The sequence below is a fragment of the Novosphingobium mississippiense genome (assembly GCF_044029535.1).
Lineage (GTDB): Bacteria > Pseudomonadota > Alphaproteobacteria > Sphingomonadales > Sphingomonadaceae > Novosphingobium.
Genome location: NZ_CP147001.1, coordinates 3,622,130 through 3,737,472 on the forward strand (window position 1 = coordinate 3,622,130; position 115,343 = coordinate 3,737,472).

Here is a 115,343-nt window from a genome sequence, read left to right on the forward strand (position 1 = left end):
CGGTCGCGGTGGTGGTGCCGTCACCGGCTGCGTCGTTGGCCTTCGAGGCCACTTCGCGCAGCATCTGGGCGCCCATGTTCTCGAACTTGTCCTTGAGTTCGATTTCCTTGGCGACCGAAACACCGTCCTTGGTGATGCGGGGAGCGCCGAAGCTCTTCTCGATCACGACGTTGCGGCCCTTGGGGCCCAGGGTCACCTTGACGGCATTGGCGAGGGTGTCGACGCCGGCGAGAATGCGTTCACGCGCGTCGCGGCCGAACTTTACGTCCTTGGCTGCCATTTCGAATTCCTTTGATTTCGTCATCCCAGCGGAAACTGGGACCGCTATCGGTTTGAACTATCTCTGCGATGTTCGGTCAGAACACCGCGATCCTGACTTTCGTCAGGACGGTCGTGATCAGCCGATCACGCCCAGAATGTCCGATTCCTTCATGATCAGCAGGTCTTCACCGCCAACCTTGACTTCGGTGCCCGACCACTTGCCGAACAGCACGCGGTCGCCAACCTTGACGTCGAGGGGGGTGATGGTGCCGTTTTCAGCGCGGGCGCCGGTGCCGACGGCGACGATTTCGCCTTCAGCCGGCTTTTCCTTGGCGCTGTCGGGGATGATGATGCCACCGGCCGTCTTTTCTTCGGCCTCGACGCGGCGCACGAGAACACGGTCGTGCAGCGGGCGGAAAGTCATGGGATTCTCCCTTATCCTACGAACTAAAAGGGCAAGAAACTGGAATTGGCACTCTGGTGTGCAGAGTGCCAATGGCCGGGGATATGGTTCGCCCCCGGGGTCTCGTCAAGCGATGACCCGCCAAAAATTTTCAAACTGGTTTAGGGGCGGGATGAGACGAGTGCGTGACGGTTGGTTTTGGAAATGCGCTGCGGGCGCATTTCGCGGCACCGGCCCTCTCCCTCACCCGATCCCCCACAAAGTGTACCCTGTTGGGCGGTCGGGCGGGGAGAGGGCCGGTGCCGCTTTGAAAAGCCCTTCTCACATCGGTGCGAGGTGGAACCGCTCGCGCCAGTGCCAGCGCATCAGCAGCAGGATGGCCGCGGCGGTCAGCCCCACGGCAAGGCCGATCCATACGCCCACGCCCTCCAGCGGGGTGAACAGGCCGAGCGCGGCCGAGGTCGCGAAGCCCGCCACCCAGTAGCCGAACAGCGCGATCATCATCGGTACGCGCGTATCCTGAATGCCGCGCAGCGCGCCGGCGACGACCGCCTGCAGTCCGTCGGTCAGCTGGAATATCGCCGCCACGAATAGGAATTGCAGCGCAAAGGCGACCAGTACGGCGTTGTCTGGCGCGCTGACGTCGACATAGGCGGAAAGGATGAAGCGGGGGAAGATCAGCATCGTCGATGCCGAAACGATCATGAACGCCATGGCGATGGCGATCGCCGCGCTGCCGGCATGGCCCACGCCAAGCTTGTTGCCCGCGCCGTAGTGATAGCCGACGCGGATCGTGGCCGCCTGCCCCACGCCGAAGGGCACCTGGAATGCGAAGGCGGCGATCTGGAGGGCAACGGTGTGCGCGGCCAGTTGCGCCTCGCCAAGTCGGCCCATCAGGAAGGCGGCGCCGGAGAACAGGCCGCCCTCGGCAATCAGCGTCGCCGCGATGGGCAGGCCGAGTGTCAGGATCTGGCGCATCCGCTCGGTCTCGGCGCGCCAGAAGCGGCCGAACACGTGGAAGCGCCGCAGCTTGCGGTCGGTGGAGATGGCAAGCGCATAGGCCAGCACGCTGACAAGGGCGGTGGTGATGCTCGACAAGGCGGAGCCGGTCAGCCCCAGCGCAGGAAAGCCGAAGTGGCCAAACACCAGCGTATAGTTGCCCAGCACGTTGACCAGGATCGACAGCGCCGTGATCATGGTCGCGAAGAACGGCCGGCCCAGCGCGGAGACGAAAGTGCGCAGCACGTTGGCGACGGCCATCGGCACGATGGCAATGGACAGCACGCGGATGAAGTGGCCGGAAAGCTCGATCACGTCCGGGTCCTGCCCGGTCAGCCGCATGAAGGCGCCGCCGAACATGCAGAGGGCGATGCAGGCGATGCCAACCAGTATCGCGATCCACAGCGCCATGCGGGTGGAGCGCCGCACTTCGCGCACGGAATTGCGGCGGCGGCCGATCTCGGCGGCGATCAGCGGGGCGACCGCGCCGGTCACGCCGTTCAGTCCCATCGCCAGCAGCGCGACGATGGCGACGGCAAGGCTCGCGGCCGCAAGAGCCTGCTGGCCAAGGCGCGCGACGAAGATCACGTCGGTGGCGAAGACCGCCATCTGCAGCAGGTTGGCAAGAGCAAGCGGGCCTGCAAGGCGCAGGGTGGCCGCCAGTTCGGCACGGAAGGTGGAGGGCAGGTCGCGTGTCGCCATGGTCGGTGGGCGATAGGCTTTCGAGCGTACGAACGAAAGCGGATTTGTCACGGCGGGAAAGACAGGGACTTGCGCTGGATCAGTAACTTCCCTTCGAGGCTCGGGCATAATACGAGGTGCCGCAAAGAGAAGACAGGCCAGACCGGAGTTTCCCCCATGCATGTAAGATCGATGATTGCCGCGCTGCCGTTCGTGCTGTTGGCGGCGTGCGGCGGTTCGGGGGAGGACAAGCAGGCGGCATCGCCCGCGACGACGACGGCGCCTGAACCGGTTGCGACCACGGGAGCGGCCGATACCGCGCCCCCAGCCTTTGCGATCTGCCGTTCGTGTCATTCGGTAGAGGCGGGGCGCAACGGCGTCGGCCCCACGCTGCACGGCATTGTCGGCAGCAAGGCGGGCGATGTGGCCGGCTTCCCGTTCAGCCCGGCGCTCAAGCAGTCGGGCATCACCTGGGATCGTCAGTCGCTGGATACCTGGTTGCAGGGGCCGATGAAGATGGTGCCGGGCACGCGGATGGTGATCGCCGTTCCCGATGCGGAGAAGCGCAAGGCGATCATCGATTATCTCGAAAAGCAGAAGTAGCTTCGCCAATGAAAAAGGGCGCCGCCGCGACATGGGAGCGGCGGCGCCCTTTCATCCGGTCTTCCGAGGGGTGGCCAAGGGGGTTGGCTATGCGGAAGACCGGGGAAGAGGGTCAGATCGTATTGGCGGGCACGGCTTGCCGGGGCTGTTCGACCGCGCGTTCTACCGGCCTTTCGGCCTTTGCGGGGATTGCCTTGGTCGAAGGCGATGCCGCCTCGCACGAATCCGATGCCGCCTGCGTCATCTTTGGCGCCGCGCCGGAACCGTCCGAACTGTAGGAGACCGAGCGGGTACAGCCATTGGCGTCCGTGCTCGACGAATAGTAGGTCACTTGCGCGCCCTTGGGCATGTCACCGGTCATGACGAGGCCTGGGGTAGCCTGTTGAGCGTCACCCCGGGCGACGGCTTGCTGCTGCATCTGCGCCGCATGGGCCTGCATCATCGCCGCCTGCTGCATCATCGCATTCATGCGTGCGTCCATGATCGCGGAGATGCGGTCCATTTCCGCGAAGGGATTGGCCATCACGGGCATCGACGCGGCTTGCGCCTGATCGACGGGGACGACCTCGACCTTGGGGGCGACATCGCCGGAATACTGAACCTGCACCACGGACCCGTCGGGGGCGTTGACGTTCATCGTGTGCAGCTTGGCCGTCGCAGCTTCGGCCACGCCCGCGCCCAGCAGGGCCAGCGCGGCGGCGCCGAGAAGATACTTTTTCGAAGGCATTCGCATGAGGGGGCAACCTCCTTCGTGACTCGTCCTCTGCCGGTGGCAAGCTGCTCCGCCGAAGCTGAACGCCAGATTACCCATGTGCGTCCGGCCTGTTCAGAGTGGATGGATCATGGCCACGTCGCACCGCTCATAACGGGCGCCGTATCGCGCCATGATCCCGGCATCGTGGCGGAAGCCCAGCTTTTCGTAGAGGTGGATCGCCGCCTCGCACTTCCTGTTGGTCAGCAGGTAGAGCGGATCGGCGCCCATTTCGCGGGCGCGGGTGATCATGGCGTCGAGCAGGAATTCGCCGGCCTTCAGGCCTCGCGCGGAGGCGCGGACGCCCATCTTGGTTAGTTCGTAGGCGTGCTCGCCGGTCTTCTGCAACGCACAGGTGCCGACCACGCCCAATCCTTCCGCCTCGACGAACAGGATCGTGCCGCCGGGTTCGACGATGCGCGCGCGGGGGTTTTCCAGCACCTCCCGGTCGGTGGGCTCAAGGCGGAACATCGCCTGGATCCACTCGGCATTGACGTCGTGGAATTCGCGGGCGAGATCGTCGGAGAACTCCCGGATGGTGAGACGCGGCTGGCCCAGCCGCGCGTGGCGTTCGACCATCGAGGATTGGGAGAGCGACGTCTCGACCCGGGTGATGTGGTCCAGCAGTTCGGCGGTGCGGCCATCGCACATCTCGTCCACCGCGCGGCCGACGCCGGGCCAGACGTGCATCTTCACCCGCGCCATTGCCGCCTTGCCCTGCGCGGTCAGCGAGAGCAGGCGCTGGCGCAAGTCGGCGCCGGGGTTGGCTTCCACCAGGCCGAGTTCGGTGAGTTGCCCGATCGCGCGCGTGACGCCGGGCTGGCTGGAGCCGATTGCCTCGGCCAACTGGCCCACGGTCATGTCTGCGGTGTCGAGCGCGGCGAGCAGGGGGATCTGGCTGGGTTGCATGGGCAGGCCCGCATCCTCGATGATTCGTGCCGCGTCGCCCTGAAGTCGTTCGGCCAGGCGCTTCATGCGGCTGCCGAGAAGGATGCCGCCCAGATCGGCGATGACGTCGGTCATTCGAATCGCCATATCACGTTATATATCGTGTTATGGATATATCCGGGCGGGGTCAAGAGCGATGGTCTTGCAAGGCCTCTTTCCGGTGCGAGGCGTGCAAACGAAAAGGGCGGCCCCGAGAGGCCGCCCTTTCCTTTTTCTGCTCGGAAGAACTTTCCGAGAAGAAGATTACTTGAGCTCGACGGTGCCGCCGGCTTCTTCGATCTTCTTCTTGATGTCTTCGGCTTCAGCCTTGTTGACGCCTTCCTTGACAGCCTTCGGGGCGCCTTCGACGAGAGCCTTGGCTTCGGCGAGACCCAGGCCGGTGATGGCGCGGACTTCCTTGATGACGTTGATCTTCTTGCCACCGTCGCCGGTGAGGATCACGTCGAATTCGGTCTTTTCTTCAACAGCGGCGCCAGCGTCGCCGGCCGGGGCAGCAGCCACGGCAACGGCAGCAGCGGCGGAAACGCCCCATGCTTCTTCGAGAGCCTTGGCGAGGTCAGCGGCCTCGAGGACGGTCAGCTTCGACAGTTCTTCAACAAGCTTGGCGATATCGGCCATGATAATAACTCCTGATCTGTGGTCCCGGGGTGCAGGATGCGGTCCACCGGGATAAATCGTTACGAAATGAATTGCTTAAGCTTGAACTCAAGCAGCCTTGTCGGCGTAGGCAGCGAAGACGCGCGCCAGCTTGGCCGCCGGAGCGGTCTGCAGCTGGGCGATCTTGGTCGCCGGAGCCTGAACGAGGCCGATGAGCTTGGCGCGCAGTTCGTCGAGCGAGGGCATCGAGGCGAGAGCCTTGACACCAGCAGCATCCAGAACCTGCGAACCCATCGCGCCGCCGACGATCTCGATCTTGTCGGTCGTCTTGGCGAAGTCGACGACGGCCTTGGCAGCTGCGACGGGGTCCACCGAAGTGGCGATGGCCGTCGGGCCGCTGAGGAAGTCGCCGATACCGACGTAGTCGGTGTCCGCGATGGCAAGCTTGGCAAGACTGTTCTTTGCAACCTTATAGGTAGCACCGGCTTCACGGATCTTGCCGCGCAGGGCGGTGGACTGGGCCACCGACATGCCGAGGTTGCGGGTGATGACCACCACGCCGACCTCGTTGAAGACCGCGTTGAGCTGGGCGACCGAATCGGCTTTCTGCAAACGATCCATGCCTTACTCCTTCACATGTGACCGTTTGGAACTTGCGTCCCGCACGGCCGGCTACGTTTGTCCAAAGCGCTGATGCGCTTCGGGCGAGTCCGTTGGCGATGGGGAAGGAGTTTTTCGTGTCGAAACACGAACCTGGCACCACGCTTCAAAAGGAGCGAAGGACCGGAAAATTTCCTGTTCCCCGTCTAGGCTGGAAATTAAGCCCCCGCAAATCGAGGGCACCAACTGTCTCGGACGGATGAACCATGGGCCGAGACCCATGTGGTTCGGCCGCGCCTTTGGCTGAAAGCGCGGCCGGAGTCAAGTTTCGCTAACGGTGGTGTTACGCGAAAGTGTCGCTGGCGGGATCAATCGGCGGGGGCGTCATACCCCAGCAGGTCGCCCGGCTGACAATCCAGTTCCCGGCAGATCGCCTCCAGCGTGGAGAAGCGGATCGCCTTGGCCTTGCCGGTCTTCAGGATCGAAAGGTTGGCCAGGGTTATGCCGATGCGCTCCGCCAACTCGGTCAGCGTCATCCGGCGGGCATAGAGCAGGTCGTCCAGCTTGACCATGATATTGCCTCCTTCGGTGCCATCGTCCCCCATCACACGGTTCCTTCCAGCTCGGCGCGCATCTCGGCGCCCTTGCGGAACACGCGGGCCAGGATGAACAGGATCAGCATCAGCAGCAGGCCGTTGCCAGAAATGCCGCCCATCGTGTCCAGGTGGGTATGGCCGTCGCCGATCTTGTTGATCAGCGCGCCCAGCGTCGAAAGCGGCAGGCCGATCAGCTGCACGACCAGACTGAGCCAGGCCATCTGCGTCAGCCGCGTCGCATTCTCGGGCACGAAGGGATCGCCGTCGCCCACGGTGCCGACGATCCGCTTCAGCAGTTGGAAGATGCGGAACAGGATGCCGCAGAGAATGGCGGCGAAGACCAGGATACCGCTGACCGCCCAGAAGAACTGGGGCATCACCAATGGCATGTCCTTGGCCATTTCCGCAGAGATGTCGTTCTGGAAGAACAGCAGCAGCGGGATCGCCACAAGGCAGGCGGCGATGCCGATGGCCATGCTCGCCATCAGGAACCACAGCAGTCCCTTGGCGATGGCGAGCAGCGGGTCGCGCGTGATCGATTGCATGGTGGAAGTCATTGTCGGTCGCCCCTCTTTGCGAATTACGTCTGCGTTTCGGATCACATCAGCGCTGGCGCGGCGGGCGCGGCGACGACGATGGTCACATGCAGGCTGGTCTGCGCCGCTGCCGGCATCACGTCGGCCGCCTTCGCCGGGGTGGATACGGTGGGCAGCCAGAAGGCGGTCATGAACATGACGGCCAGCGCCACGGCGAGCGGGCGAGAGGCCTTGTGCATCAGGGACTGGGTCATTGTTCGTTCTCCGATATGCTTGATATCGATATTCAATAAGTCGATTCGGATTTATCGTCAATCGATAATATCGAAAAACAATATGTGGCTGATCGTAATTCGGAAAATCGGAGGCTTCCCCACAGCGCCTACGCGCTCTGCGCATAGAAAAGCGGGGCGACTCGCTGGGAGTCGCCCCGCATGGAAGGCCGGTTCTGCCGTGCAGGGGTTACGGCATCGCCGGGTTCAGACCTCGACCAGTGTTTCTGTGGGGGTGGGATTGGAGGGCCTGGTCGTAGGCCTGTAGGTGCGCCAGTCGAAGGGCTTGCCCTGCATTTGCAGGTGCTCGCGGTGTTGCAGGATCAAGCGCGCGCGGCGCATGCGGGCCTTGCGGGAGGTGAAGGGGTTCGCCTCGTCCGGCGGGGCGGCAACCATCGCGTCCAGCAGTTCGCGGCGGTCGTCTCCCAGCGGCACCGGGCCGGCGGCCAGCGCTTCGGCCGAAGGGCCAAGGCGGGCCGGCGGGGTGACCGGAAGCGCCATGGGGTCGGCCATGGCGGCGGGAGTCGGTTCGGGCTGACGATCGTCGGCGGCCTCGTAATCGCTGACCACGTCGTCTTCCCGATCCTCACGGCGGCGGCGCGTCATCGCATAGGCGCCAGCGGCGGCAATGCCGAGGGCGGCCAGCAGGCCGATCACGCCCTCCACGGGGAGGCCGCCATCACTTTCCGACCGGGCCGGAGCCGGAGCGGGGCCGGCGGCGGGGTTGGGTGCGGTCAGTGGCGCGGGGCGTGTGGCGACCGGCGCGGATACGACTGCGGCCGGAGCATCGCCGCGCGCCAACGCGCCATTACGGGCGGTGCCGGCATTCTCGGCCGTGGGAACGCGTGCGGGCGTCGCGCGGGCCGGCGCGGCGCGCGGCGCGCGTTCGGCGGATTGCGGCTTTGCGGCTGCTTCGTTCGCGACTTCTGCCGGTGCAGCCGACGGTGCGGCGATCGGGGGCGACGCGGTGGGGGCTGTCGTTTCGGCCGGCGCCGGCGTGTCTACCTGCGGAAGCACGATGGCCGGCGCAGCGCCTTCCGGGGTAGCGACAGAAGGTGTAGCGGCCGGAGGTGTTGCGACAGGCGGCGCGGCCGGTACGGTGTGCGCCGGTTGTGCCGGGGCAACGGCATCCTGCGCGAAGGCCGGAGTTGTGGCGAGCGCGAGGACGGCGGCAATCGCCGTCAGAGCGCGGGGCGAGCGGGGGGCAATCCTCTTTTCCATGACAGAAAAATGCGCCGGACCCGCCCCGGTTACGACGAAGCGTGCAAAACCGCGATCAGATGAGCCGTTTTTGCGGACGAGCTGCCTCTGGCACCACGAAGGTGTTAAAAAATGGCGGAAATCTGTCATTCTCGCGACGAAAAATTCATCCGGCGTTCACGCAAAAAAACCGGGCCGCGCTCCTCCACATTGACGGTGGAGGCCCCGGCTCCTATATGGGGCGCTCGCTCGAATGCCTCGAGCAAGGCTGCCCATGCGCGGGGGCACGCCCGGGAAGGAGGCTTTCGGGATTTCATCCGATGCATCAGGCTGCTGGCCGCAATGGGCATTCCGCTAGGAATTCCGCGCGCGCCGGGCGGCCTTTTGGCGTTTCGGATGCCCTGTTTCCACGACAGGGATTACGTCCTCGCAGACGAAATTTTCAAGGGGCCGTTCATCGCGAATCGGCTCCGAAGCGAAGAGGCAAAAGACCAGCTCATGGCCACCAAGCCCGTCGATGTGCGCCGCTCTGCCAAGAAGCGCATCCGCAAGATCTTTGGCGACATCCACGAAGTCGTCCAGATGCCCAACCTCATCGAGGTCCAGCGCGAGAGCTACGAGCAGTTCCTGCGCTCGAACCCGGAGACCGGCTACGTGTCCGGCCTGGAGAAGACCCTGCGCTCGGTCTTCCCGATCCGCGACTTCGCCGGCACCAGCGAACTCGACTTCGTCCACTACGAGCTGGAAGAGCCGAAGTACGACGTGACCGAGTGCCGCCAGCGCGGCATCACGTATGCGGCCCCGATGAAGGTCACGCTGCGCCTGATCGTGTTCGAAGTCGATGCCGAGACCGAGACCCGCTCGGTCCTCGATATCAAGGAGCAGGACGTCTACATGGGCGACATGCCGCTCATGACCGAGAACGGCACCTTCTTCATCAACGGCACCGAGCGCGTCATCGTTTCGCAGATGCACCGTTCGCCCGGCGTGCTGTTCGATCATGACCGCGGCAAGACGCACTCCTCGGGCAAGTACCTCTTCGCTGCCCGCGTGATCCCGTACCGCGGTTCGTGGCTGGACTTCGAGTTCGACGCCAAGGACATCGTCAACGTCCGTATCGACCGCAAGCGCAAGCTGCCGGTCACCTCGCTGCTGTTCGGCCTGGGCCTCGATAGCGAAGCGATCCTCAATCACTTCTACGAGACCGTGACCTGGAAGCGTGGTTCGGGCGGCTGGCAGCTGCCGTACCAGGCGGAAGCATGGCGCGGCGCCAAGCCGGCGTTTGACATCGTCGATGCCAAGTCGGGCGAAGTCGTGTTCCCGGCCGGCACCAAGATCAGCCCGCGCGCCGCCAACAAGGCGCAGAAGGACGGTCTGGAAGAACTGCTGATCCCGACCGAGGAAATCTTCGGCCGTTATTCGGCCAAGGACCTGATCGACGAGTCGACCGGCCGCATCTACATCGAGGCGGGCGACGAAGTTTCGCCGGAAAACCTTGAAGCGCTCGACCGCGCGGGCATCGACCAGATCGATCTGCTCGACATCGACGACATCAACACCGGTCCCTGGATCCGCAACACGCTCAAGGCCGACAAGGCCGAGAACCGCGACATGGGTCTGGAAGCGATCTACAAGGTCATGCGTCCGGGCGAACCGCCGACGAAGGAAACCGCCGAAGCCCTGTTCGAAGGCCTGTTCTTCGACGCCGATCGCTACGACCTGTCGGCCGTCGGCCGCGTCAAGATGAACATGCGTCTTGGCCTTGATGCCGAGGACACCGTGACCACCCTGCGCGTCGAGGACATCCTCGCCGTCGTCAAGGAACTGGTGAACCTGAAGGACGGCAAGGGCGAAATCGACGACATCGACAACCTCGGAAACCGCCGTGTGCGTTCGGTGGGCGAGCTGCTCGAAAACCAGTACCGCGTCGGCCTGCTCCGCATGGAGCGCGCCGTGAAGGAGCGCATGAGCTCGGTCGACGTGTCGACCGTGATGCCGAACGACCTCATCAACGCCAAGCCCGCCGTGGCTGCCGTTCGTGAATTCTTCGGTTCCTCGCAGCTCTCGCAGTTCATGGACCAGACCAACCCGCTGTCGGAAGTCACCCACAAGCGCCGCGTTTCGGCGCTCGGGCCGGGTGGTCTCACCCGTGAGCGCGCCGGCTTCGAAGTCCGCGACGTTCACCCGACGCACTATGGCCGTATCTGCCCGATTGAAACGCCGGAAGGCCCGAACATCGGTCTGATCAACTCGCTGTCGACCTTCGCCCGCGTCAACAAGTATGGCTTCATCGAAACGCCGTACCGCAAGGTGAACGACGGTCATGTGACCAAGGACGTCGTCTACCTCTCGGCGATGGAAGAGCAGAAGCACACCGTCGCGCAGGCGTCGGCCGAGCTGAATGCCGATGGTTCGTTCGTCGAGGAACTCGTCTCGGCTCGCCAGAACGGCGAATTCGTGATGAGCCCGCGCGACCAGATCACGCTGATGGACGTTTCGCCCAAGCAGCTCGTCTCGGTGGCCGCCTCGCTCATTCCGTTCCTGGAAAACGACGACGCCAACCGCGCACTCATGGGCTCGAACATGCAGCGTCAGGCCGTGCCGCTCGTGAAGGCGGACGCTCCGTTCGTCGGCACCGGCATGGAAGAGACGGTTGCGCGTGACTCGGGCGCCGCGATCTCGGCGCTGCGCGCCGGTATCGTCGACCAGGTGGACGCCACCCGTATCGTCATCCGCGCTTCGGGCGATATCGAACCCGGCAAGTCGGGCGTCGACATCTACCGTCTGCAGAAGTTCGAGCGTTCGAACCAGTCGACCTGCATCAACCAGCGTCCGCTGGTGAAGGTGGGCGAAGTGGTCCAGGCCGGCGACACCATCGCCGACGGTCCGTCGACCGAGTTCGGCGAACTGGCGCTGGGCCGCAACGTGCTCGTCGCGTTCATGCCCTGGAACGGCTACAACTACGAAGACTCCATCCTGATCTCCGAGCGGATCGTGAAGGACGACGTGTTCACGTCGATCCACATCGACGAGTTCGAAGTGATGGCCCGCGACACCAAGCTGGGGCCGGAAGACATCACCCGCGACATCCCGAACGTCGGCGAGGAAGCCCTGCGCAACCTCGACGAAGCGGGCATCGTCTACATCGGTGCCGAAGTGCACCCGGGCGACATCCTGGTCGGCAAGATCACCCCGAAGGGCGAAAGCCCGATGACGCCGGAAGAAAAGCTCCTCCGCGCCATCTTCGGTGAAAAGGCTTCGGACGTCCGCGACACCTCGCTGCGTCTGCCGCCGGGCGTTTCGGGCACGATCGTCGACGTGCGCGTGTTCAACCGCCACGGTATCGAGGTCGACGACCGTACCCGTGCGATCCAGAACGAGGAAATCGAACGCCTCGCCAAGGACCGTGAGGACGAACGCGTCATCCTCAACCGCGCCACCTACAACCGTCTGAAGGACATGCTCCTCGGCCAGGTCGCCACGTCGGCGCCCAAGGGCATCAAGAAGGGCGTGGACATCACCGACGAGGTGCTGGACGAGGTCGAGCGTCACGAGTGGTGGAAGTTCGCGGTTGCGGACGATCACATGCAGTCGCAGCTCGAAGCGGTGAAGACCCAGTACGACCTCACCGTCAAGGCGATTCAGGAGAAGTTCGAGGACCGCAAGGAGAAGCTGGAACGCGGTGACGAACTCGCGCCCGGCGTGCTCAAGATGGTCAAGGTCTTCGTGGCCGTGAAGCGCAAGCTTCAGCCGGGCGACAAGATGGCCGGCCGTCACGGTAACAAGGGTATCATCAGCCGCATCCTGCCGCTGGAAGACATGCCCTTCCTCGAAGACGGCACCCCGGTCGACTTCGTGATGAACCCGCTCGGCGTGCCTTCGCGCATGAACGTCGGCCAGATCTTCGAAACGCACCTTGGCTGGGCCGCCCGCGGCCTGGGCGCGCGTATCGGCGAGGCTCTGGACGCATGGCGCGTGGCCAACCCGAACCCGGTTGCCGGCCAGCCGCCGGAAGCTGTTCGCGAGCTGCTCAAGGAGATCTACGGCGACAATTACACCGCCGATATCGACGCGCGCAGCGACGATCAGATCGTCGAGTTCGCCCAGTCCGTCCGCAAGGGCGTGCCGATGGGCTCGCCGGTGTTCGACGGCGCGGTCGAGAAGGATGTCTCCGACATGCTCAAGCTCGCCGGTCTCGACGAGTCGGGTCAGGTGCACCTCTACGACGGCCGCACCGGCGATTGCTTCGACCGCAAGGTGACGGTGGGCATGAAGTACGTGCTCAAGCTGCACCACCTTGTCGACGACAAGATCCACGCCCGTTCGATCGGCCCCTACTCGCTCGTCACCCAGCAGCCGCTGGGCGGTAAGGCGCAGTTCGGTGGCCAGCGCTTCGGTGAAATGGAGGTCTGGGCCCTCCAGGCCTACGGCGCCGCCTACACCCTGCAGGAAATGCTGACGGTGAAGTCGGACGACGTGGTCGGCCGTACCAAGGTCTACGAAGCGATCGTCAAGGGCGACGACACGTTCGAAGCCGGCATTCCGGAGAGCTTCAACGTTCTCGTCAAGGAAATGCGTTCGCTGGGCCTCAACGTCGAGCTTACGAGCCACGACGACAACGAAGACGACGGCACGGCGCTGGCGGCGGAATAACGGGATCGGGCGGAGCCCCAGCGCTCCGCCCTTCCTTCCGACCGCACGAAGAATTCACCCCCAGAGGGATTGAACCATGAACGACCTGACCAAGTTCACCAACCAGATGGCGAAGCCCGAGACCTTCGATCAGATCCAGATCGGTCTCGCGAGCCCCGAGCGTATTCGCTCCTGGTCCTTCGGCGAGATCAAGAAGCCGGAAACCATCAACTACCGTACGTTCAAGCCTGAGCGTGACGGCCTTTTCTGCGCCCGCATCTTCGGTCCCGTGAAGGACTACGAATGCCTTTGCGGCAAGTACAAGCGCATGAAGTACAAGGGCGTCGTCTGCGAAAAGTGCGGCGTCGAAGTCACTGTCACCAAGGTGCGTCGCGAGCGCATGGGCCACATCGAGCTGGCCGCTCCGGTCGCGCACATCTGGTTCCTGAAGTCGCTGCCTTCGCGCATCGGCCTGCTGCTCGACATGCAGCTCAAGCAGCTTGAGCGCGTCCTCTACTTCGAGAGCTACATCGTGATCGAGCCGGGCCTGACCCCGCTTGAGAAGTACCAGCTGCTCACCGAAGACGAGATGCTCGACGCGCAGGACGAGTACGGCGAAGACGCCTTCTCGGCCGGCATCGGCGCCGAGGCGGTGAAGCACATGCTCATCAACCTCGACCTCGAGCAGGAGCGTGCGGACCTTCTCCAGGAACTTGAGACGACCAAGTCGGAACTCAAGCCCAAGAAGATCATCAAGCGCCTGAAGGTCGTGGAATCGTTCATCGATTCGGGCAACCGTCCCGAGTGGATGATCCTGGAAGTCGTGCCGGTCATTCCGCCGGAACTGCGCCCGCTGGTGCCGCTGGACGGTGGCCGCTTCGCGACGTCGGACCTCAACGACCTCTATCGCCGCGTCATCAACCGCAACAACCGCCTGAAGCGCCTGATCGAGCTGCGCGCGCCGGACATCATCGTCCGCAACGAAAAGCGCATGCTGCAGGAAGCCGTCGACGCCCTGTTCGACAACGGCCGCCGCGGCCGCGTCATCACCGGCGCCAACAAGCGTCCGCTGAAGTCGCTGTCCGACATGCTGAAGGGCAAGCAGGGCCGCTTCCGTCAGAACCTGCTCGGCAAGCGCGTCGACTATTCGGGCCGTTCGGTCATCGTGACCGGTCCGGAGCTGAAGCTGCACCAGTGCGGCCTGCCGAAGAAGATGGCGCTCGAGCTGTTCAAGCCGTTCATCTACGCCCGTCTGGACGCCAAGGGTCTCTCGATGACCCTGAAGCAGGCCAAGAAGTGGGTCGAGAAGGAGCGCAAGGAAGTCTGGGACATCCTCGACGAAGTCATTCGCGAGCACCCGGTCATGCTGAACCGCGCGCCGACGCTTCACCGTCTGGGCATCCAGGCGTTCGAGCCGGTGCTGATCGAAGGCAAGGCGATCCAGCTGCACCCGCTCGTCTGCTCGGCGTTCAACGCCGACTTCGACGGTGACCAGATGGCCGTCCACGTGCCGCTCTCGCTGGAAGCCCAGCTGGAAGCGCGCGTGCTGATGATGTCGACCAACAACATCCTCTCGCCGGCGAACGGCAAGCCGATCATCGTTCCTTCGCAGGACATGGTTCTCGGCCTGTACTACCTGTCGATGGACCGTACCGGCGAGCCGGGCGAAGGCATGAAGTTCGCGGACATGGCGGAAGTGCACCAGGCGCTTCACGTCGGCGCCGTGACGCTGCACTCGAAGATCGAGGCCCGCGTGCCGCAGACCGACGAGAACGGCGAGCAGTACATGAAGCGCTTCGAGACCACGCCGGGCCGCATGCTGCTGGGCGAATGCCTGCCGAAGTCGCACACGGTGCCGTTCGACGTCGTCAACCGCCTTCTCACCAAGAAGGAAATCGGTGACGTGATCGACCAGGTCTACCGTCACACCGGCCAGAAGGACACGGTGCTGTTCGCCGACGCGATCATGTCGCTCGGCTTCCGCAACGCGTTCAAGGCGGGCATCTCCTTCGGTAAGGATGACATGATCATCCCGGATTCGAAGGAAGCCCTGGTGAACGAGACCAAGGAACTGGTTGCCGACTACGAGCAGCAGTACCAGGACGGTCTCATCACCCAGCAGGAAAAGTACAACAAGGTGATCGACGCCTGGAGCCGTTGCGGCGACCAGGTGGCGAACGCCATGATGGAAGAGCTGAAGGCGCAGCCGATCGATCCCGAGACCGGCCGCATGGCCCAGATCAACTCGATCTACATGATGAGCCACTCCGGTGCGCGTGGTAGCCCGGCGCAGATGAAGCAGCTTGGCGGTATGCGCGGCCTCATGGCCAAGCCGTCGGGCGAGATCATCGAAACGCCGATCATCTCGAACTTCAAGGAAGGTCTGACCGTTCTTGAATACTTCAACTCGACCCACGGCGCCCGTAAGGGGCTGGCCGACACCGCGCTCAAGACGGCAAACTCGGGTTACCTGACGCGCCGTCTGGTCGACGTGTCGCAGGACTGCGTCGTCGTGATCGAGGATTGCGGTACCGAGCGTGCGCTGGAAATGCGTTCGATCGTGCAGGGCGGTTCCACCATCGCCTCGCTCGCCGAGCGTATCCTGGGCCGTACTCTGGCCGAGGACCTCAGCGACAAGGACGGCAACGTGATCGCCGCCAAGGGCGAGCTGCTGGACGAAGCCGCGGTCGCCAAGATCGAGGCTGCCGGCCACCAGGCTGCCCGCATTCGCTCGCCGCTGGTCTGCGAAGCCCAGCAGGGCGTTTGCGGCAAGTGCTACGGCCGTGACCTCGCTCGCGGTACGCCGGTCAACATCGGTGAGGCCGTCGGCGTCATCGCCGCGCAGTCGATCGGTGAACCGGGCACGCAGCTCACCATGCGTACCTTCCACATCGGCGGTGCCGCGCAGCTCAACGAAACCAGCCACTTGGAATCGATCTGCGACGGTAAGGTCGAGTATCGCGACATCCCGACGATCGTCGACAAGCGCGGCCGTCGCCTGTCGCTGGCCCGCAACGGCGAGATCGTGGTGTTCGACAGCGAAGGTCGCGAACGTGCGATCAGCCGCGTGCCTTACGGTACGGTGCTGCTCCACACCAGCGGTGCATCGGTGAAGGAAGGCGAACGCCTGGCAGAGTGGGATCCGTTCTCGCTGCCGATCATCACCGAAACCTCGGGTACGGTGAAGTATCAGGACCTGATCGACACCCGCACGCTGACCGAGCAGGTCGACGATGCGACCGGCATGACCAGCCGCGTCGTCACCGAAGACCGTTCGTCGCGCAGTGCCAAGAAGAAGGAAGACCTGCGTCCGCGCATTACCCTTCTGGACGAGGGTTCGGGCGAAACCGCGCGCTACATGATGGCGCCGGGCACCACGCTCTCGGTCGAGGACGGCCAGACCGTCGAAGCCGGCGACATCATCGCCCGTGCTTCGCGCGAAGCCGCCAAGACCCGCGACATCACCGGTGGTCTGCCGCGCGTTGCCGAACTGTTCGAGGCCCGCAAGCCGAAGGACAACTCGATCATCGCCAAGGTTTCCGGCCGCATCGAGTTCGTGCGTGACTACAAGGCCAAGCGCAAGATCGCGATCATCCCGGAAGAGGGTGAACCGATCGAGTACCTGATCCCGAAGAGCCGCGTGATCGACGTGCAGGAAGGCGACTTCGTCAAGAAGGGCGACAACCTGATTTCGGGCTCGCCCGATCCGCACGACATTCTGGAAGTCCTCGGCGTCGAGGCTCTGGCAGAATACCTCGTCGCGGAAATCCAGGAAGTCTACCGCTTGCAGGGCGTGAAGATCAACGACAAGCACATCGAGACGATCGTTCGTCAGATGCTGCAGAAGGTCGAGATCACGGCCGGTGGCGACACCACCCTGCTGCCGGGCGAACAGGTCGACTACGAAGAGATGTTCGAGATCAACAGCAAGCTTCCCGAGGGCAAGCAGCCCGCGGAAGGCAAGCCGGTGCTGCTCGGCATCACCAAGGCTTCGCTGCAGACCCGTTCGTTCATCTCGGCCGCGTCGTTCCAGGAAACCACCCGCGTGCTCACGCAGGCGGCGGTTGAAGGCAAGAAGGACACCCTGATCGGCCTGAAGGAAAACGTCATCGTCGGCCGTCTGATCCCGGCGGGTACCGGTGCCGGCATGAACCGCATGCGCGTGGCGGCCTCCAGCCGCGACGCTGCCCTGCGCGCTTCGTACCGTCGCATGCAGGAAGCGCTCATCGCCGCCAACTCGGCGGAAGAAGAGCATGCAGCCGAACTGGCCCAGGGCCCCGAAGCGGCGATCGGCAACGATCCGCTGGCGATGGTCGAGGGTGAAACCCATGGTCTGGACGCCGATGCCGGCGATTACCTGATCAAGGGTGATGAGCAGGCCGAAGGCGGCGACGAAGCATAAGCTTCCCGCTGCTGCCTGACAGGCACACGAAAAGCCTCGTCGGAGCGATCCGGCGGGGCTTTTTGCTTATGGCGACGTCAGGCCCGCCATGTTCACTTGTATGGTTACGCGAAAGTAACGTTCGTTCGACTAAGCACATGTCCTGAGATGGTCGCAGGGCGTAGTCGATGGCCTGGAATTTCGGACGTACGGACAGGAAAGCGGCGCGCGTGCGCGAGGCGGGCGATGGGCCGGCCATCGACGGCGATCAGGCGCGGGAATTCTGCCGCGCTGTCGAGGGCGTCGGCGGCCTTGGCCTCTGGGCCTCGGATGCCGAAGGGCGCATTCGCTATCTGTCCGAAGGGGCGCTGGCGCGCCTGCCCGATGGGGTGACCGGCAGCGCCGTCGGCTCCCTGGTGGCCGACGTGTTCCAGACTTTCGATGACGGCGCCGGTTCGGGCCGCAGTCTGCGCTTCGCGCTGTCGCGCCGCTCTCGGTTCGAGAAAGTGCCGGTCTGCACCGGCGACGGTCAGCACCGCCGCTGGTGGCTGCTTTCGGGTGAGGCGCAGGTCGACGAGGGTGGCCGGTTCGGTGGCTTCTGCGGCCTCTGCTCCGAAATCACCGATGAGCGCCGCATTGCCGAGGAAAACTCGCGCGAGGCGATGCACGATCCGCTGACCGGGCTGCTCAACCGCCGCGAGATGGCGCGGATGCTCGATCGTACGCTGCGTGCCTACAGGGCGCAGGAACGGCCCTGCGCCACGTTGCTGATCGATCTCGATCGCTTCAAGCAGGTCAACGATACCTTGGGCCACTCCACCGGCGATGCCCTGTTGCAGCAGGTTTCGGAACGGCTGATCACCATCGTTGGCGAGGCGGAGCGGATCTGCCGCCTGGGCGGCGACGAATTCCAGATCCTCGTCCCCGATGTCGAGGATCGCGGCGACCTGGGCAATCTGGCCGAACGCATCATTGCCATGCTCTCGCAGCCATATTCGGTAGAGGGCAATCGCTGCATCATCGGCGCTTCGGTGGGGATCGCCATTGCCCCGTTCGATGGGCAGGATGTCGACAAACTGGTGCGTAATGCCGACCTTGCGCTCTATGCTGCCAAGCACGGCGGGCGCGGCGGCTTCCGTTTCTTCTCGCGCGAACTGCTGACTGCTGCCGAGGACCGCAGGATGCTGGAGGAGAACCTCCACGATGCGCTCGCGCATGGAGAGCTGGAACTGCACTATCAGCCGATCGTCGCGGCCGGGACCGACGTGGTTTCGGGCGCGGAGGCGCTGATGCGCTGGAATCATCCCAAGAAGGGCGTGATCAGCCCCGCGCAGTTCATTCCCATCGCCGAGGAATCGACGATGATCTGCCAGATCGGCGAATGGGCGCTGCGCACGGCCTGTCGTGACGCGGTGCAATGGCCAGGCGCCTTGCGCGTGGCGGTGAATGTCTCGCCGCGCCAGTTCACCGATCCCGGCTTTCCGGCGATCGTTGCCAACGCCCTGGCGACATCCGGCCTGCCGCCCGAACGGCTGGAACTGGAAATCACCGAAGGCGTGTTCCTGGCCGAAGGCGCCGATACCGATGCGCGGTTCCGCGCGCTGAAGGCGCTGGGCGTGCGGTTGGCGCTGGACGATTTCGGCACCGGCTATTCCTCGCTCGGTTATTTGCGCACGGCCCCGTTCGACAAGATCAAGATCGACCAGAGCTTCGTGCGCGGCACGGCGGAGGCGGGCGCACGCAACAAGGCGCTGATCGCCGCGATCGTCGCCATGGCCAAGGCCATCGGCATGGAGACGACGGCGGAGGGGATCGAGACGCTGGACCAGCTGGCCATGCTGCGTGAACTGGGCGTCAGCCATATCCAGGGCTACATCTATTCGCAGGCAATCCCGGCGGAGGCGTTCCTGGCGGCGGCGGGACAGCCGGGCTGGGGCATCCCCCCCAGCGGCCCTGCCTTCCAGCGCGAGGATCGCATATCGATGTTCCGCTGGATCGGAGCGATCCACGAGGACCACTACTACCCGGCGGTGCTGCGCAACCTGTCCGCCACCGGCGCGCTGATCGACGGGCTGGAGGATGTACCGCTGGGTACGCGCTTCGTGCTCTACTTCGGTGAGGGCCAGCTTGAGGTGGCGACCGTGCGGCGCATGATCGGCGAACAGCTTGGCGTCGCTTTCGAAAAGACGCTGGTGAGCGACGGCAATGGGGGCCTGTGCACGCGCACGCGGATTTCCCCCTACGACCTCATCAACGCGGGTCTGCCGCCCGATTTCGAGGTGAGCACGATCCGCACGCCAATCGCGCCGCGTGATGGCCGCATCTCGATCCCCGCCTTTACGTCGACGGTCGGGCGCAAGGCGATACAGGGTACGGCCTAGAGCAGTTTCCGATCCGATTGCATCGGATCAACTGCTAAGATTTTGGTTTATCGCGCTTTCCGAGTCATCAGGTGATTCCACCTGATTAGAAAACGCTCTAGGGCGCAGCCCAAGGCATGCCATAGCGCGGAAATTGGCCGCGGGCCGGGGAACAACGGTCTCGACCGGCGGCTGACGCCTGCCGACCGGCGACATGGCTTCGCGCGGAAAAACCACCGATAAGCTGGGCTCCCCCCGTTCCCACAAGGTTGTACGTGATGGACATCCCTGTTTCGAAAGTCGTCCGGGCCGCTTACCTTTCGGTCGCCGCCATGACGGGTTTCGTGGTCTGGTGCAGCCTTGTGGGATTCGAGGTGGCGATGGGCGGCGCGGCTTAATCCGCGCCGAGCATCATGCGTTCGCCTTCGATCCTGACATTGCCCACGCGCGACAGGAACGATTGGCCCAGCAGCGAGACGTCCAGACCTTCGGGCACGATCGCGGCCCGCACGTCACGCACTTCGGTTCCGCCCAGTTCGATCCGCTCCAGCCTCACCGGCACGCCATAGACCGGGCCTGATGCCCCCTGACCGATCGGGATCACGTCGCTGTCACTCCAGTCCAGCCCGATGGCGCGCGCATCCGCCCCGGTCAGCGCCACCATCGAGGCGCCGGTATCGATCAGGAAACGGGTACTGTGTTGGTTCACAGCGGCATCGGCGTAGAAATGACCGTCGGCGGCGCGGGTAAGCTCCGTATTGCCGGCGAACCAGGCGGCGGTCGCAGCCTTTCGATGCGGGGAGGCCGCAGCGGCAGACTGGTCGGTCCCTTGCCCGGCCTTGTGACCGGGGGCGGTCAGTACCGTGACCCCTATGGCGATGATCGCCGGTATGAGCAGCCCTTTGTTCATAGGGCGAAGGATAGGCCGCGAAGGCTTAAGCGGGCGTAAAACCCGCCTCGTCTCCATCAGGCGCCTCATCGGCGGCATAGCCGTGATGCAGGCCGGTGGCGGCGAGCGCGGCCATCTGGCCCACCACCAGCGCGTCCCAGGCCATCAGGCCCCAGATCAGCCACTGCGGCCGCTCCATTGCCGCGATATGATCCGCCCGGTGCAGCGTCTGCAACAGGAACCAGACGGGCGCGATGTGCAGCACGATGCGCAGGGCCTTGGTCCAGCCGCTGCGGTAGATCGCGAGAAGCCCGGTCTCCCGATCACCGAGCAGCCCGCCGACCATCAGCACCAGGCCCGGCAGGCTGGCGAGCGTCAAGACCATGCTCAGCGTCACTTGCACCATCGGCGCGGCGCGCCAGTCGAGCAATGCGGGAAGCGAGGCCACGATCTGGACGCCCAGCCCGAGCAGCACCTGCTTCCATGCAATCCCGGCAAGACTCCAGCCGCGCAGCCCTGCCGAGCGGTTGGCCCAGAATCGCGCGCCAGCCAGCACGGCGATGACCAGAGCGGCGATCTTGATCGCGCCGAACTCCATCCGCTGCGGATCGAGCGCGAGGCTGGAGAACGCTTCCTGGCTGGCGAACATGCCCCGCCGGATTTCCACCGCATGTTGGGCGAATTCCGGCAGCACCGCGATCAGTGGAACCAGCGGCGCGATCCGCCAGAGGTACAGCGAATCGCGCAGCGTCAGGCCGACGCGCGCGAGTTCACGCTTGAGCCGGCTCATTCGGCCGCCTGCGCCTCCGCTTCGGCCGCATTGGCGGCTTCGATCTCGGCCGCCTTGGCCTCCACCAGCTTGACGATGTGGTCCAGCATGTCTTCGGACTGGACGACATGGTCGGTCACGCCCGAAAGGTAGACCATATGCTTGCCATTGCCGCCGCCGGTCAGGCCGATGTCGGTCTCACGCGCTTCGCCGGGGCCATTGACCACGCAGCCGAGGACGGAGAGCGAAAGCGGCGTCTTGATGTGTTGCAGGCGGTCTTCGAGAGCCTCTACCGTGCGGATCACGTCGAAGCCCTGACGCGCGCAGCTGGGGCAGGAGACCACACGCACGCCGCGCGTGCGCAGGCCCAGCGCCTTCAGCATCTCGAACCCGACGCGCACTTCCTCTTCCGGCTCAGCCGAAAGCGAGACGCGCAGGGTGTCGCCGATGCCCGACCACAGCAGCATGCCCATGCCGATGGAGGACTTCACGGTGCCGCCGATCAGGCCACCCGCTTCGGTGATGCCCAGGTGCAGCGGGCAATCGACCGCCTCTGCCAGCCCCTGATAGGCGGCGACGGCGAGGAATACGTCGCTGGCCTTCACGGCCACCTTGTATTCGTGGAAATCGTGGTCCTGCAGCAGCTTGATGTGATCCAGCGCGGATTCGACGAGCGCTTCGGGGCAGGGCTCACCGTACTTTTCCAGCAGGTCCTTTTCCAGGCTGCCGGCGTTGACGCCGATGCGGATCGCGCAGCCATTGGCCTTGGCGGCGCGCACCACTTCGGCGACGCGGTCGTCGGAACCGATGTTGCCCGGATTGATGCGCAAGCAGGCGGCGCCGGCATCGGCAGCCTCAAGCGCGCGCTTGTAGTGGAAATGGATGTCGGCGATCAGCGGCACCCGCGCGGCCTGCACGATCTCCCGCATCGCCGCCGTGCTTTCCACATCGGGGCAGGAGACGCGGATCAGGTCCGCGCCGGCATCCTCGCACCGGCGGATCTGGTCGATCGTCGCCTTGGCATCGGATGTCAGGGTGTTGGTCATGGTCTGCACCGTGATCGGTGCATCGCCGCCGACGGGGACATTGCCGACCATGATCTGGCGGCTCTTGCGGCGCTCGATGTCGCGCCAGGGACGTACGGATGACATGGCGCTTCTATAGTCGTTCACGGTGACGGTTTGAAGCGCGATTCCGGTCAGCGTGGATGGATGATTTGCAAAACAGAGAAAGCGGCAAAAACAAAAGGGGCGAGACCTTGCGGTCCCGCCCCCTTCAACCGGTTATGCCTTGGCCGGTCATGCCTTGGCGTGCGCTCAGGCGAGAGCGGCCTTCAGCGCGTCAACCAGATCGGTACGCTCCCAAGGGAACAGGTCACCCTCGGGCTTGCGGCCGAAGTGGCCGTAGGCGGCGGTAGGGCCGTAGATCGGCTTGTTCAGGCCCAGGCCGGTGCGGATGCCGCGCGGGGTCAGGCCGCCCAGCGTGTCGGCCGCGACCTTGGCGATCGCCACTTCCAGATCGGCGTCCGAATGGGCGCTGGTGCCGTGGGTGTCGACATAGAGCGAAAGCGGCTCCGACACACCGATGGCATAGGCCACCTGGATCGTGCAGCGCTTGGCCAGGCCGGCGGCGACGACGTTCTTGGCAAGGTAGCGGGTGACGTAGGCGGCCGAACGGTCGACCTTCGTCGGGTCCTTGCCCGAGAATGCGCCGCCGCCATGGGGCGAAGCGCCGCCGTAGGTGTCGACGATGATCTTGCGGCCGGTCAGGCCGGCGTCACCGTCGGGGCCACCGATTTCGAACTTGCCGGTGGGATTGATGTGGAACGCGGTTTCGTCGGTGACGAAGCCGGCGGGCAGGATTTCCGCCACGACCTTCTTCACGTAGGCCTTGAGTTCGGCGTCCTTGGCACCTTCGTGGTAGCCCGGCTTGTGCTGGGTGGAAACGACCACGGCGGTCGCTTCGACGGGCACGCCGTTTTCGAAGCGCAGGGTGACCTGGCTCTTGGCGTCGGGCTCCAGGAACGGCGCGGTGCCGGCGTGGCGGTCCGCGGCCAGACGCTCAAGGATCTTGTGGCTGTAGTCGAGCGTGGCGGGCATGAGGTCCGGCGTCTCGTCGCAGGCGAAACCGAACATGATGCCCTGGTCGCCCGCGCCTTCGTCCTTGTTGCCGGTCGAATCGACGCCCTGCGCGATGTCCGCGCTCTGCGGGTGCAGGTGGTTTTCGAAGACCAGGTCCTGCCAGTGGAAGCCGGCCTGTTCGTAGCCGATGCGCTTCACGGTTTCGCGGACCACGGTCTGGATCTCTTCCTGCGCACCGTCTTCCCAGTGGCCGGCGGTATCGATCATGCCCTTGCCGCGAACCTCGCCGGCCAGCACGACGCGCTGGGTGGTGGTGAGGGTTTCGCACGCGACGCGCGCCTCCGGATCCTTGGACAGGAACAGGTCGACGATGGCGTCGGAAATCTGGTCCGAAACCTTGTCGGGATGACCTTCGGAAACGCTCTCGGAAGTAAAGACGTAGCTATTGCGCATCTGGACACCACATATAAAGAAATCTTTATGTCCCTCTGCGTCTACCCTCCCCGGCGCCGGAGTGCAATGCCCGAAACCGCAATCACCAACAGAACCGTGGCAAGTGCCAGTGGCAAGCGGTTGCCCCAGCGCGCAAAAAGCGTGGCCTGATGTGCCGGCGGGATCATCCCGTCCAGCCGGCCGGCCTGATGGCGCGGCACGAAAGCCCGCACGATACCGTCGGCATCGATCACCGCGCTGATGCCGGTGGTGGTGGATCGCATGACCGGCAGGCCTTCCTCGATCGCGCGCAAGCGGGCCTGCGCCAAGTGCTGGGGCGGGCCCCAGGCGCCGAACCAGCCGTCGTTCGATGGGTTGAAGATATAGTCGGGCCGCACGCGCGGATCGATCACTTGTCCGCTGAACACGATCTCATAGCAGATCTGCACGCCGACCTTGCCCCAGTCGCCGAAGTCGATGGTGCGGGGCCCGGGGCCGGGCCAGAAGTCCAGCGATCCGGGCACCAGGCGAGTGGCGCCCAGCGGTTCCAGCAGCCAGCGCAGCGCCAGATACTCTCCATAAGGGACGAGATGGGCCTTGGAATAGGAAGCGAGCAAGTTGCCGTCGCCATCGATCGCGGAGACCGAATTGCGGGCGGCCACTTCCTCGTCATCCTTCATGACCAGATCGACCGCGCCGGTCAGCAACAGGCCATAGGGCCCGATCACCCGGCCGATGCGGCGGCGGGACAGGACCGGGTCGGCGGCGTAGGTATAGATGCGATAGAGATAGGGCGGATAGCCGTCGCGCACATAGTCACCCAAGCCCGATTCAGGCCAGAACACCATGCGCTTTTCGCCGGGTCGGTTCGGCAGCGAGAGCTGCGCCATCTTGACGAAGTTAGCTTCGAAATTGCGCGGATCGTCGATGAATTCCTGCCGGATGTCGGGCTGGATCAGCGTGAAGCGCACCGCCCCTTCGGAGCGATCGGCCCAGCGGTCCGGTTGCGTCATCAAGGCGCCAAGCGCTGCATAGATCGCGATTGCGGGCAGGGCCCACGCCCAACGCGCCACGGACTTTCCATGCCGGATCGCGCGGACCAGCAGGCCGGGCAGGGCCGCCAGCAGCACCAGCAGGCCGGAGAGACCGTATGTGCCCGTCCACGGTGTGACGATGGCAAGCCCGCGCGTTTCGAAGCCGCCCAGCAGGGCTACGCCGAGCGGGTTCCAAGCGAAGCCGGTGAAGACCCAGGCGCGCAGCCATTCGGCGATGATCCAGCATGCCGCAAATGCGATGGCGACAAGGGCATAGGCGCCGGGGCCGCGCTTGCTGCGATCGAGCCGCTGCGCCAGCCAGCCGCCCAGCGTTGCCAGTGCCGGATAGACGGCAAGGTAAAGCGAGAGCAGCACCACCGCGATCATGCCCAGCCACGCCGGCATGTTGGCCTGATAAGTGAAGGCCGTGGCGATCCAGTTGTTGCCGAGCGTGAAGTGGCCCAGGCCAAAGCACCAGCCGACCAGGAAGGCGCGCTGCCAGCTGGGCGCGCGGACCATCAGTTCCATCAGCCAGGCAATGCCCAGCAATGTCAGCGGCCAGAGCGACAGCGGCTGAAAGCCGCAGGCGGCCATGGCGCCGGCAAGCGCGGCGGCCAGTCCGGTCATTACGCGCGGATACCGGGCCAGAAGGGGGAAAGTGCGGCCGGGCGGGGCCTGTTCGGATGTCACGGCTGAGCCTCGCGGCGAGAGAATTCCACGGGCGAGGCTATGTAAGTCCCTGAGGCGCGACGCAAGCGGGAAGGGCGGCGGTCACGCCAGGGCAGGAATCGCGGGCGATAGCGACGACCGCGACACCCGGAAACGAAATGGCCCGCATTCCGGTGGGAATGCGGGCCATTTCGGTATGCGGAAAGGCGTGAGAGTTCAGGGAACTCAGGAGTTCACGGCTTCCAGCGTGCTGTCGCCGGCTTCGTCCGCAGGCGGGGCCTTGCGGGTGCGACGGCGGCGGGGCTTTTCCTCCGCCTTCGTCTCATCGGCAGTGCCTTCCTCGGCAGCCTGTTCGCGGGCGGCCGCAGCGGACTTCCGGGCGGGCTTGGTCGCGATCGCTGGCGGCAGGGCTGCCTCAAGCGGGCTCGGCCCTTCCGATGCGTCCGGTTCGGCGACGTTGCCGTCGACTTCCACGGCGTCATTCTCGCGGCGGTCGCGGCGCGGCTTGCGCTGCTTCAGGCCACGGCTGGGACCGCGAATGTCACGAACGAAGGGGTTTTCGGCCGGTTCGTAGACCGAACGGCCACCCTCGTTCTCGCCCTCGTCATCGGTCTGCGCGGTTTCGACGGGCTCCTCGGCGGAAGCGTCGACGACGCGCGGGGCACGCTCGGGGCGTTCCTGACGCTCTTGGCGTTCGGGCCGATCCTGACGATCGAACCGTTCCTGGCGTTCGGGCCGTTCCTGACGATCTGAACGATCCTGGCCAGAGCGATCCTGGCTCGACCGCTCCTGACGGGGCGGACGTTCCTGGCTCGACTGCTGGGCGCGCTCGGGCACAGCTTCGTAATCGCCGTAATCGTCGCCGTAATCGTCCGAATAATCGGGCGAACGGTCGTCACGGCGCGGCTGGCGCGCATCGTCCTGACGCTGCTTCTGATCGGCGATCACACGGAAATAGTGATCCGCGAACTGGAGGTAATACTCCTCCGTCACGCGATCACCGTTGAGGTGCGCGTCGTGCGCCAGCTTCTTGTACTTCTCCAGCAACTGCGGCGCGTTGCCGCGCGCCCTGCTGTCGATACGATTGGTCTGCTGGCCGCCCTGTTGGCGATTGTTACCGCGGCCGCGCCGGCGGTTGTTACCACGATTATTATTCAAGGATATATTTCCTCAAAACCCTGGGTATCGGCCGGATCCCGTCGGGCCGAACTGCCGTACGTCACATGATCACGGAGCGCCCCCGCGTGCCGTGACTTCCACCCTCGCCGTGCCGAGCAGACTAGCTGCAGCGACTGTCATGCAAATGATGGAGGTGAAGCGTCCGCATGGGAAATTTCATCCATGTGCCGCTTCGCCTTAATCCTTAGGCATTCCCGCGCCGAATTCCAAGCGGAATCTTACGCGGCTGTTGAAAACTCCAACACGCGCGGGCGATTTCCAAGGTCGCGATGCAAGCGACTGGAAAGGCCGGCTTCCTGACCGATCGCGGCAACCGAAGCAGCCTGCCGGTAGCCGATTTCGACCAGCGCGACTCCGTTTGCAGAGAGCAGCCGGGGCAGTTGGGGGACCAGTATGCGATAGTCGTCCAGCCCGTCTTCGCCTGAATAGAGCGCCTCGGCCGGTTCGTAGGCGGCGACCGAACGGTCCAGCGCCACGGTGGTCTCTACGTAGGGTGGATTGGCCAGGATCAGGTCGAACGGACCGTCCAGCGCATCGTCCCAACCGGGGGCGTGCCAGTCCGCTTCGACGATGCGGGCGCGGGCACCCAGCCCGAGCGCGTCTGCATTGGCGGTGGCCACGACGCGGGCGCCGGGCGAACGGTCGATGCCCACGCCCTGTGCTTCGGGAAGGTTGGCCAGAACTGCCAGAAGCAGCGCGCCCGAACCGGTGCCGCAATCGAGTACCGTACGGGCATCTGGGCGGGCGGCGAGGGCGGCTTCGACAAGGACTTCCGAATCACCGCGCGGGATCAGGACGTCGGGCCCGACGATGAAGGGCAGGCCGAAGAATTCCTGATGGCCGGTTACGTAGGCGACGGGCTCATGCTCGGCGCGGCGGTCCACCAGCGCGGCGAAGCCTTTGGGCGCCGGATCGCGCATCCGCGACAGCAGCATCGACGAGCGCGAGCAGCCCAGCGCGTGCGCCATCAGCACTTCGGCATCGAGCCGGGCGGTGTCGCTGCTCCCGGCAAGGCGCTCGGCAGCGTCGCGGATCGCTTCGCCGACCGTTCGCTCAGCCATCCATCGCGGCAAGGCGCTTGGCCTCGTCCTCGGCAATCAGCGCGTCTACCATTTCGGCAAGGCCCGGGCCTTCGAGAATCTCGGGCAGGCGGTGCAGCGTCAGGTTGATGCGGTGATCGGTCACGCGCCCTTGCGGGAAGTTGTAGGTGCGGATGCGTTCGGAACGGTCGCCCGAACCGACCATCGCCTTGCGCGCCTCCGCCTCGGCGCCGTGGGCTTCTTCGCGCATCTTCTCGTAGAGGCGTGCGCGCAGGACCTGCATGGCCTTGGCCTTGTTCTTGTGCTGGCTGCGCTCGTCCTGACAGATCACCACCAGGTTGCTGGGCAGGTGGGTGATGCGCACCGCCGAATCGGTGGTGTTGACGTGCTGGCCACCCGCACCCGAAGCGCGGAAGATATCGATCTTGAGGTCCTTGTCCTCGATCTGGACATCGACTTCGCTGGGTTCGGGCAGCACCGCCACTGTCGCGGCCGATGTATGGATGCGCCCACCCGATTCGGTGACCGGCACGCGCTGCACGCGGTGGACGCCGCTTTCGAACTTCAGCCGGGCGAAGACCCCCGCGCCGGCGACGTTGGCGACCACTTCCTTGAAGCCGCCGAGGTCATTGGCGTTGACGCTGATCATCTCGACCCGCCAGCCCTGTTCGGCGGCATAACGTTCGTACATGCGATAGAGATCGGCCGCGAAGAGGGCGGCTTCGTCCCCGCCGGTGCCGGCGCGGATTTCCAGCATGGCCGGGCGCACGTCCGCCGCGTCGCGCGGCAGCATGGCGATGGAGAGCTTGCGTTCGGCCTCGGGCAGTTCGGCCTTCAGGCGCGCCACTTCCTCTTCGGCCAGCGCCCGCATGTCCGGGTCCGGGTCTTCCAGCGTTTGCAGCGCTTCCAGTTCGCCGCGCATCGACACGACTTCGGCAGCGACCTGCGCCACCGGCTCCAGCTCCGCATAGTCGCGGCTGGCGGCGACGAAGGCATCGCCTTCCAGCGTGCCGGAGGCCAGACGCGCCTCAAGCTCCGCGAAACGTGCGGCAATCTGCGCAAGCCGGGTGTCGGAGACCGACATCAGACGGCCTTCCTTGTGAGAAGAAGCGGGGCCCCCGCCTTCGCGGGGGCGACGGTAAATGTCGTGTGGGCCAAGAGGACGGCAGCCGAAATCACGGATGGACCGACTGGAGAACCTGCTCGACCGCGAGAGATTCGGCGGTCGGCTCGGCCGCGCGCATGTTCGCTACGGGAGCGCCATCCTTCGTGCCGAACGAAACGAGCACCTTGGCGCCCATCTTCACCGCCTTGTCGAAGCGCTTGCGGGCGCTGCCGGTAGCGACCATCTCGGCATCCAGGCCCTGGAAACGCAGCGCGGTGATCACCTTCTGCGCATAGGCGAGGGCAGCATCGTCCTCCACCGCGAGAACCACGGTCAGCGGCGCTTCGGTCAACGTGCCGGCATCGGCGACCAGCATTGCCAGACGCTCGATCCCTGCAGCCCAGCCCACGGCCGGGGTGGCCGGGCCGCCCAGGCTTTCCATCAACCCGTCATAGCGGCCGCCACCCAGCACGGTTCCCTGGGCGCCGAGGCGCGTGGTGACGAATTCGAAGGCGGTGTGGCGATAATAGTCCAACCCGCGCACCAGCGAGGGCGCGCGTTCGTAGGCGACGCTGGCGGCATCGAGGCCCGCCGTCACCGCGCCAAAGAAGTCCTGCGCCTCGGCCGAGAGGAAATCGTCGATCTTCGGGGCATCGCCCACGAAGACCTTGTCGCGCGGGTCCTTGGAATCGAGGATGCGCAGCGGGTTGCGCTCAAGCCGGTCCTGCGATTCTTCCGAAAGCGCGTCCTTGTGCGCGCGGAAATAGTCGATCAGCGCGGCGCGCCAGGCGTCACGGCTCTCGGCATCGCCCAGCGTGTTGAGCTGCAGCGTCACGCCGTCCGAAATGCCCAGTTCCTTCAGTAGCTGGTCGGCCATGACCAGCAGTTCCACGTCGGCCAGCGGCTCGGGCGAGCCGATCAGTTCGGCGTCGATCTGGTGGAACTGGCGATAGCGGCCCTTTTGCGGGCGCTCGTAGCGGAACAGCGGGCCGTGCGTGGCGATCTTGACCGGGGCGAACTGCTTCCAGCCGTTGGTCAGATAGGCGCGGGCGATGCCGGCGGTGAATTCGGGACGCAGCGTCAGCGGGTCGCCGCCGCGGTCGGCGAACGAGTACATTTCCTTGGAAACGACGTCGGTGGTCTCGCCGATCGAGCGGGAGAACACGGCGGTATCCTCGAACACCGGCATTTCCGCGCGGCGGAAGCGGTAGAGCTTGCGAATGCGCTCGAACGTCTCGACGACATGCGCGAAAGCCTCGGCGTCTGCGCCGAAGATGTCCTGGGTTCCGCGGATCGCCTGAGGCGTCTTAGTCGATGTCGTGCTCATAACGCGCGCGCTTAGCCGGATTGCGGCGACGGGGAAAGTGGCTGCGGTTCGCGGGCGGGATTGAACGTGGAAATACCGACGGTCGAAATTCCTCCCCTGCGAGGGGAGGTGGCAGCGCGCAGCGCTGACGGAGGGGGTAGCCGCTCCAGTTACGCGCGATGGAGGGGTGCCCACCTCTCCATCCCCCTTGGGGTGGTCCCCCTCCCCTTACTGGGGAGGAGCATTCACTTTGCTGGCCCGCGACCTCCGCACAAATTGGATGGTTGCCAAACTCGGCAACAGCCGCAAAGAATGGCGAAATGAAATATCGTAACGCGGTCGTCACGCTCCTCGCCCTTCTTTCCGTTTCCACGCCGGCGCTTGCGCAGGATTCAGCCCAGCGCAGCGCCCCGATGGCGCCCGCGCTGCCCGATCCGCTACCGGCCGCGCAGGACAAGCCCTATGCCGGCACCATCGCGCTGGACATCGATGCCAGCGATACCGTGCGCGGCGTCTACAAGGTGGTCCAGCAGGTTCCGGTCGCCCCCGGCACCACCAAGCTGACGCTGATCCAGCCCAGCTGGCTGCCCGGCAACCACTCGCCCACCGGCCCGGCCGCGCTGCTGGCGGACATCCACTTCTTCGCGAACGGCAAGGAAATCGCGTGGCAGCGCGATACCGTGGCAGTGAACGCCTTCCATCTCGACCTGCCGGCCGGCACCCAGATGGTCACTGCCAAGTTCGTCCACACGTCTCCGGTGCAGGCCAAGGAAGGCCGCATCACGATGACGCAGGAAATGATCAACGTGCAGTGGGAGAAGATGAGCCTCTATCCCGCCGGCTATTACACCCGTGGCATCACCTTCAAGCCAACCGTGAAGTTCCCGGCGGGCTGGACCGTCTATACCCCGCTCGACGGCAAGAGCCAGCAGGGCGACACGGTGACGTGGAATGCGATCGACTACGAACGCCTGGTCGATTCGCCGATCTTCGCGGGCAAGTATGCGCAGAGCTGGGATCTGGGCCACGGCGTCAGCATGAACGTCGTCGCGGATGAGCCCAAGCTGCTGGGCATCAAGCCCGAGAACATGGAGAAGTACCGCAACCTCGTCTCGCAGGCGCTGTTCACCTTCGGCGCGCGGCACTTCGATCATTACGACTTCCTCCTGGCGCTGACCGACCGCATGGGTGGCATCGGCCTTGAGCATCATCGTTCGAGCGAGAACCAGATGGAGCCCAAGGTCTGGACCGAGTGGGACAAGATGGACTGGGATCGCAACGTGATCCCGCACGAGTTCACGCACAGCTGGAACGGCAAGTACCGCCGCCCGGCCGACCTGTGGACGCCGGACTTCCAGCAGCCGATGCAGAACACGCTGCTGTGGGTCTACGAAGGGCAGACGCAGTTCTGGGGCTATATCCTGGCCGCGCGTTCGGGCGTTCAGACCAAGCAGACCATCCTCGACACGCTGGCCGGTGCCGTCGCCCGCTATTCGGAAGCGACGCCGGGCCGCGGCTGGCGTTCGGTGGAAGATACCACCCACGCGCCGATCCTGAACATGCGCCGCCCGCTGCCCTACACCTCGATCACGCGTACCGAAGACTATTACGTCGAAGGCGCGCTGACCTGGCTGGAAGCGGACCAGATCATTCGTCAGGGCACCAAGGGCGCCAAGGGACTGGACGATTTCGCCAAGGCCTTCTTCGGCGTGCGTGATGGCGACTGGGGCGAACTGACTTACGATTTCGACGAAGTGGTGAAGACGTTGAATGGCGTCTACGCCTATGACTGGGCCAGCTTCCTGAAGACCCGCATCTACGCCACCAACCAGCCGGCGCCCGTGAAGGGCATCGAGATGGCCGGCTACAAGCTGGTCTGGAAGGACACGCAGAACGCCTATGAAAAGGGGCTGGGGGATTCGCGCAAGTCGCTGGACCTCAGCTATGCGCTGGGCGTGTCGCTCGACGGCGACGGCACCGTCACGTCCACGGTGTGGGACAGCATCGGCTACAACGCGGGCCTGGTCGGCGGGGTGAAGGTGGTTGCGGTGAACGGCACCGCCTACAGCGCCGATACGATCAAGGACGCAATCACGGCGGCGAAGACCGGCGGCGCCGCGGCGAACGCGCCGATCAGCCTGCTGGTGAAGCGCGGCGATGCCTTCACCACCGTCGCCATCGACTATCACGGTGGCCTGCGCTGGCCCTGGCTGGAAAGCACCACCCCGGGCAAGGTCAACGGCTTGGACCGCCTGCTGGCACCGCGCACCAAGTAAAGACGAAATCGAGCCTATCGCGAACGGGGTCGGGCTTTTCAGCCCGGCCCCGTTTCGTTTTGGCGACGGGCATGCGATCCTTGCACTGCAAGTTCGAGAAGGCGGTTGCGGTGGTTTAACCGTGCCGCTAAGCCCCGCCGTCAAAGTTCAAGGCGGCGCACGTTCAGTAGCGCCGCTCAAATCGTGCCCGTTGAAAAGGACCAACATGCGCATCGACATGATCCCTGTCGGCAAGAACCCGCCGGAGAGCCTGAACGTCATCATCGAGGTTCCCGTTGGCGGTGAACCTGTAAAGTACGAATTCGACAAGGATTCCGGCGCTCTGTTCGTGGACCGCATCCTGCACACGCCGATGCGCTATCCGGCGAACTACGGCTTCGTCCCGCACACGCTGTCGCCCGATGGCGATCCGCTGGACGCGCTGGTCGTTGCCCGCTCCCCCTTCGTGCCCGGCTCGGTCGTGCGCGTGCGCCCGATCGCGGTGCTGAACCTGGAAGACGAGCACGGCGGCGATGAAAAGCTGGTCTGCGTGCCCGACGACAAGACCTTCCCGTACTATTCGGACGTGCAGGAAAAGGGCGACCTTCCGCCGATCGTGTTCAGCCAGATCGAGCACTTCTTCACGCACTACAAGGACCTTGAGGCCGAGAAGTGGGTGCGCGTCGGCACCTGGGGCGGCGCCGACGAAGCCCGCCAGATCGTGATCGAAGCGATCGAGCGCTACGAGGCGAACAAGGCCGAGAAGGCCTGAGCCCACACAAGTTCACACCCCATGTGAAGGAAGGGCCGGCGGAGCGATCCGTCGGCCCTTTTTGTGTGTTTATCTGAAGTGACGTTCCTCCCCTGCAAGGGGGCAGCGCGTAGCGCTGACGGAGGGGTGTAAAGGTTCGGTTGTGTGTGGCGGAGAGGCTGACACCCCTGCACCATCCTTCGGGCGGTTCTCCTCCCCTTGCAGGGGAGGATTTGGGCCCATTCAATCAACCCAACCCCGTCATCCCCGCGGAGGCGGAGATCCCGCTTTTCTTTGCGGCAAGGTAAAAGGAAGCGGGGCCCCCGCCTTCGCGGGGGCGACGAAGTGTTATGGGGTTAAGTCGATTGCTCGCTGGCCGGAGTCAGACGGCCTCGACACTCTCAAGCATCGCCAGCACCTCTCCTGAAGTCCGCACATCGGCGAAGTTCAGCCTTAGGTTCATCAGCGCGGCATTGTGCTCCGCGTCGGTCACCGCCGCGCAGGCGTCGCTGACGACGATGACTTTCCAACCGCGCATATTGCCCTCACGCGCCGTGGATTCCACGCAGACGTTGGTGAGCGTGCCAGCCAGTACCAGTGTCTCGATCCGCAATGCCCGGATCGCCTTTTCCAGCGCACCATCCGGGCACGAGAACGCACCGTAGCGGTACTTGTCGAGAACCAGATCGCCAGCCTCCCGCACCATGGCCGGATCGAGGTCGTGTGAGGCCTCTCCCTGCCGCAGGGCAGCGATGGCGCGGGCGACGAACGGGTCGGAGCGGTCGTACTGCCAGTCCGGCATCGCCAGCGGTGGCAACTCGCTGGTGGTCTGACGCATCCAGATCACCGTGCCGCCGGCCTGCCGCATGGCCATGGCAAGGCGGTTGCACGGGGTGATGGCATCGCGGGCATGGGCATTGCCGAAAACTTGGCCCTCGCCGACGAAGGCCGCCTGCATGTCGATCACCACCAGCGCGGTGCTGGCGGGATCGAGCGCGGCGAAGCTGTTGTAGCCGCGCCCGCGCTCGATGGCCCAATCCGGCAGTTCGGTTCGGTGCATCAGGCCGGTTCGAAGGCGGTGGAGAGCGACAGCGCCTCCCACTCGCGCATCTGGTTGCCCACGAATTCCAATTGGTCGCCCGCGTAATGCAGCGCGTCTTCGCCCAGGAACAGGTGCAGCGGCGGCTCGGCGGCATCCAGCGCCTTGAGGATCGCGGCGGCTCCGCGTGCCGGATCGCCTTTTTCCTTGCCCGCGCCTTCGGTCAGGCTGCGGCGCGCGAAGTGGGCGACTTCCTCGTAATCGGCAATGTCGGCCGCCGCGATCTTCAGCCCCGCTGCCGCGAAGGCGGTGCGGAACCCGCCGGGGGCGACGTTGGTGACGCGGATATTCATCGGCGCCACTTCCTGCGCCAAGGTCTGGCCGATGCATTCCATCGCGTACTTGCTGGCGCCGTAGAGCCCGGTGCCCGCCCACGGCGCATGGCCGCTGACCGAGGTGATGTTGACCACATGCCCCGCCCGGCGCGCGCGCATATAGGGCAGCACCGCGCGCAACATGCGCAGCGGGGCGAACAGGTTCACATCAAACAGCGCCTTGGCCTCCTCGATAGAGACTTCCTCGATCGCGCCGATCAGCCCGTAGCCGGCATTGTTGACCAGCCGGTCGATGCCGCCGGTGATCTCCTCCGCCTTGGCGACGGCGGCGGTTACCGAGGCTTCGTCGGTCAGGTCGACGCAGAGCGCATGGGCGCGGCCGGGGGCCAGCGCCTCGAACTCAGGATCGCTGTCCTTGCGGGTGGTGCCTACGACGGTGTCCCCGCGTGCAAGCGCGGCTTCGGCAAGGGCGCGGCCAAGGCCTCCGCCGATGCCGGTGATGAGCCAGGTGGTCATAATTCGCGTGTCTCCCCAAAGGCGAAAGGCGTAGAGTGTGCGCCAAAGGTAGATCGCACGCGCGCGAAGGCTCTTGGCGCTGGACCCCGCAATTATTGTGCGGGGACGCACGGCGCCAGCGCAGGCTTGACCCCGGCGGACGCGCCATGCTGCACCCGATTTTGCACTTGCAGAACGTGGCCCCGCAAAGGGGGCGTCTCAGACTAGCGGAGCGGCACACTTGGCAGTTCACATCGTCGGTTCGATCAACCTCGACATCATCACCTCGCTCGATCACTTGCCGCTGCCGGGCGAGACGGTCATCGCCAAGGCAACCGCCCGGCTGCCCGGCGGAAAGGGCGCCAATCAGGCAGTCGCCGCCGCGCGCATGGGGGCGAAAACGCGCATGGTCGGCGCGGTTGGGGACGATGATGCCGGGCGCTGGATGCGCGACCGGCTGGCGCGGGACGGGATCGCGGTGTCCGGCGTCGTCGCGCTGGAAGGGGCGGAAACCGGCACCGCCTATATCGCCGTCGATGCCGAGGGAGAGAACCAGATCATCGTCGTTAGCGGCGCCAATGCGCGGCTGACCCCGCCCGGCCCGGTCATGGAGGGCGTGTTGCTGGCGCAGCTGGAAGTGCCGGTGGGCGCGCTGCTGCCGGTGTTCCGCAATTCGCAATGCATCCGCATCCTCAACGCCGCGCCGGCGGTGCTGGCGGCCGACGCGCTGCTCGATCATGTCGACGTGCTGGTGGTGAACCAGACCGAACTGGCCGCCTTCGCCTGCTGCGGGCCGGTCGAGGGCCTGCCGGCGGTGGTGCGGGAGGCGCGCGGGCTGCTGCGTCATCCGGATCAGGCGGTGGTCGTCACGCTGGGCGCGCGCGGTTCGGTGGCGGTGAAGGGCAACCGCGAATTCCATGTCCCCGCCGTGCCGGTGGTTCCGGTCGACACCGTGGGCGCGGGGGACAGTTTCTGCGGTGCACTGGCGGCGCTGCTGGACGAAGGCCGCAGTCTTGAGGAGGCGCTGCCCTGGGCCAGTGCGGCGGCGGCGCTCTGCACGCTGGGGCAGGGCGCGGCTCCGTCGATGCCGATGCGCGCGGCGGTGGCGGATCTGCTGTCCGGGGCGGCAACAGAACATGCGCCGCCGATCAAGAACCGGGCGGGCGTTTCCCTAGGCTGAGGATCAGGACAGCACCGAACCCGCATCAGAGGACAGACATGAACCCGCATCCGCTGACACCCTTTGGCCTTCCCTCCGACAATGGTGGCAAGGACCTTGGTCTGTTCCTGCCGGTCGCCAACGGCGGCTGGATCCTGTCGAAGAACAAGCCGGAGCTGGACGGATCCTATGCCTACAACCGCCAGTGCGCGGTTCTGGCGGAGCAGGCGGGCATGGACTTCATCATGTCCATGTCGAAATTCCGCGGTTACGGCGGCGAGACGAAGCACTGGGATTCCTCGCTCGATCCGATCGTGCTGATGGCGGCGCTGAGCGAAGTGACGAAGAAGACGCGCATCGTCACCACCCTGCACACGTTGCTCCAGAACCCGGCGGTGGCCGCCAAGATGCTGGCGACGCTGCAGCAGGTGAGCGGCGGCCGCGCCGGGCTGAATGTCGTCACCGGCTCCTACAAGGGCGAGTTCGCGCAGATGGGCGCCTGGCCGGACGATGTGAATCACGACCAGCGCTATGACCTTGCCTACGAATGGGTGCGCGCGGTGAAGGGGCTGTGGAGCGAGAATTCGGTCACCATGAAGGGGGATTACTTCACGCTGGAAGACTGCGAATCCTGGCCGAAGCCGGAACAGCGTCCGTTCCTGGTCTGCGCGGGATCGTCCGAAATCGGCATGCGCCTGACATCCGAGGAATTGGACGCGATCTTCCTTTCGGGCGGCACCGCGCCGGAACTGGCCAAGAACAGCGATCGTGCCAAAGCCATCGCCGCCGAATATGGCCGTAACATCCGCACCTATTCGATGATGACGCTGGTGATCGGCGATAGCGACGATGCCGCCAAGGCCACTGCTCAGCACTATGCTGCGGGCCTCGACGAAGGCGCGCTGGCGGGCATGATGCGCGCTTATGGTTTCCTCGATGCCGAAATCGGTAAGGAGAACGACTTCACCCGCAAGGCGCGCAGCTCGTTCATGTCCGCCCAGATCGTCGGCAGCGCGAAAAGCGTGACCGATCAGGTGGGCGACCTGCTGGAAGCGTCCGGCACCGACGGGCTGATGCTGATCTTCGACGACTATATCAAGAGCCTGCCGATCTTCGGCGCGGAGATCCTGCCGGCCCTCCGCGAGCGGTTTCCGGACAAGGTTGCTGCATCGGTGGAGGGCTGATCCGATGCCGCTTCGCAGCGAGGATCTGCCCCACGTCGATGCATCCACGCTGGCCGGGATGATCGATCCGAAGACCACCGCGCTGGTGGTGGTCGATATCCAGGTCGATTTCGCCGCACCGCATGGATTGCTGGGCCGCCATGGGGTCGATCTCTCGCCCGCCGAAGCGGCGATCGACAATTGCGAGAAGCTGGTGGCGGCGGCACGCGGCGCGGGGGCTACTGTGGCGCTGATGCGCGTCGTCACCAGCCCCGAGACGGATTCGCGTGCGTTGAAGACGCTGATGGTCCGGCGCGGACAACCGGGCGGAGAGGCGATCTGCCGCGAGGCGGACGGCGGGGCGGATTATTATCGCATCTTCCCCGAAGCGGGCGATATCGAGATCGCCAAGCTGCTCTACGACAGCTTCCACGGCACCGATTTCGATGCGCAGCTGCGCGCGCGCGGCATCCAGACCCTGGTGATCTGCGGCCTCTCCACCGATTGCTGCGTGGACCAGACGGCGCGATCCGCCTTCCATCACGACTACGACGTGTTCCTCGTCTCCGACGCCAGCGCCGCCTACGAGCCGGGGCTGCACGCAAGCTCGCTCTCCGCGATGGAGAAGAACTGCGTGCTCTTGACCACGACCGATGCGGTGGAGAAGGCCTGGTCAAAGGACGCAGACGTCTGATGGCCGTCCGGGGCGCGCGCAACGGCGTGCTGTTCGCCTGCACGCTGGGCAATTCGGTCAGCGTGACGCCGGCGGTCCACGCCGTCTTCGGGCTGTTCCTGGTGCCGCTGACCGAGACGTTCGGCTGGAGCCGGGCGAGCGTTTCGGGCGTGCTGGGCATTCTCGCGCTAGTGGGCGCGGTGACCTATCCGCTGATCGGCCGCCATGTCGACAAGGCCGGGGCGAGGCTGACGTTGCTGGTCGGCGTGTTCGGCCTCTCGCTCTCGATCGCGGCGCTGGCGCTCAACAGCGGCAGCCTTGTGCAATTCTATGCGACTTTCACCGTGCTGGCGGTGTTCGGGGCGATGGCGGGCACGCCGATCTTCCAGAAAGTGATCGCCGACTGGTTCGACGAGAATCGCGGCACCGCGCTCGGCATCAGCGCGGGCGGCGGCTGCGGGATCGGTTCGGTGGTGCTGCCGGTGCTGGCCGCCGTGCTGGTGCAGACATGGGGCTGGCGCGCCGGCTATCTGGGTATCAGCGCTTTCATGCTGGTGATCGCACTGCCGCTGCTGGTCCTGCTGCTGCGCGACCGCGCCACGGTGGCGGGCGGCGAGGCCGCCGTCGAACGTGACGGCATGACCTTGGGCGAAGCGGCTTCGACGCCGATGTTCTGGTTGATCCTGATCGCTTTGGCGGCGGGGGCGGGCGGCACCACGGCGGTGTTCAGCCATGTCGTGCCGATCCTGTCCGACCGGGGGTTCTCGGTGGCGACGGGAACGGCAGTGGTCAGTGTCTTTGCGCTCGTCACGTCGGGCTGGCAGATCGCCACCGGCCGGATCATGGACAAGATCCCGACGCCGCGCGTGGCGGTGCCGATGTACCTGATGGCGGTGATCGGGCTGATCATGCTGGAGACCGCGCAGGGCACGCCGCTATTGCTGATGGGCGGGGCGCTGCTGGGCATCGGCCTTGGCGGACAGTTCGGCGCGCTGCCCTATTTCATTGCCCGCTACTTCGGCACGCGCCACTTCGGTTCGGTGATCGGCGCCATGTATTCGGCGGTGATCGCCGCGCAGGGGACGACGCCGATCCTGCTCGATCTCGTTTTCGACGCGCGCCATTCGTATCGCCCGGCGCTGGTCGGCGTCGGCGCGGCGCTGCTCGCTGGGGCGCTGCTGCTCACGCTGCTGCCCCGCTATGGCCGCGAGGCGGAGAGTGAAGCGCTCTTCGTCTCCGGTCACTGATTTCTCACGGAGCCCCGACTTTGGCCGACATGCCCGATCCCATCACCAGTTTCGCCGATCCCGCAAAGGCCCCCTATGCCGTCAGCGAGGAAGAGCGTGCCGCCATCGCCGCCCAGATCGACACCGACGAACTGGTCGAACTGGCGCTGACGCTGGGCAACATCCCCAGCCGATCGCGCGAGGAATTGGCGGCGGCCGAATTCGTCCACGACTGGATGGCAAAGGAAGGCTTCAACCCGCGCAAGGTCGGCGCCACGCCGGAGCGGCCCAATGTGATCGGCGAATATGGCGGAACCGGACGCGGCGCCAACCTGCTGTTCACCGCGCACCTGGACACCGAAAGCCCCAGCGGCATGCGCGAGCACGACAAGTTCCGCTATCGCGAGTCCACCCTGGCCGATCCCGAGTGGACGCAATGCTGGCTGGACGAGGAAGGACGCCTACGCGGCTATCCGATCAGCAACGATCGCGGGCCCATGTCGTGCTTCCTGATCGCCGCCAAGGCGCTGCGCAAGGCGGGCATCGGCCTGTCCGGCAAGACCTGGCTCACCGCCTGCCCCGGAGAGATCGGCCCCGAACCGATCGAGGAATTCGCCGGCATCGGCTGGAACGGCAAGGATATCGGCGCGCATTACCTGTTCCACCACGGCGGCGTCGCGCCGGACTATGCGATCGCGGCGGAGGGCACCGACTTCGGCCTGACCTGGCAGGGCTGCGGCTATGCGCTCTACCGCGTGCGGATATTCGGGCAGGGCGTATTCTCACCGATCCTCGATGCGCCCACCGACCCGCGCCGCCATCCGAACCCGATCTATCGGCTGGGCCCGGTGATCGACGCGCTCCACGCCTGGGGCCTGAAGTTCGAGCGCGACTCCGTCATGGAAACCGCCAGCGGCGCGATCCATCCCAAGGTCCAGATCGCCTCGGTGCGCGGCGGCATGCCGATCGATTTCGGCGCCGGTACCGAAGTCTGCGCGCTCTACATCGATGTCTCGCTCAACCCGCGCCAGAAGGCGGCGGACGCCTATCACGGCATCATGGACGCCATGCGCGGCGTGGACGTGGAGGCGTTCGACGTGGAGCCGATGGTGGTGCGCCACGGTTTCGAGGCGCGCCCGTCCGAAGTTGCGCCGCTGGTGGGTGCAGTCGATGCCGCCACCCGGCTGGCGCGCGGCGGTGCGGTGGAGCCGGCGCACCCGGTCTATTCCAGCATGTGGCGCGATCACAACGTGTTCAACATGCACCGCGTGCCCGCCATCACCACCGGCATGCCGCGCTGGCGTCCGACGCCCGAGGATATGGCCTCCAGCGCGCTGGTCTATGCCCTGACGATGCTGGCCGTCTGCGGCCGGGGCGCAGCTCTTGTGGAGCGCGTGGGAACCAGTGTGTACGGCAACGAGACGCCCTTCGACTAAGATATACGCCGCCCTTGCCGAGTGGTCGGAGGCCCGATAGACCTTCGTCATAAGGTCGCCAAAATACGAAATTGGACGCCCGCTCGGGAAGGGTGCCACCGCTTATTCAGGGTGGTTCTCGCTTGCGCATAACGACCAACGTCTACCCCAAGGAACAGCGCCGCGACGCCTGGCGGTTCGCACTCAAGCGTCTATCGCTCACGCTGGACGACGCGGATGAGGCGACGCTCTATGGCGAGCTGATCCACTTCCGATCCAGCACGCACATCGACTTCATCCGCGTCACCGGCACCGCGCAAGCCTGGACCATCGACTTTCGCGACCAGCCCGCCACTTACTGGCTGGCGATGATCCTGGATGGCAGCGCGACGATGCGCGACGGCGGACAGGAACTGCGCCTTGCCGATGGCGACATCATCTGCGGGCGCGGCGATTCTCCCGTCAGCATCGCCTTCACGGGCGACAACCGCAGCCTGATCGTGCAAGTGCCGCACAGCGAACTGAGCGCCCGCCTGAAAACCCCGATCAGCGGCCCGCCGCGCAAGATCGCCACCGACAGCGGCTCTGCCCGCGTCTTCGCCGGCATGTTGCGCTCGCTGGCCGATACGCTGACCGACATCACCACCGACCAGGCGCGCCCGGTGGAACTGGCTTTCCCCGAGTTCCTCGTCACCGCGCTGCTGGACAATGCCCCGGCCAAGGCGCTGGGCGGCGCGGCAGGCATGCGGGCGGCGCTGCTGGAACGCATCTTCCAGACCATCGAGATCCGCCTTTCCGACCCGGACCTCAATTACCAACAGGTGGCGGCAGAACACGGCATCTCGCCCCGCTATCTCCAGAAGCTGTTCGAATCGATCGACGACAGCTTCGGCCACTATGTGAAGGTGCGCCGCCTGGAGCGCTGCCGGCTCGACTTGCGCAGCCCGCTGCACGTGCAGAAGTCGATCTCCGACATCCTGTTCGAATGGGGCTTCAACGACAGCGCCTCGTTCAGTCGCGCTTTCCGCGAGCAGTACGGCATTTCGCCCCGCGAATACCGCAAGGCCCCGCCGCAGGAGCAGGAGGCGGTGGAGCTGCTGCGCCGTGGCCGCCCGGCGCGCAAGGAGCGCGCGGCCAAGGCGGAAGAGGCGGTGGAGATCGAGGAAGTCCTTGAAGAACAGCTGGACGAGCAGCCGGCGGACGATATCCCGCAAGTGCCCGCCTACATGGGCGACACCGGCACCTCGCGCCATCACCACCTGCCCGCCACGCCGGAAACGGTGCACTGGGGCTATCTCAGCAAGGATCTGAAACCGGCGCTGCGCGTGCGTTCGGGCGATTTCGTCACGATCGAGACGCTGACCCACCACGCCAACGACGATCCGGAGCGCATGGTCGAAGGCGATGCTGGGGTGGAGAGCGTCTACCAATGGGACCATTGTGGCAAGACGGTGGAGCGGCGAGGGGCCGGGCCGATGGATGCCAGCGCCTTCGGGCGCGGGCCGGGCGAAGGCTTCGGCGTGCATATCTGCACCGGGCCGATCCATGTCGAAGGCGCGATGCCGGGCGACCTGATCGAAGTCCGCATCCTCGACCTGAAGCCGCGCCCCAGCGGCAATTCGCGGTTTGCCGGCAAGAGCTTCGGCTCCAACGCCGCCACCTATTGGGGCTTCCACTACAACGATCTGCTGACCGAACCGAAGAACCGCGAAGTCGTGACGATCTACGAAGTGGAAGCGACTGGCGGGCGGCTGCCGACGGCGCACGCGGTCTATTCCTACCGCTGGACGCCGCAGGTCGATCCATCGGGCGTGACCCATGCCCGCTACGACTATCCGGGCGTGCCGGTGAACCCGGAAAGCATCGAGCGCAATTACGACATCCTGCAGAATGTCGAGATCCCGATCCGCCCGCACTTCGGCGTGATCGCGGTGGCGCCCAACCACAACGGGCTGGTCGATTCGGTGCCGCCGGCCAGCTTCGGCGGCAATCTCGACAACTGGCGCACCGGCCCCGGCGCGCGGGTGTTCCTGCCGGTTCAAGTGCCGGGCGCGCTGCTTTCGCTGGGCGACCCGCACGCCTCGCAGGGGGATAGCGAGCTGTGCGGCACCGCCATCGAATGCTCGATGACGGGGCTGATCCAGATCGTCCACCACAAGGGCGCGGGCGTGATGGAGCAGTTGAAGGATGTCGATTACCCGCTGATCGAGACCGAGAGCGAATGGGTGATCATGGGCTTCTCGCACCCCAATTACCTGAAGGAACTGGGGCCTGACGCGCAGAGCGAGGTCTACAAGCACTCCTCGATCGACGCCGCCATGCGCGATGCCTTCCGCAAGGCGCGACGGTTCCTGATGACCGCCAAGCAGTTGACCGAGGATGAGGCGATCTCGCTGCTATCGGTGGGGGTGGACTTCGGCGTGTCGCAAGTGGTGAACGGCAATTTCGGGGTTCATGCGGTGATACGGAAGGCGCTGTTCACGAGTTGAGATTGCGTTCGAAGCCTTGGCCCAATCACGCTCGTCATCCCCGCGAAGGCGGGGATCCCGCTTGTTCTTCGCGGCGAGGCAAAAGGAAGCGGGCCCCCCCGCCTTCGCGGGGGCGACGGGGTTTGGTGAGGTAGCGGGCTGGTAGTCCTCCCCGGTACGGGGAGGTGGCAGCGCGAAGCGCTGACGGAGGGGATTCGCGTCCTCACGCAGCCTCGCGCCTTGGCGAGATTCCCCTCCACCACCCTTCGGGCGGTCCCCCTCCCCGTGCCGGGGAGGACAGGTCAATCGGCGTCGTCTTCCAGCGCGTGCATGTCGTCGTCGGACAGGCCGAAGTGGTGGCCTACCTCATGCACCACCACATGCGTCACCAGGTCTTCCAGCGTCACGTCGGTCTCACACCATTCGGCCAGCAGCGGCTGGCGATAGAGGGTGATGCGCGGGCGGAATTCGCCCGAACTCCACACCGATTCCTCGTCCAGCGGGCGACCGTGGTAGAGCCCGGTCAGATCCCAGGCATCCTCGATTCCCAGCGCGTGCAGCGTCTCCTCGTCGGCAAATTCCTCGACGTGGACGGTGATCCCGTCGAGGTGCTTGGCGAAAGGTTCCGGAATGCGCGCGAAGGCGGCGTGGGCCAGCGCCTCGAACACGGCCGGGCTGGGGGCATTGCCGAAGCGCTGGTGCATCTGGTTACTCCTGCCCGGCGACGATGCGGGCGATGCCCGCGGCGGTAGAGGGATGGTAGGTGGGCTTGGCTTCCGCGAAGAAATCGCGCGCCTTGGACTGGCCCCAGTCGCCCTGCTTCATCAGCCCCTTGTAAAGCGGATAGACCAGCAGCCCACGCCCGATCCGCGAGAGATAAGTGCGCAAGTACGGCACCGCCGGATCGTAGCGGTTGGTGATCGCCAGTTCGAACCAGGCCGACTGGATATAGGCATTGCCCGAGGCGGAAAGACCCAGCGTCTCGTCCAGCTCCTTCAGGCGGGCGGGCGTCTGCTGGCGGTCAACGCCGTTGAGGAAGCGCAGCCATTCCTGCGTGGTCCAGCCGGTGGGCTGCACCGCGCTGGCGGGGCCGCCGGCGTTGAAGGCGGCCAGCTTGGTATCGACCTTGGCCAGCGTCGCGCTGTTCACGCGCACGGCATTGTCCGGCAGGCCGGCGGCATAGGACCAGCGGTCAAGCTGGAGCTTCAGTTCCAGTTCCGGCTGGCCCTTCAGCAGCCGCTCGCGCAAGTCGGTCAGGAAGCCGGCGGTGGTCTGCGGCTGGAAGGCGTGACGGTCGAAGTACGAGGTGAGGTAGGCATCCCACTTCTCCCGGCCGACCGTATATTCGATCATGCGCAGGAAGTTGGAGCCCTTGGTGTAGTCCAACTCGCCCGCGCCCGGATCGCCATGCAGGCGGGTGGCGGCGCCGGTCTGGCCGCCGGCGGCAGCGATCTCGCGCTGCATCACGTCCCAGTCGAGGTCGGCATAGATGGCGGCCTGCTCCTTGCCGTAGAGCGCCTCCATGATGCGGTTCTCGAAGTAGGTGGTGAAACCCTCGTTCAGCCAGGAATCCGACCAGGTGGCATTGGTGACGAGGTTGCCCGACCACGAATGCGCCAGTTCATGCGCGACGACATCGGTGTTCGAGCGGTCGCCCGTGACGATCGTCGGCGTCAGGAAGGTCAGCATCGGGTTTTCCATGCCACCGTAGGGGAAGGCGGGCGGCAGCACGAGCATGTCGTACCGGCCCCAACGATAGGGGCCGTAGAGCTTGCTGGCGGCGTCGATCATCTTCTCTACGTCGACGAATTCCTTCGCCGCCTTGTCCAGCATCGGCGCCTCGGTCCAGACGCCGGAGCGGGGGCCGAGCGACTTGAACTTCAGGTCGCCCACCGCGAACGCGATCAGGTAGGGCGGCACCGGCTTGTCCATGCGGAAGCGGAACTGGCGGCGGCTGTCGGGCAGTGCCTCTCCCTTGTCGCCGGAGAGCTTTTCGGCGCTCATCACCGCAACCATGTCGCCCGGAACGCGCAGGGTGGCTTCCCAGGTCTGGCGGATGCCGGGGCTATCCTGCGTGGGCACCCAGGACCGGTTGAGGATCGATTCGCCCTGGCTGAACAGGAAGGGCTTCTTCTTGCCGAAGGTCATTTCCGGCGGCAGCCATTGCAGTGCGGTGGCACCGGGCTGCGAGCGGTAGGCGATCTTGATCTTCGCGGCACCGGCCAGATCGACGGTGAGGGCCGAGCCGATATCCTCGTTCTTCGGGTCCTTCGGGCCGACGGTCCACTTCAGCGGCTTGCCCCCGGCGTCGGTGACGGCGGAAATATCCATGCCGTTGACGTCCAGCACCACTTGCGTGGCGCCCGGCGCGGCCAGGATGTCGAGCATGGCGCTACCCGCCAGGGTCTTGCTGGCGAAATCGACGTCGAGGTCGAGCGCGACATGGGTGACGCGTGCCACTTGCGGCTCGGCGTGAGTCCAGACATCCTTCGCTTCGGGCGTCGTCAGGATCGGTGCGGGAATGGTTTGCGCCACGGCAGGCGAGATGGCGACGAAAGCGGAGCCGGCAAGCAGCGCGGCAACAAGAAGGTTACGCATGGGCGCGGTTTATGGCCGCGCCCATGCGCCGGTGCAAGCGTGCCCGGCGCAGTTTCCGACCCGAGGGGACGGGATCAACTGCTCTATTCGTCGTACACGTCGAAGATGCGGGCACCGCCGGCGCGGGTGGCGGCGGCCTGCACGTCGCTGCGGGCGGCGATCGCCTTGTAGGTCGCAGCGGTCGGGCTTTCGGGCAGGGTCTTGGGTTCGAGGAAGGTGCTCAGTTCCTGCAAGGCGCCGGCGCTCTGCTGCGGATTGTCCAGCCGGGCGATGACCGTGGCGGCGGCCGCGTCGGTCTGGCCAAGGCAGGCCAGCACTTCGGTAAGCACTGCCGCGGCATCGCCCTCGTGCGCCTTGACATAGGCCAGATCGGCAGCGGCAAGGTCGGCCTTTCCGGCCATGTGCGCGGCGCAGGCATGGGCATCGTGCCAGGCCATCAGGCCATAGGGGCTGGCGGCACCCGGCGCGTTGACGTCGATCGTCTCCAGAGTGGCAAGGGCATCGGCATAGTGGCCGAAATGAAGCTGGAGAAAGCCCAGGTTGATGGTCTGGCTGATATTGGCGCGGCCCATTTCCCCCTTGTCCACCGCCTTGCGAAAGGCGGCGACCGCATCGTCGTAGCGGCCGAGGCGCTTGTAGCTCTGGCTCATGGCGTTCCACCACCAGATATGCTGTTCGCCGATGTCCGAGAACTGCTTGGCCAGGGCCCCTTCGGGCCTTGCGGATTCCAGCGTCGCCAGCGCCTGCTGATCCTGCCCCAACGCCCGTTGCGCGCCGGACAGCGCGATCGGCAGCCCCAGCAGGCCGGGGCGTTCGATGCTCATCTTCTCGATCGTGGCGATTTCGCGCTTGTAGGCATCGCTCAGCTTGAAATCGGCGGGCAGCAGGCCGCGCAGAACGGGATCCAGGCTGGCCTCCCGATAGAGCGATCCCAGCCGCACTTTGCCCAGCGCGGCCTTGGCCTCGTCGATCTTGCCGGCCTTGGCCAGATGCCGGGCGTGGGCGAGACGCAGGAATTCGAAGTCGAGGTTGTAGCGCGCGGGCGCGAAACCGTCGCCGCTGATCAGGGCGGCGAGCCGCACGAAGTCCGGATCGTCGGGCTTGCCGTCAAAGCGCTGGGCCAGCGTGAAAATCCAGTTGTCCTCGATCGTCGCGGCGGCGGATGGCACCTTCTGGATCGCTTCCAGCGTCGTCACCGCGTCACCATAGCGCTGGCTGTCGAGTTCCAGGCCGAAGCGCATCCGCCAGGCAACGTCGGGCGCGGCCGGCAACGCGGTCAGCGCACGGGCATGGACCAGCGCCGGCTCGATCTGGTTGGAATTGCCTTCGCACAGCGTCGCCGCCAACAGGATGGGTGCCTGCAGTCGGGCATCGAGCGACGGGAAATCCTTGCGCGCCAGAATGGGCGACACGACTTTCATCGCACCGGTGCAGTCGTTGCCGTTCATCGAGGACTGCAGGCGCGGCATGGCCTTGACGACATCCGCCTGGATGTCCGCCCGTGCCTGCGCCATCGTCGGCAACAGCATGAGCCCGCCCAGAAGTGCCAGAGTCGCGGCTCGACCAGTTCTTTTCATCAATTCCCCCATGTCTTCCCTGAATTCTAGGAGAGCGGGCTGGCCTTGTCAGCCGAATGGCCGCGAAAAACGCGCATATTCCCCAAGAGATAGGCCGGAAATCGGGCAGGCAGGGTCCGCAGATCCCGGCAGGGCCCATTTGCATCGACGGCGGGTGCGGGTGTACCTCATGCCGAATCGTGCAGGGCAATGCCTTTCCGGCAGAGTTTTTGTTTGCCTTGAATGGCTTTGCGCTGTTTTGGCCTCCTGCATTCGGGCCGATTTGCACGGGGAAATTTCAATGAAGCGTTCGTATCTTCTGGCTCTTGGGGCACTCTGTTCGGCCATGGTTCCGGCCGCAGCAGTGGCGCAGCCGAATGCAGCGGCAAACGCGCCTTGGCTCTTCCTGGGCGCCCGCAATATCGCCAGCGGTACCGAACACGAAACCGTTGAGGTGACCAGCGAGCGGCTGCTTCGGCAGTTGCAGTTCTGCGTGTTCAACACGCCTCTCCGCCTTGAGACGCTTTCGATTCAGTTCGAGGATGGGCAGCGGCAGGAGGTGCCGGTGCAGGAACGCATCGTGGCGGGCGGGTGCACGCGGGCCATCGATCTGACCGGCGCGTCGCGCCGCGTTCGCGCGGTGGATCTGACTTATGGCAGCGTTTTCCGGTTTCGCCGCGCGCCGATGGTTCGGATCGTCGGCCGCTGAGCGACCCGTTTGGAGATTCGCTGAGGGCGAATTTCGCGGCCGGTTCCGCAACAAAATGGCCCCACGTGGTTTATTGAAAAGTCCGCTGTGCGGCCGTTATCGGGGAAATTGCGGATATGCTCCGATGCGCGCTTGGATGATACCGGACAGGAGTGCGATTGAAATTTGCCGGGCAGGATTGATGCACGTGCGACAGTGCGCGCATCCTCGTTCCGGGAACCCTGCGCCTCAAGTGCCGGTGCTGGTCGAGCCGCGATGATGGCGCGGCGGCGTATGGGTTCGAAGGCAGATTCCGGCGGCGAGCCCGGGCTTGATACTCAGGCGGGAGTACGACGATGACCGCATGGATCACGGCGTGAACGCCGTGGCGACAGAGATCTGACCATGGCAGGGCCGGGGCGAAACGCCGCTTTCGCGGTCCTGGCGGTGGAAACCGGTCTGGCGTGGCTGGTCGTGTGTCCGCTGCCCGCGCTGGGGCAGGAGAGCGCCGGGCGCGCGAGTCCGGCAGCGGTTGGCACGCAGCGGGCGGTTCAGGGTTCGCGACAGGCGACGGCGGCACACACGGTTCCCGATGCCGCGCTTCCGCCACAAGTGCGCGGATATCAGGGCAGCGACAGGCGGCTGCCGGGACTTGCGTTCAGCCCCGTAGCGGTCGCGCCTGCCCCGCTGCGGGGCCAGAGCGGCAATGCGCCCACCCCCGAATCCGCGCTCGCCCCCGGGGCCGAACGCGGCATTGGGACTGCATCCTCCTGTGACCGCTTTCGCCCAACGCTTCGGACATGGGCTGGGCGCCATGCGGATCGCGCAGGAATTCGCACCCTCACGCGCCCTTTCGTCGATCCGGGCGGAAGATCACGGCAAGACCGCTGCGCGCAAGACGGCGGAGCCTCTGGACATCGAAGGCGATATCGCCTTGCTGTCGGAGAGCCTGGCGGAATCGCATCGATATCGGGATCGGGATCCGATCTCTTTCATAAAGCACCGCAACTTGCGCTTGGCGAAGTACATCGGCTTCGATCTCGCCGACGCGCTGGATATGCGCGAGTCCTGGCTGCACGATCTGTCGCTGGGCGTCGAATGGCCGAAGATCAAAGCGGTGGTTCCGGACAGCGATCGATCCAACCCGGCCGCGCCGGCGATCACGATGGGAATTGCCTTCTGAGGTAAGGGGATATTCGCCCCGGCGCGGTGCCGCGTCGTCTGGTTTCAACGGAATGTGATTTGCGAGGTAGAACATGTCTGGCCCCCATCTTTCACACCTCGGCACGCCGTCACAGGCTCGCCTTGCGCTTGGCCTTGCGGTGGGCCTTGCCATGGCCCTTGGGCTGGCGGCTGCGGCCGGAGCGGCACCGGCACCCGCGCAACGCACGCCGGCGGACGAATTGAAGGCGTTCCCGCCCGCTCCCCCCGGTCAGGTGCGGCGGGTGATCTTCCTGCCCCGCGCCGCCAACGAGGATGCGATGAAGGTCGGGGTGATCGTGGGCAGGACCATGGTGGTGGACTGCAACCGTCACGCGTTCGGATCGCGCATGGAAAAGCGCACGGTAACGGGCTGGGGCTACGACTATTACGTCGTCACCACGGCCCATCCACCGGCAAGCACGATGATGGCCTGCCCGCCCAACAGCCAGTCGAAGAAGTTCGTGCGCAGTGCCGATGAACCCATGCTGCGCTACAACAGCCGCCTGCCTATCGTGATCTATGCCGCCCCGGAAATCGAGATACGCACCCGGATCTGGCGGGCGGGGCCGGAAACGACGGCCAAGTAGCCGGCCAGTCGTTTCCGGTTTTTGGGTCTCGGTTTTTCGGCCACGGTTCAGCCCTGATTGTTCAGCCGCATCCTGCCGACGTGGAGTGCCAGGGCGCGTTCAGTGCGTGACCCGCGCGTTTTCGGAAGTGCCGGAAAGGCGGACCCGGTCACCCACGCGAAAATCGCGCGGATCGCCGGGCTGAACGATCGCCACATCGTCCCCCGAATCCAGATGGAGGGTGATCTCGATGCCCGCCGTGCGGGACGACCCTTGGAGGGCGCTGCCCACCGCACCGCCCACGACCGCGCCGGCCACGCCACCGGCGACGTTGGCGGCGGTGCTGCTGCCGATCTGGCTGCCGCCGATGGCACCCAGCGCGCCACCGGTGATGGTGCCCAGGCGCGTCTCACCGGGGCGGATATCCACCTGGCGGATCGCGGTGACTTGCCCGAACTGGACCTGGGCGACCTGCCCGACTTCGTTCTGCGAGAACGAGGACACTCCCGGCTGCGGCGTGCACCCTGCCAGCGCGCCGGCGCCAAAGACGGCGATCGCGGGGGAGCATAGGATAATGAATCCAGGCGTTTTCATGGCTTTCTCCTAACCTCGACGTGGGAACCGATCGGGCGAGCAAGGATGGGCAATCGGCCTGATCGTGGCCGGTCTGGCCAGAAAACGACATGGTCGTGCCGCTTCCTCTCTCGCGCGTCCATTTCTCCGGCGGCATGGCCGAAGCACGGGCTTGCGATCGTTCAGCACCCAGCCGCGCGCCAAAAATCAGGCGTCGTAACCGGAGTGGCCAGTATAGATCGCACGTGTGACGCCTGCTTGGGCAGTCGCTGTCGTCGCTGTTCAAGTCGACAGGTTGCGTTTCTCAAGTAGCTAACGCAACGAAATTCAGACGACTCGCGCCCATCGACAAGAACAGGCATATATCACCGATAAACAAGGATCGAAAGTGTGTAAGCCGAAGCTATCATGATGCTTCGCAATGGTGTATTTCGTGCGCAAAATAAATAAGATCGATCAGGAGCAGCTGCAATGATTGCGATGCGTCCGGTATCCCCCCCCCTTCGTTTCCTGCCTTCCGCCGGACCGTTCGCCGACGGCCGCGTTCGATGCTGCGCAAGGTCGCAGCGGGATTGGCATCGCTGGCGCTGGTCGCGATGCCGGTCGGCCTGGCCCAGAACAGCCAGGCACAGCAGGCGCCGGGCGATGGCGCGGGCACGATCCTGATTCAGAACGTGCGCATCTTCGATGGCAGGCATCCGACGCTGTCCGCGTCCTCCAGCGTGTTGATCCGGGGTGACGTGATCGAACGCATATCGACCGGTGCGATTGCGGGAACGACCGACACGCAGGTGATCGACGGCGGTGGGCGAACGCTGATGCCCGGCCTGATCGACGCGCACTGGCATTCGATGTTCGTGCGGCCGACCCCGCAGCAATTGCTGACCAACGACGTCGGCTACACCACGCTGCAGGCCGAAGTGGAGGCGACCGCCACGCTGATGCGCGGTTTCACGACCGTGCGCGACATGGGCGGCCCGGCCTTTTCGCTGAAGCGCGCGATCGACGAGGGGCTGGTGGTGGGCCCGCGCATCTATCCTTCCGGCGCGATGATCACGATCACCGGCGGCCACGGCGATTTCCGCCAATTGAGCGAACTGCCGCGCCGCCAGGGGCAGCTCAGTCATATCGAGGAACTGGGCGGCGCCGCCATTGCCGATGGCCCTGACGAAGTGCGGATGCGCGCGCGCGAACAACTGATGCAGGGTGCCAGCCAGGTGAAGCTGACCGCCGGCGGCGGCGTCGCTTCGCCGTTCAGTCCGCTGGACGTTTCCACTTTTACCGAGGGGGAACTTCAGGCCGCCGTCGAAGCCGCGGACAACTGGGGCACTTATGTCGCCGTTCACGCCTATACGCCGGCGGCGATCCAGCGGGCGATCAAGGTGGGCGTGAAGTGCATCGAGCATGGCCACCTGATGGATGAGGCGACCGCCAAGATGATTGCCGACCATGGGGTTTGGCTGAGCACGCAACCGTTCGTGGACATGTCGCTGGGCGCGGCGATGGGCCCGGACGAGCAGGCGAAGCTGAAGGAAGTGGTCGACGGAACCGACCGGATGTACCGCCTGGTCCGCAAGTATCACATCAAGACCGCCTTCGGGACGGACATCCTGTTCTCTTCGCTGCTGGCCAGTCGCCAGGGCAATTCGCTGGTCGACCTGACCCGGTGGTACACGCCGGCGGAGGCGCTGATCATGGCGACATCGACCAACGGCGAACTGCTGCGGCTGTCCGGCCCGCGCAATCCCTATCCCCGCAATCTCGGCGTGGTCGAGCAGGGGGCCTATGCCGATCTGATCGTGGTGGACGGCAATCCGCTGGAAGACATCAAGCTGGTGGCCGATCCCGGCAGGACCTTCATGGTGATCATCAAGGACGGCAAGGTCTACAAGGACACGCTGAAGTCCTGAACGCAAAACGGGGCCGCGCGAACGATGTCGCGCGGCCCCGCTTGCTTCGCGAACCGACGGATCAGACGTCGAGGTTGGCGACGTTCAGGGCATTGTCCTGAATGAATTCGCGGCGCGGTTCGACCACGTCGCCCATCAGGCGGGTGAAGATCTCGTCGGTGACGTCCGCGTCCTCGACCTTCACTTGCAGCAGCGCGCGATTTTCCGGATCCAGCGTGGTTTCCCAGAGCTGTTCGGCATTCATCTCGCCCAGACCCTTGTAGCGCTGGATCGAAAGACCCTTGCGGCCCACGGCCAGCACGGCGTCCAGCAGCTGGGCCGGGCGGGTGATGACGTCGGCACCCACCAGCGGGCGGGTTGCCGCCACTTCGTCGTCGCCCTCGGTCGCTTCCACTTCGGCGGCGGCGCTGGCGCGGGTGAGGCGGGCGGCGCCGGAATAGACATCGGCATTTTCAGCCGCGAGGCGGGCAAGCTTGCGCGCTTCCGCGCTGGCCAGGAACGTGCCTTCGATCTTGTGGTGGTCGGTCACCCCGCGCCACACGCGCTCGATCTCAAGGTTGCCTTCGTCGGTCAGGCGGGCGGCCCACTTGGCTTCCGGATCGCCACGATCGAGCCACTGCGCGGTGCGTTCCAGCGCGGCGGTGCGGTCGGCGGGCGAAAGGTCGGGCTCGAACGCGCCGGAAAGCGCCAGTGCCTCGATGATCGTCGGGTCGAAGCGGCGCGGCACGAAGGCCATCAGGTTGCGGAAGCGGATCGCGTGATCGACCAGCGCTTCAAGGTCGCTGCCCATGCGCGCGCCGCCGGAGGTTTCCAGTACGCGGCCGGAAAGCCCGGCTTCGACCAGATAGCGGTCGAGCGCGGCGTTGTCCTTCAGGTAGACTTCGCTGCGGCCCTTGGCGACCTTGTAGAGTGGCGGCTGGGCGATGAAGAGGTGCCCGGCGCGGATGATTTCCGGCATCTGGCGATGGAAGAACGTCAGCAGCAGCGTGCGGATGTGCGCCCCGTCGACGTCTGCGTCGGTCATGATGACGACCTTGTGGTAGCGCAGCTTCTCAAGGTTGAAATCGTCGCGGATGCCCGTGCCCATCGCCTGGATCAGCGTGCCTACTTCCTTCGAGGAAATGATGCGGTCGAACCGCGCACGCTCCACGTTCAGGATCTTGCCCTTCAGCGGCAGGATCGCCTGCGTCTTGCGGTCACGCCCGGACTTGGCCGATCCGCCTGCCGAGTCACCCTCGACCAGGAACAGTTCGGACTTGGCGGGATCGCGTTCCTGGCAGTCGGCCAGCTTGCCGGGCAGCGAGGCGATGTCCATCGCCCCCTTGCGGCGGGTCAATTCGCGGGCGCGGCGCGCGGCTTCGCGGGCGGCGGCGGCGTCGATCACCTTCATGACGATGGTCTTGGCGGTGGCGGGATTTTCCTCCAGCCAGTCGGTCATCTTCTCGCTCATCAGCGCTTCCAGCGGCTGGCGCACTTCGGAGCTGACCAGCTTGTCCTTGGTCTGCGAGGAGAACTTGGGATCGGGCAGCTTGACCGAGACGATCGCGGTCAGCCCTTCGCGCATGTCGTCGCCCGAAAGCGAGACCTTTTCCTTCTTCAGCAGGCCCGAACGTTCGGCATAGCCGTTCAGCGTGCGGGTCAGCGCCGCGCGGAACGCGGCCAGATGGGTGCCGCCGTCACGCTGCGGGATGTTGTTGGTGAAGCACAGCACGTTCTCGTAGTACGAATCGTTCCACTCGAGCGCGACTTCCATGCCGATGCCGTCCTTGTCCGCCGCAATGGCGATCGGTTCGGGCATCAATGGCTGCTTGTTGCGGTCCAGGAACTGCACGAAGGCGCCGATGCCACCTTCGTAATAGAGATCGTGTTCCTTGGGTTCTTCATGACGCTTGTCGCGCAGCAGGATGCGCACGCCGGAGTTCAGGAACGCCAGTTCGCGGTAGCGGTGTTCCAGCTTGTCGAAATCGAATTCGGTGACGTTCTTGAACGTCTCTGTAGAGGCGAGGAAGGTCACGCGGGTGCCCTTCTTGAAGCCGTTGTCGTCCGGGTTCTGGTCCACCTTCGGCGCATCGCCGACGATCTTGAGCGGCGCCACGGCATCGCCGTTGGCGAACTTCATCCAGTGCTCCTTGCCGTCGCGCCAGATGGTCAGTTCCAGCCATTCGGAAAGGGCGTTCACCACCGAGACGCCCACGCCGTGCAGGCCGCCGGAAACCTTGTAGGCATTGTCGTCCGACGTGTTCTCGAACTTGCCGCCGGCGTGGAGCTGGGTCATGATGACCTCCGCCGCCGAGACGCCTTCCTCCGGGTGGAGGCCGGTGGGAATGCCGCGGCCGTTGTCCTCGACCGAGACGGAGCCATCCGGATTGAGTTCGATCAGCACCAGGTCGCAGTGACCGGCCAGCGCCTCGTCGATCGCGTTGTCCGACACTTCGAACACCATGTGGTGCAGGCCCGAACCGTCGTCGGTGTCGCCAATGTACATGCCCGGACGCTTGCGAACCGCGTCCAGGCCCTTGAGGACCTTGATCGAATCCGCGCCGTAGCTGTTCTGGTTCTTGCCGTTGTCGGCGGTGCCGGGAGTGCTGTCGTCGGTGCTAGCCATGGCGAGGATATAGGGATTGAGGGCCGGAAACCCAAGCAAAACCGGCGCTATACCCGGGCTTTTCCACAAGACTGGGCGGGGCGTGCGGCGAGTGTCGCGGGAACTGCGTTCGGGCGAAGCGCCCGCCGCGCCGGCAGGCGCTGGAAACCACGCTTGCAGACGCAAGAAAGGGCGGCCCCTTGCGGAGCCGCCCTTTGCCATATGGGGATCGTCCAATGCCGGGAGGGGAAGCATTGGACTTCTGCCGCGACGCACACACCCTGCGCGGAGCGGCAGCGGCGAACGCCGGGGGAGGCATTCGCGAAATGGCTATTTCCTGCAAACTTAGCTTTTTTGGCTTATTCTGACCGGGCGGTCACGACGCCCTGTCATGGGAGGCTAATTACAGGAACGCGGAATTTTTGCAAATCACAAAGAAACAAAATTACGTGAATATTTTGCAACTGACGGCGTGTTGTCGGGGCCGAATCCAGCCCGCCACGCCCAAATCCGCGGCTTGCACTGGACACCCATGACATGTCCCTATAGTGGCCGGCCATGACTGACCAGACTCCCTCATCGAATCCGGGGCAGGGCTCCGACTCCATCCTGATCGTCGATTTCGGCAGCCAGGTTACCCAGCTTATCGCTCGCCGCGTGCGCGAGGCAGGCGTCTATTCGGAAATCGCCCCGTTCAATGCCGCGAAGGAAGCCTTCGCCCGCATGAAGCCGGCCGGCGTGATCCTTTCCGGCTCGCCCGCTTCGGTGCTGGACGAGAACGGCCCCCGCATTCCCGAGGAAATCCTTGAAAGCGGCCTGCCGATGCTGGGCATCTGCTATGGCCAGCAGTCGCTGATGCACCAGCTTGGCGGTGAAGTGCTGCTGGGCGATACCGGCGAATTCGGCCGTGCCTTCATCGAGATCGGTGACGATTGCGCCCTGTTCGATGGCCTCTGGGCCAAGGGTGAGCGTCATCAGGTGTGGATGAGCCATGGCGACAAGGTGACCAGCCTGGCCCCCGGCTTCCGTCCGGTCGCTTCCAGCGAAGGCGCGCCCTTCGCGGTGATCGCCAACGACGAGAAGCGCATCTACGCGATGCAATTCCACCCCGAAGTCGTGCACACGCCCGATGGCGGCAAGCTGCTGAAGAACTTCGTCCGCCACGTCTGCGGCCTCGCCGGCGACTGGACCATGGCGGAGTTCCGCAAGACCAAGATCGAGGAAATCCGCGCTCAGGTCGGCGACAAGCGCGTGATCTGCGGCCTGTCGGGCGGCGTCGATTCGGCCGTGGCCGCACTGCTGATCCACGAAGCCATCGGCGACCAGCTGACTTGCGTCTTCGTCGACGGCGGCGTGTTGCGCATGGGCGAGGCCGAGCAGGTCGTCAGCCTGTTCCGCGGCCACTACAACATCCCGCTGGTTCACGTCGATGCATCGACGCTGTTCCTCAAGGGTCTTGAGGGCGTCACCGACCCCGAAGCCAAGCGCAAGTTCATCGGCAAGACCTTCATCGACGTCTTCGAAGACGAAGCGAAGAAGATCGGCGGCGCGCAGTTCCTGGCGCAGGGCACGCTCTACCCGGACGTGATCGAATCGGTCTCGTTCACCGGCGGTCCCTCGGTCACGATCAAGAGCCACCATAATGTCGGCGGCCTGCCCGAACGCATGAACATGAAGCTGGTCGAGCCGCTGCGCGAACTGTTCAAGGACGAAGTCCGCGTGCTGGGCCGCGAACTCGGCCTGCCCGAGATCTTCGTGGGCCGTCACCCGTTCCCCGGACCGGGCCTGGCGATCCGCATCCCCGGCGAAGTGACGCGCGAACGCTGCGACATCCTGCGCAAGGCGGATGCCATCTACCTTGAGGAAATCCGCAACGCGGGCCTCTACGACGCGATCTGGCAGGCCTTTGCGGTGCTGCTGCCGGTGAAGACCGTGGGCGTGATGGGCGATGGCCGCACTTACGACAGCGTCTGCGCGCTGCGTGCGGTGACCTCCACCGACGGCATGACTGCCGACATCTACCCCTTCGACGCAGGCTTCCTGTCGCGCGTGGCCACCCGCATCATCAACGAGGTGAAGGGCATCAATCGCGTGGTCTACGACTACACCTCGAAGCCGCCCGGCACGATCGAGTGGGAATGATTTGCTATCTGGCACCGACCGGTAGCTAGCAGCATGAGAATGGAACTAAGCCCGCAGAGATGCGGGCTTTTTTCTGTTTGCGGCTGGCAATGTCCGGCGCCCCTATGGTGTGGCGGATATTCCGCGTGGTCGAGGGTGTGGAGTTCGGCACGGTCGGCCTAACGAAGGGCTGATCACAACCGAAGTCGCCCCTTGGGCGGAGTTAAAGCTTCTCGTCTGGAGCGCGAGGGGGCAACGGTTGGGATCGAGGCGTACTTGAAACGAAATGCGTGGCGCTTCTGATCTCGAGGCCCGTTTGAAATTCGCCCTCCGGGCATTTTCCAACCAGTCTTTCAGAGCAGTAGGCGCGGGCCTTCCAGCGTCAGCAGGAAGGCTTTCGCCTCAAGCCCGCCGGCAAATCCGGTGAGCGCGCCGCTGGTGCCGACCACGCGGTGGCATGGCGCGATGATCGAGATCGGGTTGCGGCCATTGGCGGCGCCTACCGCCCGGCTGGCGGTGGGGCGGCCGACGGCTTCGGCGATCTGGCGATAGCTGCGCGTCTCTCCGAAGGGGATGGTCAGCAGGGCATGCCACACGCTCTTCTGGAAATCGGTGCCGCGAAAATCGAGCGGCAGGTCGAACCGCGATCGTTCGCCGCCGAAGTATTCGCAGAGTTGGGCATTCGCCTGCACAAGGATCGGGTTGTCCGCGTCGTCGACGGGATCGGCCAGCGGCACGCGGCGGGGATCGTCGTTCTCCCACAGTACCGCGACCAGCCCGTCCTCGCTGGCGACCAGCGTGAGTTCGCCGATGGGCGAGGGCATGCGGGAACGGAACAGCGGCATCGAAATCTCCATCGGCAACATGCCGTAGATAGGCGCATGGGTGCACAGGGAAAGGCTTCGAGCGGAATATCGCCGGATTTCCTTGCTTTAGCCCGCTCCGTCAGCACATTGAGAGGTCCGCCAATCGGGAGAGGCAGCCCCTATGGAAATGACCATCGTCGAAGCTGTGGTCACCGATCGCGCAGCGGTGGTGGCCTTGTGGCAGGCCGTCGGCCTGACGCGGCCGTGGAACGATCCTTCGGCGGATTTCGATCTGGCACTGGGGCAGGATGGCAGCACGATCCTGTTGGCACGACGCGATGGCGCGCTGGCCGGCACGGTGATGCTGGGCTTCGATGGCCATCGCGGGTGGGTCTATTACCTCGGCGTAGGGGCCGAGTGGCGCGGGCAGGGCATCGCCCGCGGCCTCATGACGGCGTGCGAGCAATGGCTGGCGGCGCGGGGTTGCCCCAAGATTCAGCTGATGGTGCGGGGCGACAATCGGGTGGCGCTCGGCTTCTACGATGCCATCGGCTACGAAGTGCAGGATGTCGTCACGCTGGGGCGCCGGCTGGATGGATAGGCGCGGCCATGCAGAAGGCGGCCGAAGCGCGAAGTTCCGGCCGCCCTCAGGGGACGCTGGTATTGGCTGAGCCTGCCCCTAATTTCCGGCAGAAGCCTGCTGCTTCACGCGCGTATAGGGCACGAAGTCCTGCAGCCCGACAAAGCCGTTCCACATGCGCGTGGAGCGATCGTGCAGCTGGATGGTATCGAGCCGGCAGAGCTGGCTGGAATAGAGCTTGGTGACCAGGATCGAGTCGGAATCGAGCTTGTCCGCATTGGTCGGCCGGTTGACGTAGAGCGTGCCGCCGACGCGGTAGACGATCGCCGTCTTGTCTACCACCTGGGTGTCGTTCGACTGATTGAGCGGGATGCAGTTAACCGGCTTGCCCGCCTCGCGCCCTTCGAGGATCTTGGCAAGCTGCTGCTCGCCCGTCAGCTTCGGTTTGGCGGAAACGGCGGCGGGGGTGGCGATCAGGCTGGCCGCGATCAACGCGGCAGCGGCGACATGTTGGTATGCCATTGTCTTACCTTCCACAAAGCCCGCCCTTGCCCGAACACTGCCACGCAGCGGCTTAACCCGCAATGACCGTCGTACGTGAAGGGCGTTTCGCCGTCAGGCATCCCCGGTCAGGCTGTGCCGCCGACGGTGATGCCTTCCACCAGCAGCGTGGGCTGGCCGACGCCGGCGGGAACGCTCTGCCCGCCCTTGCCGCAGATGCCGACGCCGCGATCGAGTTCAAGGTCGTTGCCGATGCCGGTCACGCGGGTCAGCACCGTCGGGCCGTCACCGATCAGCGTGGCGCCCTTGATCGGCGCGCCCAGCTTGCCGTCTTCCACTTTGTAGGCCTCGTTGCACGAGAACACGAACTTGCCCGAGACGATGTCGACCTGCCCGCCGCCCATGGACTTCACGAAGATGCCCTTCTTCATGCGCGACAGCAGTTCGGCGGGATCGTCGTTGCCGGCCTTCATGAAGGTGTTGGTCATGCGGACCTGCGGGGCATAGGCGTAGTTTTCGCGGCGACCATTGCCGGTCGATTCCACGCCCATCAGCCGCGCGTTCATGCGGTCCTGCATGTAGCCCTTGAGGATGCCGTCCTCGATCAGCACCGTCTCCTGCGTGGGGGTGCCCTCGTCATCGATCGAGAGCGATCCGCGTCGGTCGGAGATCGAGCCATCGTCGATCACGGTGACGCCGGGGGCGGCCACGCGTTCGCCGATGCGGCCGGAGAAGGCGGAAGTGCCCTTGCGGTTGAAATCGCCTTCAAGCCCGTGGCCGACGGCTTCGTGCAGGATAACGCCGGGCCAGCCGGGGGCAATCAGCACCGGCATTTCGCCGGCCGGCGCGTCCACGCTTTCCAGGCTCACCAGCGCCTGCGCCAGTGCGGTATCGATGGCGTTGTTCCAGTTCGCGGGATCGAACAGCGTGTCGTAGAGGTGGCGGCCGCCCATCCCGAATGAGCCCGTCTCACGCCGGCCGTTGCTTTCGGCGACGATCGAGACGGAGAGGCGCACCAGCGGGCGCACGTCGGTGGCGATGAAGCCGTCCGGCCGCACGATTTCGACCACCGACCATTGTCCGGTCAGGCTGGCGCTGACCTGCGAAACGCGCGGATCGCGGGCGCGGGCGGCAGCATCGATCCGTTCCAGCAGGCGCACCTTGTCCTCGAACGGGACGAGGTCCAGCGGGGAGGCTTCGGTGTAGAGGTGGCGGTTGCTGCGCGGCGGCGGGCCGGGGCGGGTGCCGGTGGCGGGATCGAGCAATTGCAGCGTCTCGCCCGCGCGGCGGATGGCGCTGCTGGAAATCTCGTTGGCATGGGCGAAGCCGGTCATCTCACCGGTCACCCCGCGCAGGCCGAAGCCGGCATCGCGCGAATAGTCGGCGGTCTTCAACCGGCCGTCGTCGAAACCGAACGCCTCGGTCGCGATGAACTGCATGTAGAGTTCGCCGTCCTCGCAACGCTGCAAGGTTTCGCGGGCGAGGGCCTGGGCCTCTTCGGGCGAAAGCTGGCGATAGAGGAGCGAGCGCGGATCGGGGCTGGTCATGCCCACGGATATAGGGCGGCGATCCGCGGTATCAAATCGAATTGAGGGCCGGGCATGCCGTCAGGCGGTGTGCCCGGCTCGAAAGGTATGGCGATCAGGCCGCCTGCTGGTCGGCCGGGCCGCCCTTCAGCACGAAATGGCGATCGCAGTAGCCGCAATCGACATAGCCCTTCTCGTCGATCTCCAGCCACACGCGCGGGTGGCCCAGAGCGGCAGCCTTGTAGGTGCCGTTCGAGCGGATTTCGGTGGCCCCGTCGCAGGAAACGCGGTGGGAATCGGTGAAGACGGTTTCGGGCTGCGTGCTCATGGATCGGCCGATTACCAAGCCTTCGGAGGAATTTCCAGCCGGCAAATGCGCGTTGGGTTGTTTGAAAATCTGCTGAGGGCGGATTTTGCGGCGCCGGCCCACTCCCCCACCCGACCACTCATCAGGATACACGCGTGGATGGTCGGGTGGGGGAGTGGGCCGGCGCCGCATTCCAAATGCGCTTTCGCGCATTTGGAAGCGAACGGGCAAAGATCAGGCAGGAACGACCAGCGCACCGGCCTCTGCAAGCGCGTCGGCCAGGGCCTTTTCGCGGACTTCCGGTCCGATGGCGATGCCTTCGGCGAGGACGAAGATCGGATCGGTGATGCCCACGAAGCCCAGCACGGCGCGCAGGTAGCTTTCGGCATGCTCCACGGCGGCGCCGGGCTGGCCTTCACCGTAGTAACCGCCGCGCGACAGGGCGATGTAGACCTTCTTGCCGCCGGCCAGGCCCTGCGGACCTTCGGCGGTGTACTGGAAGGTCTTGCCGGCCACCAGCACGCGGTCGAACCAGGCCTTGAGCTGGCTGGGGATGGTGAAGTTGTACATGCCGGCGCCGATCACGATCACGTCGGCGGCCAGGAATTCGGCCAGTTCCGGCGTGCCGTCCGGGTTGCCGAGGATGTCGAGCGTCAGGTGCGGCAGGGCTTCGGCGGCCAGGTCGTGATAGGTGACTTCGAGCGAGGGATCGGCCTGCGTCAGCGAGCCGACGATGGCGCCCGACACCGCGCGGCTGACCGAGTTTTCGCCAAGGATGCTGGAATCGAGATGGAGAAGCTTCATGGGAGAGTGCCTTCAGTTGGGAGGTAGTCTGGAAAAATGACTGGCCATAGCTATGTTGCACTGCGACGTCCGCCAAGAGCGCATTTTTTCAGGACCAGGTAACATGAAGCTGACTACCTTAGAGCCCGCTGATGCCGTCGGGCACACACCGGCTGGCGAAGTCGTCCATTCCGCCCGCAGCTGCCGCATGGTCGGCGATATTCTCGCCCGCGTCGGCGACAAGTGGTCGATGCTGGTGGTCATGACGCTGCTGGAGGACAATCGCCATTTCAACGAATTGAAGCGCGGGATCGAGGGTATCTCGCAGCAGATGCTCTCCCGCACCTTGCGCGCTCTGGAGCGCGATGGGCTGGTGGTGCGCACGGTGCATGCCAGCGTTCCGGTGCGGGTCGAATATGCGCTGAGCGATCTGGGCCGTTCGCTGTCGGAGCCGGTCAAGGCTTTGGGCGCCTGGGCGGTGACCAATCGGCCGTCGATCGAGGCGAGCCGGTCGTTCTACGACAGCCGCAGCGACGCGGCGTGAGTTCGTCACGCCGAACTTGGTGATCCAACCCCGTCATCCCCGCGAAGGCGGGGATCCCGCTTGTTCTTTGCGGCGAGGCAGAAGGAAGCGGGGCCCCCGCCTTCGCGGGGGCGACGGAATGTTTTGGGCGGGAATATTAGCTGATTGCAGGTGAGCCGTCGGGCGCCTGCCCATTTTGCGCACCGCACATCTCCTCATCATTGTGAGCGCAGCGACGCAATCCAGAGCCGCGTAAACCGCCTGGGATTGCGTCGCTGCGCTCACAATGACGAAGTTGGCGGCGGCCCTACGGCTGAGCCGGCCGCTCCCCTCACTCCACCTTCAGATGCAGTTCCGCCAGCCCGCGGATGATGTAGCTGGGCTCATAGGCGATCCGCCGTGCGTCGGCCGGGCCGTGATGCGCCTCGTCCAGCGTGATCGCGCTTGTTGCGGCGAGCAGGCATTCCAGCAGTACCGCCACTTCCGCCCGCGCCAGTTGCGCCCCGGCGCAAGTATGCGCGCCGCGTCCGAAGGCGAGGTGTTCCTTGATGCGTGGACGGCCGATCACGAAGTCCGTGGGATTCTCCCACCGGCGCGGATCGCGGTTGGCGGCGGATAGCGAGACCACCAGCCGTTGCCCGGCGGGTACGGCGATGTCGCCGATCTTCGTATCGCGGGCGGCGATGCGGAAGGTGGCCTTGGTGGAGCCTTCGATGCGCAGCACTTCTTCCAGGAACGGACCGATCTTCGAAGGATCGTCGCGCAACAACTGCTGCATCGGCTGATCCTCCGCCAGCCGCCGCAGCGCGTTGCCGATCAGCTTGGCGCTGGTGTCCTGCCCGGCGGCGAACAGGAACATGGCAGACTTCACCACTTCCATCGCATCCGGCGTCGAACCATCGGGATACGTCGCGGTCGCCATCTCGGTCATCACGTCGTCCTGCGGCTGGGCGCGGCGTTCGGCGACGTAGCGGGCGAAGTAGCCGGCCATCGCGAGCAGCGGGTGGATCGACTGCCCTTCGTCGCCCGCGTCCATGTTGCCCGGCGGCGGCGCGGCATCGATCAGGGCGCGGAATGCCTCCCGGTCTTCGGCGGGCACGCCCAGCAGATCGGCGATGACCATGGTGACGAACGGCGTCGCCACTTCACCCACCAGTTCGCAGCCGCCGCGGGCCACGATGTCGCGCACCATGCCCTCGGCATAGCTGCGCATGAAGGCGGCGTTTTCCTTCAGGCGGGAGGGGACGAACAGCGGGTTGAGCAAGGCCCGCGCGGCGGCGTGGCGGTTCCCGTCGTAGGAGACCAGCAGTTCCATCTCGCTGCTGGGATGGCTGGCGAGCTGGTCGGAAATGTCGTCGCTCTCGATCACGAAGGGCAGCGGCGTCAGCGGGTCGGGATTGAGCCAGGAGGAGAAGTCGCGCGCGTTCAGCAGCACGTCCAGCGATTCCTGAAAGCCAGTGACCAGCAGGATATCGCGGCCGGGCATCGGACAGACCGGCCCCTGCGCGCGAAGGCGCTCGAAATAATCGTAGGGATCCAGAAGCACCGCGTGATCGGTGAAATAGTCGTGGTCCGTGTTCAGCGTTGCCGTGGCCATGGCTGCTCTCCCGCCAGAAGCAGGTCTGACTTGCCTGCTTTTATGATATGCTATGGATCGTATGTGTTCGGGCGGGGAGCGTCAATCGATCAATTGTCGCGCAATTGGTCGGGTCCGGTACCGCGCGCCCTTTACTGGCAGGCGATCCTGTCCCACATGCGGCGGATGACCAGCACCACTTCCGCCGCCATCTCCATCCGCGACCTCAAGAAGCGTTACGCCCCGGCGGGCAGCGGAGAGGGCAAGCTGGCGCTGAAGGGGGTGTCGTTCGATGTGCCCGAAGGCGGCATCTTCGGCCTGCTGGGGCCCAACGGCGCAGGCAAGTCCACGCTGATCAACATCATGGCTGGGCTGGTGCGCAAGACTTCCGGCTCGATCGACATCTGGGGCTTCGACATCGACAAGCACCAGCGCAATGCCAAGCGCTCGATCGGGATCGTGCCGCAGGAAATCGTCTTCGATCCGTTCTTCACCCCGTTCGAAGTGCTGGAGAACCAGGCCGGCCTTTATGGCGTGGCCAAGACCCTGCGCCGCTCGGAAGACCTGCTGCGCGCCGTCCATCTGATGGACAAGCGCGATGCCTATGCCCGCACGCTGTCGGGCGGCATGAAGCGCCGCCTGCTGATCGCCAAGGCGCTGGTCCACCAGCCGCCGGTCCTGGTGCTGGACGAGCCGACTGCCGGCGTCGACGTCGAACTGCGCCGCCAGCTGTGGGAACTGGTCACCGAACTGAACCGCGAAGGCGCGACGATCGTGCTGACCACGCACTACCTCGAAGAAGCCGAGGAACTGTGCGACCGCATCGCCATCATCAACCATGGCGAACTGATCGCCAACAAGCCCACGCGCGAACTGGTGGGCATGGCGCGCGAGAAGATCCTGGTCCTAACGCTCGATCGCGAGATGACCGAACTGCCCAGCCATCCCGGCTTCGTGAAGTGCGAAAAGGCGGGTGATCGCGTGCTGCAGATCACCTACGACAAGGATCAGGCCAATGCCGGCCAGATCCTCTCCGCCGTGCAGGCGCAGGGCTTCTCGATCGTCGATGTGACCACGCGCGAGGCGGACCTTGAGGACGTGTTCGTCAGCCTGACGAGTTCTGTGCAAGCTGCCTGACTCCCAGGCCCGTGCTGCACTGCAACATGATTGCGGAGCAAGCGGGAATGCAAAGCTAATTATTGCGCGGGCTGCTTAGTCTCGGCATGGAGCCGGCATGACTACGGATTCTGTTGCCGCGCCTGTTCATGATGTCATCCCCTATGACGTGATCATCGTCGGTTCCGGCGCTGCCGGCCTTACCGCTGCGCTGGCGCTGGCTGAAAAGCTGAAAGTCCTCGTTCTCGCGAAGGGCACGCTTACCGGCGGGTCCACCGCCTGGGCGCAGGGCGGCATCGCTGCGGTGCTCGACGCGGGCGATACGTTCGAGGAGCATATCCGCGACACCATGATCGCGGGCGCCGGGCTCAATCGCAACGAAACGGTGGAGTTCGTGATAGAGCGCGCCCCCCACGCGATCGAGCGGCTGGTGGAACTGGGCGTGCCGTTCAACATGGACGGCAACGAACTGCACCTGACGCGGGAAGGCGGCCATTCGCACCGGCGCATCGTTCACGTGGCGGATGCCACCGGCTGGGCGGTGCAGAGCGCGCTGCTCAAGGCGGCGGAGGACAATCCCAACATCACCCTGCTGCCGGGCCAGTCGTGCATCGACCTGATCACCGGCCGGCACGAGATGCGCTATTCGGGGTCGGGCCGCGTCTGGGGCGTCTATGCGCTGGACGAGAATACCGGCCGGGTGGAGGCGCACACGGCGCGCGCTACGATCCTGGCCACCGGCGGTGCAGGCCGCGTCTACCAATTCTCCACCGCGCCGCGCGGCGCGACCGGCGATGGCATCGCCATGGCCTGGCGTGCGGGTGCGCGCGTCTCCAACATGGAGATGATGCAGTTCCACCCGACCTGCCTCTACAATCTGGACGTCAAGAACTTCCTCATCACCGAGGCCGTGCGGGGCGAGGGCGGGCGCCTGATCAATCCGCGCACCGGCAAGCGCTTCATGGAATACTACGATCCGGAGCGGCTGGAACTGGCCCCGCGTGACATCGTAGCCCGCGCCATCGACTCGGAGATCAAGCGCTTCGGCCTCGATTACGTCCACCTCGACATCAGCCACCAGCCCGAAGCGTTCGTGAAGGCGCACTTCCCGAACATCTACGAAAAGCTGCTGGGCCTTGGCATCGATATGACCAAGGAGCCGATCCCGGTCGTGCCCGCGCAGCATTATACCTGCGGCGGCATCCTTATCGATCTGGACGGCAAGACCGACCTGCCCGGCCTCTATGCGGCAGGCGAATGCACCGAAAGCGGTCTCCACGGGGCCAATCGCCTCGCCTCCAACTCGCTGCTGGAATGCTTCGTGTTCGGCGAATCCTGTGCGGCGCATATCCTCGACCACTGGGACGCCTTCGACGCGCCGCCGCCGGTGCGCGCGTGGGACGAAAGCCGGGTGACGGACTCCGACGAAGAAGTGGTCATCAAGCAGAACTGGACCGAAATCCGCCGCTTCATGTGGAACTACGTGGGCATCGTGCGCACCACCAAGCGGCTGGAACGCGCCATGCACCGCATCCAGATGCTGAATGGCGAGGTGGAGGAATATTACCGCCACTTCCGTGTCTCGACCGACCTGATCGAACTGCGCAACCTGCTCCAGACCGCTGAACTGATCGTGCGTTCGGCGCTGCACCGGCATGAGAGCCGGGGGCTGCATTTCACGCTGGACTATCCGAAGACGGAAACGGAGCCGCACGACACGGTGCTGGTGCCGTAAGGAACACGAGCCGCTTCACCCGTCAGGATAGGCCAACCAACTGCCGTCATCCCCGCGAAGGCGGGGATCCCGCTTGTTCTTCTATCGGCAAGACCAAAGGAAGCGGGGCCCCGCCTTCGCGGGGGTGACGAAGTGGTGAGGGCTAGGATGGCCTTTGGAGGCACATCTCGGGGCCATCCTCGGCACGTTCGATCCAGGCCTACCCTCCGTCATTGCTTCGCTACGCTCGCATTGACGAGACACGGGCGCCGGTCGGCCTGAGCGGTCCTGCCTACGCGCTCACATCCCGATATGCAGCAGGCGGCCGATGTAGATCAGCGCCATCGCGCCCAGCACCGAGGCAAGGCAGCCCGCGCGCTGGAAGCCGGGCTCGCCCCGGGTGGTGATCAGCCCGGCGGCGAAGGAGCCACCGATGCCCAGCAGGATCGTGGCGACCCAGCTCATGTCCACGAAACCGGGATAGAGCCAACGCGCCAGCACGCCGATGATGAAGCCGCTGATGATGGCGCCGATCAGGTTGATCATGGAATCGAATGTCCTTGAGAATCGAAGGGTTGGCGATGCGTAGAAGCATCCGATGACGAGGTGGTTGCAAGGGGGGAATCGGTAAAGCGCCGACCGCGCCCTACGAATGCGCCGCTACAACCGTTGCGACGGGCTGAGCCACTTTGGTCCACCGATGCGGGGAAAACGATGTCCAAGTGCCTAGACAGATGGGAAAAGCCGCCTTTCGGGTAACTCGCTTCGCCGCAAATCCGATTCGCTTCGTCGCCGTTTTATGTGGAAAAATTTTTGTGTCCCGGGGGCAGATAGGCCCTTGCGCGCAAGCCCGATGAAGGACTTCCCACGCGTCGCGGCAGCCACTTCGATGTAAACCCCTGCCCCGCGATTGACCTTGGGGCAGGGCACCCCCACTTGCGTTGGAAGGCAGAACGGGCACTATGGGTTGTGGCGCGTCGGTCGCGGGGCATCTAAACCTAGGTATTGTCGTTTCCAGGCTGTGGGGGCTGGGCGGAAACGATTCCGGGTTGGATTGCTGGGCTTCTCGAACAGGGCGCCGGGGTCGGTCAGGGAATTTTGTTCTCTTTTTGTGCCGTCCGTGCTAGCCGGATCGATCCCTTCGTCCCGGCGACTCGCGCGGATGGCCGGTCGGCCCCGAAGCTATGTTGTGAAGGCGCCGTGTGGCGCTTCGATGACGCCGGATTTTAAGCACGGGGGCAAACGTGGATTTCAGGAACGGAAGCGACGCTGAAGTGAACAGCTCCGATGTAATTGATGATGGTCAGGTCGAAATGCCCGGCTTTGAAACGAGCCGCAGCAATGCCCCGAAGGTGCCCGCAAAGGCCCCCCCAAAGGCAACGCCAAAAGCACTTGGGCTGAAGCAGGAAAAGGAGGCGGGCGTGAGCCCGGCAATCGCCATGGACAAGACCGATACCGCTTCGGCCGCACTGGTGGCTGACGCTCTCGCCGCGGCTGCCCTGGCCGCTGCCGCCGATGCGCCGAAACCGCGCGTGACCGATTCGAAGACGATCAACGATCGCCGCTTCACCGTCGTCACCGACGATTCGCGCGATGCGCTGCTGACCGATTTCGGCAAGGAAACGCTGGACGATCGCTACCTGCTGCCGGGCGAAAAGTATCAGGACCTGTTCGCGCGCGTGGCCGATGCCTATGCGGACGATCAGGACCACGCCCAGCGCCTGTACGACTACATCTCGAAGCTGTGGTTCATGCCTGCCACGCCCGTTCTCTCGAACGGCGGCACCGGCCGTGGCCTGCCCATCTCGTGCTACCTCAACTCGGTCGACGATAGCCTTGAGGGCATCGTTTCCACCTGGAACGAGAACGTCTGGCTTGCCTCTCGCGGCGGCGGCATTGGCACCTACTGGGGCAATGTGCGCGGCATCGGTGAGCCGGTGGGCCTGAACGGCAAGACCAGCGGCATCATCCCGTTCGTGCGCGTGATGGATTCGTTGACCCTCGCGATCTCGCAGGGATCGTTGCGCCGCGGTTCGGCCGCCTGCTACCTCGACGTTTCGCACCCGGAGATCGAGGAGTTCCTGGAGATCCGCAAGACTAGCGGAGACTTCAACCGCAAGGCACTGAACCTGCACCACGGCGTGCTGCTGACCGACGAGTTCATGGAAGCCGTTCGCGACGGCAAGGACTTCGACCTCAAGAGCCCCAAGGATGGTTCGGTGCGCGGCACCGTTCACGCCCGTTCGCTGTTCCAGAAGCTGGTCGAGGTTCGCCTTGCCACCGGTGAGCCCTATCTGGTGTTTTCCGACACCGTGAACCGCACGATGCCCAAGCATCACCGCGATCTGGGCCTCAAGGTCTCCACCTCGAACCTTTGCTCGGAAATCACGCTGCCCACCGGCCGCGACCACTTGGGCAACGACCGCACGGCCGTGTGCTGCCTCTCCTCGCTCAACCTGGAAACCTGGGAAGAGTGGAAGGGCGAAAAGCGCTTCGTCGAAGACGTGCTGCGCTTCCTCGACAACGTGCTGCAGGACTATATCGACCGCGCGCCGGACGAGATGGCCCGCGCCCGCTATTCCGCCGCGCGTGAGCGTTCGGTGGGCATGGGTGTGATGGGCTATCACTCGTACCTCCAGAAGCGCGGCATCGCCTTCGAAAGCGCGATGGCCAAGGCGCTGAACATGCAGATGTTCCAGCACATCGCCGCCAAGGCCGACGAAGCCTCGCTGCTGCTCGCCAACGAGCGTGGGCCCTGCCCGGACGCGGCCGAAATGGGCGTGATGCAGCGCTTCAGCTGCAAGATGGCGATCGCGCCCACCGCGTCGATCTCGATCATCTGCGGCGGCACCTCCGCCTGCATCGAGCCGATCCCGGCGAACATCTACACCCACAAGACGCTCTCGGGCTCGTTCGTGGTGAAGAACCCCTACCTGGAAAAGTTGCTGGCCTCGAAGTCGAAGGATTCCACCAATGTGTGGAACTCGATCCTCGAACACGGCGGCTCGGTCCAGCAGCTCGACTTCCTCTCGCCGGAGGAAAAGGCGATCTTCAAGACCAGCTTCGAAATCGATCAGCGCTGGCTGCTCGAATTCGCGGCGGACCGCACGCCCTATATCGATCAGGCGCAGTCGCTGAACCTGTTCATCCCGGCGGACGTGGACAAGTGGGACCTGATGATGCTGCACTTCCAGGCTTGGGAGAAGGGCATCAAGTCGCTCTACTACCTGCGCTCGAAGTCGGTGCAGCGCGCGGGCTTCGCCGGTTCGGGCGGGGTCGAGGCGGACAATACGCCCGAAGCGCCCAAGTTCGAGATCGGCGAGACGACCGACTACGACGAGTGCCTTGCTTGCCAGTAATCAGGTAGGCGACAGGATCACCGAGAGGCGGCTCTCCGGCTTATGCTGGAGAGCCGTTTTCGTTTGTCCTGACCCCATTCCAGCCATCCGCCGTCATTCCCGTCACTCTCCGTCATCCCCGCGAAGGCGGGGATCCCGCTTGTTCTTCGTGGGCGGGGCAGAAGGAAGCGGGGCCCCCGCCTTCGCGGGGGCGACGAGGTGGTTTGGGGCAGAGGTCATGGGTTTGAAACTGACGATTCCGCCCAGGCTGCTTCGCCAACAGGTGCGTCGATGCAGGCATGGCCTGCTTTGACCACAAGCTGTCATTCTCCGGTCCTAGCGACAGGCGCGAAGGCCATGTCACTGGTTGTCCTCGTGAAAGTGGGACGAGGCCGTGATGGCCTCAGACACGCTTGCCAAGGACACCCCCGATGATCGACACCCGCCTCTCCCGCCGTTCGCTTGTTGGCGCAGGGCTTGGAGCCGGATTGGCCGCGGGCTTCGCGCCCGGCGTGCTGGCGGCGCCGGTACCGGTACCGGTACCGGTACCGAGGGGGACTCGCCCGGCGCGCCCGGCCAAGCCGCTGGTGATCGGCCATCGCGGCTGCTCGGCGCTGCGGCCGGAGCATACCCTGGGCTCCTATGCCAAGGCGATTGCCGACGGGGCAGACTTCATCGAGCCCGATCTGGTCAGCACCAAGGACGGCGTGCTGATCGCTCGGCATGAGAACAACATTGCCGAAACCACCGACGTGTCCGCCCGGGCCGAGTTCGCCGCGCGCAAGACGACCAAGACGGTGGATGGTGAACAGGTGACCGGCTGGTTCACCGAGGACTTCACGCTGGCCGAGATCAAGACCCTGCGCGCGAAGGAGCGGCTGGGGGCGCTGCGCCCCGAAAGCCAGTCTTACGACGGCAAGTTCCAGGTGGTGACGTTCGAGGAGATCGCCGATTTCGTCGCCGCCGAATCCGCCGCGCGCGGGCGGGTGATCGGGGTGATCCCGGAACTCAAGCATTCGACCTATTTCGCGGCGGCGGGCTTGCCGCTGGAGCAGCGCTTCCTCGACCGGCTGCATGCCAGCGCCTATCTGCAGACCGTGCCGGTGATCGTGCAGAGCTTCGAGATCGCCAATCTCAAGTGGCTGCGCCAGCGGCTGGAGGGGTTGGGCAATGTCCAGCTTCTGCAATTGACGATGCCGGGCACGATGCGGCCGGCCGATGTCGTTGCCAAGGGATCGGGTCCGACGTTCGACGAGATGCACAGCGATGCGGGACTGGCCGAAATGGCGACCTATGCCGATTGGATCTCGCCCTACAACATGGCGCTGCTGGGGCGGGACAAGGACGGGAAGCTGCTGGCGCAAGGCACCGGCCTGGTCGAGCGTGCCCATGCCGCGGGCCTGCTGGTATCGACCTGGACCTTCCGGCCGGAGAACTATTTCCTGCCGACCGACCTTCGCGATGGCGCCGGGCCGGGCGCGCGTAATCCGGCGGGGAGTATCGCTGAAATCCGCCGCTATCTGGCGCTGGGGATCGATTCGTTCTTTACCGACGATCCGGCGATCGGCCGTCAGGCGGTGGACGGTCGCGCCTGATAGCGGCCTGAGCGTCGGGAAAAGAAAAGGCAGGGAAGCGTTTGCTCCCCTGCCTTCCTTCTTGAGTTCCGGCGTGACGTTCAGAACTTGTAGTTCGCCATCAGGCCGAAGTAGTTGCCGTTCTTGCCGCCGTTGTCCTGGAACGAATTGCTGGCGGCGAAGTAGGTTTCCCAAAGGCGGAAGGCCAGCCGGTCGGTAACCTGCCACGAGGCTTCGAGGTTGAGGTCGGTACCGATCGAGCGGCTGGAATCGTAAGGCGCGAAGCTGGAACCCGAGGGGCCGATGTAGACGCCGTCGCCCTTGCGCGCGCGCCACAGGAAGTCCGGGCCGGCCATGACGGTGATCGCCGGGGTCGGCTTGACGGTGACCGAGGGATAGAGGTCCATCAGGTTGGAGAACGTGAAGAACGCCGCCTCGCTGATCAGCGGCAGGCGTGCGGCGGCGGGGACGAACGTGCCCACCTTGCCGTCGGTCAGGTCCTTGTCGCCGCTGAAGTAGTTGGCGCGCAGGCCCAGGCGGGGCTTCATCGGGGCATCGCCGAAGGTGTAGCCGCCCTCGAACATGGTGCCGAAGGCCTTGATATCCTTGCCGATGAACGTACCGCTCTGATAGGTGCCCTCAAGGTCGAGGTCCCAGTGCGGGCCGCGCTTCCACAGGCGGCCGCCCCAGTTGTTGCGATCGTCCTTGCCGATGCCGGCGGCCAGCGTCGCGCGGTCGCGCTCCATCTCGTACCAGTAGATGTCGGTGCCGAAGCCGGCGATGCGATTGGGCGCGCTGATGTAGACGCCGTGGAAATCCTGCGCGTGGTTCGGGCCATCGTCGAACGTGCCCGGATCGATCTGGATCGGCTTCACCGCGAAAACGTCTACCGAAACCTTGCCCGGCAGGATGTAGGTGGCGCGCACGCCCTGATAGGTGAAGCGCATGTTCAGGCCTTCGCGCACGCCCACCAGCTTGCCGTTGCCCAGCGGCATTTCGAAGCGGCCGGGGCGGAACGTCACCTTGCCGGCCTGGCCCAGCGGCACCGTCACGTCGACGAAGGCCTGGTAGATGTCCACCTTGTCGCGGTTGGGCACGGTGGCGAACTGTTCGCCATATTCGCGGTTGTCGCCCAGTTCGACATAGGCGCGCAGGTTCTCGCCCACGTGCAGGTCCGCCAGCAGACGCAGGCGCGACTGGACCGGATCGTTGTTGTCGTTCGGCTTCAGGCCCAGCGAGGAGTGGTGCCAGTCGGTGTAGTAGACCCGCGCCTCGCCGCCGAGCGTCAGGTAGACGTCGTCATTGGCGATGGGGATGTGCTTGATCTTTTCCAGCAGCGGCGCGTTTGCGTCGGGCTTCTTCGACCAATCCTCGGTCCAGCGGATCGCCTGCGGCTGGTTGGCCGGGCCGGGGCGGCCGCCGGGCATGGCTTCGGCGGGACGCGCCTGCGACTTGGCGGGGCGAATGCCGGGAGGGGCCTGGGTGGAAAGCGTGCCGGTCTCGCCCGTCTTGGCACTGTCCGGCGGGACGGACTGCGCAAGCGCGGGTTGGAAGGCGAACATGGCCGCAGCAGCGGTGCCGCAGGCAAGCAGGGACAAGGCGCGGGGGGTGCGCATGGAAATTCCTCTCTGGAGCGTCTTGCTATTTTAGGCGGGGCGGCCAGCCGCACACGGCCGCCCCCTTATCTTTTCTTGGCCGATCGGGCCAATGGTTACGCGATGGCGGTCTCGCGGTAGCGCACCATCGAAAGCACCACGGCGGCGATCAGCGTGCCGCAGGCCAGCGTCATGGCAACCGGGGTAAGGCCCCAGCCGGTGCTGAACAGCAGGCCGGCCACGATCGGGCCCAGCGCGGCGCCGGCGCGGCCCACGCCGATCACCAGCCCGGTGCCGCCACCGCGCAGGGCGGCGGGATAGCTCTGGGCGATCACGGCGTAGAAACCGGCGATGGCGGCGTTCAGGAAGAAGCAGGCCACGCAGGCGATCAGCGAGAGGCCGCCCAGCGTCGAAAAGCCCTGACCGAACAGCATGACCGCACCCGCGCCCAGTACCATCGAGGCGACCACCAGCGGACGGATGCCGACTTTCTGGCTCAGCAGGCTGACGGCAAGCGAACCGATCGCACCGCCGACATTGGCCCAGACCAGCACGCCGCCCGCCGATGCCGGGGCAAAGCCCAGGTCGACGACGATCTTCGGAATCCACTTCACCAGGAAGTAGAAGGTCATCATGTGGAAGAAGCACACCGCCGTCAGCATCACGGTCACGCTGGCAAGGCCCGGCGCGAACAGGGCGGCCACGCTGGTGCGTTCCTTTACCGGATCGGCGGGCGGCATCGCGGCCAGCGGCTGGCGGTTCTGCTTCACCAGCGTGCGGTTGATCTTTTCCAGCGCGCCGGCGGGGCGCTTCAGCAGCAGGAAGGCCATGGTTTCCGGCACCAGCCAGAGCACCAGCGGAATGAAGCAGAACGTGACGGCCGCGCCGAATTCGAAGACCGACTGCCAGTGCCCGGTCACGCCGAGCAGCCATGAGGCGATCGTGCCGCCGACGATGGCACCCATCGGATAGCCGCCAGCCATGATCGCCACGGAAAGATTGCGGCGTTTGGCGTTCGAGCATTCGGCGACGACGGCGTTGGTTGCCGCCAACATGCCTCCGATGCCAAGGCCGGTGAACAGGCGATAGGCCGAAAGGACCGGCACGCTGGTCGCCGTGGACGCCAGGAACATGCCCGAGCCCATGATGACAAGGCAGGCCAGCAGCGTCGGGCGGCGGCCCAGCTTGTCGGCCAGGCTGCCCAGAATGAAGGCGCCGATGCCCATGCCGAACAGTTCCATCGACAGCACGAGGCCAAGCGCGGCGCGATCGATGCCCCAGTCCTTGGAAATGCCGGGCGCGGCGAAACTGATCGACAGCACGTCGAACCCGTCCAGGGCGTTGAGCGCGGTTGCGATGCCGATGGCAATGATCTGCCGGTAATGCATCGGCTCGCGCGCGATTATGGCGCGTGGGTCTTCCATGCACTTCTCCTGTGGTTCCGCTGCCTTCTTGCAGGGCGCGGGAATTATTGGCGACGCGGGGGGCGACGCAGCGCTGGACTCAGAATCTGATCCGGAACCATCGCTCCGGATTGTTCGGCGCCGGCCCTCTCCCCCACCCGGCCACCCGACAGGGTAGACTCGTGGGAGGTCGGGTGGGGGAGAGGGCCGGTGCCGAACCGATATTGGCCACTTCGGCGAATATCGAATCAGACCCTCAGGCCGGCTGTGCCGCCACCGAGTAAGTGACCTGCTGGTTGCGGGTCTTCATGAAGTCCTCAAGCGTCTCTCCGCGCATTGAGGCATAAATGTGCAAATTGGATACCCCGGTTACCGCCGCCAGCTTCTCCAGAACGAAGAAGATCGCGCCGTAGTGGATCAGCCCGCGCCAGTCGCGGCGGCGAACAAGATCCTGCTCCTGCTCGCTAAGTTTCGCGGCGGCCATGGCGGCGTCCTCGCCCGCCAGGAAGACGGCGCGCGCTTCGGGCTCCACCAGAGCGTGGAGGAAGCGATTCAGGCGATACCCTTGGGCGCTGCGCTCCAGCGTATAGGGATAGGTGCCCGCGAATCGCTCGGCCCCTGCCAGTTGTTCGTCCATGCGGGCGCGATGGGCGGCCAGGAAGGTCGCGTCCGGCTCCGGCGATTCGTTCTCGTAGACGGCGGTGGCGATGCCGGTCATCGAGGGGAGGTAATAGCTGCGATGCAGGCAGCGCACGCGGGCGGAGAGGGCACCGCGCATGATCAGCCACATGATGACTTCCGCACCTTCCATCCCGCCCAGTTCGGCATATTGCGCGTGGGTCATCCGGCAAAGCGCTTCGGGATCGCTTTCCAGCAGGTCCATGAAGCGGGCATCCCACGTGGGATTGTTGAACCCGCAGCGCTCGCCGTGGACCTGATGCGAAAGCCCGCCGGTGGCGACCAGCGCGACCGTCAGGTCTTCCGGATAGCTCTCGATCGCGGTGCGCAGCGCCTGCCCCAGCTTGAAGCAGCGGCGCGCGGTGGGGATCGGGAACTGCAGCACGCCCACCTGAAGCGGCACGATCTGCACCGGCCATTCGCCGTTTTCATGCGGCAGCAGCACCGACAGCGGCGAGAAGCAGCCATGGTCCAGCCCGCGATCGAGGAAGGTGCCGATGTCGAACTCGTCGGTCATCAGGCTCTGCACGATATGGCGCGAAAGGCCGGCATGGCCGCCGATCGGCGGAACTTGGCGCGCGCCGCCGCCTTCGTCCGCCACATGGTACCGGTCGTCCACGCCCAGCGTGAAGGGGGCGTAGTGGTCGAAGAAGAAGGATGTGATGTGGTCGTTGTAGACGATCAGCAACACGTCGGGCCGCTTGTCCTCCAGCCAGGCGCGCACCGGATCGTAAGCATCGAAGATCGGCTTCCACGCCGGATCGTCCTGCTTCTTCGCGTCCAGCGCGAAGCCGATGGTGGGCGTGTGCGAACTGGCGATAGCGCCAATGATCCGGGCCATGCGGGCCGTCCTTCCGTCGAGCATCCATTCCATTGCGAGTCGGTTCCGGATGATGCCCAAGGGCACGCCGGTCCTGCCGCTTGTGCCCCAATCCACTTTAAACTAACCCGGGTCCATGTCGGAAATTGAAAATCGTTTGGACTTTTCGCCAAATGAGGCCGCATCAGGCCAAACCGTCGTCGGCAGCGTGAGCGCCGCTTCGGTCCCGCGTTACGTTCTCTATGGCGAGACGGGCGCGCGGGCGGACTGGTTCGTCAATGTCGAGCATCTGGACGAACGCTGCCGCGAGCGGGGGTGGGAGATCAAGCCGCATACCCATCCGCATTTCCTGCAAATCGGCGTCTGCACCGAGGCGGGCGGAGAGATCACGCTGGAAGGGCAGGTCCATCCTTTCCGGCCGGGCAGCGTCATGGTTGTGCCGCCCTATCGCATCCATGGCTTCCGTTACGAACCGAATGCCAATGGCTGGATGCTGACGGTGGAGAAGGGGTATCTGGAAGACCTGCTGGTGCGCGCGCCGGTGCTGAAGGGCCTGCTCGATGCGCCGCGCCTGTTCGATCTGGCCGAGCCTGCACTCAGCCGCATAGGCGCGGAATTCTTGCAGCTTCGTGAGGAGATGGCCGAACAGCGCCACGGCCGCGCCATTGCCGCCGAGATTCATTTGCAGGCCATCCTGCTGCAGATGCTGCGCCACTGCCCGGAATCGAGCGTCACCTCACCGGCCGCCGGCTCTCGCTACGACACGGTCGAACGGTTCAAGGCGTTGGTGGAGGCGCGCTATCGCCAACAGCCCCTGCTGCCGGACATGGCCTCGACACTGGGCGTCAGCGTCTCGCAACTGCGGCTGGCCTGCAACGAAGTGACCGGCCTTTCGCCCAATGCCCTGATCCATGAACGCATCGCCGCCGAGGCCAAGCGTTGTCTGGCCTATACGGGCATGACGATTTCCGAATTGTCGGATTGGCTGGGCTTCAGCGATGTGGCGTACTTCTCGCGGTTCTTCACGCGCAAGGTGGGGGAGACGCCCAGCGGGTACCGCCGGGCACAACGGTTCGGATCGGTGGTGGTGGAGGGGTAAGCGAGGCCTCGCCTGCTTTGTCATTGCGAAGCAAATCTGCCGCCAACCAACCCCGTCATCCCCGCCTTCGCGGGGGGCGAGGAGGTGTTTTTTGGCAAGCTGTGGGTGTGCTTAGCCCACCCTGATCAGGATAGTGCGGATCGGCGGGATGCCCGCGGCCCATCACGAGGCCCATTGCTCGCGCAAAGGGCGCCGGTAGCGGGTGCTGCCGACGCCCCTTTTCACGTCACCGACTTGGACTTTGCCGGCTTGCGCGTCAGGGACGCGCGCCGGTCATCGGGAAAGTGCCGAACGGGCCGTTGGAGTTCTCGCCACTCATCCGTCCATCCTTCACAGTCACGTCGTAGCTGACCGTGATCGGCATCGGCATGGAGGCCTTGCCCTCGAACTTCGCGCGACCGTCCTTGATCCCGCCGGCGACGTTGACGGTGCCTTGCTCGGCGCTGACCTTGCCGGTCACCACGTTGCCGTTCACCGTCAGGTCCATCACTGCCTTTTGCGGCCCGACCGGGGTCTGGATCACGATATTCCACTTGCCCACGAAGTCTTGCGGCTTGGCGGTGCTGGCCGCGGCCGCCTTGGCCTTGTCCAGCAGCGCCTGCTTTTCCGCCGGCGCGGCCTGGGCGCGGGCGCGCAGGAAGAAGCGGATCGTTTCCAGATCGCTGTCGGAAATGTCGGGGAAGGGCGGCATGCCGTTCATCTTCAGCCCGCCTTCCTTGACGATCTGCCGGAACGTGGCCGCGTCGGTGATGATCGGCGAATAGCGCAAGTCGGGCGCGGCGCCGCCGCCCACTGCGTTCCAGCCGTGGCAGACGATGCAGGCCTTCATGCCGAACAGCATGGCCCCTGCCTGTGCCTTGGCCAGATCGGGCTTGAACGTCGGATCCTGCGGCGGTGTCGGCTCGACATAGGCGTAGGGCGGGATCGTGTCCTTGCCGTCCAGCGCGAAAGTCAGCACGCGGCGCGGCAGGCGATAGTCGGTGCGGAAGGCCGCATTGCCCAGCGATTGCATCCCCGCACCCTGGCCGCCCGCGCCGGTGATGACGGTGACGTACTGCTTGCCGTTCATGCGATAGGTGATCGGCGCGCCGACGATCGGGCTCTCGGTCTTGAACGACCAGAGTTCCTTGCCGGTCTTTGCGTCACGAGCGACGAACTTGCCGTCCACTTGCCCTTCGAACACCAGTCCGCCGCCGCTGGCCATCACGCCGCCGGGCCAGGTGCCGGGCAGTTCGACTTCCCAGGCCAGCGTTTGTGTCACCGGGTTCCAGGCGCGCAGGAAGCTCTTGTGGCCGCCGGGCAGTTCCACTTCGGGAATCAGCGTCACGCCCATGCCCTTGCTGATCTCTCCGCCGCCAGCGCCGCCGTCCCCGATCAGTGCGCCCATCTCCAGCACCGGGATGTAAACGAGGCCGGTCTGCGGGCTGTAGGCCTGCGGCATCCACGAATGCGCGCCGGTCGGCCCGGGCCAGAGTTCGAACATGCCGGGCTTTCCGGCATAGCGGATGCCGGGGTTCTCCACCGGGCGGCCGGTCTTCTTGTCGATATGGTCGGCCCAGCTGACCTTGGCGATCTTCTCGGCCGAGATGAATTCGCCGGTCGCCCGGTCGATCACGTAGAAGAAGCCGTTCTTCGGTGCCTGCATCAGCACCTTGCGGTCCTTCCCGTCGATCTTCAGCGTGGCCAGCGACATGTCGGTGGTGGCGGTGCAGTCCCACTGCTCGCCCGGGCAGACCTGATAGTGCCACTTGTATTCGCCGGTGTTCGCATCGACCGCGACGATGGAGGCGAGGAACAGGTTGTCGCCGCCACCGGGGCTGCGCAGGTTCTGGTTGTAGGGGAAGCCGTTGCCGACGCCCAGGTAGATCAGGTTCAGTTCGGGATCGTAGCTGAACGCATTCCATGCCGTGCCGCCGCCGCCGCGCCGGGTGCCGTCGGGGTTCTTCCACCCGCTGGGCCATGTCTTGCGCATGACGGCCTCCGCCTTCTGGTTGGCGGGCGTCACTTCGTCTCCGGGCGTGGTGTAGACGCGCCAGACCAGCTTGCCGGTCTTTTCGTCATAGGCGGTGACGAAGCCGCGCGCCGGGCTGATGTCCGCGCCGCCGAAGCCGACGATCACCTTGCCGCCGAACACGCGCGGCGCGCCGTTCGAATTGCGCGGCGCCTGATCGGGGTAGTCGTAAGTCTTCCAGGCTTCCTTGCCGGTCTTCGCATCGAGCGAGATGACGTAGCCATCGGTAGTGGTCAGGAAGACATGGCCCGCATCATAGGCGATGCCCTTGTTGCCCCAGCTCATCTGCAGGGCCGACTTCGCGCGTTCGCGGGTGCCGCCGTCGTATTCCCAGAGCTGCTTGCCGGTGACAGCATCGAGCGCGCGGATATGCGAATGGCCGCTGGTGAGGAAGACCTTGCCCTCTGCCATCAAGGGCGTGCTGGCGGTGTAGCCCGGCTCCAGATCGTAGTGCCATGCCAGCTTGAGATTGCCGACGGTGTCGGTGTTGATCTCGTCCAGCGGGGAATAGTGCGTCTCACCGGGCGTGCGGCCCCAACTGGGCCATTCGTCGGGATCGGCGATCATCCCCTGTTCGATGGGCTGTGCCGGCTTGTTGCAGGCGGTTAGCGCCACTGGCGCGAGCATGGCCAGTGCCAGCCTGAGCGCGCTGCTCCTGAGCACAGTTCTAACGGGACGTGCGGTCACGGCGTCTTCCCCCGGGATTGTCTTGTCTTTTCGGCACAAGGGCTATCAGCCGGGGAAGGGCTTGGGAAGACTTGCTATATTGTGTGTATCATATCTTTTGGCCGTCATCGCCCCTGCGAAAGGCCGCCTGCGAAAGACGGTGCCCCCTAAATGCGAAAGGCCCCGGCCTTCCCTGTGCGAAAGACCGGGGCCCTAGGGCTGTCTCGGTGCCCAAAGGGGATTAATGGGTACCGGCGCCCATGGGGATGGGGGTGCCTTCCTTCAGGTAGACGCGGTTGTCTTCGATGCGATCGACATTGTCGAAGGCGATGAAGTGGTGCGCGCCGTCCGAACTGTCCGAACGGGTGAGCTTGATCTGGTCATCCTTCACCTCGTCCACCGTGCCCACATGGTCGCCAGCGGCGTTGGCGACTTCCATGTGCTCACGGATGCGCAGCTTCTCAAACATGAGAATTTCTCCCGTTTTTTGGCTTCGTATGCCTGATAAACGGGGGGCTGCGGCCATCGTTCCGGCATTCGTCCTGCCAGCGAAACGTTTCGTGGATGGTCGGACGGGGAGTGGGCCGGTGCCGGCAAAATTCGCCTTGGGCGAATCGTCCAAACCGGGCCTAGGGCGTCGCGCCCAGGCCGAAGGTAGCGTCTCCGCGCGGAGACAGCAGGATGCGGTCACCATCGATGCCGTCGATCTCGCTGACGGCGATGAAGGGGTGGCCAGCCTCTGCCAACAACACTTCCTGCCCTTCCACCCGGTCCACCACGCCCAGCACGGCACCTTCCGGGCCGATCACGGTCATGCCCTTGCGAATGAAGCCGGATTCGGTGGGCCACGCGGTCTCGTTATCATCGGTCATGCACGTTCTCCACAAAGGCGAAAGGAAGGGGTTGAAGCCCCGCAATCTGGCGCGATCCGGCGAGTCGCGCAATTCCCTCTGGTCTACCAGTGCTAGCGTCCCCATATTGGGGGAGGCGCTAGATATGCCGTTTTTACCTGTGTAAACTTTCGGGCACGCGGCTCCACTTATGGTGGAATTTGAGTATCGTGGCCACCGTCGGCTCCCGGGTTCGCCCCGGGGCCAGAAATTTCAAGCGCCGCGAATGCCCGGAAAATGCCGCCTTATGTGGCTGCCAGCAGTCTCGGCGCGCCTGCACGAATCGCCATCGGAGTCCGCCCATGTCCCTTCTCGAAGCCCGCAAGACCTATAAGCCCTTCGAATACCCCTGGGCTTACGACTACTGGAAGATCCAGCAGCAGGTCCACTGGCTGCCCGAGGAAGTGCCGCTGGGCGAGGACTGCCGCGACTGGGTGCAGAACATCTCGGAGCATGAGCGCAACCTGCTGACGCAGATCTTCCGCTTCTTCACGCAGGCCGACGTGGAAGTGCAGGACTGCTACCACGAGAAGTACGCCCGCGTCTTCAAGCCCACCGAGATCAAGATGATGCTCACCGCATTCTCCAACATGGAGACGGTGCACATCGCCGCCTATTCGCACCTGCTCGACACCATCGGCATGCCGGAGAGCGAATATGGCGCCTTCCTCGAATATGCGGAACTGAAGGACAAGCACGACTACCTGCAGAAGTTCGGCGTCGACAATGACGAGGACATTGCCCGCACCCTGGCCATGTTCGGCGGCTTTACCGAAGGCGTGCAGCTGTTCGCCAGCTTCGCGATGCTGATGAACTTCCCGCGCTTCAACAAGATGAAGGGCATGGGCCAGATCGTCTCGTGGTCGGTCCGCGACGAATCGCTGCACTGCGAAGGCATCATCAAGCTGTTCCACACTTTCGTGCAGGAACGCGGCTGCCTGACCAAGGCGGTGAAGGACGACATTGCCGACCAGTGCCAGACTACGATTCGCCTGGAGGACAATTTCATCGACCTGGCCTTCGAACTCGGCCCGGTTCCGGGCATGACGCCCAAGGACATCAAGAAGTACATCCGCTACATCGCCGACTGGCGCCTGGGCCAGCTGGGCCTGAAGCCGATCTACCTGATCGACGAGCATCCGCTGCCCTGGCTGCAGCCGCTGCTGAACGGCGTGGAGCACGCGAACTTCTTCGAAACGCGCGCGACGGAGTACTCGAAGGGCGCCACTCGTGGCGACTGGAACACCGTGTGGACGAACTTCGATTCGCGCCGCAAGGCCAAGGCCAACGATTCGGAGCCGCTGGTGGACCTGTCGGAACCCGACATGTTCGGCAGCACGCAGGCGGCAGAGTAAGCGCTTCGCCCGATCCGCGCTTCGGTACGGATTTCGAAACCCCGTATGCCATCGGCATGCGGGGTTTTGTTTTTTCAGGGGCGAGTGGGGATCATGCCGCTAGAGCAGTTTCCGATCCGATTGCATCGGATCAACTGCTCTAAGTTTTTGGTTTATCGCGTTTTCCGAGTCATCAGGTGATTCCACCTGATTAGAAAACGCTCTAGAAGGCCAAGTGGGATCCCCGCCTTCGCGGGGATGACCAATCCAAGGTTTCGGCATCAGCTGTCGGGCATCAGCCGATGCCAGCCCGTCCGGATGCGCAGGCCGTGCAGCCTCAGCACCAGTTGCGGCGGTAGCCCTTCCAGCGTTCGGCCAGTCCCTCCGCCACCAGCACTTCGCCCAGGCTCTGCCCGCCGCGGGTGACCACGCGCAGTTCGCGGCCGTAGCGATCGGTGTCGCGCCCGTCGGTCCACGGCTCCAGAGAGAATCGGCCCTCGTTCAGCAGTTCGGTCATCCGCACAGTGGCGCGGGCACCCAGTGCGGCTTCGGCAGGGCAGTCCGGCTCGCTGGTTTCGGGCGTGTTGATGTCGGCGATGCGGATTTTCTTGCCCTGGTACCAGAAGGTGTCGCCATCGACGATGCAGGTGTGGCGTTTGCGGCCGCTGCAATGGGCGAAGCGGCCGACTTCATGGTCGTCGGCCGAAGCGACGGGGCTGGTGGTGGAGGACTGCGGACCGGGTGCGATCGCGGGCCAGAAATACACGGCGGCGAACGATGCCAGCGGGGCGATGATCCAGATCGGCCACAGGCGGGAGGGACGGCGCTGCGGGCGCCGGCGCGTGAAGCCGCGCTGCGGGTCGCGTGCACCGGCAATCGGAATGACGTTCGAACGACGAGGGAAAAGCATGAAACTCTAAGGATTTGAGAGGCCGGATCAGGTTCCGTATTCGCGCAATTCCGGCTCGTCAAATTCACCGCGACAGGTGCGCACCAGCAAGTCCAGCTCGGCGCGATGCAGCGCACGCAGCAGCTTCATGCCCAGCGTGCCGCCGCCGGTCCACCGTACCCGCGCCTCGATCGGTGCGGCGCCGTCTACCTTGATGGTGACCAGATCGTCGATGGCGAGGGCAACGACATTGTTCTGCCCGGCATCCGAAAGGCAGCCGATTCGGCAACCTTCCTGAGACAGTTCGACCAGCAGGCCACTGCCGATGCGGCGGCCTTCGCGGTGAATGCTTGCTTTCCTGCCCACGGCATAGCGCTGATGGGCGCTGTATCTCAGTATCCTCACAGGCGGCGCCCCCCGGTCGTTCCGTTCCTGATAATTTCGAGTGTCCGGCCTGTTTCCGTATCCGGCCAGCGTCTCAATCAGGAGCGAGCGTGCTCTCTCATGATTACCAATTGGTTATCTTATAGGCGATTGTACGCCAACAGGGTTGAAAAACGGTCATCCCAGGATTTCGTAGATTCGCCCGATCCAGCTGAGCAGATAAACAAGGAAGAGCAGGGGCAGCGCGATGTGGAAGCGGCGATTCGCGGTCCATGCGGCCGTCACGAACAGGGCGCCGCAGACGATCAGCCGCACCGGATACTCGGGCCCCAGCGCTTTCAGATAGGCGGGCCCCTTGATCCAGGTGTCCACCCAGTCCGCCACGCAGATCGCCACCAGCAGGCCGAAGAACCAGACGCGGCGAGAGAGGAAGTAATCCTCATACCCCGCATAATCGTCCATCCATTCGGGAAACAACAGGCTGGCCAGCAGATAGTGCAGGAAGGCATAGCCCAGCACGAAGGCGAACAGTTCGAAGCGCCAGGTGGTCACGCGCTCCAGCCCGAATTCCCACCACCAGAAATGGATGGTCATCACCAGCACCACCGCCACCCAGGCAAGGTGGGCGGGATAGAGCCGCCGCCGCCGCGGATGCTGGACGATGCCGGATATCCCGGAAAGCAGGCGGGTAAGCGCAAGGCCAAGAACCAAGCCGACCAGCACGCGAACGTGCAGGAAAACCTCACCCGCGGCGGGCGCCTGGCCCATTTCTACCCTCCCGACGCAGGCCGCCCGATCAGATCGTCCAGCTTCCCGGATTGGGCATCGGCTGGTGCTTCTGCGCATTGAGCAGGCTCATCACGCAGCGCACGATCACCAGCACGCCCACCGCCGCCAGCACCAGCAGGCCGATCACCACGATCAGCAGCAGGCCGCCGATGATCGAGCCGATCAGGCCGATCCAGAAGGTGTTGATCAGGTACTGATAGTGAGACGCTTCCCAATCCGCCTTCGCCTCGCCCCGCCAGACGTAGGCAAGCACGATGCCGACGATGGCCGTGACCCCCGTCACGCACGAGGCGAGATAGAGCAGGCAGATGATCGTCGGGTGATTGAATTCGAAACTGGAACCGGTGCTGCTGCGATCGAGGTCGTCCATGGGATCCTCCCTGATGGCCGGGCTGTCGATGCTGCCTCCATTGGCTGTCCGGTGCAAGTATTGTTTCAAAAAGGGAAAAATGGCCATTCGACGAATACTTGCGCGCTGCAGGCATCACGGCGGCGGATTACATGATTTGCCCTATGGTCTTGTCGCCGGGGGCGGTTACCACTGCGATTGCGGGCCTTTAGTCATGGTGCGGGCCGCAGGGGGAGTGACGCCGTGACCGAGATCGTGATCGAAACGCGCAGCGGAACGCTGGCCGGCATCGGCGAGGCGGGGCTGACGCGCTTCCTGGGCATACCTTACGCAAGCGCGGCCCGGTTCGAGGCGCCCGGCCCGGTCGCGGCGTGGCAAGGCACTCGCGCGGCGGATCGTTTCGGCCGTCAATGCCCCCAGCAGTTCGGTGGCAAGGTGCGCCGCGACGTGCTGGAGAGCGAGACTTACGGCGAGGATTGCCTGTACCTCAACGTGTTCCGCCCGGAAGGCGGATCGGTCGGGCCGAAGCCGGTGATGGTCTGGATCCACGGCGGCGCTTTCCTGGCCGGCGGTGCCAATGCCTACGACGCATCGCGGCTGGCGCGGGAAGGTGACATCATCGTCGTCACCATCAACTACCGCATCGGCGTGCTGGGCTTCGTGAACTTCGCCGATGCGCTGGGCCTTCCGGCCATCCCGTCCAACATCGGGCTGCGCGACCAGATCGCCGCGCTGGAATGGGTGCGCGACACTATCGCCGATTTCGGTGGCGATCCCGGCAAAGTGACGATCTGCGGCCAGTCCGCCGGATCGATGTCCGTCTCGCTGCTGATGCTCTCTCCCCGTGCGCGCGGCCTGTTTCATGGCGCGGTGATGCAGTCCGGCGCGGTCAGCCTGATCCACGACCGCGAACGCTCGATCCGCGATGCGCGGCGCTATGCAGAGGCGTTGAAGCTGGACCAGTCCCGTCTTCAACGGCTGAAGACCATGGACATCGCCGACCTGATGCGAGCGCAGGCGATCGTCGGCAAGCAGTTGAAGAACGCGATCCCCGCCGCACCGTGGTACGATGGCGATGTGCTGCCCGCCTCCTTCGATGAAGCCGTGGCGACGCCGACCGCACCGGTGCCGCTGCTGGCGGGGGCCACGCGCGATGAAGTGCGCCTGTTCGACCTGATGCCCGGCGATATCCTTCCGACCAAGTGGGACGACCTCAAGGGCCTGCTGCGCGACCAGTTCGGCCCGGAGCAGACGGCGCGCATCCTGGCGACGTATCCGCGCAGCCGGAAAGGGCGCATCGCGCTCGGCTCGGACCTTACTTTCGTGATGCCCACGCGCCATTTTGCGGAGCGTCATGCGCGGGGGAATCCGACATGGTTCTATCGCTTCGACTATGCGCATCCGCTGGTCGGTGCCGCGCATGGGCTGGATCTGACGATGTTCTGGCCGTTCTCCGGCCTGAAGATGGCGCTGGTGCGGGGTGGGCCGGACAAGGGGCGGCGCGCGGAACTGGGGCAGCGGATGCGTTCGCACGTCGCGCATTTCGTCCGGCACGGCGATCCGGGCGACATCTGGCCGCGTTACGAGGCGGAATCGCGCAAGGTGAGGATCTACGATCTTGCCGATAGCTTCGCGGCTAACCCGGAAGCGGAGCGCTATGCCGCCTGGGCCGGTCGCGATGTGGAGCCGGGGCGGGGGAAGTAGAGGGCTTCACTCGGCCAGTCAGCGAACCTGCCGCAACATCCAGCCTCGTCATCCCCGCGAAGGCGGGGATCCCGCTTTTCTCGCGGCACACGACAGGTCGCAGAAGGAAGCGGGGCCCCCGCTTTCGCGGGGGCGACGGAGTGTGAAGTGCGGGTCGGGAGGGCCTCAGTTCAGCCCCAGGAACAGCCCGGCCAGCGCAGCGCTCATCAGGTTGGACAAGCTACCGGCGCAAAGCGCGCGGACGCCCAGGCGGGCGATGATCGGGCGCTGGTTGGGCGCAAGACCGCCGGTCACCGCCATCTGGATCGCGATCGAACGAGAAGTTGGCGAAGCCGCAGAGCGCGAAGGTCACCACCGCCACCGTGCGCGCGGAAAGCTCCTTCATGTTGCCAAGATCGATGAAGGCGACGAATTCGTTCAGCACGATCTTGCTGCCGAACAGGCTGCCCGCCTGCATCGCCTCGTGCCAGTCGGGCGTGGCGAGCAGGTAGAACACCGGCGCGAAGACGTAGCCTAGCAGGCCCTGGAAGGTCACGCCGGCAAAGCCGAACAGGCTGCCGACCCAGCCGACCAGACCGTTGGCCAGCGCGATCAGCGCCACGAAGGCCAGCACCATGGCGCCGACGGCGACGGCCAGCTTCACGCCGGTCTGCGCGCCCTGCGATGCGGCCATGATGATGTTGGCGGGCTTTTCCTCGTCATGCTCTACGGCTTCGGGCTCGTCGATATGGACGCCGGGCAGGTGCGTCACGTCCGCGCGGTTCAGCGCGGCGGCGGCAGCGCCAGCGGGCGGCAGCGTGCCTTCATGCACGTCCGCCTCTTCGACCACCGGGCGCGGATCGGGCATGATCATCTTCGCCATGAAGATGCCGCCCGGCGCCGACATGAAGGCGGCGGCCACCAGATAGTCGATGCGGATGCCCATCGAGGCATAGGCGGCCAGGATCGTGCCGGCCACGCCCGCCAGGCCCACGCTCATAACGCAGAACAGCTGCGAGGGGTTGAGGTTGGCAAGGTAGGGGCGGATCACCAGCGGCGCCTCGCTCTGGCCCACGAAGATGTTGGACGCGGCGCAGAGGCTTTCCACCTTGCTGATCCCGGTCACCTTCTCCAGCGCGCCGCCGATCCAGCGCACCACCAGCGGCATGATCTTCAGGTAATAGAGGATCGAGATCAGCGATGCGAAGAAGATGATCACCGGCAGGGCGGAGATCGCGAAGGAATGGCCGCCGATTTCCGGGCTGGCCAGCGGGCCGAACAGGAATTCCACGCCGGCATGGGCATAGCCCAGCAGGCTTTCCACGCCCGCCGCGGCGCCGCCCAGCAGGTCCTTGCCGAACGGAACGTAGAGCACCAGCGCCGCCAGCCCGGCCTGAAGCGCGAACGCCGCGCCCACCACGCGCAGCCGGATTGCCCGGCGATTGGTGGACAGAAGAAAGGCGAAGGCCATGATGAGAACGATGCCAAACAGGCTGTAGGCGACGTGCATCGTCCCCGGGTCTCCAAAAAACATGCTGAATCTGTGCGCAAACCTAGAGGCGCGCATTCGTGGCGGCTAGTGCAATTGTGCCAAGCCCGTTAGAGCATCGTCATGGAACCGCAAGCCCCGGCAAGCGCGCAGTCCCGCGCGATTCTCATTCCCCGTTCGATGTTCGTCTTCTCTACGCTCTATGGCGGGCTGGTGGTGCTGGCTGGCGTGCTGGGCATCAAGATCGCCTCGCTGGGCCACTGGCCGGTGGTGGGCGACCTGGCCGTGGAATCGGGGATCTTCGCATTCCTGCTGCTGGTGGTGCTCTCCAGCGCGGTGGCCGAACTGCACGGTACGGTGGTGGCCAACCGGCTGATCCGGTTCGGTTTCATCCCGTTGATCGTGTCGATGAGCCTGCTGACCCTGGTGATCCACGCGGTGCCGCCGGCGCCGTTCTGGCAGGATCAGGAAGCCTACGCCCGCCTGCTGGGGCAGGGCGCGCGCATGCAGTTCGCGGGCCTGGTTTCCTACGGCGTATCGCAGACGCTGAACGTGATGGTATTCTCGCGCCTGTCCGCCGGTCGTGAAGGCGCGTTGCTGATGCTGCGCGCGTGGATTGCCAGCCTGCTGTCGCAAGTGGTCGATACGCTGATCTTCATCACGATCTCGTTCGCGGGCGTGCTGCCGCTGTGGTCGATCATGGAAGGGCAGATCATTTCCAAGCTGCTGCTCTCCACGATCATGGTGCCGCCGTTCATCTGGCTGTTCGTGAAGCTGGGCCGCGCGCTGGACGCAGAGTGAAACAATCGGTCGTTACAGTCCGGTTTTAGGGTTTAAAAACTGACGCAGGGGTCTAAAGCGCCACCCATGCCGAATCCCCACGATCCCGCCATGCTCTCGAAGGCCGAGACGCTCGTCGATGCGCTGCCCTACATGCAGCGGTATGCCGGTCGCACGTTCGTCGTGAAGTACGGCGGCCATGCCATGGGCGATCCCGAACTGGCGCGCGATTTCGCGGAAGACGTGGTGCTGCTGAAGGCGGTGGGCATCAACCCCGTGGTCGTCCACGGCGGCGGCCCGCAGATTGGCGCCATGCTCAAGACCATGGGCGTCGAATCGCGCTTCGTCGATGGCCTGCGCGTCACCGACAAGGAGACCGCGAAAGTCGCCGAAATGGTGCTTTCGGGCGTGATCAACAAGGAAATCGTCGGCTGGATCAGCGAAGCCGGTGGCAAGGCCATGGGTATTTCCGGCAAGGACGGCGGCCTCGTCACCGCATCCAAGGTGCAGCGCACGGCCAAGGATCCGGACAGCAACATCGAACGCGTGGTCGACCTTGGCTTCGTGGGGGAACCTGCGAAGATCGACACCAGCGTGATCGAGACGATCTCGGCCGCCGGCATGATCCCGGTGATCGCCCCGATCGCCCCGGGCGAGGATGGCCAGACCTACAACATCAATGCGGACACGATGGCCGGCGCCATTGCCGCCGCCCTTGGCGCCGCGCGGCTGTTCCTGCTGACCGACGTGCACGGCGTGCTGGACAAGCAGGGCGAACTGCTGACCGACCTGAAGCCGTCCGACATCAAGGTCCTTCAGGAAGACGGCACGATTTCCGGCGGCATGATCCCCAAGCTGGAAACCTGCGTTCACGCGGTCGAAGCCGGTTGCGAGGCGGCGGTCGTGCTTGACGGGCGTGTTTCCCATGCCATGTTGCTGGAAATATTCACGCAGGAAGGCGCGGGCACGCTGATCCGGGCCGGCTAGAATAAACTGCAGCAGGGGGAAATTCCGGCAGAAAGGCCCTTTCGATCACAATGCGTACCAGTTTCCTTCTCGCCCCGGTTCTCTCTGTTTCGGCTCTCGCGCTTCTGCTCGCGGGCTGCACCAAGGAGCCGAGCGCCGAGCCTAGCGGCGCGGCGAGCATGGAAGCGAGCGAGGCGGCTGCCGCCACCGACGATACGCCGAGTCACGATACGCCGGGCGACGATGCCACCGGCGCGGCGACTGCAGGCGTCGCCGCCAAGCTGGACTTCGACGCGTTGAGCGAGCGCCGTGATCCGGAACGCCTGCTGCGGTTCTACACCAATGCCCTGCGCGTGGGCGACTGGGCGGATGCCGCCCGCGCCTGGAGCCTGGACGCGCAGATGACGCCCGAAAAGCTGGCCAAGGAATTCGGTGGCGATGCCGGCCCGAAGATCGCGGTGGGCAAGGGCGATGTCGAAGGCGCGGCCGGTTCGCTCTATTACGAAGCGCCGTTGGTGATCGATTTCGCCGATGGCCGCCCGTCGCGCCGGGGCACCATCGTCCTGCGCCGCGTCAACGATGTGCCGGGGGCCAGCGAGGAGCAGCTGAACTGGCGCATCGAGCGGACATCAACGCTGACGCAATAAATCCGATCGCGTGATCGAGAGCGGGGCGCGGGTTTTCCGCGCCGTTTCGGCGCTCATCGATCTCTGTTGCACTGCGATGGACGCGCCCTTGCCCCGGCGCCGTCCATTCGGCTATCAGCACTTCAGAAATTTGCTGGAAAGTCCGCAACTCGCGGGCATCTTCGCATTCCCACGTATCCAAGGAGCCGGCGTTGCTGTTCCTCACCCTCTACGACATCATTTCCTACCTGATCAGCATCATCGTCTTCGTGGTGATCGTGCAGTTCGTGCTGGGCCTGCTGATCGCGTTCAACGTGGTCAACACGCACAACCAGTTCGTCTCGGCCGTATGGACCGCGCTCAACGCGATCCTGGAGCCGATGCTGCGGCCGATCCGCCGCATCATGCCGAATACCGGCGCGATCGACTTTTCGCCGATGGTGCTGATCATCGGCCTGAAGGTTCTGCAGATCATTCTCGGCAACGTTGCACGGGCCTATTACTGATGGCGCAAGCAGATATCATTGACGGAAAAGCCTTTGCCGAGGGCCTGCGCGCCCGCGTGGGCACCGCTGCCGTCGGTTTCGAAGCGCGCACCGGCCGCAAGCCGGGCCTTGCCGTGGTGCTGGTGGGCGAAGACCCGGCCAGCCAGGTCTACGTCCGCAACAAGGGCAAGCAGACCCTGGCGGCCGGCATGGCCAGCTTCGAACACAAGCTGCCCGCCGACACTGCCGAGGACGATCTGCTGGCGCTGGTTCGCCAGTTGAACGAAGACCCGGCCGTGGACGGCATCCTCGTCCAGCTGCCGCTGCCGGCGCACATGAACGAGCAGAAGGTGATCGCCACGATCAACCCCGACAAGGACGTGGACGGCTTCCACGTCGTCAATGTCGGGCGGCTTGCCACCGGCCTGCCGGGTTTCGTGCCCTGCACGCCGCTGGGCTGCGTGATGCTGCTGAAGGACAAGCTGGGCTCGCTCTCCGGCCTCGATGCCGTGGTGATCGGCCGCTCGAACATCGTCGGCAAGCCGATGGCACAACTGCTGATCGCCGAAAGCTGCACCGTCACCGTGGCGCACAGCCGCACCAAGGACCTGCCCGAAGTCGTCCGCCGTGCCGACATCGTGGTGGCCGCGGTCGGCCGTCCGGAAATGGTCAAGGGGGACTGGCTGAAGCCCGGCGCCACCGTGATCGACGTGGGCATCAACCGCGTGCCGGGGGCCGAGGAAGGCAAGACCAGGCTGGTTGGCGACGTCGATTTCGCTTCGGCCTCCGCCGTCGCGGGCGCGATCACCCCGGTTCCCGGCGGCGTCGGCCCGATGACCATCGCGGTTCTGCTGCGCAACACCATCGTCGCCGCCCACCGCAACGCCGGTCTGGACTTCGACGAGAGCGCACTTTGACCTTGCGCCGGGCGATCGCCGGAGCCGCCGCGCTGGCGCTGGTGACGACACCGGCGCTGGCCCGCCGCCCCGATCGGGCGCCCGGCGTCGGTACCGCCAACCCCAGCGCGCTGATCGCGGCGGAGATCGCCTTCGCCCGCATGGCGCGCGAGAAGGGGCAGTGGACCGCCTTTCGGGAGACCGCCGCCGAGGACGCGGTGATGTTCGTGCCGGAACCGGTCCGCGCGCAGACATGGCTCAGCGGCCGCAAGGACCCGCCGGCGGCCGTGCAGTGGCAAGCCGCGCAAGTCTGGATGAGCTGCGACGGCACCTTGGGCGTCACCAAGGGCGCGTGGCAGCGGCCGGACGGTTCGGTCGGCTATTTCACGACCATCTGGCAGAAGCGCTGGAAGAAGGCCGATTATCGCTGGGTGCTCGATCAGGGCGACACGCTGGCGCAGCCCCTGCCGGATAGCGACATGTTGTCCGCTTCGGTAGCGGATTGCGCCGGAGGCAGCCCGCGCCCTGATGGCCAGCGGCCGGAACCCGCCAAGGGCCCACCCGGCATGACCGGAGAAGGCCGTTCGGACGACGGCACGCTGACCTGGCATTACAACGTCGCAGCCGACCAATCCCGCTCGCTCGTCGTCTCGATGATCAAGAATGGCACCATGACCGAAGTGATGCGCAGCGACGTCGCCGCGCCGAAGGCCCCGTAACCCCGCATGTACGAACTCTTCCTCAGCGCCTTCGTCACGCTTTTCGTGGTGATCGACCCGCCCGGCTGCGCGCCGATCTACGCCGGTCTTTCGGCCGAGGCGAACCGCTCTCAGGCGATTTCGATGGCCGGCCGCGCCTGCCTGATCGCCACGGCCATCCTGATCGTCTTCGCGCTGTTCGGTGAGCGGCTGCTGCATGCGCTGCATATCGAACTCAACGCCTTCCGCATTGCCGGCGGCATCATGCTGTTCATGATCGCGATCGACATGGTCTTCGAAAAGCGCACCCAGCGCCGCGAGGAACGGGCCGAGAAGATCATCGCGCACAACATGGAAACGCCGGAGGTGGATGACGTCTCGGTGTTCCCGATGGCGATGCCGATGCTGGCGGGACCGGGATCGATCGCCACGATCATGCTGCTCACCTCGCGCGCGCACGGGATGGAAGAGACGCTGGCCGTGCTCGCCGCGATGATCGCGGTGATGCTTCTCAGCTTCGCCGCGCTGGCGGCCGCCGGCCCGCTGATGCGGGTGCTGGGTGACAAGGTAGAGGCGGTCATAACGCGCCTGCTGGGCGTGTTGCTGGCCGCCTTGGCGGCGCAGTACGTGATCGACGGTGTGAAGGCCGTGCTGCTCTGAAGGTTGCGGCCGCGCCAAGGTCGCGGTTCGGTGAGCAATTTCTGCCCAAAATAACGCCGTCATCCCCGCGAAGGCCGGGATCCCGCTTGTTCTTCTCGCGGCAAGGAAAAAGGAAGCGGGGCCCCCGCCTTCGCGGGGGCGACGAGGTTTATTTAGGGAACGTCGTTGGGCAAATAAGCGATTACCCCGCCAGCGCCAGCTTCGCCGCTTCTTCCCGCACGACTCGCGGTTGATCCGGCCAGATGCCGCGCGTGTCGTAGACCAGCTTGTCCGCACGCTCTGCCAGCGGCACCACGCGGAACACATCGTGGTCGACCAGCACGATCAGGATCTGGCAAGTCTCCAGCGCATCGTCGATGTCGATCTGTACCGCGCCGGTGTCGGTGAACTCGATCGGAAGCTGCGCCGCGTAGGGCTCGACCACATGAATGCGGCTGCCGAACTTGCGGGCGAGGCGGCTGGTGACGAAGCGGGCAGGGCTCTCGCGGAAATCGTCGATATTGGCCTTGAAGGCCAGGCCCAGGCAGGCGACTTTCGCCTCCGGATTGGCTTCCAGCAGCGCTTCGGCCTTGGCGATCACGTGGTGCATCTTGTGATCGTTGACGCCGCGCGCGGTGCGGATCAGCGGGGTTTCCTCCGGCGCGCCATGGACGATGAACCAGGGGTCCACCGCGATGCAGTGGCCGCCCACGCCCGGGCCGGGCGTCAGGATGTTCACGCGCGGGTGGCGGTTGGCGAGGCGGATCACCTCCCACACGTCCAGCCCCATGCGGTCCGCCACCATCGACAGTTCGTTGGCAAAGGCGATGTTGACGTCGCGATAGGCGTTCTCGACCAGCTTGGTCATCTCGGCCGAGCGGGCATCGGTGGTGACGCATTCGCCGCGCACGAAGCGCTTGTAGAAGGCCAGCGCCTTGCGCGCGCAGCGCGGCGTGATGCCGCCGATCGAGCGATCGTTGTTGGTCAGTTCCTCAAGGATGCGGCCGGGCAGCACGCGCTCGGGACAATAAGCGATCGAGACGTCGGGCGTATCGCGCGTCAGCCCTGGAATCTTCAGGTCCGGCCGCAGTTCGGCGATCAGGTCGCGCAACTGCTCGGTGGTGCCGACCGGCGAGGTCGACTCCAGAATCACCACGTCGCCCGCCTTCAACACCGGCGCGACCGAGCGGCCGGCGGCGAGCACGTAGGAAATGTCGGGCGCGTGGTTCTTGTCGAACGGCGTCGGCACCGCGATCACGAAGACATCGGCCGGCGCGATCTCGGTAGAGGCCGAGAGCAGCCCGCGCGAGACGACGCCTTGCACAAGGCCGTCGAGATCGACTTCCTCGATATGGATTTCGCCCCGATTGATGGTGTCGACCACCGCCTGCGAGACGTCGAGGCCCAGCACCTTGCACCCGGAGCGGGCAATCACCGCGGCGGTGGGAAGGCCGATGTAGCCCAGCCCTACGACGCAGACGTCAGGCTTGTTGTCCGATTTCACTGGCAAGCAACTCCACGATTCGGCGCGAGGAATGCCCGTCCCCGAAGGGGTTATGGGCGCGCGCCATGGACTCGTATGCCACTCTATCGTCCAGCAGGGTTGATAATTCGGTAACGATCGTCTCGGCCGAAGTTCCGACCAGTTTCGCGGTTCCGGCGGCAACGCCTTCGGGCCGTTCGGTCGTCTCGCGCATCACCAGCACCGGCTTGCCCAGCGCAGGCGCTTCCTCCTGCACGCCGCCCGAATCGGTCAGCATGATCTCGGCGATGGAGATCAGGCGGGCGAAGTGCGGATAGTCGAGCGGTTCGATCAGCGCCACGTTGTCCAGCCCGGACAGGCGCTCGTTCATCACCTTGCGCACATTGGGGTTGAGATGGACGGGGAAGATCACCGCCACATCGGGTCGCGCGGCGATATGGCGGATGGCGGAGGCGATCTGCTCCATCCCCTCGCCAAAGTTCTCGCGCCGGTGGCTGGTGACGCCGATGATCCGCTTGCCGGCGAAACGCGCTTCCAGATCGGCTAGACCGGCGGCCAGCGCGGGCTGGCGCTCGATTTCGGCAACCACCCAGTGCAGTGCGTCGATCACCGAGTTGCCGGTGACGTGGACACGCGCGGGACCGACATTCTCGCGCAGCAGTGCCGCCTGTGACGTTTCGGTGGGCGCGAAGTGCAGGCTGGCCATGGCGCCGATGATCTTGCGGTTCACTTCCTCGGGCCAAGGGTGGTGGATGTTGCCCGAGCGCAGGCCCGCCTCGACATGATCGACCGGCAGCTTGCGGTAATAGGCAGCTAGCGCGCCGGCCATGGCGGTGGCGGTGTCGCCTTGCACGATCACGCGATCGGGCTGCACAGCGTCCATCACCTTGCCCAGCCCGGTCAGCAGATTGGCGGTCAGCGCATCCAGCGTCTGGTCGGGCTGCATCACGTCCAGATCGTGATCGGGCACGATCCCGGCGATCTCCAGCACCTGATCGAGCATCTGGCGATGCTGCGCGGAGACGCAGACCACGCATTCGAAGCGGGGATCGGCCTTCAGCGCGTGAACCAGTGGGAAGAGCTTGATCGCTTCCGGCCGGGTGCCGAAGACGAGGAGGATGCGGGCGGGCTTGGTCATGATGGGCTGGACTATCCGAGAGTTCTTAAGCTTCGCATAAGCGCCGCCTTACTTTGCGCCCTTGCGCTGCTGAGCGATGAAATCCAGTTCGTTCCTTGCGACGCTGCTGTCCGGTTCATCCTTGAGCGATTGCTTGTAAGCTTTCTCCGCTCCATTGAGATCGCCCTTCTCGACCAGCATGTAACCAATTCCTCGCTGCGCGGTGGCGCGGTTATGCTTCTTGGTCTTATCGTCTTCGGCGAATTCTGCGTGTTCGAGTGCGGCACGATAGGCTTCCTCTGCCTTGTCGTTCTGGCCGTTGATCCGATAGGCGTAGCCAAGCTCGACGAAGTAATGCGCGTGCATTGGTGCGAGTGCCGTCAGCCGTTGCAACGTGACCAGGGCCTCTGGTTTGCGATCGAGTTCGACCAGGGCATAGGATTTGACAAACAGGGCATCGCATACCTCAGCGTTCAATACGATACCGTCCCGTTTCTGGGTTGCAGGCAGAGTGGCGTAGAGGATTGCTTCCATCATGGTGGGGCCGCAGAAAACCATGCCCTTCTTTTCTGCCTGAGCGATCTGCGCGTCGAAGCGGGTGAGCAGCGGCCCCACGAGGTCGAGCGCCTGAGCGGCTTGTTTCTGGCCGATCAGTTTGAATGCTTGGGTGATCGCAGCGTTATCTGCCCCGTCGTCAGCCTGGATACTCGCTTCGGAGGCATTGGCCGATCCAGTCACGATTGCCGCGCCACCCAACGCAGCCAGTATATATTTCATCATGTTGCCATCCCCCGTTTTGCTTCGCGCCGATGCGTAACCGCAATCGGGACAAGGGAAAATCCCCCACGGCACATCCGGCAATAGATATGGGGTGATCGTGGACAAGGCTTGCGCGGCTCTTGCCCCGGTCCTTCCCATCGGCAATCACCGGGCCATGTCTATCCTGAGCGACAAGTGGATCCGCCAGCAGGCGCTGGAACACGGCATGATCGAGCCCTTCGTCGAGGCGCAGCGCCGCGACGGGTGCATTTCCTACGGCCTCTCGTCCTACGGATACGACGCGCGCGTGGCGCCGGAGTTCAAGATCTTCACCAACGTCGATTCGGCGGTGGTCGATCCCAAGGACTTCGCCAGCAATTCCTTCGTGGACCGCGAGACCGACGTCTGCGTGATCCCGCCCAATTCCTTCGCGCTGGCCCGCACGGTCGAATACTTCCGCGTGCCGCGCGACGTTCTGGTGATTTGCCTGGGCAAGAGCACGTATGCCCGCTGCGGCATCATCGTGAACGTCACCCCGCTGGAGCCGGGCTGGGAAGGGCACGTGACGCTGGAATTTTCCAACACCACGCCGCTGCCGGCCAAGATCTACGCCAACGAAGGCGCGTGCCAGTTCCTGTTCCTGAAGGGCAACGAGCCTTGCGAGACCAGCTATGCCGACCGCGCGGGCAAGTACATGGGCCAGTTGGGCGTAACGCTGCCGAGGCTTTGAGGGCTCAGGCTAAGTCCTTGGTTTAAGGCCTTCACCGCCCACTAACGCCGTCATCCCCGCGAAGGCGGGGATCCCGCTTTTCTTGGCGGGCGCGGCGCGAAGGTAGCGGGGCCCCCGCCTTCGCGGGGGCGACGAAGTGATGTTGGGCGGGGCTAGTGCGGCTTCCCCGGCTGACTACTTGCCCGACCACACCGGCTTGCGCTTTTCCGCAAACGCGCGCGGGCCTTCCTGCGCATCCTCGCTGTTGTAAGTGTGTTCGTGCGCCGCGCGGGCGGCCTGCAAGGCGGCGGAGCGGCCCATCTCTGTCGAGAGCATCACCGTCTCGCGCGCGGCCTTTACCGATAGCGGCGCGCCTTCCAGCACGTCCAGCGCCAGTTCGATCGCCGCGTCCAGCACCGCGCCGGGTTCGGCCAGACGGTTGACGAGGCCGATCTCATAGGCGCGCTGGGCGGTGATCGGCTTTCCGGTGAGCATGATCTCCATCATGATCCGTTGCGGGATCATGTGGATCAGCGGCGAGGCCCAGGGGCTGCCGCGCCCGACCTTCACTTCGGTAATCGCGAACTTCGCATTGGTGCTGGCGACGCAGAGGTCGCAGGCCTGCGCGATCATCCAGCCGCCGGCGAAGGCATGGCCGTTGACGGCGGCGATGGTGGGCTTGGTCAGTTCGATCGTGTCGTAGGGCAGCGCGTAGAGATCGCGGGGCGGCACGGCCATGCCGGTTTCCACCATCTCCTTCAGGTCGCCGCCGGCGCAGAAGGCCTTGTCGCCGCTGCCGGTAAGGATGGCGATGCGGGCGGAAGCGTCGTTCTCGAAAGTCGCCCAAGCTTCGCGCAGCCCCTCGCGCACTTCGCGACTGAGGCAGTTGCGTTGTTCGGGGCGGTTGATGGTGATGACCGCGATGCCGTCTTCATGGGCATCGTAGATTACGGCCCGACTTTCTTGCGAACTCGACACTTTAGAAGCCCCTTTTCTCGATCTCATGGGCTGTGCGGGACAGGTCCTCGCGGAAGTCGGGATGGGCGATGGCGACCAGCCGTTTCGCGCGTTCGGCCAAGGTCTGGCCCTTCAATTGCGCCGCGCCGTATTCGGTGACGATCACGTCCACTTCCGTCCGCGCGGTGGTGACCGGGCCGGAGAGGGCGGGGACGATCTTGCTCAAGGTGCCGCCCTTCGCGGTGGAGGCGAGCACGATCAGCGAAGCGCCGCCCGGCACGCGCGATCCGGCGCGGACGAAATCGACCTGTCCACCGGTACCGCCGAGGTAAGTCGTGCCCGATTGCTCGGCATTGACCTGCCCGGTGAGGTCCACTTCCAGCGCAGAGTTGATCGTCACCAGTCGGGTAAGCTGGATGATCGGCTTCACCCCGTGGGTATAGCTGCTGGGCATCATCCTGATCGCGGGATTGTTGGCGGCCCAGTCGTAGAGCCGCCGCGTGCCGATCAGCGCGCCGTTGATCGAGACGCCCCGGTCGATCTCTTTGCGCGCATTGGTCAGCACCCCGGCTTCGGCCAGATCGACCAGACCATCGCCCAACATGCCGGAGTGGACGCCAAGGTCGCGGCGGTCGTGAAGCAGGCGCAGGATCGCATCTGGCACCGCGCCGACGCCGGTTTGCAGCACGGCGCCGTCACCGATGAATTCGGCGCAGTGGCGCGCGATGGCTTCGTCGGTGGGTCTGATCTTCGCGGGCGCCACTTCCACGGGTGCGCGGCTGACGTGGACGGCCACGTCGATCAGGTCGCCGGGGATCGTCTCGCCGGGAACGTAGGGCACCAGCTCGTTGACTTCGGCGATGACGATGCGCGCCTTGTCCACTGCCGCGCGCACATAGTCGGAGATCAGGCCGCAGCTATGGTTGCCCTGCGCGTCGGCCGGGCTGACCTGGATCATCGCCACGTCACAGGGCATGATTCCCGCCTCGATAAGGCAGGCGATCTGGCTGACATGGACGGGGATGACGTCCAGCGCCCCCCTGTTATCTTGGCCTGCCTTGGTCATGCTGCGCAGCGCGCCGATGGCACCCATGCTGGAGAGGCGGAAGGAGCGCGCGCTGTCCGGCGTGAACAGGCCGGAGAAGCTGGTGGCGATGAAGGCGTGGAGGCCGCCGATGGCCTCCCCCTGTTCGATCAGCGCTTCCACCAGCGTGGTCGGCTCGCCGCAGGCCTGGCCGAAGACCACGCGGTTTCCCGGTTTCAGGAACCGGGAGAGGTCGAGGGTTTCGGGGGTTAGTTTTAGGGTCATGACGATACCTCTCCAATCCCACTCCGCCCATCCTGAGCTTGACTAAGGATGGTTCGCAGCGCAGCGCCAGCGCCCTTCGACAGGCTCAGGGCGAGCGGAGTGGGGATCATGAGGCTCATTGCTTGATCACAGCTTGCCGGCCTGCCGTAGCAGGCGTTCGGCGCGGGCGAGGTAGGGACGGTCGAGCATCCCGCCCTTCCAGCCGATGGCGCCGACGCCGGGGTTGGCGGCGAAGATGTCGACGATTTCCTGCGCCTCGGCAATCTCGGCCTCGGTAGGGGTGAAGGCCGCGTTGATCACCGGCACTTGCGCAGGGTGGATCGCCATCATCCCGCGATAGCCGTCGCGGCGCACCTTTTCGGCCCGGGCCTTGAGCGCGTCCAGGTCCTTGAAATCGGCGCTGATCGTCTCGATCGCGGTGACGCCCGCCGTCGCTGCGCCCAGCACGGTCAGGCTGCGGGCCAGTTCATAGGTGAAGGAGTACGAGCCGTCCGGGTTGCGGTTCGACGCTGCGCCGATCGAATCGGCCAGGTCTTCGGCGCCCCAGGTCAGCGCCACCACGCGCGGTGCGCCCTTGTAATCGCCGGTGTGGAACATCGCTTCGGCCGTCTCGGTGATCAGCACGATCACCGGGGTCGATCCCTGCTCGATGCCGTTCGCCACTTCCAGCGCTTCGAGGTAGCGGTCCAGCGTCTCCACGTCCTGCCGGCCATAGACCTTGGGCAGCATGATCCCGCCGGGCTGCGCGGGCATGATCGCCACTAGATCGTCCAGCGTGTGCGGCCCGTCGAGCGGGTTGATCCGCACCCACAGGCGACCGCGCTGTTCGGGGTGGGCGGCAATGAAGTCATGCACCATCGGGCGCGCGGCGGCCTTGGCATCGGGCGCGACGGCGTCTTCCAGATCAATCAGGACGATGTCGGCCTCGCCCTCCATCGCCTTGGTCATCTTCTTCTCGCTGTCGCCCGGCGCGAAAAGCCAGGAGCGGGCGGCGATCGGTTCGTGCTTCGGGGCTTCGTGCTGGAACGGCAAGTTTCGGATTCCTTTCCCTCGTCGCCCCCGCGCAGGCGGGGGCCCCGCTTCTTGACCGCCGCGAGGAAGCGGGATCCCCGCCTACGCGGGGATGACGGCGGTTTGAATACCCCGCCGCCTCAATAACTCTTGGGCAGATCCAAAACCCTCTCGGCGATGAAGTTCATGATCTGGTGCGGGCTGACCGGGGCGATGCGCGGGATCATCACTTCGCGCAGGTAGCGCTCCACATGGTATTCCTGCGCATAGCCCATGCCGCCCATCGACATGACGGCGGTCTGGCACGCCTCGAACCCGGCTTCGGCGGCAAGGTACTTGGCGGAGTTGGCCTCCACGCCGCAGTCCAGCCCCTTGTCGAACAGGGTGGCAGCCTTGAACACCATCAGGCTGGCCGCTTCCACCTGCATCCAAGCTTTGGCCAGCGGGTGCTGGATGCCCTGATTCTGGCCGATCGGCCGGCCGAACACCACGCGTTCCCGCGCATAGCGAGAGGCCCGCTGGATCGCGACGCGGCCCAATCCGGTCGCCTCCGCGCCCAGCAGCACGCGTTCGGGGTTCAGGCCCTTCAGCAGGATGCGGAAGCCCTGGCCTTCCTCGCCGATCAGATCCTCGTCCGGGATGAACAGGTCGGTGATGAACATCATGTTCGATCCGACGGCATGGCGGCCCATCTTGGGGATGATCCGCGTCTCGATGTGTTCGCGATCGAGCTTGGTGTAGAACAGACTGAGGCCGTCGGTCTTCTTCTTCACCTGTTCCAGCGGGGTGGTGCGGGCGATGATCAGCATCCGATCGGCGATGTGGGCCTGCGTGATCCACACTTTCTCACCATTGACGCGGTAACCGCCCGGCACCTTTTCGGCGCGGGTCTTGAGGCTGGTGGTGTCGAGCCCGGTGTTCGGCTCGGTCACGGCGAAGCACATCTTCTCCTCGCCCGAAATGATCGGCGGGATCATCCGCTGCTGCTGTTCCTCGGTGCCGAACAGCATCACCGGCTCCAGCCCGAAGACGGGCAAGTGGATGGAGGAGGCCGCGCTCATGCCGCCGCCGCTCTCCGCCACGGCCTGCATCATCACCGCCGCCTCGGTAATGCCCAACCCTGCGCCGCCCACGCTTTCGGGCATGGCGACGCCCAGCCAGCCGGCATCGGCCATCGACTTGTGGAACTCGTAAGGGAATTCGCCGCTGCGATCCTTTTCCAGCCAGTACTCGTCAGAGAACTGCGAACAGTGCTTGAGAACGGCCTCGCGGATGTTCTGCTGGTCGTCGGTCAGGGCGAAATCCATGGCGTTCCTCTTCCTTCTTGCCTGTCGGACTAACAGCGGGGCCTGCACGAGACAACCATCATCGTGCCGATATGCGTCCATCAAACGCAAATACGAATAGTCTTCGCTCCGGCGGTGCGGTACGCATAGGCCAACGAGAAGGAGAGGGCCTTGACCGCGAGCAAGGAGAATACGGGACCATTGCAAGGCCTGCGCGTGGTGGACCTCACCAGCGTGGTCTTCGGCCCCTATGCCACGCAGATCATGGCGGACATGGGCGCCGAAGTGATCAAGGTGGAGCCGCCGGAGGGCGACAATACCCGCTGGATCACCAAAGGCCCGGTGCCCGGCATGGGTGGCATCTACGTCAACGTGAATCGCGGAAAGCGGGGCATCGTGCTGGACCTCAGGCAAGAGCAGGATCGCGAGAGCCTGCGCGCGCTGATCGCCACGGCAGACGTCTTCATCCATTCGATGCGCGGCAGCGCGATCCGCAAGCTGGGCTTCGATTACGAAGCGGTGCGCGCGATCCGGCCGGACATCGTCTACACCAATTGCTACGGCTATTCGCGGCGCGGGCCGGAGGGCGACAAGCCCGCCTATGACGATACCATCCAGGCCGAATGCGGCATCCCGCATGTGCAGGGGCTGATGAATGGCGAGCCGGGCTATGTCGCCACGATCATGGCAGACAAAGTGGCGGGCCTCCACGCGCTCTACGCGACGATGATGGCGCTCTATCACCGCGAGCGCACGGGTGAGGGCCAGGAAGTGGAAGTCACCATGTTCGAGGCGATGACCTCGTTCATGCTGGTGGAACACGCCAACGGTGCGATGTTCACGCCGCCGACCACGCCCGCGCATTATCACCGCGCGGTCGAGCCGAACCGGCGGCCGTACAAGACGCAGGACGGCTACGTCGCCGCGCTGGTCTACAATGACAAGCACTGGAACGCCTTCATCGAATCGGTGCAGCCGGAATGGGCGACAGAGGAATTCTCCACGCTGGAAAAACGCGCACGCCAGATCGGCCGGGTCTACGGGCTGCTGGGCGAGACCTTCCTGACCCGCACCACGCAGGAATGGCTGGACACCCTGCGCGGCCTGCACATCCCGTGCGCGCCGCTGCGCTCCACCGACGACCTGTTCGACAACGCGCACCTGAACGCCATCGGCTTCTTCGAAGAAGTCGAGACCGAGCAGGGCCCGGTGCGATTCCCCGGCGTGCCCACGTGGTTTTCCGCCACTCCCGGCAAAGTTCGCGGACCTGCGCCCACGCTGGGGCAGGACAATGAAGCGGTGCTGGGAGAGCTGGCCGCCGAGGCCCCCAGCGTCGCCCCGGCGATAGCAGTCGATTCGAAGTAAACAGTACTGTTGATTTCACCTGACAGCGTCCCGGGGCTTGCGCTAACCACCTGTTCAAGCCGGGCGCTGCGATAGCGGTGGAGGGGCAGGTCCCCCCGAGAACCGCCGGCAACGAGATTGGGATCGAGAAGGAAGGCACCACCATGTACGACGACCAACCGCAGGCGGAGGCTCCCGCAACCGCACGCAAGGGTACCCCCGTTTACAAGCGCATTCTCGACCTGTTCGAGGCTGAGGGCATCAAGACCCTGTTCGGCATTCCCGATCCCAACTTCGTCCACCTTTTCCTTGAGGCCGAATCGCGCGGCTGGACCGTCGTTTCGCCGCACCACGAAGCGTCCGCCGGCCACATGGCCGCCGCCGCGGCGCGCATCACCGGCAAGCCCGCACTCTGCATCGGCACTCTCGGGCCAGGCATGGCGAACATGATGCCCGCCATCCAGTGCGCCAAGGTAGAGAACGATCCGGTGATCTTCATGGGCGGCCAGCGCGCCCGCATCACCGAGCGCCGCGTGCGCCGCGGCCGCATCCAGTTCGTCCGCCAGGAGCCGATGATCGAGGATTCGGTGAAGTTCTCCAGCTCGATCGAATATGCCGACCAGACCGACGAGATCGTGCGCGAGGCGATCCGCGTCGCCATGTCGGGCACGCCGGGACCGGCTTATATCGAGTATCCCGCGCACGTCATTCTGGAAGAGCTTGACCTGCCGCCGGTGCTGCCGCCGCACCGCTACCGCCTGACCAATCAGGGCGCCGACGGCGACCGCATTGCCGAAGCGGCCGAGATCATCCGCAACGCCAAGAACCCGGTGCTGTTGGTGGGCCACGGCGCCTACACCGCCAAGGCCGGCGCCTCGGTGAAGGAACTGGCCGAGCTGATGCAGTGCCCGGTAATCCAGACCTCGGGCGGCACTTCGTTCATCGAAGGGCTTGAGGACCGCACTTTCCCTTACGGCTTCTCGGAAGCGTCGATCGACGCCGTGGTCGAAAGCGACTGCTGCGTGGCGCTCGCCACCGAACTGGGCGAGCCCAGCCACTATGGCCGTTGGCGCCACTGGGTGGACAACGAAGCCAACCGCAAGTGGATCTACGTCCAGCAGGACCCCACCGCGATCGGCGTCAACCGCCCGATCGACGTGCCGCTGGTGGGCGACGTGCGCGCCGTGGTGCCGCAGCTGGTCCGTGCCCTCAAGGACACGCCGCGCAAGGCTTCGCCCTCGCTGGCGGAGTACATCGAGCGTGACGCCCAGCAACTGGTCGAACTGGCAGAGGAAGCCGCCGGCAAGCCCGACGGCTCCACCGCGAAGATGCACACCAGCCAGTTCGTCACCGAAGCGACCAAGGCTTTCCCGAAGGACGGCATCCTGATCCGCGATGGCGGCGCCACGGTGATCTTCCAGTGGACCTACTCGCAGGCCAAGCCGCACGACGTGATCTGGAACCAGAACTACGGCCACATCGGCACCGGCCTGCCCTATGCCACCGGCGCCATGCTGGCTGACCAGGCGGAGACGGGCAAGCAGCGTCCGGGCATGCTGATCACCTCGGACTCCTCGTTCCTGTTCCATGTGGGCGAACTGGAAGTGGCGGTGCGCAAGAACCTGCCGCTGGTGGTGATCGTGGGTGTCGACTTCCAGTGGGGCCTTGAAGTGGGCGTCTACAAGCGCACCTTCGGCAAGGGCACCAAGGAAACCGGCGTGCACTGGTCCGACAAGGTCCGCTTCGACAAGATCGCCGAAGGCTTCGGCGCCGCGGGCGAATATGTCGAGAAGGCGGAGGATATCGGCCCGGCCATCAAGCGCGCCTATGAGCGTGGCGGTTGCACCGTGATCCACGTACCGATCGACCCGGCCGCGAACTCGGAAGAAATGCCGAATTACTCCGAATTCCGCACCTGGTATGCCGAGGGCACCCAGTAAGCCGGACACCGGAAAACCAATGCAGACCTGAAGCGAAGCCGCCCCCTCTCGATCCGAGTGCGGGGCGGTTTTGCTTCAGGAACGGGAGAGAACGATGCGCAATTACACCCAGTTCTACATCGACGGTCAGTGGGTCGATCCCATCGCGCCGCGCACCGCACAAGTCGTCAATCCGGCCACCGAGGACGTGTCCGGCACGATCTCGCTCGGCTCTGCCGCCGATGTCGACAAGGCTGTCGCCGCCGCCCGCCGCGCCTTCGCCACCTTTGGCGAGACCAGCGCGAAGGAACGCCTGGACCTGCTCGAAACGATCCTGGCCGAATACCTGAAGCGCGAAACCGAACTGGGCGAGGCCGTCAGCGAGGAAATGGGCGCGCCGATGTCGCTCGCCTGCGGGTTCCACACCCTGCTGGGGAAGGGCCACCTGTCCACCGCGATCGAAGTGCTGAAGGACTTCAAGTTCGAGGAACAGCGCGGCGTCACCCTGATCCGCAAGGAACCGATCGGCGTCTGCGGCCTGATCACGCCGTGGAACTGGCCGATGAACCAGACCTGCGTGAAGATCTTCCCGGCGCTCGCGGCCGGCTGCACGATGATCCTGAAGCCGCCGCAACTGGCGCCGTACTCGGCCCAGATCCTGGCCGAAATCCTGCACGACGCGGGCGTTCCGGCCGGCGTCTTCAACATGGTGCAGGGCAAGGGCAGCGAGATCGGCACCGCGCTTTCCACGCATCAGGACGTGGACATGATTTCCTTCACCGGGTCCGAACCGGTGGGCGTGCAGATCCAGAAGGATGCCGCCGATACCGTGAAGCGCGTGGGCCTCGAACTCGGCGGCAAGTCCGCGTGGATCGTGCTCGACGATGCCTCGCTTGCCGCCAATGTCGCCGCCGCCACCGGGGGCATGATGGGCAATTCCGGCCAGACCTGCTCGGCCGGTTCGCGCCTGCTGGTGCCGAACGCGCGCATGGACGATGCCGTCGCCGCCGCGACCGAAGCCGCGAACGGCGTCACCGTCGGCGATCCCAAGGGCAACTTCGCGATGGGCCCGGTCGTCTCGAAGAGCCAGTACGAGATCATACAGGGCTATATCGAAAAGGGCCTGGAGGAAGGCGCGAAGCTGATCGCCGGCGGCCCGGGCAAGCCCGAAGGGCTGGACAAGGGCTACTACGTGAAGCCCACCGTGTTCGTCGGCAGCAACGACATGGTGATCGCGCGCGAGGAAATCTTCGGCCCGGTGCTTGTCATCATTGGTTATGACGATGTGGACGACGCCGTTGCCATCGCCAACGATTCCAACTTCGGCCTTGGCGGATACGTCTCGGGCGAAGACCTCGACGCCGCGCGCGCGGTTTCGCGGCGGATGCGCACCGGCGCGATCTGGGTCAACGGTGGCTTCGATTTCCACGCGCCGTTCGGCGGCTACAAGCGCTCCGGCAACGGCCGCGAGTGGGGCGAGCAGGGCTTTGCCGAATATCTGGAAGTGAAGGCGGTGGTCGGCTGGAACCCGGCCTGACGTAAAAGTCGGCGCCGGGCGCGTACTTGACCGTCAGGTATGCCGTCGCCCCCGCGTAGGCGGGGGCGACGGCTTTTTGGGTTCGCGGGAGGCATGCTTCTTCGCGCCTGGCGTGAACCCAAAAAGAAATAAGCGGGATCCCCGCCTGCGCGGGGATGACGGGGATTCTTGGGAGGGGGTGTCTGCGCCCCTCTCGCCGTTTCGCGATGCCTCAGGCGTGCCCGTTTTCGGCCAGCGTGGCCGAGGCCATCAGCCGCCAGATGTTGGCGGCATCGTTGCGATAGGCTTCGTCCGATTCGTCCGGCCCGACGTGGCGGACGATCTCCGCCCCGGCTTCCATCATGAATTCGTCGGGTTCATGCAGCGTTTCCAGAACCGCGCGCGCCGCCATGCGGAACTTGCGCTGCAGGGCGGCGTCCAGTGCCTCCCACTCGCGATTGTCCAGAGAAGCCGCCAAAGCCCGTGCTGCCCGTTCGATAAATGCCATCGCACCCCGTCCATGCCCAGTGGAGAGAAATGCCAGCGGACACCAACACGCGGCGAATTGCAACCGCGATGCATCACGCGACGCGCGGGTTTTCACATTCGTAATGGAGGAAATGGTGGGCGATGACGGGCTCGAACCGCCGACCCTCTCGGTGTAAACGAGATGCTCTACCAACTGAGCTAATCGCCCAAGCACGCATCGGCGTGACTGGAGGGCCGCATTTAGCGGGTTTGCCGGTCGGGTCAAGATGGCCAATCCACACATTTCATTGCGGCAGGCCGTGCGCAGGGTGCTTTTCGCCGGCCCGCGCACGAAGTATAGCGACGCGCTGACGATGGATAACCTTCAACCCCTGCCTTCCGCCGCCAAGACTCCGAATCTGGCCCCGGAAGTCCTGCCCAACCAGCCCGTACCCGGCGCCGGTGCGATTCCCGGTGCCCCGCATGATTCGCAGGTGCCCCCGCGCAAGCGGCGCACGCGGCTGTGGTGGATCACGCGCGGGATCGCCGCGCTGCTGCTGGCCTTCTTCCTGTTGATCGGCTGGCTGGCGGTGACGGCGCCGCTGTCCAAATCGCTGCAGCCGATCTCGCCGCCGCAGATCACCCTGCTGGCCGCCGACGGTACGCCGATTGCCCGCAACGGGGCGATCGTGGACGCGCCGGTGGAGATCAAGACGCTGCCGATCCACGTGCCGCAGGCGTTCATCGCCATCGAAGATCGCCGCTTCTACACCCACTGGGGCATCGACCCGCGCGGCATCGCCCGCGCCATGTGGAGCAATGTCTCCGGCGGCAGCACGCAGGGCGGCAGCACGATCACCCAGCAGCTGGCCAAGTTCACTTTCCTCAGTTCCGAACGCAGCCTGACCCGCAAGGCGCGCGAGGTGCTGATCGCGTTCTGGCTGGAGGCCTGGCTGACCAAGGACCAGATCCTCGAACGCTATCTGTCCAACGCCTATTTCGGCGACAATTGCTATGGCCTGCGGGCCGCGGCGATGCACTACTTCCACCGCAAGCCGGAAAGCCTGACGCCCGCGCAGGCGGCGATGCTGGCCGGGCTGATGAAGGCGCCATCGCGCCTGGCGCCCACCAGCAACTATGACGGCGCGGAAGACCGCATGAAGCTGGTGGTCCAGTCGATGGTCGAGGCGGGCTACCTGACCCCCGCGCAGGCCAAGGCGATCCGTCCGCCCCGGCTGGACGTGCGCGTGCAGAACGAATTGCCAACCGGCACCTACTTCGCCGACTGGGCGCTGCCGCAGGCGCGGATGATCGATGAGGCGAGCTACGCCGCGCAGACGTACCGCACCACGCTCGATTCGCGGCTTCAGGCGGCCGCGCGGCGTGCCATCGAATCGTCGGGGCTGGGCGCCGCGCAAGTTGCGCTGGTGGCGATGCGCCGCAACGGTGAAGTCGTGGCGATGGTGGGCGGGCGCGACTATGCCGCTTCGCCCTTCAACCGCGTGACGCAGGCGCGCCGCCAGCCGGGCTCCACCTTCAAGCTGTTCGTCTACCTTGCCGCGCTCGACAAGGGCTGGAAACCGACCGACACGATCGAGAACACCCCGATCGAGACCGGCTATTACCGCCCGCAGAACGCCGGCGGAAACTATTCGCAGACGATCACGCTGGAAGATGCCTTCGCGCGATCCAGCAATGTTGCCGCCGTGCGCCTGTTCCAGAAAGTGGGCGATACCGCGGTGATCGACATGGCCCACCGGCTTGGCGTCACTTCGCCGATGCCGCAGGGCGATCCCAGCCTGGCGCTGGGCACCTCCACGATGTCGCTGATGGAACTGACCGCCGCCTATGCCGGGGTGGCCGCCAACCGCTTCCCGGTGGAGCCGCGCGCGTTCCCGGTGCCGGAAGAGGGCTGGTTCGACTGGCTGTTCGACGGTCGCCATTCGATGTCGAGCAGCGAGCACGAGAATATCGAGACGCTGCTGCGCGCGGTGGTCAACAAGGGCACCGGACGCGGGGCGATGCTGAAGGCGGCGAATTTCGGCAAGACCGGCACCAGCCAGGAAAACCGCGATGCGCTGTTCGTGGGCTATGCGGGCGATTACGTCGTCGGCGTCTGGGTCGGCAATGACGATAACAAGCCGCTGAAGGGTGTGTCCGGAGGATCGATTCCCGCCAGGATCTGGCGCGATTTCATGCGTCAGGCCCTGCGTGAGGGTGGCGCGCCTGCACCGTCCAACAAGCCGAGCCCGAACCCCAGCGGCCCGATCCAGCCGCTCGACGTGCCCGATATCGGCGATATCCCGACCGCGCTGCCCACGGCTTTGCCCAGCGGGGTGACGCCCGATGTCAGCGTGGGCGACGTGAGGGTGGAGAACAATGCGGCGACGCTGAACGGCCAGATCAACGGCCTGCCGGTGGAAGTGAAGCTCGACCAGAAGGGGCTTCAGATCAACGGGCAGCGGCTGGGTGATCAGCCGCAGGCCGCGCCGCCATCGGGAAGCACGCCCAAGGGCAATTGAAGCCGATCGTCAGGAGGTGCCGTTCGCCCGGCGCGCGCAGTCGGGATGATGGTCGTTCACCATGCCCACCGCCTGCATGAAGGCGTAGACGATCGTCGGGCCGACGAACTTGAACCCTTCCGCCTTCAGCGCCTTGGACAGCGCCTGCGAGGTTTCGGTCTGCGCCGGCACGGTGATGCCGTCGTTCACGACGGTCTTGCCGTTCACGAACGACCAGACGAATCGCCCGAAATCGCGGCCCTCCGCCTGCATGCGCAGATAGGCCTTGGCATTGTCGATGGTCGCCTCGATCTTGGCGCGGGCGCGGATGATGCCCGGGTCCTGCATCAGTTCCTCGACCTTGTCCGGGCCATAGGCCGCGATCGTGTCGGGGACGAAGCCATCGAAGGCGCGGCGAAAGCCATCACGGCGGTGCAGGATCGTTCGCCAGGAAAGGCCGGCCTGGAAACTTTCCAGCACCAGCATTTCCCAGAGCGTGCGCGAATCGTGCAGCGGCACGCCCCATTCGACGTCGTGATAGGCTTCCATCAGTGGGTCGCCGTTGGCCCAGGCGCATCGGGTGATCGTGTCTTGCAGGGATTGGGGCATCGTGCGGGGGTCTCGATATCGGTTTCGCCGGAACGGTCATCATAGACCCTGCGCGGGCGAAATCTCCTACATCGTGCTGCCCGGATCGCGGCCCTAAACCCTAGATCGCCCCGCGCATTGCCATGCTGCGTTCGATGGCCGGCTTGAACAGGCTTTCCGCTGCCTCCCAGTCCATCCGCACGCGGCGATGCGCGATCAGCCAGTGGCCGTTCACGCGGCGCAGCTCGTCCAGATAATAGCCGGCGTGATCCGGGCCGATGCGGGTCCAGGCCTGCCAGTAGGTGCGGGCCGTGGCCTCGTCACGCGTCACCAGATCGATCTGCGAGGTGGTGAGGTGGTGGCGCACGAAGTTCGCATCGTGGACGGGCGCGCCCGCTGCGGCACGATCAAGCCACTGGGTCTGCCATTCGCGGATCGCCTCGCGGCCGACGAAGCGGAAGGCCCGGTCTGCGGGAACGCGGTCGCTTTCCAGTATCGCATCATGGGTGAAGCAGGCGACGAAATCGTCGATCCGCAGCCGGTCGCCGGCCATGTTGTAGCGGGCGATCACATCGCGAATCCCTTCGCGCGCCAGCACGTCTTCGTTGGTCATCCTCGGCCTCTCCCGCCGCTTGTTGTTTGCATCAGGGTCTCGCGGCGGGAGGGGCGCGTCAAGGGCATTCGGTGCAGGCGCCGCTCCCGACAGGGTGCGGATTTACCAGTCGAACCAACGGCGGCGGCGGGTCACCGGAATGGCGCCACGGTCGTAGTCGGACAGGGCGGCGGCGGGGACGGTCTCGACGGCGACATGGCTTTCCGCCAGCACATCGGCCCGCGCCTCTGCCCGGGCGGCGCGCAGTTCGGCCTCGCGCACGCGGGCATCCGCATCGCGCGCAGCCAACTCGCCGCGTCGCTCGCTGGCGATCGCGTAATAGTGGTTCCACATCTGGCTATGCGCGAAGGCCAGGCACAGGCCGCCCATGATCGCGACGTTCTTCAGCGCCATGATCTGCTGCATCGGATCGGTGAACTGGCGGTGGAAGAACAGGATCGTCAGCGCGACGAAGCCGATCAGCAGGATCGAGACCAGCCGCACCATGAAGCCGGCGGCCAGGCACAGGCCGGTGATCAGCTCGAACAGCCCGGTGGGGATGGCCAGCCCGGCAGGCAGCCCGGCGGCGACGATCAGGGTTTCGGTGGCGGAAACGTCCATCAGCTTGGACGCGCCGGAAACGATGAAGATGATGGCGATCAGGAAGCGCCCGATGATGGCGGCGATCTTGGACATGTCTGCTCTCCCGACAGGTCTATTCTACCTGTCGGGAGTAGCGGACGTGGGGGCGGTTTGTTCCCGAAGCCCTGGTGTCAGACTCAGCCCTCGAACTTCACACCGTCATGCCTGTCGCTCTTGCGCCAGTCGCCCAGCATGTCGCGGAAGGCGTCCCAGCCGGGCAGGTAGCCGCGGAACAGCGCCCACTTCAGTTCCTTGTCGCCCTCGTTGTTGAAGTAGCTGGGCGTGCAATCGTTCTGGAAGCCGGACATGTCGACCTCGTTCTCCTTGCAGTGCGCGCAGTAGCCTTCGACGCCCTCCTTGGTGGCGGAAACCGTGCTGGCGCCCCGGCGCTGGGTTTCGCCGATCATGAAGGCGATGTGTTCCGCCTGCCGCCCGAACTGTTCGGTGGTGGAGGAGTTCGTCGCGCCCTGGATGTAGCCCATGTAGAACATCGCCGGGAACTCGTCGGTGATCACGCCGTGGAACGTGCTCGCGCCGTTGGTCCAGTGGTCGTAGATCGACTTGCCGCCGCGTCCTTCCACCGTGTCGATGCCCCAGCGGCGCTTGAGGTCGCTGGTCACTTCGAAGCCGGAGGCGAAGATGATCAGGTCGACTTCGTATTCCTTGCCGTCGGCGACGAAGCCCTTCTCGGTCATCCGCTCCACGCCCTGCGTGCCGGAAACGTCGATCAGCGTGACGTTGGGCTGGTTGAATGCGGGGTAGTAGTCATTGTTGGACAGCGGCCGCTTGCACATGAAGCGGAAATACGGCTTCAGCTTTTCGGCCGTATCCTTGTCCTCCACGATCGAATCCACGCGGCGGCGCAGGCGCTCCATCACCTGGAAGTCCACGACTTCGCGGCGGTCCATGAATTCCAGCGGATCGAGCGCGGGCCAGCCTTCCTCGCCCAGTTCGATGGCAAGGTTGCGGCTGATCTCGGTCCAGATGTCGCAGATCAGGTCGGGCTCGCCGGGGATGAAGAACTGCTGCGCGGCGCGGTGGAAGTTGGCCATGCGCTCCTGCTGCCAGCCGGGCTGGAGCGAGGCAGCCCACTGCGCATCAGTCGGCGGATTGGGCCGCTCGTCAATGTTCGAGGGCGTGCGCTGCAGCACGTAGAGGTGCTTGGCGTACTTGGCGAGATAGGGCACCGCCTGAACCGAGGTGGCCCCCGTGCCGATGATGGCGACGCGCTTGTCGCGCAGCTTTTCCAGCTCCGGCGCGGTCCACGAACCGCCGGTATAGTCATGCTCCCACCGGCTGGTGTGGAACATCTTGCCCTTGAAATCGTGGATGCCGGGGATGCCGGGCAGCTTGGGCATGTTCATCACGCCGCCCGCCATCACCACGAAGCGCGCGCGAATGTCGTCGCCGCGATTGGTGGTCACATGCCAGCGCTTGATGCTCTCATCCCAGCGGATGCCGGTGACCAGCGTGTGGAACAGCGCCTTGTCGGCAAGATCGAACCGCTCGGCCATGTCCTGACAGTACTGCTGGATTTCCCAGCCGTCGGAGAACTTCTTGCTGGGCATGAAGCCCGTTTCTTCCAGCAACGGCAGATAGCAGTAGGCGTCGTTGTCGCACTGCACGCCGGGATAGCGGTTCCAGTACCAGACGCCGCCGAAACCGCCCGCATGGTCGATGTTGCGGACGTCGGAAACGCCCTGCTTGTGCAGGTGATAGCCCGCCAGAATGCCCGAGAAGCCGGCGCCGAGAATGGCAACGTCGATATCCTCAACCAGCGCCTCACGCTCCGCTACCGGGGTGAACGGATCGTGGGCGTAGTTGTCGGAAAAGTCCTCGGTCGGCCGCACGTACTGCTCGCCGCCCTCGCGCCGCATGCGCTTGTCGCGCTCCTGGCGGTACTTGGCCTTGAGCGCGGGGATGTCGAGTTCCTCAGGGCTTGGCACGTCGGACTTGAGGCAGGTCATTTCCATCGAATGGGCATCCTCTTGGTGGCGACTCTGCTCCGGTCGCCCTCTCACCGCTGAATCTGGCGCAGCAGCGTGTTAGTTGTCAACAGTGTTGTTCATTAAGCGTCCGCGCCTGCGGTCGCCATCTTGAAGCTGTACCCGATGTGATCGACATGCCCGTGCAGCCCGAAATCGATCAGTTCGCTCTTGTCGTGGAAGGCGTCGGAAGCGGCGGCGACATCCTCGATCGTCCAGTGCGGGCGATAGACGCCGCGCGTTTCCGCCACGAACATGCGCGCCACGCGGCCCGCCATCGAGGCGATCAGCTCACCCGTCACCGGGCACTGCTCATGCGCCAGCCAGCCGACCACGGGGGCGACCAGTTCGGGCTCCATCGGCGGGTATTGCGAGATATCCAGTCCCTCGGCCATGCGCGTCACCGCGCCGGGCACGATCACGTTGCACTTCACGTTGTGCGCCTCGCCCTCCAGCGCGGTGATGTTGGAAAGCCCCAGCATCGCCGACTTGGAGATGCCGTAGTTCACGCAGTTCTCGTTGCCGTAGAGCCCGCCGACCGAACTGGTCAGCACGATGCGCCCATATCCGGCATCGCACATCGGCCCGAACGCGGCCTGCACCACGTGGAACGCGCCCAGCAGATGCACGTCGAGCACCGCGTGCAGGTCCGCGCTGGAAAGCTCGCGGATCGATCCGTAACGCACGTTGCCGGCATTGTGGACCAGCACATCGATCCGGCCCCAGGTGTCGAGCGCGGCCTGGACGATGGCCTTGCCGCCCTCCGGCGTGGCGACGGAATCGGTGTTGGCGATGGCTTCGCCGCCTGCCGCCACGATCTCGTTGACGACCTGCTGCGCCACGCTCACATCCGCGCCCGGCGCGTCGAGATCGCCCCGGATCGCGCCGCCCAGATCGTTCACCACCACCTTGGCGCCGCGCTCGGCCAGCAAAAGGGCATAGGCCCGACCCAATCCGCGGCCGGCGCCGGTGATCACAGCAACGCGGCCATCAAAGCGAAGGGGGGCAAAGCGCATCTCTTCCATGGTAAGCTCTCCGGGTTGGCCGCAAAACGAAGCGGTCTCTTTTCCGTCTGATGGTCGAATATGCGCACGGGATGAGCGGGAGCAATCGAACAAAGTCGCCTGAACGTCGCCGGGGCGATAGTGTGTCTGTGAGGGGCCTTCACCCCGGTGCTCGCGTTGCCTGCCCCGGACACGCTGGATAGGCTCAGGCGGAAAAGACCGGCTGCAAACGGCTGGCCGAGAGGACATTTTCGCGATGCTCGAACCCGCAGGACGCAACCATGGCAGCGTGGTCGCCTGCCCCTCCGAGGGCTGGATGCTGCACCGCCTGACCCCGCCGACCCGCCTCTACAGCGCCAATGGCCTGCGCACCGGCGCGGACGGACGCATCTATGTCGCCCAGGTGGGCGGCAGCCAGATCAGCGCGGTCGATCCGGACAGCGGCGCGGTGGAGATCATCAGCCCGATGGGCGGCGCGATCACCGCGCCGGACGATCTGGCCTTCGATGAGGCGGGCAACCTCTACGCCACCGAGATCACCGAGGGCCGCGTGACGATGCTGCGGCCGGACGGCAGCAGCGAAGTGGTCTGCGGCGACCTGCCGGTGGCCAACCCCATCACCTATTCGCAAGGCCGCCTGATCGCGGCGGGCTGCCGCATGGGATCGCAAATCCTCGAACTCGATCGGAACGGCGGCGCGCCGCGCGTGATTGCCGATGACGTGCCGATGCCGAACGCCTTTGAAGTCGGCCCCGACGGCAAGCTCTACGTCCCGGTGATGGGCGCGAACGCGATCTGGCGCATCGATCTGGACGGCAGTGGCGAACCCGAAGTGGTCTGCGGCGATCTGGGCGTGCCGGACTCGGTGAAGTTCGACAGCGAAGGCATGATCGTCTCCACCCAGGTCGCCAGCGGTCAGGTGCTGCGCATCGACCCGCGCACCGGGGCGAAGACGGTGCTGGCCGATATCGGCGCGGGCCTCGACAACTGCACTTTCGTGGGCGACCGCCTGTTCATCTCGCACATCCTCGGCTCCATCCATGAGATCACCACGCCCAAGGCGGCGGGCGGTCTGGTGAAACCGCTGATCGAGAAGGGCCTGCAATGGCCGCTGGACGTCGCCATGGGCGAGGACGGCGTGCTGTGGATTGCCGATGGCGGCTTCGTGTTCTCGCTCCGCGCGGGGGAGGCGGTAAAGCTGGAAGGCATGTTGTTCAGCCCCAGCTTCCCCGGCTACTCGCGCGGCGTCGCGGCGGCGGGTGCGGGGACGATGATCGTCACCACCGCCAACGGCGAAGTCGCCAAGTTCCATCCTGCCGGGCCTTCCAGCGAGGTTTTGGCGAGCGGCTACGACCAGCTGATGGGCGTGGCGCTGGCCCCCTCCGGCGCGGTGGTCTTCGCGGAATACGGCACAGGCAAGGTCCACTCCGTACACAATGGCAAGGTGGAGGAACTGGCCTCCGGGCTCGACCGGCCCAAGGGCGTGGCGGTGGCCGGGGACGGCACCGTCTACGTGGCCGAAAGCGGCGCGGGCCGGG

At 65.1% G+C, this 115,343-nt stretch carries 96 protein-coding genes, 1 tRNA gene and 1 pseudogene (2 of these 98 running past the window's edge); 39 read left to right on the top strand and 59 right to left on the bottom strand.

From position 1 onward, the window contains the following. The 3 genes from groL to WBP06_RS17250 all read right to left on the bottom strand — a co-directional run. On the bottom strand, positions 1-280 hold the beginning of the coding sequence (groL, locus tag WBP06_RS17240) for a chaperonin GroEL (RefSeq protein WP_395330203.1). It extends 1,364 nt beyond the left edge of the window; the window shows 280 of its 1,644 coding nt (coding positions 1-280); the start codon lies at positions 278-280; its stop codon lies off the left edge, out of view. A 117-nt stretch (positions 281-397) separates the two neighbouring features. Next, positions 398-685: a co-chaperone GroES gene (gene groES / locus WBP06_RS17245; protein ID WP_086492655.1), complete on the bottom strand. Its 288-nt coding sequence runs from the start codon at positions 683-685 to the stop codon at positions 398-400. A 300-nt stretch (positions 686-985) separates the two neighbouring features. Further along, positions 986-2,365, bottom strand: a complete 1,380-nt coding sequence (locus WBP06_RS17250) for an MATE family efflux transporter (protein WP_395330206.1) — start codon at positions 2,363-2,365, stop codon at positions 986-988. Positions 2,366-2,521: 156 nt separating this feature from the next. On the opposite strand from WBP06_RS17250, the gene WBP06_RS17255 reads away from it, so the two are divergent. Beyond that, positions 2,522-2,947: a c-type cytochrome gene (locus tag WBP06_RS17255; RefSeq protein WP_395330208.1), complete on the top strand. Its 426-nt coding sequence runs from the start codon at positions 2,522-2,524 to the stop codon at positions 2,945-2,947. A 112-nt stretch (positions 2,948-3,059) separates the two neighbouring features. Here WBP06_RS17255 and WBP06_RS17260 read toward each other — a convergent pair whose 3' ends face one another. The 8 genes from WBP06_RS17260 to WBP06_RS17295 all read right to left on the bottom strand — a co-directional run bounded on the left by WBP06_RS17260 (position 3,060) and on the right by WBP06_RS17295 (position 8,468). Next, a complete protein-coding gene (locus WBP06_RS17260) occupies positions 3,060-3,680 on the bottom strand; it encodes a hypothetical protein (protein WP_395330210.1) in 621 nt (206 codons plus the stop codon). A 93-nt stretch (positions 3,681-3,773) separates the two neighbouring features. Continuing rightward, entirely contained in the window at positions 3,774-4,721 is a 948-nt protein-coding gene (locus WBP06_RS17265; protein ID WP_395330212.1) for a GNAT family N-acetyltransferase, read from the bottom strand. A gap of 168 nt (positions 4,722-4,889) precedes the next feature. After that, complete coding sequence (gene rplL, locus WBP06_RS17270) at positions 4,890-5,264, bottom strand: 50S ribosomal protein L7/L12 (protein WP_395330214.1); 375 nt, start codon at positions 5,262-5,264, stop codon at positions 4,890-4,892. An 87-nt stretch (positions 5,265-5,351) separates the two neighbouring features. Then, positions 5,352-5,864 carry a 50S ribosomal protein L10 gene (gene rplJ / locus WBP06_RS17275; RefSeq protein WP_395330216.1) on the bottom strand — a complete coding sequence of 171 codons (513 nt, stop codon included), beginning with the start codon at positions 5,862-5,864 and terminating at the stop codon, positions 5,352-5,354. A 347-nt stretch (positions 5,865-6,211) separates the two neighbouring features. Then, entirely contained in the window at positions 6,212-6,448 is a 237-nt protein-coding gene (locus WBP06_RS17280; protein WP_395330218.1) for a helix-turn-helix domain-containing protein, read from the bottom strand. Continuing rightward, the gene (locus WBP06_RS17285; protein WP_395330220.1) at positions 6,448-6,996 is read right to left on the bottom strand and encodes a DUF2975 domain-containing protein; all 549 of its coding nucleotides are present in this window, start codon (positions 6,994-6,996) and stop codon (positions 6,448-6,450) included. Before WBP06_RS17285 ends, WBP06_RS17280 begins: the two co-directional genes overlap by 1 nt. Positions 6,997-7,037: 41 nt before the next feature. Continuing rightward, the gene (locus WBP06_RS17290; RefSeq protein ID WP_395330222.1) at positions 7,038-7,229 is read right to left on the bottom strand and encodes a hypothetical protein; all 192 of its coding nucleotides are present in this window, start codon (positions 7,227-7,229) and stop codon (positions 7,038-7,040) included. Positions 7,230-7,454: 225 nt separating this feature from the next. After that, the gene (locus tag WBP06_RS17295; protein WP_395330224.1) at positions 7,455-8,468 is read right to left on the bottom strand and encodes a hypothetical protein; all 1,014 of its coding nucleotides are present in this window, start codon (positions 8,466-8,468) and stop codon (positions 7,455-7,457) included. A 477-nt stretch (positions 8,469-8,945) separates the two neighbouring features. On the opposite strand from WBP06_RS17295, the gene rpoB reads away from it, so the two are divergent. The 3 genes from rpoB (at position 8,946) to WBP06_RS17310 (ending at position 19,841) form a co-directional block, all read left to right on the top strand. Then, on the top strand, positions 8,946-13,100 hold the full coding sequence (rpoB, locus tag WBP06_RS17300; protein ID WP_395330226.1) for a DNA-directed RNA polymerase subunit beta: 4,155 nt from the start codon (positions 8,946-8,948) through the stop codon (positions 13,098-13,100). 76 nt (positions 13,101-13,176) lie between these two features. Next, a complete protein-coding gene (gene rpoC / locus WBP06_RS17305) occupies positions 13,177-17,481 on the top strand; it encodes a DNA-directed RNA polymerase subunit beta' (protein ID WP_395330228.1) in 4,305 nt (1,434 codons plus the stop codon). Positions 17,482-17,648: 167 nt separating this feature from the next. After that, a complete protein-coding gene (locus tag WBP06_RS17310; RefSeq protein ID WP_395330230.1) occupies positions 17,649-19,841 on the top strand; it encodes a putative bifunctional diguanylate cyclase/phosphodiesterase in 2,193 nt (730 codons plus the stop codon). A 373-nt stretch (positions 19,842-20,214) separates the two neighbouring features. Here WBP06_RS17310 and WBP06_RS17315 read toward each other — a convergent pair whose 3' ends face one another. The 9 genes from WBP06_RS17315 to hisS all read right to left on the bottom strand — a co-directional run bounded on the left by WBP06_RS17315 (position 20,215) and on the right by hisS (position 30,345). Further along, complete coding sequence (locus WBP06_RS17315) at positions 20,215-20,730, bottom strand: TIGR02281 family clan AA aspartic protease (protein ID WP_395330232.1); 516 nt, start codon at positions 20,728-20,730, stop codon at positions 20,215-20,217. Positions 20,731-20,755: 25 nt separating this feature from the next. Continuing rightward, positions 20,756-21,499: a hypothetical protein gene (locus tag WBP06_RS17320; RefSeq protein ID WP_395330234.1), complete on the bottom strand. Its 744-nt coding sequence runs from the start codon at positions 21,497-21,499 to the stop codon at positions 20,756-20,758. Continuing rightward, positions 21,496-22,629, bottom strand: coding sequence for a flavodoxin-dependent (E)-4-hydroxy-3-methylbut-2-enyl-diphosphate synthase (ispG, locus tag WBP06_RS17325; RefSeq protein ID WP_395330236.1), 1,134 nt, complete (start codon positions 22,627-22,629; stop codon positions 21,496-21,498). The genes WBP06_RS17320 and ispG overlap by 4 nt, the downstream gene beginning before the upstream one ends. Positions 22,630-22,794: 165 nt before the next feature. Beyond that, entirely contained in the window at positions 22,795-24,012 is a 1,218-nt protein-coding gene (gene metK / locus WBP06_RS17330; RefSeq protein ID WP_395330238.1) for a methionine adenosyltransferase, read from the bottom strand. 41 nt (positions 24,013-24,053) lie between these two features. After that, positions 24,054-25,652, bottom strand: a complete 1,599-nt coding sequence (gene lnt / locus WBP06_RS17335) for an apolipoprotein N-acyltransferase (RefSeq protein WP_395334242.1) — start codon at positions 25,650-25,652, stop codon at positions 24,054-24,056. Positions 25,653-25,919: 267 nt separating this feature from the next. Then, positions 25,920-26,852: a DUF4167 domain-containing protein gene (locus tag WBP06_RS17340; RefSeq protein ID WP_395330240.1), complete on the bottom strand. Its 933-nt coding sequence runs from the start codon at positions 26,850-26,852 to the stop codon at positions 25,920-25,922. A gap of 239 nt (positions 26,853-27,091) precedes the next feature. Next, complete coding sequence (prmC, locus tag WBP06_RS17345) at positions 27,092-27,934, bottom strand: peptide chain release factor N(5)-glutamine methyltransferase (RefSeq protein ID WP_395330242.1); 843 nt, start codon at positions 27,932-27,934, stop codon at positions 27,092-27,094. After that, positions 27,927-28,997 carry a peptide chain release factor 1 gene (gene prfA, locus WBP06_RS17350; RefSeq protein WP_395330244.1) on the bottom strand — a complete coding sequence of 357 codons (1,071 nt, stop codon included), beginning with the start codon at positions 28,995-28,997 and terminating at the stop codon, positions 27,927-27,929. Before prfA ends, prmC begins: the two co-directional genes overlap by 8 nt. A 91-nt stretch (positions 28,998-29,088) precedes the next feature. Continuing rightward, on the bottom strand, positions 29,089-30,345 hold the full coding sequence (hisS, locus tag WBP06_RS17355; RefSeq protein ID WP_395330246.1) for a histidine--tRNA ligase: 1,257 nt from the start codon (positions 30,343-30,345) through the stop codon (positions 29,089-29,091). Between the two features lie 299 nt (positions 30,346-30,644). Between hisS and WBP06_RS17360 the strand changes: the two genes are divergently transcribed. Both WBP06_RS17360 and ppa read left to right on the top strand, forming a co-directional pair. Then, entirely contained in the window at positions 30,645-32,600 is a 1,956-nt protein-coding gene (locus WBP06_RS17360; RefSeq protein ID WP_395330248.1) for a M61 family metallopeptidase, read from the top strand. Positions 32,601-32,805: 205 nt separating this feature from the next. Next, positions 32,806-33,351 (top strand): inorganic diphosphatase, encoded by a 546-nt coding sequence (gene ppa, locus WBP06_RS17365; protein ID WP_395330250.1) that lies wholly within the window; start codon positions 32,806-32,808, stop codon positions 33,349-33,351. Between the two features lie 361 nt (positions 33,352-33,712). On the opposite strand, the gene WBP06_RS17370 is transcribed toward ppa, so the two are convergent. Further along, on the bottom strand, positions 33,713-34,390 hold the full coding sequence (locus tag WBP06_RS17370) for a cysteine hydrolase family protein (protein WP_395330252.1): 678 nt from the start codon (positions 34,388-34,390) through the stop codon (positions 33,713-33,715). Beyond that, positions 34,390-35,220: an oxidoreductase gene (locus WBP06_RS17375; protein ID WP_395330254.1), complete on the bottom strand. Its 831-nt coding sequence runs from the start codon at positions 35,218-35,220 to the stop codon at positions 34,390-34,392. Before WBP06_RS17375 ends, WBP06_RS17370 begins: the two co-directional genes overlap by 1 nt. Before the next feature lie 220 nt (positions 35,221-35,440). Here WBP06_RS17375 and WBP06_RS17380 point away from each other — a divergent pair, with 220 nt between their 5' ends. From WBP06_RS17380 to WBP06_RS17405, 6 genes are all read left to right on the top strand, one after another. Beyond that, entirely contained in the window at positions 35,441-36,379 is a 939-nt protein-coding gene (locus WBP06_RS17380; RefSeq protein ID WP_395330256.1) for a ribokinase, read from the top strand. A gap of 38 nt (positions 36,380-36,417) precedes the next feature. Then, entirely contained in the window at positions 36,418-37,542 is a 1,125-nt protein-coding gene (locus WBP06_RS17385; RefSeq protein ID WP_395330258.1) for an LLM class flavin-dependent oxidoreductase, read from the top strand. Between the two features lie 4 nt (positions 37,543-37,546). Further along, positions 37,547-38,215, top strand: coding sequence for a cysteine hydrolase family protein (locus WBP06_RS17390; RefSeq protein ID WP_395330260.1), 669 nt, complete (start codon positions 37,547-37,549; stop codon positions 38,213-38,215). Continuing rightward, positions 38,215-39,441: an MFS transporter gene (locus WBP06_RS17395; RefSeq protein WP_395330262.1), complete on the top strand. Its 1,227-nt coding sequence runs from the start codon at positions 38,215-38,217 to the stop codon at positions 39,439-39,441. The genes WBP06_RS17390 and WBP06_RS17395 overlap by 1 nt, the downstream gene beginning before the upstream one ends. Before the next feature lie 29 nt (positions 39,442-39,470). Next, positions 39,471-40,856, top strand: a complete 1,386-nt coding sequence (locus tag WBP06_RS17400; RefSeq protein WP_395334245.1) for a peptidase M20 — start codon at positions 39,471-39,473, stop codon at positions 40,854-40,856. A gap of 122 nt (positions 40,857-40,978) precedes the next feature. Then, a complete protein-coding gene (locus WBP06_RS17405) occupies positions 40,979-43,324 on the top strand; it encodes an acetamidase/formamidase family protein (protein ID WP_395330264.1) in 2,346 nt (781 codons plus the stop codon). Positions 43,325-43,605: 281 nt separating this feature from the next. On the opposite strand, the gene WBP06_RS17410 is transcribed toward WBP06_RS17405, so the two are convergent. From WBP06_RS17410 to WBP06_RS17420, 3 genes are all read right to left on the bottom strand, one after another. Continuing rightward, complete coding sequence (locus WBP06_RS17410) at positions 43,606-44,007, bottom strand: metallopeptidase family protein (protein ID WP_395330266.1); 402 nt, start codon at positions 44,005-44,007, stop codon at positions 43,606-43,608. 4 nt (positions 44,008-44,011) lie between these two features. Next, positions 44,012-45,901, bottom strand: coding sequence for a M1 family metallopeptidase (locus tag WBP06_RS17415; RefSeq protein ID WP_395330268.1), 1,890 nt, complete (start codon positions 45,899-45,901; stop codon positions 44,012-44,014). An 83-nt stretch (positions 45,902-45,984) separates the two neighbouring features. Next, complete coding sequence (locus tag WBP06_RS17420; protein ID WP_395330270.1) at positions 45,985-47,478, bottom strand: hypothetical protein; 1,494 nt, start codon at positions 47,476-47,478, stop codon at positions 45,985-45,987. A 280-nt stretch (positions 47,479-47,758) separates the two neighbouring features. Here WBP06_RS17420 and WBP06_RS17425 point away from each other — a divergent pair, with 280 nt between their 5' ends. The 3 genes from WBP06_RS17425 (at position 47,759) to eco (ending at position 49,935) form a co-directional block, all read left to right on the top strand. Continuing rightward, complete coding sequence (locus tag WBP06_RS17425) at positions 47,759-48,166, top strand: hypothetical protein (RefSeq protein WP_395330272.1); 408 nt, start codon at positions 47,759-47,761, stop codon at positions 48,164-48,166. Positions 48,167-48,917: 751 nt separating this feature from the next. Next, positions 48,918-49,328 (top strand): hypothetical protein, encoded by a 411-nt coding sequence (locus tag WBP06_RS17430; RefSeq protein WP_395330274.1) that lies wholly within the window; start codon positions 48,918-48,920, stop codon positions 49,326-49,328. A gap of 73 nt (positions 49,329-49,401) precedes the next feature. Beyond that, a complete protein-coding gene (eco, locus tag WBP06_RS17435) occupies positions 49,402-49,935 on the top strand; it encodes a serine protease inhibitor ecotin (protein ID WP_395330276.1) in 534 nt (177 codons plus the stop codon). Positions 49,936-50,034: 99 nt separating this feature from the next. Here eco and WBP06_RS17440 read toward each other — a convergent pair whose 3' ends face one another. Then, positions 50,035-50,508 carry a glycine zipper 2TM domain-containing protein gene (locus WBP06_RS17440; protein WP_395330278.1) on the bottom strand — a complete coding sequence of 158 codons (474 nt, stop codon included), beginning with the start codon at positions 50,506-50,508 and terminating at the stop codon, positions 50,035-50,037. A 527-nt stretch (positions 50,509-51,035) separates the two neighbouring features. On the opposite strand from WBP06_RS17440, the gene WBP06_RS17445 reads away from it, so the two are divergent. After that, positions 51,036-52,397 (top strand): amidohydrolase family protein, encoded by a 1,362-nt coding sequence (locus WBP06_RS17445; protein WP_395330281.1) that lies wholly within the window; start codon positions 51,036-51,038, stop codon positions 52,395-52,397. 61 nt (positions 52,398-52,458) lie between these two features. On the opposite strand, the gene gyrB is transcribed toward WBP06_RS17445, so the two are convergent. Next, positions 52,459-55,002, bottom strand: a complete 2,544-nt coding sequence (gyrB, locus tag WBP06_RS17450; protein WP_395330284.1) for a DNA topoisomerase (ATP-hydrolyzing) subunit B — start codon at positions 55,000-55,002, stop codon at positions 52,459-52,461. Between the two features lie 537 nt (positions 55,003-55,539). Between gyrB and guaA the strand changes: the two genes are divergently transcribed. Next, on the top strand, positions 55,540-57,123 hold the full coding sequence (guaA, locus tag WBP06_RS17455) for a glutamine-hydrolyzing GMP synthase (RefSeq protein WP_395330286.1): 1,584 nt from the start codon (positions 55,540-55,542) through the stop codon (positions 57,121-57,123). Positions 57,124-57,455: 332 nt separating this feature from the next. On the opposite strand, the gene WBP06_RS17460 is transcribed toward guaA, so the two are convergent. Next, the gene (locus tag WBP06_RS17460) at positions 57,456-57,947 is read right to left on the bottom strand and encodes a methylated-DNA--[protein]-cysteine S-methyltransferase (RefSeq protein ID WP_395330288.1); all 492 of its coding nucleotides are present in this window, start codon (positions 57,945-57,947) and stop codon (positions 57,456-57,458) included. A gap of 142 nt (positions 57,948-58,089) precedes the next feature. Here WBP06_RS17460 and WBP06_RS17465 point away from each other — a divergent pair, with 142 nt between their 5' ends. Then, on the top strand, positions 58,090-58,509 hold the full coding sequence (locus tag WBP06_RS17465; RefSeq protein WP_395330290.1) for a GNAT family acetyltransferase: 420 nt from the start codon (positions 58,090-58,092) through the stop codon (positions 58,507-58,509). Positions 58,510-58,587: 78 nt separating this feature from the next. Here the strand turns inward: WBP06_RS17465 and WBP06_RS17470 are convergent, their stop codons facing one another. From WBP06_RS17470 to WBP06_RS17485, 4 genes are all read right to left on the bottom strand, one after another. Next, positions 58,588-59,010 carry a hypothetical protein gene (locus tag WBP06_RS17470; protein WP_395330291.1) on the bottom strand — a complete coding sequence of 141 codons (423 nt, stop codon included), beginning with the start codon at positions 59,008-59,010 and terminating at the stop codon, positions 58,588-58,590. Between the two features lie 107 nt (positions 59,011-59,117). Then, positions 59,118-60,536, bottom strand: coding sequence for a metalloprotease TldD (gene tldD, locus WBP06_RS17475; RefSeq protein ID WP_395330292.1), 1,419 nt, complete (start codon positions 60,534-60,536; stop codon positions 59,118-59,120). A 94-nt stretch (positions 60,537-60,630) separates the two neighbouring features. Then, entirely contained in the window at positions 60,631-60,843 is a 213-nt protein-coding gene (locus tag WBP06_RS17480; protein WP_147221702.1) for a zinc-finger domain-containing protein, read from the bottom strand. A 213-nt stretch (positions 60,844-61,056) separates the two neighbouring features. After that, complete coding sequence (locus WBP06_RS17485; RefSeq protein WP_395330293.1) at positions 61,057-61,626, bottom strand: FMN-dependent NADH-azoreductase; 570 nt, start codon at positions 61,624-61,626, stop codon at positions 61,057-61,059. Positions 61,627-61,729: 103 nt separating this feature from the next. On the opposite strand from WBP06_RS17485, the gene WBP06_RS17490 reads away from it, so the two are divergent. Further along, the gene (locus tag WBP06_RS17490; protein ID WP_395330295.1) at positions 61,730-62,149 is read left to right on the top strand and encodes a winged helix-turn-helix transcriptional regulator; all 420 of its coding nucleotides are present in this window, start codon (positions 61,730-61,732) and stop codon (positions 62,147-62,149) included. 310 nt (positions 62,150-62,459) lie between these two features. On the opposite strand, the gene WBP06_RS17495 is transcribed toward WBP06_RS17490, so the two are convergent. Continuing rightward, entirely contained in the window at positions 62,460-63,725 is a 1,266-nt protein-coding gene (locus WBP06_RS17495; protein ID WP_395330297.1) for a cytochrome P450, read from the bottom strand. A gap of 165 nt (positions 63,726-63,890) precedes the next feature. Here WBP06_RS17495 and WBP06_RS17500 point away from each other — a divergent pair, with 165 nt between their 5' ends. Both WBP06_RS17500 and nadB read left to right on the top strand, forming a co-directional pair. Beyond that, the gene (locus tag WBP06_RS17500) at positions 63,891-64,841 is read left to right on the top strand and encodes an ABC transporter ATP-binding protein (protein WP_395334247.1); all 951 of its coding nucleotides are present in this window, start codon (positions 63,891-63,893) and stop codon (positions 64,839-64,841) included. 97 nt (positions 64,842-64,938) lie between these two features. After that, positions 64,939-66,555 (top strand): L-aspartate oxidase, encoded by a 1,617-nt coding sequence (gene nadB / locus WBP06_RS17505; RefSeq protein WP_395330299.1) that lies wholly within the window; start codon positions 64,939-64,941, stop codon positions 66,553-66,555. 279 nt (positions 66,556-66,834) lie between these two features. On the opposite strand, the gene WBP06_RS17510 is transcribed toward nadB, so the two are convergent. Then, positions 66,835-67,080: a GlsB/YeaQ/YmgE family stress response membrane protein gene (locus WBP06_RS17510; protein ID WP_395330301.1), complete on the bottom strand. Its 246-nt coding sequence runs from the start codon at positions 67,078-67,080 to the stop codon at positions 66,835-66,837. Positions 67,081-67,973: 893 nt separating this feature from the next. Between WBP06_RS17510 and WBP06_RS17515 the strand changes: the two genes are divergently transcribed. Together WBP06_RS17515 and WBP06_RS17520 are read left to right on the top strand one after the other, a co-directional pair. After that, complete coding sequence (locus WBP06_RS17515; protein WP_395334248.1) at positions 67,974-69,893, top strand: ribonucleoside-diphosphate reductase subunit alpha; 1,920 nt, start codon at positions 67,974-67,976, stop codon at positions 69,891-69,893. Between the two features lie 410 nt (positions 69,894-70,303). Then, positions 70,304-71,467, top strand: a complete 1,164-nt coding sequence (locus tag WBP06_RS17520; RefSeq protein WP_395330303.1) for a glycerophosphodiester phosphodiesterase — start codon at positions 70,304-70,306, stop codon at positions 71,465-71,467. Between the two features lie 80 nt (positions 71,468-71,547). On the opposite strand, the gene WBP06_RS17525 is transcribed toward WBP06_RS17520, so the two are convergent. The 3 genes from WBP06_RS17525 to WBP06_RS17535 form a co-directional block, all read right to left on the bottom strand. Continuing rightward, positions 71,548-73,062, bottom strand: a complete 1,515-nt coding sequence (locus tag WBP06_RS17525) for an alginate export family protein (RefSeq protein WP_395330305.1) — start codon at positions 73,060-73,062, stop codon at positions 71,548-71,550. A gap of 95 nt (positions 73,063-73,157) precedes the next feature. Next, positions 73,158-74,465, bottom strand: a complete 1,308-nt coding sequence (locus WBP06_RS17530; protein ID WP_395330307.1) for an MFS transporter — start codon at positions 74,463-74,465, stop codon at positions 73,158-73,160. 235 nt (positions 74,466-74,700) lie between these two features. Further along, positions 74,701-75,963 (bottom strand): gallate dioxygenase, encoded by a 1,263-nt coding sequence (locus WBP06_RS17535; protein WP_395330309.1) that lies wholly within the window; start codon positions 75,961-75,963, stop codon positions 74,701-74,703. A 187-nt stretch (positions 75,964-76,150) separates the two neighbouring features. On the opposite strand from WBP06_RS17535, the gene WBP06_RS17540 reads away from it, so the two are divergent. Then, entirely contained in the window at positions 76,151-77,041 is an 891-nt protein-coding gene (locus tag WBP06_RS17540; RefSeq protein ID WP_395330311.1) for a helix-turn-helix domain-containing protein, read from the top strand. A gap of 256 nt (positions 77,042-77,297) precedes the next feature. Here WBP06_RS17540 and WBP06_RS17545 read toward each other — a convergent pair whose 3' ends face one another. The 3 genes from WBP06_RS17545 to WBP06_RS17555 all read right to left on the bottom strand — a co-directional run bounded on the left by WBP06_RS17545 (position 77,298) and on the right by WBP06_RS17555 (position 80,590). Continuing rightward, positions 77,298-79,739, bottom strand: coding sequence for a PQQ-dependent dehydrogenase, methanol/ethanol family (locus WBP06_RS17545; RefSeq protein WP_395330313.1), 2,442 nt, complete (start codon positions 79,737-79,739; stop codon positions 77,298-77,300). A gap of 220 nt (positions 79,740-79,959) precedes the next feature. Continuing rightward, positions 79,960-80,187, bottom strand: coding sequence for a DUF2171 domain-containing protein (locus WBP06_RS17550; protein ID WP_395330315.1), 228 nt, complete (start codon positions 80,185-80,187; stop codon positions 79,960-79,962). A 160-nt stretch (positions 80,188-80,347) separates the two neighbouring features. Next, on the bottom strand, positions 80,348-80,590 hold the full coding sequence (locus WBP06_RS17555) for a DUF2171 domain-containing protein (RefSeq protein WP_395330317.1): 243 nt from the start codon (positions 80,588-80,590) through the stop codon (positions 80,348-80,350). Positions 80,591-80,910: 320 nt separating this feature from the next. Here WBP06_RS17555 and WBP06_RS17560 point away from each other — a divergent pair, with 320 nt between their 5' ends. Next, the gene (locus WBP06_RS17560; RefSeq protein WP_395330319.1) at positions 80,911-81,963 is read left to right on the top strand and encodes a ribonucleotide-diphosphate reductase subunit beta; all 1,053 of its coding nucleotides are present in this window, start codon (positions 80,911-80,913) and stop codon (positions 81,961-81,963) included. 316 nt (positions 81,964-82,279) lie between these two features. Here the strand turns inward: WBP06_RS17560 and WBP06_RS17565 are convergent, their stop codons facing one another. From WBP06_RS17565 to WBP06_RS17580, 4 genes are all read right to left on the bottom strand, one after another. Continuing rightward, a complete protein-coding gene (locus tag WBP06_RS17565; RefSeq protein ID WP_395330322.1) occupies positions 82,280-82,852 on the bottom strand; it encodes a thermonuclease family protein in 573 nt (190 codons plus the stop codon). Between the two features lie 27 nt (positions 82,853-82,879). After that, complete coding sequence (locus tag WBP06_RS17570; protein WP_395330324.1) at positions 82,880-83,236, bottom strand: PilZ domain-containing protein; 357 nt, start codon at positions 83,234-83,236, stop codon at positions 82,880-82,882. A gap of 156 nt (positions 83,237-83,392) precedes the next feature. Next, on the bottom strand, positions 83,393-83,983 hold the full coding sequence (locus tag WBP06_RS17575) for a hypothetical protein (RefSeq protein ID WP_395330326.1): 591 nt from the start codon (positions 83,981-83,983) through the stop codon (positions 83,393-83,395). Between the two features lie 28 nt (positions 83,984-84,011). Then, positions 84,012-84,374: a DUF4870 family protein gene (locus WBP06_RS17580; RefSeq protein ID WP_395330328.1), complete on the bottom strand. Its 363-nt coding sequence runs from the start codon at positions 84,372-84,374 to the stop codon at positions 84,012-84,014. 222 nt (positions 84,375-84,596) lie between these two features. Between WBP06_RS17580 and WBP06_RS17585 the strand changes: the two genes are divergently transcribed. After that, positions 84,597-86,057, top strand: coding sequence for a carboxylesterase/lipase family protein (locus WBP06_RS17585; protein ID WP_395330330.1), 1,461 nt, complete (start codon positions 84,597-84,599; stop codon positions 86,055-86,057). 165 nt (positions 86,058-86,222) lie between these two features. Here WBP06_RS17585 and WBP06_RS17590 read toward each other — a convergent pair. Continuing rightward, positions 86,223-87,546, bottom strand: a pseudogene (locus WBP06_RS17590) (NupC/NupG family nucleoside CNT transporter). Between the two features lie 102 nt (positions 87,547-87,648). Between WBP06_RS17590 and WBP06_RS17595 the strand changes: the two are divergent. From WBP06_RS17595 to WBP06_RS17625, 7 genes are all read left to right on the top strand, one after another. After that, positions 87,649-88,326 (top strand): queuosine precursor transporter, encoded by a 678-nt coding sequence (locus WBP06_RS17595; protein ID WP_395330332.1) that lies wholly within the window; start codon positions 87,649-87,651, stop codon positions 88,324-88,326. A gap of 66 nt (positions 88,327-88,392) precedes the next feature. Continuing rightward, positions 88,393-89,292, top strand: coding sequence for an acetylglutamate kinase (gene argB / locus WBP06_RS17600; RefSeq protein ID WP_395330334.1), 900 nt, complete (start codon positions 88,393-88,395; stop codon positions 89,290-89,292). 50 nt (positions 89,293-89,342) lie between these two features. Further along, complete coding sequence (locus WBP06_RS17605) at positions 89,343-89,918, top strand: hypothetical protein (RefSeq protein ID WP_395330336.1); 576 nt, start codon at positions 89,343-89,345, stop codon at positions 89,916-89,918. Between the two features lie 191 nt (positions 89,919-90,109). Continuing rightward, on the top strand, positions 90,110-90,403 hold the full coding sequence (locus WBP06_RS17610) for a YggT family protein (protein ID WP_395330338.1): 294 nt from the start codon (positions 90,110-90,112) through the stop codon (positions 90,401-90,403). Then, positions 90,403-91,299, top strand: a complete 897-nt coding sequence (gene folD, locus WBP06_RS17615) for a bifunctional methylenetetrahydrofolate dehydrogenase/methenyltetrahydrofolate cyclohydrolase FolD (protein WP_395330340.1) — start codon at positions 90,403-90,405, stop codon at positions 91,297-91,299. The genes WBP06_RS17610 and folD overlap by 1 nt, the downstream gene beginning before the upstream one ends. Further along, the gene (locus WBP06_RS17620; protein ID WP_395330342.1) at positions 91,296-91,997 is read left to right on the top strand and encodes a hypothetical protein; all 702 of its coding nucleotides are present in this window, start codon (positions 91,296-91,298) and stop codon (positions 91,995-91,997) included. Before folD ends, WBP06_RS17620 begins: the two co-directional genes overlap by 4 nt. 6 nt (positions 91,998-92,003) lie before the next feature. Next, positions 92,004-92,636 (top strand): MarC family protein, encoded by a 633-nt coding sequence (locus WBP06_RS17625; RefSeq protein ID WP_395330344.1) that lies wholly within the window; start codon positions 92,004-92,006, stop codon positions 92,634-92,636. Positions 92,637-92,817: 181 nt separating this feature from the next. On the opposite strand, the gene wecC is transcribed toward WBP06_RS17625, so the two are convergent. The 3 genes from wecC to WBP06_RS17640 are packed head-to-tail and all read right to left on the bottom strand — an operon-like array spanning position 92,818 to position 96,100. Further along, entirely contained in the window at positions 92,818-94,119 is a 1,302-nt protein-coding gene (gene wecC, locus WBP06_RS17630) for a UDP-N-acetyl-D-mannosamine dehydrogenase (protein ID WP_395330346.1), read from the bottom strand. Next, on the bottom strand, positions 94,097-95,236 hold the full coding sequence (gene wecB / locus WBP06_RS17635; protein WP_395330348.1) for a non-hydrolyzing UDP-N-acetylglucosamine 2-epimerase: 1,140 nt from the start codon (positions 95,234-95,236) through the stop codon (positions 94,097-94,099). The genes wecC and wecB overlap by 23 nt, the downstream gene beginning before the upstream one ends. Before the next feature lie 48 nt (positions 95,237-95,284). Continuing rightward, positions 95,285-96,100, bottom strand: a complete 816-nt coding sequence (locus WBP06_RS17640; RefSeq protein ID WP_395330350.1) for a tetratricopeptide repeat protein — start codon at positions 96,098-96,100, stop codon at positions 95,285-95,287. Between the two features lie 49 nt (positions 96,101-96,149). On the opposite strand from WBP06_RS17640, the gene dcd reads away from it, so the two are divergent. After that, positions 96,150-96,704, top strand: a complete 555-nt coding sequence (dcd, locus tag WBP06_RS17645) for a dCTP deaminase (protein WP_395330352.1) — start codon at positions 96,150-96,152, stop codon at positions 96,702-96,704. A gap of 174 nt (positions 96,705-96,878) precedes the next feature. Here the strand turns inward: dcd and WBP06_RS17650 are convergent, their stop codons facing one another. The 4 genes from WBP06_RS17650 to WBP06_RS17665 form a co-directional block, all read right to left on the bottom strand. Continuing rightward, positions 96,879-97,661 (bottom strand): enoyl-CoA hydratase/isomerase family protein, encoded by a 783-nt coding sequence (locus WBP06_RS17650; protein WP_395330354.1) that lies wholly within the window; start codon positions 97,659-97,661, stop codon positions 96,879-96,881. Position 97,662: 1 nt separating this feature from the next. Beyond that, entirely contained in the window at positions 97,663-98,949 is a 1,287-nt protein-coding gene (locus tag WBP06_RS17655; protein ID WP_395330356.1) for an acetyl-CoA hydrolase/transferase family protein, read from the bottom strand. A 126-nt stretch (positions 98,950-99,075) separates the two neighbouring features. Then, positions 99,076-99,981: an HpcH/HpaI aldolase/citrate lyase family protein gene (locus tag WBP06_RS17660; RefSeq protein WP_395330358.1), complete on the bottom strand. Its 906-nt coding sequence runs from the start codon at positions 99,979-99,981 to the stop codon at positions 99,076-99,078. A gap of 119 nt (positions 99,982-100,100) precedes the next feature. Then, the gene (locus WBP06_RS17665; protein ID WP_395330360.1) at positions 100,101-101,267 is read right to left on the bottom strand and encodes an acyl-CoA dehydrogenase family protein; all 1,167 of its coding nucleotides are present in this window, start codon (positions 101,265-101,267) and stop codon (positions 100,101-100,103) included. A gap of 150 nt (positions 101,268-101,417) precedes the next feature. Here WBP06_RS17665 and WBP06_RS17670 point away from each other — a divergent pair, with 150 nt between their 5' ends. The 3 genes from WBP06_RS17670 (at position 101,418) to WBP06_RS17680 (ending at position 106,046) form a co-directional block, all read left to right on the top strand. Next, the gene (locus tag WBP06_RS17670; RefSeq protein ID WP_395330361.1) at positions 101,418-102,611 is read left to right on the top strand and encodes a CaiB/BaiF CoA transferase family protein; all 1,194 of its coding nucleotides are present in this window, start codon (positions 101,418-101,420) and stop codon (positions 102,609-102,611) included. A 143-nt stretch (positions 102,612-102,754) separates the two neighbouring features. After that, the gene (locus WBP06_RS17675) at positions 102,755-104,530 is read left to right on the top strand and encodes a thiamine pyrophosphate-binding protein (protein ID WP_395330364.1); all 1,776 of its coding nucleotides are present in this window, start codon (positions 102,755-102,757) and stop codon (positions 104,528-104,530) included. A gap of 94 nt (positions 104,531-104,624) precedes the next feature. Further along, the gene (locus tag WBP06_RS17680) at positions 104,625-106,046 is read left to right on the top strand and encodes an aldehyde dehydrogenase family protein (protein WP_395330367.1); all 1,422 of its coding nucleotides are present in this window, start codon (positions 104,625-104,627) and stop codon (positions 106,044-106,046) included. 211 nt (positions 106,047-106,257) lie between these two features. Here WBP06_RS17680 and WBP06_RS17685 read toward each other — a convergent pair whose 3' ends face one another. Together WBP06_RS17685 and WBP06_RS17690 are read right to left on the bottom strand one after the other, a co-directional pair. Continuing rightward, a complete protein-coding gene (locus tag WBP06_RS17685; RefSeq protein ID WP_395330369.1) occupies positions 106,258-106,533 on the bottom strand; it encodes a hypothetical protein in 276 nt (91 codons plus the stop codon). 113 nt (positions 106,534-106,646) lie between these two features. Next, positions 106,647-106,722: transfer RNA gene (locus tag WBP06_RS17690), tRNA-Val, on the bottom strand. A 145-nt stretch (positions 106,723-106,867) separates the two neighbouring features. On the opposite strand from WBP06_RS17690, the gene WBP06_RS17695 reads away from it, so the two are divergent. Then, positions 106,868-109,015, top strand: a complete 2,148-nt coding sequence (locus WBP06_RS17695; RefSeq protein WP_395334249.1) for a transglycosylase domain-containing protein — start codon at positions 106,868-106,870, stop codon at positions 109,013-109,015. 9 nt (positions 109,016-109,024) lie between these two features. Here the strand turns inward: WBP06_RS17695 and WBP06_RS17700 are convergent, their stop codons facing one another. The 5 genes from WBP06_RS17700 to WBP06_RS17720 all read right to left on the bottom strand — a co-directional run bounded on the left by WBP06_RS17700 (position 109,025) and on the right by WBP06_RS17720 (position 113,826). Beyond that, the gene (locus tag WBP06_RS17700) at positions 109,025-109,603 is read right to left on the bottom strand and encodes a DNA-3-methyladenine glycosylase I (RefSeq protein WP_395330371.1); all 579 of its coding nucleotides are present in this window, start codon (positions 109,601-109,603) and stop codon (positions 109,025-109,027) included. 100 nt (positions 109,604-109,703) lie between these two features. Further along, positions 109,704-110,195: a nuclear transport factor 2 family protein gene (locus WBP06_RS17705; RefSeq protein ID WP_395330373.1), complete on the bottom strand. Its 492-nt coding sequence runs from the start codon at positions 110,193-110,195 to the stop codon at positions 109,704-109,706. A gap of 102 nt (positions 110,196-110,297) precedes the next feature. Next, positions 110,298-110,870 (bottom strand): DoxX family protein, encoded by a 573-nt coding sequence (locus WBP06_RS17710; RefSeq protein WP_395330375.1) that lies wholly within the window; start codon positions 110,868-110,870, stop codon positions 110,298-110,300. 83 nt (positions 110,871-110,953) lie between these two features. Beyond that, on the bottom strand, positions 110,954-112,789 hold the full coding sequence (locus WBP06_RS17715; RefSeq protein WP_395330377.1) for a flavin-containing monooxygenase: 1,836 nt from the start codon (positions 112,787-112,789) through the stop codon (positions 110,954-110,956). A 95-nt stretch (positions 112,790-112,884) separates the two neighbouring features. Continuing rightward, positions 112,885-113,826, bottom strand: a complete 942-nt coding sequence (locus WBP06_RS17720; RefSeq protein WP_395330379.1) for an SDR family NAD(P)-dependent oxidoreductase — start codon at positions 113,824-113,826, stop codon at positions 112,885-112,887. 235 nt (positions 113,827-114,061) lie between these two features. Here WBP06_RS17720 and WBP06_RS17725 point away from each other — a divergent pair, with 235 nt between their 5' ends. After that, on the top strand, positions 114,062-115,343 hold the 5' portion of the coding sequence (locus tag WBP06_RS17725; protein WP_395330381.1) for an SMP-30/gluconolactonase/LRE family protein. 335 nt of this gene lie beyond the right edge of the window; 1,282 of the gene's 1,617 nt are visible here — the first part of the coding sequence; it begins with the start codon at positions 114,062-114,064; the stop codon falls past the right edge of the window.

What these genes read in the sequence shown, in the direction of transcription:
- groES (WP_086492655.1), bottom strand. Translation starts at nt 685, where the DNA reads ATGACTTTCCGCCCGCTGCACGACCGTGTTCTCGTGCGCCGCGTCGAG.
- WBP06_RS17250 (WP_395330206.1), bottom strand. Translation starts at nt 2,365, where the DNA reads ATGGCGACACGCGACCTGCCCTCCACCTTCCGTGCCGAACTGGCGGCC.
- WBP06_RS17255 (WP_395330208.1), top strand. Translation starts at nt 2,522, where the DNA reads ATGCATGTAAGATCGATGATTGCCGCGCTGCCGTTCGTGCTGTTGGCG.
- WBP06_RS17260 (WP_395330210.1), bottom strand. Translation starts at nt 3,680, where the DNA reads ATGCGAATGCCTTCGAAAAAGTATCTTCTCGGCGCCGCCGCGCTGGCC.
- WBP06_RS17265 (WP_395330212.1), bottom strand. Translation starts at nt 4,721, where the DNA reads ATGACCGACGTCATCGCCGATCTGGGCGGCATCCTTCTCGGCAGCCGC.
- rplL (WP_395330214.1), bottom strand. Translation starts at nt 5,264, where the DNA reads ATGGCCGATATCGCCAAGCTTGTTGAAGAACTGTCGAAGCTGACCGTC.
- rplJ (WP_395330216.1), bottom strand. Translation starts at nt 5,864, where the DNA reads ATGGATCGTTTGCAGAAAGCCGATTCGGTCGCCCAGCTCAACGCGGTC.
- WBP06_RS17280 (WP_395330218.1), bottom strand. Translation starts at nt 6,448, where the DNA reads ATGGGGGACGATGGCACCGAAGGAGGCAATATCATGGTCAAGCTGGAC.
- WBP06_RS17285 (WP_395330220.1), bottom strand. Translation starts at nt 6,996, where the DNA reads ATGACTTCCACCATGCAATCGATCACGCGCGACCCGCTGCTCGCCATC.
- WBP06_RS17290 (WP_395330222.1), bottom strand. Translation starts at nt 7,229, where the DNA reads ATGACCCAGTCCCTGATGCACAAGGCCTCTCGCCCGCTCGCCGTGGCG.
- WBP06_RS17295 (WP_395330224.1), bottom strand. Translation starts at nt 8,468, where the DNA reads ATGGAAAAGAGGATTGCCCCCCGCTCGCCCCGCGCTCTGACGGCGATT.
- rpoB (WP_395330226.1), top strand. Translation starts at nt 8,946, where the DNA reads ATGGCCACCAAGCCCGTCGATGTGCGCCGCTCTGCCAAGAAGCGCATC.
- rpoC (WP_395330228.1), top strand. Translation starts at nt 13,177, where the DNA reads ATGAACGACCTGACCAAGTTCACCAACCAGATGGCGAAGCCCGAGACC.
- WBP06_RS17310 (WP_395330230.1), top strand. Translation starts at nt 17,649, where the DNA reads ATGGCCTGGAATTTCGGACGTACGGACAGGAAAGCGGCGCGCGTGCGC.
- WBP06_RS17315 (WP_395330232.1), bottom strand. Translation starts at nt 20,730, where the DNA reads ATGAACAAAGGGCTGCTCATACCGGCGATCATCGCCATAGGGGTCACG.
- WBP06_RS17320 (WP_395330234.1), bottom strand. Translation starts at nt 21,499, where the DNA reads ATGAGCCGGCTCAAGCGTGAACTCGCGCGCGTCGGCCTGACGCTGCGC.
- ispG (WP_395330236.1), bottom strand. Translation starts at nt 22,629, where the DNA reads ATGTCATCCGTACGTCCCTGGCGCGACATCGAGCGCCGCAAGAGCCGC.
- metK (WP_395330238.1), bottom strand. Translation starts at nt 24,012, where the DNA reads ATGCGCAATAGCTACGTCTTTACTTCCGAGAGCGTTTCCGAAGGTCAT.
- lnt (WP_395334242.1), bottom strand. Translation starts at nt 25,652, where the DNA reads ATGACCGGACTGGCCGCCGCGCTTGCCGGCGCCATGGCCGCCTGCGGC.
- prmC (WP_395330242.1), bottom strand. Translation starts at nt 27,934, where the DNA reads ATGGCTGAGCGAACGGTCGGCGAAGCGATCCGCGACGCTGCCGAGCGC.
- prfA (WP_395330244.1), bottom strand. Translation starts at nt 28,997, where the DNA reads ATGTCGGTCTCCGACACCCGGCTTGCGCAGATTGCCGCACGTTTCGCG.
- hisS (WP_395330246.1), bottom strand. Translation starts at nt 30,345, where the DNA reads ATGAGCACGACATCGACTAAGACGCCTCAGGCGATCCGCGGAACCCAG.
- WBP06_RS17360 (WP_395330248.1), top strand. Translation starts at nt 30,645, where the DNA reads ATGAAATATCGTAACGCGGTCGTCACGCTCCTCGCCCTTCTTTCCGTT.
- ppa (WP_395330250.1), top strand. Translation starts at nt 32,806, where the DNA reads ATGCGCATCGACATGATCCCTGTCGGCAAGAACCCGCCGGAGAGCCTG.
- WBP06_RS17370 (WP_395330252.1), bottom strand. Translation starts at nt 34,390, where the DNA reads ATGCACCGAACCGAACTGCCGGATTGGGCCATCGAGCGCGGGCGCGGC.
- WBP06_RS17375 (WP_395330254.1), bottom strand. Translation starts at nt 35,220, where the DNA reads ATGACCACCTGGCTCATCACCGGCATCGGCGGAGGCCTTGGCCGCGCC.
- WBP06_RS17385 (WP_395330258.1), top strand. Translation starts at nt 36,418, where the DNA reads ATGAACCCGCATCCGCTGACACCCTTTGGCCTTCCCTCCGACAATGGT.
- WBP06_RS17390 (WP_395330260.1), top strand. Translation starts at nt 37,547, where the DNA reads ATGCCGCTTCGCAGCGAGGATCTGCCCCACGTCGATGCATCCACGCTG.
- WBP06_RS17395 (WP_395330262.1), top strand. Translation starts at nt 38,215, where the DNA reads ATGGCCGTCCGGGGCGCGCGCAACGGCGTGCTGTTCGCCTGCACGCTG.
- WBP06_RS17400 (WP_395334245.1), top strand. Translation starts at nt 39,471, where the DNA reads ATGCCCGATCCCATCACCAGTTTCGCCGATCCCGCAAAGGCCCCCTAT.
- WBP06_RS17410 (WP_395330266.1), bottom strand. Translation starts at nt 44,007, where the DNA reads ATGCACCAGCGCTTCGGCAATGCCCCCAGCCCGGCCGTGTTCGAGGCG.
- WBP06_RS17415 (WP_395330268.1), bottom strand. Translation starts at nt 45,901, where the DNA reads ATGCGTAACCTTCTTGTTGCCGCGCTGCTTGCCGGCTCCGCTTTCGTC.
- WBP06_RS17420 (WP_395330270.1), bottom strand. Translation starts at nt 47,478, where the DNA reads ATGAAAAGAACTGGTCGAGCCGCGACTCTGGCACTTCTGGGCGGGCTC.
- WBP06_RS17425 (WP_395330272.1), top strand. Translation starts at nt 47,759, where the DNA reads ATGAAGCGTTCGTATCTTCTGGCTCTTGGGGCACTCTGTTCGGCCATG.
- eco (WP_395330276.1), top strand. Translation starts at nt 49,402, where the DNA reads ATGTCTGGCCCCCATCTTTCACACCTCGGCACGCCGTCACAGGCTCGC.
- WBP06_RS17440 (WP_395330278.1), bottom strand. Translation starts at nt 50,508, where the DNA reads ATGAAAACGCCTGGATTCATTATCCTATGCTCCCCCGCGATCGCCGTC.
- WBP06_RS17445 (WP_395330281.1), top strand. Translation starts at nt 51,036, where the DNA reads ATGCTGCGCAAGGTCGCAGCGGGATTGGCATCGCTGGCGCTGGTCGCG.
- gyrB (WP_395330284.1), bottom strand. Translation starts at nt 55,002, where the DNA reads ATGGCTAGCACCGACGACAGCACTCCCGGCACCGCCGACAACGGCAAG.
- guaA (WP_395330286.1), top strand. Translation starts at nt 55,540, where the DNA reads ATGACTGACCAGACTCCCTCATCGAATCCGGGGCAGGGCTCCGACTCC.
- WBP06_RS17460 (WP_395330288.1), bottom strand. Translation starts at nt 57,947, where the DNA reads ATGCCGCTGTTCCGTTCCCGCATGCCCTCGCCCATCGGCGAACTCACG.
- WBP06_RS17465 (WP_395330290.1), top strand. Translation starts at nt 58,090, where the DNA reads ATGGAAATGACCATCGTCGAAGCTGTGGTCACCGATCGCGCAGCGGTG.
- WBP06_RS17470 (WP_395330291.1), bottom strand. Translation starts at nt 59,010, where the DNA reads ATGGCATACCAACATGTCGCCGCTGCCGCGTTGATCGCGGCCAGCCTG.
- tldD (WP_395330292.1), bottom strand. Translation starts at nt 60,536, where the DNA reads ATGACCAGCCCCGATCCGCGCTCGCTCCTCTATCGCCAGCTTTCGCCC.
- WBP06_RS17480 (WP_147221702.1), bottom strand. Translation starts at nt 60,843, where the DNA reads ATGAGCACGCAGCCCGAAACCGTCTTCACCGATTCCCACCGCGTTTCC.
- WBP06_RS17485 (WP_395330293.1), bottom strand. Translation starts at nt 61,626, where the DNA reads ATGAAGCTTCTCCATCTCGATTCCAGCATCCTTGGCGAAAACTCGGTC.
- WBP06_RS17490 (WP_395330295.1), top strand. Translation starts at nt 61,730, where the DNA reads ATGAAGCTGACTACCTTAGAGCCCGCTGATGCCGTCGGGCACACACCG.
- WBP06_RS17495 (WP_395330297.1), bottom strand. Translation starts at nt 63,725, where the DNA reads ATGGCCACGGCAACGCTGAACACGGACCACGACTATTTCACCGATCAC.
- WBP06_RS17500 (WP_395334247.1), top strand. Translation starts at nt 63,891, where the DNA reads ATGACCAGCACCACTTCCGCCGCCATCTCCATCCGCGACCTCAAGAAG.
- nadB (WP_395330299.1), top strand. Translation starts at nt 64,939, where the DNA reads ATGACTACGGATTCTGTTGCCGCGCCTGTTCATGATGTCATCCCCTAT.
- WBP06_RS17510 (WP_395330301.1), bottom strand. Translation starts at nt 67,080, where the DNA reads ATGATCAACCTGATCGGCGCCATCATCAGCGGCTTCATCATCGGCGTG.
- WBP06_RS17515 (WP_395334248.1), top strand. Translation starts at nt 67,974, where the DNA reads ATGGACAAGACCGATACCGCTTCGGCCGCACTGGTGGCTGACGCTCTC.
- WBP06_RS17520 (WP_395330303.1), top strand. Translation starts at nt 70,304, where the DNA reads ATGATCGACACCCGCCTCTCCCGCCGTTCGCTTGTTGGCGCAGGGCTT.
- WBP06_RS17525 (WP_395330305.1), bottom strand. Translation starts at nt 73,062, where the DNA reads ATGCGCACCCCCCGCGCCTTGTCCCTGCTTGCCTGCGGCACCGCTGCT.
- WBP06_RS17530 (WP_395330307.1), bottom strand. Translation starts at nt 74,465, where the DNA reads ATGGAAGACCCACGCGCCATAATCGCGCGCGAGCCGATGCATTACCGG.
- WBP06_RS17535 (WP_395330309.1), bottom strand. Translation starts at nt 75,963, where the DNA reads ATGGCCCGGATCATTGGCGCTATCGCCAGTTCGCACACGCCCACCATC.
- WBP06_RS17550 (WP_395330315.1), bottom strand. Translation starts at nt 80,187, where the DNA reads ATGTTTGAGAAGCTGCGCATCCGTGAGCACATGGAAGTCGCCAACGCC.
- WBP06_RS17555 (WP_395330317.1), bottom strand. Translation starts at nt 80,590, where the DNA reads ATGACCGATGATAACGAGACCGCGTGGCCCACCGAATCCGGCTTCATT.
- WBP06_RS17560 (WP_395330319.1), top strand. Translation starts at nt 80,911, where the DNA reads ATGTCCCTTCTCGAAGCCCGCAAGACCTATAAGCCCTTCGAATACCCC.
- WBP06_RS17565 (WP_395330322.1), bottom strand. Translation starts at nt 82,852, where the DNA reads ATGCTTTTCCCTCGTCGTTCGAACGTCATTCCGATTGCCGGTGCACGC.
- WBP06_RS17575 (WP_395330326.1), bottom strand. Translation starts at nt 83,983, where the DNA reads ATGGGCCAGGCGCCCGCCGCGGGTGAGGTTTTCCTGCACGTTCGCGTG.
- WBP06_RS17580 (WP_395330328.1), bottom strand. Translation starts at nt 84,374, where the DNA reads ATGGACGACCTCGATCGCAGCAGCACCGGTTCCAGTTTCGAATTCAAT.
- WBP06_RS17595 (WP_395330332.1), top strand. Translation starts at nt 87,649, where the DNA reads ATGGAACCGCAAGCCCCGGCAAGCGCGCAGTCCCGCGCGATTCTCATT.
- argB (WP_395330334.1), top strand. Translation starts at nt 88,393, where the DNA reads ATGCCGAATCCCCACGATCCCGCCATGCTCTCGAAGGCCGAGACGCTC.
- WBP06_RS17605 (WP_395330336.1), top strand. Translation starts at nt 89,343, where the DNA reads ATGCGTACCAGTTTCCTTCTCGCCCCGGTTCTCTCTGTTTCGGCTCTC.
- folD (WP_395330340.1), top strand. Translation starts at nt 90,403, where the DNA reads ATGGCGCAAGCAGATATCATTGACGGAAAAGCCTTTGCCGAGGGCCTG.
- WBP06_RS17625 (WP_395330344.1), top strand. Translation starts at nt 92,004, where the DNA reads ATGTACGAACTCTTCCTCAGCGCCTTCGTCACGCTTTTCGTGGTGATC.
- wecB (WP_395330348.1), bottom strand. Translation starts at nt 95,236, where the DNA reads ATGACCAAGCCCGCCCGCATCCTCCTCGTCTTCGGCACCCGGCCGGAA.
- dcd (WP_395330352.1), top strand. Translation starts at nt 96,150, where the DNA reads ATGTCTATCCTGAGCGACAAGTGGATCCGCCAGCAGGCGCTGGAACAC.
- WBP06_RS17655 (WP_395330356.1), bottom strand. Translation starts at nt 98,949, where the DNA reads ATGACCCTAAAACTAACCCCCGAAACCCTCGACCTCTCCCGGTTCCTG.
- WBP06_RS17665 (WP_395330360.1), bottom strand. Translation starts at nt 101,267, where the DNA reads ATGGATTTCGCCCTGACCGACGACCAGCAGAACATCCGCGAGGCCGTT.
- WBP06_RS17675 (WP_395330364.1), top strand. Translation starts at nt 102,755, where the DNA reads ATGTACGACGACCAACCGCAGGCGGAGGCTCCCGCAACCGCACGCAAG.
- WBP06_RS17680 (WP_395330367.1), top strand. Translation starts at nt 104,625, where the DNA reads ATGCGCAATTACACCCAGTTCTACATCGACGGTCAGTGGGTCGATCCC.
- WBP06_RS17685 (WP_395330369.1), bottom strand. Translation starts at nt 106,533, where the DNA reads ATGGCATTTATCGAACGGGCAGCACGGGCTTTGGCGGCTTCTCTGGAC.
- WBP06_RS17695 (WP_395334249.1), top strand. Translation starts at nt 106,868, where the DNA reads ATGGATAACCTTCAACCCCTGCCTTCCGCCGCCAAGACTCCGAATCTG.
- WBP06_RS17700 (WP_395330371.1), bottom strand. Translation starts at nt 109,603, where the DNA reads ATGCCCCAATCCCTGCAAGACACGATCACCCGATGCGCCTGGGCCAAC.
- WBP06_RS17705 (WP_395330373.1), bottom strand. Translation starts at nt 110,195, where the DNA reads ATGACCAACGAAGACGTGCTGGCGCGCGAAGGGATTCGCGATGTGATC.
- WBP06_RS17710 (WP_395330375.1), bottom strand. Translation starts at nt 110,870, where the DNA reads ATGTCCAAGATCGCCGCCATCATCGGGCGCTTCCTGATCGCCATCATC.
- WBP06_RS17715 (WP_395330377.1), bottom strand. Translation starts at nt 112,789, where the DNA reads ATGGAAATGACCTGCCTCAAGTCCGACGTGCCAAGCCCTGAGGAACTC.
- WBP06_RS17720 (WP_395330379.1), bottom strand. Translation starts at nt 113,826, where the DNA reads ATGGAAGAGATGCGCTTTGCCCCCCTTCGCTTTGATGGCCGCGTTGCT.